This window comes from Lactobacillus sp. UMNPBX15 (assembly GCF_002553785.1).
Classification (GTDB): domain Bacteria; phylum Bacillota; class Bacilli; order Lactobacillales; family Lactobacillaceae; genus Lactobacillus; species Lactobacillus crispatus.
The window spans coordinates 1-88,743 of the sequence record NZ_PCYV01000004.1 but is presented as its reverse complement, the minus strand read 5'-3'; the positions used below and the strand labels follow the sequence as shown (position 1 = coordinate 88,743).

Sequence of the window (88,743 nt, the reverse complement as noted above, 5' to 3'; positions counted from 1 at the left end):
ACAAAGAAGAAGCCACAGCTGTCCTGCATGACTTCTATACCAAATGGGGCAAGGTTTACAGCCATGTTATCAGAAGCTTGAAAGACATAGAACCAGATCTGCTGGTCTTTTATAACTATCCCAAGCAGATCAGAGCTTCAATTTATTCGACTAACATGATTGAATCATTTAACAATGTGATCAAGCGCAAAGCTAAGCCTAAGGCAGAGTTTCCAACTGAACAGTCGCTTGATGCTTTTATTGGTATTCAGGCAATGAGCTACAATGACCGTTATTTCAATCGAATTCATAAAGGCTTTGGTCAGGTTCAGGACACCTTAGAATCCTACTTTGATTAAATAAATAATTAAAAAATCAATTTACGAGAAAGATCTATTTACACAAAAGATTTGACAGTTTCTTTTTTACAGGTAAACCATCGTCAATTCTAAAAAATTTAGGATCTTCAGTATTATTTGTTAGATCTAATATTATTAATTTATTCTTTTCATCGCTATTTTTAGTGGCAAAAAAGATTGTATAAAACTTATAGCCCGGCTCTGCAGTAAAAACTTTAATAGCATAAATAGTAACAGTTTTATTTTCCGTCCATGAAAACCTAGTTAATTCATCGTTAGGTACATGATAGATACCAACTCTCTTTAGATATGCTTGATGCAGCTTATTAATAAATTGATCATTAAAGTTTGATTCCAAATTGCTCATTTGAACCTCCTAAAAAATAAAAGCTCCTAGCTACACGAGCTAAGAGCTTTATTAATTTCAAACACTATCCAAAGGTATTATATCATAAATTCATTATCAGAATTATTTCAATTCTTCACATGGATTTTATCTTACATTCTTAAACCATCTGGCATCATTTTTTAAAACGGTCCAATAACGTCCACCAATCACAAATTGCCATAGATAATGAGTACCTGGACAGCGCAGTCTTAAATATGTCCCTTTCCTAATAGGTGTTTTATGAATAAATTTCATTTGATACATAGCAGCACCTCTAGGCACATATGGCTTATATCTATAAACCTTCTCAGTAGTTTTTACAGTATGCCATTTTTCAGAATACTTGCTTATGGCTTGAACTGGTTGAGCAGTTGAAACACTTACACCAGCAAATGTTAAACAAATCAATGCCAGCAACATCGTTATTTTCTTCATAATATTCTTTTCTCCTTTACTCCCCAATACAAGCCTATTATATAAGAGAAAATTTAGTATGACCTAGAATGTTATTAACTTATCAAAAAAGCCCTTAGTTTTCACAACTAAGAGCTTTTTAATTATCTTCAAAACCTCCACTTACGTGGAGAACACTAATTACTCGTTCTTCTATTAAAGGTCGCTTCAGGATCACCTCCACAAATATGGAGAAAAATCATATCATTGATCCGTCCGGTTCGACCGAGTGTTCGTATTAATTATACCAGATTTCACTCAAACTAAAAAAGCCCCAACTGGGACTTTCTTCAAACATCTAATCTCTCAAAGCACGATTGCCAATATCATGGCGGTAGAAGCAAGCTGGTAGATCAAGCTTACTCAAATAAGAATATACATTATCCTGCGCCTGGACTAAATTGTCAGCTTCCGAAATCACCATGAACAGTCGGCCACCATCACCTATTAGATTATCCAAGTCGCCTTTCACATTAGCATAATCGATATAAGTATTAGTGCCTTCAGGCAACTTGCCAATCTTCACGTTAGGAGCCGGATGCGTTGGGTAACCTTTGCTGCAGACAACCACGCCTAATATAGAGCTATCGTTTTCTTCAATCTCAGGCAATTTCTCATGATTTACCGCTGCGTCAATCACCATGGCAAAATCATTTTTAATTCGAGGCAAAACAACTTGAGTTTCAGGATCGCCCAAGCGGACATTATATTCAATGACCTTTGGACCATTCTCCGTCATCATTAAACCGATGTACAAAATACCGCAATAATGGTAGTTTCCTTGAACCAATCCATTCATCGTTGGCTTCACGATCTCGTCGATCATTCTTTGCCAATCTTCTTTTTTCAGCTGTGGCAAAGGAGAATATGATCCCATGCCACCAGTGTTTGGACCCTTGTCGCCATCGCCAACTCGCTTATGGTCTTGCGCCATTGGCAAAATGGTGAATTGGTCCTCTGAAACAACCACGAACATTGAGTATTCAGGACCAACTAAGCATTCCTCAAGGACGACAGCAGTTTGACCACCAGCAAACATTTCTCTGATCGTTTCTTCAGCGACGTCTTGGTTCTGAGCAATGGTTACACCTTTACCACCAGCTAAACCATCTTCTTTGATCACCACTGGATAATCGAAGTTCTTCAAACCTGCAATACAAGTTTCAGCACTGGCATAAGTTTCATAGCGAGCCGTTGGGATGTTGTATTTACTCATGAAGCGCAAAGCATAATCTTTTGAGCCTTCTAATTGTGCCACTCTTTGGTTAGGGCCGAAAATCTTTTGTCCTGCCTTTTCAAATTTGTCAGTAATGCCAGCACAAAGGACATTTTCTGGACCAACAAATGTCCAATCAACCTTTTTATTTTTACCACCATCACGTGCAATAAACTCACGGATCAATTCAGTACTATCACCCGAACCATAGCCACCTTCAGAAAGGAATGGTGCAATCTTTTTATTAGAAAATTCGCCGCCATATTCAAGTAGGAATGCCCTCATTGGTTGACTTAAAGTCATTGCCCAGGCCTGATAGCCTAAATAAATTGTGTCATATTGGCTCAAATCAGGTAACTGCATTTCAAGCTCTGGTGAATCATTTTGAATTCTTTCACAGTTAGCGCGATTGAGCGTTTTACGGTAATTTGCTGGATAAGGATTTCTTAAAGTAATTTCTTAAATATTAGCACCGGTTTCACGCGCAATTTTACTTGCGAGCAACTTAGTTGAGCCAGAACGTGACCAAAAGATAATAATGCTTTTGGCATCTTTAGTTAATTTTCTAACTGGTTGACCATCACGATTAGTATCTTGTCCATCGGATGGAGTGACATAACCATTCTCCCAATCATAGCCACGTCTTTCTAATTGATTTGCGCGAATATCTTCACCATTAATTTGTCCAACAACTGAACCTAAATATGAATAAGTACGACCAAACATAATTTTCTTTCCCCTCTTGTTCTCAATTGTTACTACAAGTATAAGGCGAGCAAGAGAGTGTGAAAATTACTTAATGTTGATGCTGGTATACGTTAAACGTATAAAAAAGCTCAATCCTCATTTGAGAATTGAGCTAATTTTTATTCATCTTTCTTATCGTCGCTTGCATCCCACACCTTTTTCAAAGCGGGAACCTTACCCAAGTCAGTCATTTCATCCTTGCCAACCACGATTAAGTTGTTAGGACCTTGAGCTAATTGGTTAAAGCTGTCCAAACTTTGGTTTCTGAAGTATCCTTCGCCGGCCTTTGACAAAGCTTCTTGCATCTTTTGTACACGATAAGCATCGGCATCAGCCTGCGTCTTAACAGCTTCAGCGTTGGCCTTAGCAGTAGCAACCAAAGCATCGTTCTTAGCCTTAGTGGTCATTTCAATGGTACGAGCTTCACCTTCGGCCTTAGCAATTGCGGCAGTCTTTTCACGGTCGGCGGTAAGTTGTTTGTCCATGGCACGTTGAATTTCAGCACTTGGTAAAAGTTCATCAACGTTGACACGAACGACCTTGATACCGTAGATATCAGTCAAGTCACCAGTTGCAGTGAAAAGTTGATCGTTAATTTCCTTAGTTGAGCCAAGGGCTGCGTTCAAATCCATACGACCAATAATGTCACGCAAGTGACCACGGATTAATTGCACCATTGATTCAACTGAGTCGGTGTTGTTGTAGAAGTAACGGTATGAATCAGTGACCAAGTAGTTCAAAGTTAAACTAGTAGAAATTTCAGCGTTATCTTTGGTAATGATTGAGTACTTAGAAATTTCAAGTGGTTGAAGTGCTAATGGAACTTTGCGAATTCTTTGGAAAAGTGGCCAGACAAAGATAAATCCAGCTTTTACTGTCTTAGAATACTTACCCAAGGTTTCAACCAGACCTTCATTATTTTGTGGAACGATTCTAAAACCAAAACAAACATACACAATAACTAAAACAACAATAATGCCAATAATAATTCTTGCCATCATAATTTTTACCTCAAAACTTAGTTGTCTTTCTTTTCATTCTTTTCCGCATCAAGCCTCTTGGCGACATCTCCAAGCAAATCTTCCCTTCCGGTCAATGTGTTCAGGCGCTCGTCAAGCAGTTTGGCGTATTCATATTTATTCATTTGATCCAAATTATCCCATGCATTTGGAATCTCTACTCTGAAAGGAATACCATTATGAAGAATAATCTGATCATAGAACATGTTAATTGCCGTAGCTGAATTTAATCCCAGCTTTTTCAGAATAGCTTCTGCCTTTTCCTTCTTTTCTGGATTCATTCTGACATAAAGTCCTGTTGTTTTTTCTGCCATAATTTTTACTCCTTTCTGAATTTGATACTATTATATATTATTTGCATATAAATTGCATATATTTTTGTAAAATATTTCATTTTGAATTAATCGATCTTAATAGCTAAAAATAGATTTGGTTTTCAGAGTATACTTATATTTATAGAAAGTGAAAATGAAGGAAACAACAATGAAAACTAACAGAAATTCAAAGATTAAGAAAAAAGACAAGAAATTGAAGAGTTAGGTTATAATCCTTCCGAACAACGTGCTGTTGGTAAAGAAAGAATTACTGATTAATATGAAATAAAAAGTGCTGATAGTCTTCATAAGCAAAGACACATCAGCACTTTTTTACTTGGTTAAATTTTTATTATTCTACAAATCAGTAATATGGAAAATTTGGTTTTCCAAAGTTCTTAACTTATATTCTCCACCCTTAATGTACTTTTGGTGGTAAGCCACAGTTAAGTAAATATCATTTGCGGCATTAACATGGATACTTTCCATTTCACTGTAACGATCAGGCAAATCAATACCATCAATCATTGCTACTTGCCAGTTATCACTGTTTGTTTCACCCCATGGGAACTTAACAATCTTACGTGACCAAGTAGTTACTTCACCAGTTTCATGGTTAATCTTTGGTGACAATTGGTTAGAAATATAGATATTCTTGTCATCATCAATAGCATAGCCTTGAACTGAATCAATCATTTGTAGCATTTCTTCATCTGGAGCAACACTTGGATTATCGAAGTTGTCGATGTGGAAAGCACTCAAGCAATGTAAATCAGTGATTAGCGTGTTCTTAGTGCCATTTTCATTCAACTTTTGGTTTACTTCATTTAAGTCAAACAAACCAAAGTGACCTGAACCATCATCCCAAATTGAAGCAATCATGAAGTACTTGCCATTTGGTGAAACTGAAGCTTCTACTCTGTGCAAGTGATCATGACCATCATAAGGAACGTCGGTTACGTGATTCAAGTGTGACAAACGTGGAAGTTGTGTATTTGAAGTATATCTTTCTGGTAAAAGTCTTGGGTACTTTACTCGTGCAATTTGAGTAGTCCAGTTGCCTGAATTTGGTTTAGCACCTACGAAATATTCATCCTTATCATTAGCTGGTACCCAGGTTTGCGTGTGGCCAAAGCCCATCATTACTAAGTGTGGATCAGTATAATCGATGTTCTTGGTTAAACCTTCATGTTTTCTATAAACCAACACATCATGTGCACTGTGAAGAAGTTGCAAGGCAAAAACATGATCACCATTTACTACACCAACTTGCGCTACAACATGGTGCATCCCATTCAAGCGATAAACCAAATGAGGTGTAATACTTTTAACCATTCTTATTTATCTTCTTTCTTTATATCTATTCATTTTCACTTATACACAAATTATATCCTACCATCAAAAAATAGATTGACTTTATGCCGATAACTTCCAATAATTAGAGTAAATTTTTCTTGGAGGGAAAATTATGAAAAGAAGAACAACACTTTTATTGTCGAGTGCAGTAACCATTACGGCATTATTTAGCTTCAACTCAAAAGTTCAAGCTACGGCTGATCCTACGATCAAGGCAACAAATTACAACATGATCGTGAAGTTGGACACTCGCAAGAATCAATTAACAGAAAAAGTTACCATGCACGTTGTTAATAACGGCAATGAACCTGTTAGAAATTTATTGGTTAGAAATATTGCTAGCGGCGTGTTGAAATACGACCACAAGCATTTTGAGGCTACAAGAAATGCGACAACTTCAGTTAAAAGCATTTCATCAGATGGTCAAAAGCTTTCTTACACTACCGGTAAAGACAAGAGCAATTTATTTGTTAACAAAAGTCTAAATACAGGTGAATCTACTGATTTAACTGTTAACGTAGTTACCGGCGTGCCTAAGAGACAAGATCGTTTTGGCTACCAAAATATCAACGGCGGTAAGGTTTATAACCTGTCATTCTGTTTCCCATACTTAAGCGATTATCGCAACGGTAAGTGGAATTATCACCCATACTACGATGCTGGTGAAAACCGCAACAGTGCTGTAAGCAACTTCCACGTTAGTTTTTTTGCACCTAAGAGCTACAAGGTTGCAGCTTCTGGTCAAAATACCACTAAGAATGGTAAAACCACAATTGTTGCCAACAACATGCGTGAAGTCGGCATCACAGCTTCCAACAAGTTCAAGGTTGATCACGCTTATGCAAACGGCGTAAGAATCAACGACTACTACCTTGCAAGCAAAAACAGCAAGCAATACAACAAGCTAGCTTTAATGACTGCTCAAGACAGTTTCCACATTTTTACCAAGAAGATCGGCAAATATCCTTACAAAGAAATCGATATTACTGAAGGCTTGCTTGATAAAGATACCGGTTGAATGGAATATCCTGGCTTGATCATGATCGACGCTAGTGGCTTTTTACAAAAGAAGCATCCACTTGATAGATATAATGAATTAACTGAAGATGTTTCTCACGAAGTTGGTCACCAATGGTTCTACGGCACTGTCGGCAGCGACGAATACATGGAACCTTGGCTTGACGAAGGTCTTACCAACCTCCTTGAAAATGGCGTTTACGATTTGACCTACACTAAGAGCAAGGCCTACTGTGCTAAACTGATGCACAGCAAGTTCTATACTCGTAAGAACGTCAAGCGTGCTAACAAGATCTTAAAAGAAAATGCTAACCAATTCATTAATAAGAATCAAAAGGCCAACTACATCAACTACCCTGTTAATAATCCACCAAAGGGCGTTGATACTGAAGACATGGCTTACGAACTTGGTATGGATTTCCCTGCTGTTTTAAAAGTAGCCATGGGTAAAAATAAGTTTTTTGATGCTTTACAAGATTACTACCAAACTTACTACTTGAAGCAAACAACCACGCAAGACTTCTTGAACATTATCCGCAAGTACGATAATTCAAAGAAAGTTAACAACGTGATCAATAAATTTATTGATCCTAAGTACTTAAGTGAATAAAATCAAATAACCCCGAAAACGTTTGAGTTTCGAGGTTATTTTTATAGTCTCATAAGTGCTAAAATCAACTTAATGGATTATTACAAAGGAGCTGATCAACTGTTAACAAAAATATGGAAATATGTAGAATATTATAGAAATATTTGCCATAATATTCATTAGAAAGTTAAACATGGAAGTGAATATTATGACAATTTTAAAACCTAAAGATGTCGCTGATCGTTTAGGAATAACCACTAGAACCCTCCAAACATGGGATCGAAAGGGTATTTTTAAAGCTAAGCGCTCTCCTACTAATCGCAGATTCTATACAGAAGATCAAATAAATCAATATTTGAGCAAAAATAGTCTAAGCTCAAATAAAAAACAAGTTGCTTATGCCAGAGTATCAACTTCTGGTCAAAAAGATGACTTAAAAGATCAATTAAGCTATATTCGACAATACGCTAACGCACAAGGTATCGTATTAGACGAAGAAATAAGCGATATTGGCAGCGGCTTAAACTATAAACGGCAAAAATGGAATAATCTTCTAGACGAAGTAATGAACAACAAAATAGATAAAATTTATATTACTTATAAAGATAGATTTATCCGTTTTGGCTATGATTGGTTTGAAAACCTATGTAAAAAGCATGGGACTGAAATAATTGTTTTGAATAATATTGACACTAGTCCTGATAAAGAACTGGTTGATGATCTGATAAGTATAATTCATGTGTTTTCATGCAGACTATATGGCTTAAGAAAGTACAAGAAAAAGATTAGAGGCGAATACTTAAATGACGATCAAGACACAAGTAGTTAAGCTAAAAGTTAATAAGACCATGCAAAAGCATCTTGATGCTCTATGCAACTATCGTCGATACTGCTGGAATAAAGGCTTAGAAACTTGGCAATTAATGTATGAAGCTCATACATTAAACAAAAAAGATAATCCCAGTCCTAACGAACGCAGAGTCCGTGATGAACTAGTCGCAAATAAAGCCGACTGGCAATATGATTTGTCTGCCAGATGTTTACAATTAGCGATTAAAGACTTAGCTAATGCTTGGAAGAACTTCTTTGATAAGTCACAACCTGATTGGGGAATACCTAGTTTTAAATCTAAGAAAGCTCCCAGACAAGGCTTTAAAACTGATAGAGCTAAGATCGTTAATGGCAGGCTTCGCCTTGATCGCCCAAGAAGCATTTCAAAAGAGTCTTGGTTTGATTTAAAAAGCTATGAAGCTCTAAAGATGGATGAAGTCAAAGTAGTAAGTGTCTTCAAAGAAAAAGATAATTATTATGCGGCTCTTCCTTATGAAGAAGAAATTAAACTAAAAGCTAAAACCCAGCAAAAGACAGCAGTTGATGTCAATGTTGGCCACTTTAACTATACCGAGGGGCAAATCAATATTCTGCCTGCTAAATTGCAAAAGCTCTATAAGCGTATTAAGCATTATCAAAGAATGCTGGCACGTAAAAGAGAAGTTAACGGTAAGTTAGCTACAAAATCAAATAATTACTTTGCAGTGAGAACCAAACTGCAAAGAGATTATCGCAAAGCAGCTAATATTCAAAACGATCTATTACAAAAATTTACTACTAAGCTTGTTAATAATTACGATCAAATTGTAATTGAAGATTTGGCAGTCAAAGAAATGATGATGACGCATGTAGCTTCAAAAGGAATGCAGAGATCACTTTTTAGCAAGTTTAGACGAATACTAACTTATAAGTGTGATTGGTATGGCAAAGAATTAATCTTGGCTGATAAAACATACCCATCAACTCAAAGATGCGCTCAGTGTGGCTATGTCAAAAAAGGCGAGGAAAAGATCACTTTGCAGGGCAATAAAAAGCATGGTACCAAACATAATGAGTATGTCTGTTATGAGTGTGGCTACAAGAATGATCGAGATGAAAATGCAGTTTTAAATCTTTTAGCTTTGGCAAAATAAAGAAAATAAACAGGGCTGGCTAGGTCCTTAAGCTGTAAGAGCTAGTCAATGTGATTACTCCTATTTGGAATATCAGAATACTAGTGAAGACGACAGTAAATGAAACAAAGAAAGGAAAAATATATCTTTCTGATATGTAGGAAATTCGTATTCTTCTACATATTTCCATGTTTTATATAGCAGACAAAATATGACTACTAAAAAATTAGCAACTATCGCAGCAGCTTTATTAATCAGTGTTGCACCAGCAGCTGCTATTATCAATCAACCTGTTCACACAGTTCAAGCAGCTACGCAATCACAAAAAGGTAAAGTTACTCTCAAGAAATCCTTTAACGGCACAGTTCAAGTCTTCAACAGCAAAGGCAATGCCACTACCACTACCCAAAAAGTCAATGGCAAGAAGATGACTGTTGCTTCAACGATTAAATCAGGCTCAAGTTTTAAATATTATGGCAAGCCTATCCTGATCCAAGGTAAAAAAGTAGATACAAAAACTTCTAAGAACTACCACTACACTACCGCTTCTTACGTTAACATCGGTAAAAAATGCTACATCAAATCTTTGAATGTTAGCTCAATGGATGGACAAAATGTTTTAATCTTGAGTTCCAACTCTCGCATTTATGATAAAAACGGTCACCGCACTACTTTCAATGGTTTGTCACTCATCCCTAAATATATGTTAGTTAAAACACCAGCTAAAAACCACGCCACAACTAAGAATGACGTATTTTACTACTTCTCAAATCTTAGCGGGTCTAAAAAGAGAAGTTTGAACACAACCACTATCAAGGGCAAGCCATTCTACGCCTTAGGTAATGGCGCTTATATCTATGCTTCAAATGTTGGATTTGTCAACGGCAACACCCTTTACCAAGCTTCTGGTACTACTACCGCCACTATTTTAAACAAAATCCATGTTTTGAATAATAAGCTTAAGTCAACCAGCAAGTTGCTCAAGATTGGTCAAAAAGTTAAGGTAGATGCCACCAAGACCACTGGTGAAGGTGATGAAGCTGGACTTTACTTCAGAATTGCTGGCACCAAAGGTAAAAACGCACAATACATTTACTGGGGCGACGATGCCGAATATGGTATGGATCAAGAAAGCACTACTGATGAATTTCAAGGTAACTTTAATTTAGATAATCACCTCGCAAATTAACACAATATGCTAAAATTAAATAAATGATATAACGTAGCGACCTAGAATAGTGAGGTTTACCTCAAAGTATCTTTCTAGGTCGCTTTTTTAAATGTGGGAGAAAATTTATGGATGAATTATTTGCTAAAGCGCCGATTAAAAAGGTCTACTTTAAGCTAGCATTACCGGTCGTCTTAGGGATGATGACTACCATGATCTACAACTTGGCAGACACGATGTTTGTTGCCAAAACGGGTGATACAAATCTAGTAGCAGGAATTACGATTGGTGCTCCACTTTTTACTTTTTTAATCGCTGTTTCTGACATTTTTGGGCTCGGTGGATCTTCACTAATTTCACGGCTATTCGGTGAAAGAAATTATCAATTAAGTAAACGTGTAAGCAGTTTTTGTATGATCGGTGGATTTGTTACTGGTTTAATACTAACAGCCATTTTACTAATTTTGGAAAATCCGATCCTTCATCTTTTAGGAGCAAAAGCTGCCACCTATCAAGATGCTGCCGATTTTTATCGTGTAATATCAATTGGCGCTGCGTCAATTATCTTCTCAATCATTCCGCAGAACTTAATCAGAACAGAAGGTTTAGCTACCCAAGCAATGGTTGCTACAATGACGGGAACCATTTTAGCTATCATCCTTGATCCTATTTTCTTGTTTGTTTTCAAAATGGGTGCAATCGGTGTTGGGATTGCCAACGTTACAGGTTATCTAGTCACTGATGCTATTCTCATTTACTACGTTTTATACAAAACTGACTACATCAAATTAAAGCTAAAATATAGCAAAATTAGCGGCAAAACAATCAAAGATATCGTAGCAATCGGCATCCCCGGTTCAATCACCAACTTCGCTCAAAGCTTTGGCATGGCACTTCTTAACTCATCTTTAGCTCTATACGGTGCAAACAAAGTTGCCGCAATGGGAATCACCCAAAAGATTTACAGTATCGTTATCTTGGTAATCGTTGGTTTTGCCTTTGGTTCACAACCTTTAATTGGTTACAACTATGGTGCTAAAAACTGGAAACGATTAAAGAAAATTCTAAACTTCGATATTCTTGTGCAAGTTGTTTATGCTGTAATTTCAGGCGGATTATTAATTTTATTTGCTCGTCCAGTCACCGCTCTATTTATGAATCAACCAGATATCGTCAACGCTGGTAGTTATATGTTAATTGCCACTATTATTACCACACCAATCGTTGGTATCATTTTAGTTTACACTACCGTCTTCCAATCAGTTGGTAATGCTTGGGCTGCCTTCATCATGGCAATTACTCGTCAAGGCGTTGTCTACTTTATCGCATTAGAAATTCTAAAAGTCACATTTGGCTACCACGGTATCGTTTGGGCTCAAGCAGCCAGTGATATCATCACCTGCATCATCGGTTACTTTATTTATGAAAAGAGCCTGGATCTCAAGGATAAAATCAAAGATTAGCCAAAATAAAAACTGCTCTCTTATTGAGAACAGTTTTTTTCATGCTTATCTTTCAATTAAAGCAACTTTTCAAAAGCATCTTCATACTTAGGAATATCACCTGCACCCATAAAGACAATGACTGAATTCTTATTCTTGGTCAAATCAGCAATATTATCCAAATCAATTACTTCAGAACCTGGAATATTCTTAACCAAGTCTTCACTTGAAATATCACCGTTAGCTTCACGAGCTGAAGCATAGATTGGAGTTACGTATGCTTTATCTACATCGCGCAAAATTTCTTCGAAGTCTTTTTGATACTTCTTGGTTCTTGAGAAAGTATGTGGTTGGAAGACTACGACTAACTTTTTATCTGGGAACTTTTGCCGTGCAGCTTGAATAGTTGCACGCATTTCTGTTGGGTGGTGTGCATAGTCATCAATTACCGCGATATTACCGAAATCTTTTTCACTGAATCTCCGCTTAGCACCCTTGAATGACGGCAAGCCTTTTTTAATGTCTTCCATTGGTACCTTTTCAGTATAGGCAACCGCAATAACAGCAGTTGAGTTCAAAATGCTGTGGTCACCAAACAAGTGAATTTCAAATTCACCTAAATCTTTACCATGTGCTAAAACATGGAACTTAGAACCAGTAGTGGACTTCTTAATGTCAACTGCTTGGAAGTCATCGGTATCCTTGAAGCCATAAGTGTACTTAGGAATGTCAGTCTTCAAACTTTGCAAACGTTTGTCGTCACCCCAAACAAAGAGCGCCTTCTTAGTTTGATCAGCTGCTGATTGGAATGCGCTGGTGTAATCGTCTTGATCCTTGAAGTAGTCTGGGTGGTCAAAGTCGATGTTAGTCATAATTTGGTAATCTGGGTGATATGCCAAGAAGTGACGACGATATTCATCTGCTTCATATACAAAGAAACGTGAACCAGCAACGCCTTTACCACGACCATCACCGATTAAGTATGAAGTTGGGGCAACTTCACCTAAGACGTGTGATAAAAGACTGGTAGTTGAAGTCTTGCCGTGAGTGCCTGAAATACCAATTGAAGTATGCATTTGCACAATTTCTTCAACAGTATCTGGATATGATTGCCACTTAACACCCTTTTCAAGGCAAGCTTTAACTTCTGGATTGTCTTCTTTAAAAGCATTCCCTTTAACAATTACTTGTTCATCATTGCTCTTGATGTTATCCGGGTTAAAGTTTTTAACATCAATGCCCACATTTTCAAGTGGCACTTGCGTAAAGGTATATTTTTCAATGTCACTACCTGCTACATCATAGCCTAAGTCATGTAAAAGCAAGGCAAGGGATGCCATACCTGTACCCTTAATACCAATGAACCAAATTTGCTTATTCTTGTCTAACATTTATTTACCCTCGAAATTTCAACGTTTTTATTCGTTAATTATTTTACCATTTTTCTTATGCTAAAATTTTTAAAATCAAAAGAAATCTATGATGAAAACGACAATTATGTTAATACTGTCGATCATTTGATCATTAAAGACCTTACGGGTAAAACTATTTCCCACAAAATTGGTTCACTAGCTCCTTAAAAGGTGAAACTGGTGGCTTTTCTTAGACAAAATAAAAAAGTTGATCAATTAGCTTTTTTGCACCAACTGGTCAACTTTTTATTTTTGCTTTATTCAAATTATAAAGTAATTTCACCACTAGCGATCAGTTCATCACACTTAGTTGGTTCAAATTCTGCACCTACTTCAAAGCTATCAGGAACAACCATGATCCCGCGCTTTTGTGGTGCGTGTGGCAAACCTAATTCACGAGCTGAACAAATCATGCCGTATGAATCAACACCGCGCAATTCACCTGGCCAAATTTGTGCACCATTTGGCATTAAAGTACCTGGAAGTGCAACAACTACTTTTTGACCTTGAGCGATATTTGGTGCACCACAAACGATTTGGTGTTCTTCACCGTCAGCTACTTCAACAGTAGTTACGTGTAAGTGATCTGAATCAGGGTGTGGTTCACAAGTCTTAACGTAGCCATAAACTAAAGTTGGCTTGCCATATGCTAACTTGTCAGTAAAACCAACTTCATCAAGCTTCTTGTTCAGTGCAACAAGCTCATCGTCTGACAACTTAACTGGACCATTTGGTAACTTATCAAAGTCAACTAACTTATCAACGTTGAAGAAGTTGTAACCAATGGTCTTGCCTTCATCGTTAGTTACGCGAGTAACGTCTTCTTTTTCCTCAAATGAGCTACGGCCTTCATCGTGACCTAAGATAACGATCAAAGTGTTAGGATAAGCTTCTTTATTAGTACTAGTAATCATGCTTTTTTATTCTCCTCTATTAGTCAAGTGATCGTAAAAAGTTTTCCACTTCATCTTTAGTTTTACGGTCCTTATTTACTAGTCTACCAATTTCTTTGCCATCTTGGTAGACAACAAATGAAGGAATTCCCATAATCATTAATTTTTTTGCTATGTCAATTGAACCGTCGCGGTCAATTTCGTAGAATTTTGCATCAGAAAAATCTTTTTCAATTTCAGGCATAAATGGAGCAAGAAACTTGCAGTCTGGGCACCAATCAGCTGAGAATTCAAGCACAGTACGTCCTTCTTTAGTAATTTCCTTTAATTGATCTTCAGTTAATTCTTTAATCTTTTCCATTTTTCATACCTCATGTATTTCTTACTTTTTATAAGTCGATATTATTATAACCATTCTTTAACTAAAAAGCTAGAAATTGAATCTTACAATTATTTCTTTTCTTTAAATAGATAACTGCCCCAACGAACTGGTTTTTCAACAGTTGGCAAAACCATGAAGTAAAGTAAAAACAAATACCCAAATGGAATAACCGAGATCCAGTACCACCAACCGGTGTGGTCAGTATCATGCAATCTTCTTATGGTAAAGCCAAGTAAGCCTAATAAGATCCAAATAATCAGTAGATAGATAATTATTTGAATAATAAGTGTACCAGTTGAAACGTGCGTTAATAAGAAGAATTCATTACTTTAATAAGCAATGCCATCAATTGAATATGCCGTAGCTGAACATGCTGCTAAAATGACTAGCAAAATAATTGCCCAAACATAGGCATACCAAAATCCACGACGAGTACTACGTGCATTCCACTTAAATGGTGCAGTAAACAAAAGTTTGAATGCTTGTCCAAAAGTTGGTCTAGGAATATCAGTTTTAGGTTCGTGATATTCTTGTTTATAATAAGGTTTATCTTCCATAATTTTCGCTCCAATAATCTGAAATCTTACAGTTCTATTCTAAAACAAAATAACTAAAGCGATGAGCTAGTAGCAAGATTTTATCCAATAAAGCATTAAAAAACGCCTAGAGTTTATCTGCTGTAACTCTAGACGCTTCAAACTATTCATCCTCAAAATGAGCGTGCAAAGCATAAATTGGATTACCCTTAGCTGCAAATTTATGCTCGTATTCTGTTTCAATATTCTTTTCCACAATCTCTGGCTTTTCATGATGAAGATCAACTGAAACAAAATCAAACTTCATTCCATAATTATTCAAGCTCTGAACAGAGTAAGCATACAAGCCCGCATTGTCGGTTTTAAATTCAATATGTCCTTCTGGCTTCAGAACTTGTTCATACTTGCTCAAAAAACTCTTGTAAGTCAAACGACGCTTTTCATGACGAGTCTTTGGCCATGGATCGCTAAAATTCAAGTAGATAACATTGGTGCTATTTGCTGGAAAGAAGCAGTTGATGTCAGCCGCATCCCCGCGTAAGATTTGTAAATTATCCAAGCCCTTTTCCAACTTTGTTCGCAAGATAATCCCCGCAGCCGTAGTTTGCAATTCTAATGCGACATAATTTTTATCAGGATTTTGTTCAGCTAACGTAGTAATGAAATGCCCCTTACCAGAACCTACTTCAATTTCGATGGGATGATCATTACCAAATCGTTCAGTCCAGTCGATCTTTTTTTCAGGATCAGGATTTTGCAAAACACTTTCTGGATGGTCGTTTACAAGCTTAACAGCCCAAGGTTTATTTCTTAATCTCATTCTCTATTCCTATCTAATTCCAAAATTTTTTTGATTCATTTTTTTAACTCTGCCTGGCAAGTAAGTGGCAGTTACAATCATAGTGAAACCAAGTAAAATTGCCATCGCTTCAAACAAGTTAACATTAATTGGTAGCACAATTAACCAGCAGACACTAATCAAGAGCCATTGAATAAACAAGCCCATTGTCAACACCTTTACCAAGTCCCTGCCACGATTTTGCCGTTCAATTGGGTAAACGCGGTACATGAAGTTGCGGTCAAACTCTGTTGCCATTGGCAATAATTGATAGACCGTTAAAAAGATTACCAAGCATGAAAGGCCTAGTGCCCAACGCCAATCTTGCACTAACCACGATACCAAGATTGCAAAGACAGTCATTCTGACTAATAAATTCAAGTATTCTGGATTACGCAAAAGTGATCTCCGATACAAGAACAAATTAGGATTTTCCTTAGCCAATGATTTTGGTAAAAGAAAGTCGAGGTATCTTCTGCGTTTGATTGTAACTTGCTTTTCTGCCACATCGGTAAACATACTGAAGATTGAATAAACGCGATCTTTTCTAGCTTGTTCAGTTTTAATCGCATAGCGCCAGTTAAAGACGCTCTTTTCTTTTTTAGTACCAAAATGTGTAATTACCATTAATACTACAACTTCAATTGGATAAATAAATGATCCTAGTGAGCCAATCAACAAAGCTGCCAGAGTTACCACTAATAATATCCATTGCGGATAATTGTAGTAGAAGTACAAACTCTCTTTTTCAATCAGCAACATACACAATTTTAATAAAACAGTGCTGATAATCAGGATTACATATGACCAAACTGGGATTCCAGCTTTTACCGTCGCAAACGGAAACAGAATTCCGCCAAGCAAAACAATCAGAATTGTTGGCAGCACCATACTGTAACGAATCATCGGCTTCAGATATTCACCCATTTGTTCATCTTGCGTAAACAGAAATTGCATGTCGGCCTCTTTTAATAAGGTAACTAATCGACCAGCTAATAATGGCAACCACATGATAAAGCCGACAAGTGGCTTATAGAACCACAGATTATTGGGAATTACGCGCATAGCTTGGGCATACCAGAACATCAGCGCCCCAAACAAAAAGATCAACGCTAAAATAAAGAAGTCATTAAACACCAGCGTCAAATATTTTACTGATTGTTTAAGATTCTCGCTCAACCTTCTATTCGCTAACTCACGCATTGCCATTATCCTCTCTATTCAAAGCAAGGTATAACTTGTCAAAAGGATCATCTGGCTTAAGGCCATAGTGCTGACGAATTTCTTGCAAACTCCCCACAACTTCGATCGTGCCGCGGTTTAACACAGCATAATTCGAAATCGCTTGCTGTGCATCAGCTAAAACGTGAGTAGTCATTAAGACCATCTTTTTGTCAGCAATTGCTTTTTTTATTAAATCGATTAAGTTAGCAACTGCCAAAGGATCAAGGCCAGTAAATGGTTCATCAATTACAAGCAAACTAGTATCTGCTAAAAAGGCAGAAACGATCATTACTTTTTGCCGCATCCCCTTGGAGAAGTGAATCGGCAGCCATTCTAGCTTGTCATCAAGTCTGAACATCTTAAGCAGCTCATGTGCGCGTTTCCATGCTTTATTTTCATCCAAGTGGTAACTCAACATGGTTAGCTCCAAATGTTCCTTTAAAGTCAATTCCGGATACAAAATCGGTGTTTCTGGAATATAAGCTACTTCACGCTTAAACTTAGTTGGTTGCTGCGTCAATACAACATCGTTCAAGCTGATCTTACCCTTTTGCGGGCGAAGTAAACCCAAAATATGTTTAATCGTAGTTGACTTCCCCGCGCCGTTTAGCCCAATCAAGCCTAGTGCCTCACCCGGCTTAATTTCCAAATTAATATCTTTAATAACCGGGACACCCGTGTAGCCTCCCGTTAAATGTTCAATTTTTAATGTCATTTTTCCTATCTTTCTTTACTGAATTTATACCTTTATTATGATAGCATGGATTTAATAGTAAACTAAAGTACAAGGATATGAGGTTTTATTATGGAAAATTTAGACAAAGATTGTTTATTCTGCAAAATTATCCGCGGTGAAATTCCTAGCTATACCGTTTTTGAAAATGACGATGTTAAGGCCTTCTTAGATATTTCTCAAGTTAACCCAGGCCACACCTTAATGGTGCCAAAAAAGCACATCGTTAACTTGTTTGACTACACCAAGGAAGACGCACAACGCTATTTACAATATATTCCTGAAATTGCTAATGCAATTAAGGCAGCCTTCCCTAATGTTACTGCAATGAACATTACTACTAATAATGGTAAGGCCGCAAATCAAGTAGTTATGCACTCACACATTCACTTCATTCCTCGTTTTGAAGGCGACGGCTTGAAGCTGATGACCCGCAACAACGCTGACAAATACGATGAAGCTAAATACAACGAAGTTGCTAACAAAATTAAGGCACAATTTTAGAGGTTAAAAATGAAACATTTCTTATTAGGCACAGTTTTTGGTGCAACAGCTGGGCTAGTTTTTTCCTGTATGAAAGATAGCAATGGTAATCGCCCCGGCAAGCCATTAAAAGATGAGTTCGAAGCAATTAAACATGAAAGCCAACGCTTTAATTCTGCCTTGCAAAAAGCTAAAAAGGCTAGTCAAGAATTAAATGAACAAATGCCAACAGCTGAACGTACAATTAGTGATATTAATGATAGTGTTGAACATTATTCCGACCATATTCAACCTATCGTTAACCGCCTAGAAAAAAAGAGCGATAAATTGAACCAAGATTTGGAAAACATCGTGCCAGATACTAACTCACAAGACACAAAGAACTAAGAAAAAATAAAGAAAATTTGATTTTTCTGTGAAAATTCGTAATTTGAAAACGAAACGCCCTTTTTTATGGTATATTAATGAACAGTTACTTAATTAAGGATGTGGAGATTTATTTATATGAAGAGTTATATGAAAAAAGTTGCTGCAGTTGTTGCTGTAGCTGGTGTTGCTTTATCTACTGCTGCCTGCTCAAATAGCGGCAACAATGCTACTGTTGCTTCATACAAGGGTGGTAAGATCACTCAACAACAATACTACGATGAAATGAAGAAGTCTCAAGCTGGTAAGTCAGCTTTGGCTAACATGATTATTAACCGTGCTTTGGAACAACAATACGGCAAATACGTTTCATCAAAGAAGGTTGACAAGCAATACAACAACTACAAGAAGCAATACGGTTCACAATTTAGTGCTGTTTTACAACAAAATGGTATGACCGCTTCAAGCTTCAAGCAAAACATTAAGACTAACCTTCTTTCTGAACAAGCATTGAAGCACATTAAGAAAGTTACTAAGAAGCAAGAACAACAAGCTTGGAAGAGCTACCAACCTAAGGTAACTGTTCAACACATCTTGGTTGCTAAGAAGTCAACTGCTCAAAGCATCATCAAGCAATTGAAAGATGGCAAGAGCTTCAAGGTTTTAGCTAAGAAGTACTCACTTGATACTGCTACTAAGAACAAGGCTGGTAAATTGCCATCATTTGACTCAACCGACACCACTTTAGACAGCTCATTCAAGACCGCTGCCTTCAAGCTTAAGACTGGTGAAGTTACTTCAACTCCAGTTAAGTCACAATCTGGTTACCACGTAATCAAGATGATCAGCCACCCAGCTAAGGGTAAGTTTGCTGACCACAAGAAGGCTATTGATGATCAAATTTACGCATCAATGGCTCAAGACCAAGCTACTATGAAAGACGTTATTGCTACTGTTTTGAAGAAGGCTGACGTTTCAATCAAGGATAGCGACTTGAAGGATGTATTATCATCATACGTTTCAACTACTAAGTAACAAATATATTTAGTTAATCAAAAACGCCGAATCTGAATGGATTCGACGTTTTTTTATTTCATTAATTTATTTTTTAAATAGGGGTGTCATATTCCCCCCCAAAAAAACTATGCCTTCACTGGCACCTTCCTAGTAACAGCTGAGTTGGCATAAATAATACTTTGAAATTCATTATGAAAAGCTTGAGCATTATGCAATACAGCTTTATAATCATCATTTTTAGCAGGTCCAACTAATCCGCCACCTACGCCAACAACATAGGCACCACTAGCAAACCATTCATGCATATTTCCTAATGATACACCACCACTTGGCATTACATTAACATATGGGAAAGGTCCATGAATTTCAGAAATAATGCCTTTACCAGCAATTGAACCTGGGAAGATTTTGACTACGTCAGCACCATAAGTTAAAGCAGATTGAATTTCCGTTGGACTAAAGCAACCGGGCATGTAAGGAATCGCATACAGATTGCATTCCTTAGCAGTATTTTCGTTAAAAGATGGGCTAACAACGAATCTAGCTCCTGAAACAATCGCCATTCTAGCAGTTGCCTCATCAAGCACAGTTCCAGCTCCAATGAGTATCCAAGATTTCGGTCTTGGATATTTTTTTACTAAAAATCAAAAGGCTCAAGATGCTTCATCATTAAAGCATTCTTGAGCTCTTTAATTTTATTTATCAGTAGCATAATCAGACAACTTCAAGTAGCGTACAAGTTCACTCTTGAAAGTCTTTTTATTATAAGTCACTACCGCAATTTTACCTTTATAAAAGCCAGCATATTCTTTTTGTAAATCACCATGGATATCACAATTAGCCAATGAAACTACCCAAGACTTTTCTGCCTTAGTTAGTTTATTCATGTTTTTAACCCAAACTTTTTGTCCGTCTAATTTACTTTGATCGTATTTAATTTGCCAACTAGCCTGCTTAACTGCCGCAATAGAAGTATTCTTGTTAGTCAATAACTTTTGTGCGTTATCAACGGCCAAATCATATCTTTCTTGCTGTGCTTTTTCAGTCAAACGATATAAAGTCGATTTTTTAATTTGACCTGCTCGATCAACTAAGGCTTGCAACTCACCATAGTCACTAGAAGTGGCCTGACTTGCATCTGCTTGTGCTTCGCTTGGTGTATTATCAACTTTTAATGCAACTGGATTTTGACTTGTCACATCACTAGCTTTAACAAAAGTATTTGCTGTATCTTTAGTTTGGTGAGCATATGAGCCGTTGCTGGTAATCGTAGTACCAGTCTTGCCTGTTCCATCAAGAGCTGGAACCCAGACCAATTTTTTGTTAGCCGTAAGATGATAATATAGATCAGCTTGTTTAGTTTGCTTGTTCCAAATATAAAGAGCTCGATCAACGCCAACATTAACATCTGGAATCAATAAATAACTCTTATCAACGATTTCACCGTCAATATTATAGAGATACGTTGAGTTACCGGCAATGACATAATTATCTTCAGTAGATGCAGCTAATGCAAAATTATTTGGCATAATCCGAGTTGACTTTTTGATATCAGGTAGGTTGACCCACTTATCAGTACCTTTAATCCGATAATATTCCAGACTACTCAAATAATCATCAGCGCCATCAACATTATGATAATAGTTCTGATCAACTGTAAGCTTAGTTCCCTTCTTAATTGGAGCAGCAATTGGCATCCCTATTTGATTAGTTACTGGAGCAGTCTTTTTGGTAATTACCTTAATTTCCTTAGTTGACAGATCCGCATATTGATATTTTCCTGGCGAGATTCTACCAATGTTGCCTGGCTTAATATATTTATTTTTGCCAATATTAACAAAGTCTGTCTTCTTGATGCTTACTGTCGGTAACGAAAAATACTTGCCAGCTAATACATTATTGAAGAAATACCTGCTTTGATTTGGGTTAGTAATTGCCTTAGGCTTCAATATAGTCACCTTTAGTAACTTTCCCTTCTTAATCTTGCTCTTGGTACGCTTACCTTGATGATTGTAAACATAGGCATTGTGGTTAATATAGAACGTTAATTTAGTAGTTTGTGTATTATCTTGACTTGCGGCAGCAACTGGATTAGACAAATGATTATTTGCTAAAACAGGTACAGTCAACATTATCGTAGCTGCCGATACTAAAATTAATTTTTTTGATGCTTTCATTTTTATTCCCTACCCTAATTTTTATAACATCTTTAGCAATTCAATGCATCAAAAAAGTCCAAGAGGAAATCAATGTATACCTCTTGAACTTTTTATCAATAAAAAAATAGAAAGGAGACAAGTCTCTAATCTATCCAAAAACATCTCTGCTTTTCAATTGTATAAACATGTTATTATTCTTCAGCTAATTTGTCAATAACTTTGTTCAAAAAATTATTGACACAATTTTTCACCAAAACAAAATAAGCATCCCTGCAAATCAACTGCAGTAATGCTTATTTCTTATTCTAAATGTTCCATATTGCCTAATGCTAGAACTAATATTATTTACAATTTCAGCTCAACACCTTTAATCAACTATCACATTGCCAATTTAAATTTGGAAAGCCATTGCTCTCTTTCTGACCAAGAATAAACAGGAATATTATAGTTCTTAAAGGCAGACTTAAAATCACTAGAAACAGGACTATTAATATTGTTCGCAATAACTGAAAATTCTGTTTTAGGTTGGCTTTCTCGTACATCAATAATTCTAAATAAAGGGTTAGCTATATTAGAATTAATAGGCGTATTCACCACCTTAATAGCTTGTTGCGGTTTTTTTCTTGTACGTCCAACCACAATATCAAACTTAGAATTCCGTCCGCTTTTTCCTAGTAAACTCAAATCTTCTCCTACTGGAATATTATTATCAATAAAATAATTTGTTACATCTTCTTTAAAATACTTAATAACACTATTTTTAGAAGTCTGTAATAAATCAAAAGCTTGCAACATACATTGAGTTAACCTATTTTGTGCATCTGGAAATTGGGCTAAGTCATCAAATTCAATTATTAATTCATTATTCTGATTTTTCACACCAAAATTAATCAAAATCGATTGAAAGTAGTTCCTACGTTTAGATTTTCTGTTTAAATTAATATCTAATAACCCTAACTCATTAATAGTATACCCATCATCACTAATTATATATTTTGATGTATTTCCTTGTGCAATCACTAATTCTATATAATCATTGTACATATCTAAAAAAGGTGTAGTGATAGTCATATAATCCTGATTTTTAGAAGGGACAAATTGAATCTTTTTATCTATCCAGTCAAAATATATTTTCTTCATTTTCTCTACATCAAACATATTTAACTGTTCTCCCCCCTTTCTTTAAAATAAACTTTCCTGTTCTCGAAAATTATATGAATTTATATTATCAACATTCAAAAACTTTAATGTCTTCTTCAAGCATTCACACAAGTTATTTAAATCATTCTGACTCAATTGAAAATTTTCGTTCTTTTCCAAAAGTGGTACAGCTACATGTGTACCATATTTTGGAAAATCCGCTCTATGCAAATGAGGACAAGGAATGACTTTATTTGACCATTTAAAGTCTCCAACAGGATTTTGATGAGGACGTCCAATAATATCTACTCTAACTAATGGCTGTTCCTTATTTCTCTTTTCCCTTAATTGAAAAGTACATTTAGGACGTCTATGTCCTTTTCTATTCAAATCAAGTATAAAATTATAATTATTTCCTTTTAACCTTAATTGACTAGAATTCTGAAATAGCGGCAAATCAATGTAATCATTCTTTTCTATTATTTGTTTAACCGCCTCAATCATTTTAGTAATTTCAGCAATATCCATCCTTTTTACTCCCCTATAAATTAGATTTATTATACTATGAAATTATAATAAAACTCTAGTTCAATTTTTCAACAAAATAAGCATCCCTGCAAATCAACTGCAGTGATGCTTATTTCTTATTCTAAATGTTTTGCGTTATCTAGCGCTGAATCGTGCATCGGTCGATAATATCGCTTGCCATCTTGACTCAGTAGTGGCTCGGTGAACTCGCCTTTAGGCGTATGCTGCAGGGCATTCGTTACTGCATAAACTGCAGCATCTAAATCATCAATTCGGTGCAATAATTCCGCTTCTAGCAATGCCGGCAATTTGGGTGAACCATATTCAAAGCGGCCATGGTGACTAAGCACCATATGCCGCAATAAGAGTAAATCTTCCGACTCCAGATTCATCTTCATATCCTGAGCGGCCAGCATAATTTGTTCATCAATTAAAACCAGATGCCCAACCAAATTGCCTTCAGTCGTGTATTGAGTTGCGGCAGGACCTGAAAGTTCCAGTACTTTTCCCATATCATGCAAAATGCATCCCGCATAAAGTAGCGATCTATTCACTTGCTCATAATTATCAGCCAAACCTTTGGCATCCTTAAGCATTGATAAAGTATGAAAAGCTAAACCTCCGCGGACCGCATGGTGGTTGCTTTTACCAGCAGGATGATCATAAAAACGATCATGCCATTTTTGAAGTAAATACTTCACAATTTTTGTCCAGGTAGGATTATCAATCTGCATCACAAATTTATTAATTTCAGCTTCCATCTCATTAACTGGTTCCGGCGCTGATTTAATAAATTGATCTAATTCATAGCCTTCTTGTGAACCGACCACGCGCAGAGAATAGATCCTAATCTGGGGGCGACCCTGATATTCTTCTCTTTTGCCATTCAACTCAACGATTGTCCCAGTTGAAAAAATTGCTGCATCTTGATTGTTAGCATCCCAGTAATTACCGCGAATCTCGCCTGAGCCATCACTGAATTGCATCGCTAAAAACAACTTATTCTTTTTATTATGACGCAACTGTGAGTTTTTAATCAAAACAACAATGTCCATTTCTTCTCCATCGTTGTAATCTAACAATCTCTTAAGCATCCTGTGTTCCTTTCGTAAAAGTTAATGGCTCAATCCCAAGCTGATCAACTAAATTCTTTTGAGCTGTGAAAATTAAAACTTGATTGTTTTCGCTAATCTTTTGCAATAACTGATCGATATAGCTGACTCGCTGATCATCAAAGTTTACAAACGAATCATCAATCAAGATTGGCAAATTAATTTTATCCTTGATCTGCTCAATAAAAGCTAACTTCAAGGCAAAGTATAATTGCTCAGCAGTCCCCCGTGACAAGTATTTTACTTCGCGCTTTTTACCATCACTTCTGACTACTGTTAGCTTCTTATCTAAATTAATCCCAACATATCTGCCGCCCGTTAGCAAAGCTAAGTATTCCTGAGCCGCCTTAAGCATCTTGGGGAACCGTTCATTAGATGCCAAGTCAAGCGAGCGACTGATCCACCTTGCCGCAAACAAGTTAGCCAAGTATTCTTTACTGCTCTGGACAAAATTGGTTTCTGTATTAGCCAGATCCTGCTTAGCCTTAAACACCGCAGTAGAATCAGCTAAATTGTCTAACTGCACTTGCAACTGAGCAACTTGACTCTGAAGTTCATTAATTTCTGCATTCTTAGTACTAATTTGTTCAGTCAAAGCCGTTAATTTATCTGCTAATTCGGTTGAATTTGTCTGCGTTTGCAGCTGTTGAAGATCATCGCCTAACGATTCCTTCAAGGCCGCAATCTGCGTCTTCAGTTTAGCCTGATTAAGTGAATCTTGATAAAGCTGATCGTAACCTGCCATATTTTCCACATTAACTTGGGCAAAAAGTGCCTGTAATTTCAGACCCAATTCTTTCAAATCTTGCTTGTCCTGCTTTAGTGATGCAGTTAAGCTGGATTTTCTTTGAAACAATTCTTGTTTTTCACTAATTTGTGTCTCAAGTTCGTCCAAACCATTCAAAACTTGACTAAAGTCATTATCAATCGGTTGCTTCAATGCATTTTGGACACTTGAGGCCAGTTGAGCCACATTCTGATTCAAAACAGTTACTTGCTTATTATTAGTCTGTGCGGCATTCTTTTTGATTTGATATTGATTCAGATTAGTTAGTAAGCTATTTAAGTTTAGCGTATCAGGATTCAATCCATATTTTGTTTGGAAAGCTTGGCGTTTTTGAGCAACCAGCTTTTGCTTTTCTAATACTGCCGCATTTTGCTTATTTTGGTTACTATTTTTTAAGTATCCTGCTGCTAGGAAAATTAGTCCAGTAATTAATGCAATTACACCAACTGTACCCAACGCTACCAAAAGAACTACACCTAATGCCGCTAACACTGCACCGATAACATACCAAAGCTTGTCATTAGTAGTTACATAAGCAGGCTCATTGACAGCACCTGGCAAAGCTTGATAGTCTGCCTGCATTTGTTCAATTTGCTCTGGTGTCAACTTGAGTAGATTTTTTAACTCAGGTGTCAAAGCTAATAGTTGCTCTTTCTCCTGCTTCAATTGGTCAGCCTTTTGCAAACAATTACGATATTCCGCTTGCCACTGCAAGAGTTGAGGCTTCTGCTGGATTAGCTTCTTCTCTAGCGTAAAATCAGATTGATCGTTTTCACCCAGGTCCTGCAACTGCGCTTCTACCGATTGAATCGTCTTTTGCAAATTACGTCCCTGAGCCATAATATCTTGGGCTTTTTGATAATTTTGACCATTAAAGTCGATATCCTTGACCTGTTTTTGCAAATCAAGCAGCGTCTGATAATTGCCCATTTCTTTTTGCAAATCATGCAAATCTTGTTCTTGTTTTTGTAAAACAGCCAGATCTTTTTTTTGTCTGTTTAATGCCGCTCTTTTTTGTACAAAATCTTGGTGCAGCTGTTCATAATCATTAAACTCATTTTTAGTCTGCGCTAATTTATCACGTTGATCAGTCATTTCCTTAAGCAGACGGTTTACTTCGGGCTTTTTACCTGTCTTTTTAAAAAGCTTACCTGCTTCTTTAGCAAAGTCGTCGCGCATTTCCAGCAACTTGCTAGAATCTGCTGCTCCCAAGTAATAAATTCGCTCAAGCAAATCCTCTTGACTTAAACTGTTAACCTGACCCAGCATTTCTTGGTTAAAAATAAAACTATCAGCGTAAAAAGAGCCATCAATATTTTGAATCTGATCAAAAAATACACTCTCAGGTACAACTTGACCATCTTTTTTGACGGTTAAAATTCCCTTTTTAGTCTTGTCACCTTTAGCATAGAGTCGCTCAAGTTCGTATTCACCATCAGCTGCAGTAAAAACTAAATTACCGCCCATCGGACTAACATGAGCTAGCGGCGTATAATCTTCAAAAAACGGTGAAGAGTTACTTCTCAAATGAAAGCCAAATAAGATCTGTTTAATAAAAGCTACCGTTGTACTTTTACCAGCTTCATTGGCACCAAAGAAAACATTAATTTGATCACTAGGCAAATCGAAGGTTTTATTCGAGAACTGCCCAAAGTTAATAATCTTAATTTGTTTCAGTCTCATCCTTAATTCCTTTCAATTTACTCATTAGTTTTACTTCTGTTAGATTCTTAACCGCCGCAATAAAGTCTGGATCAGCCGCTAATTTAGCAGCTTCTGGATCCTTTTTTTGCCAGTCACTAACAATTTGCTTGAATTCAGCTGGTGCAAATAACTCTTCTTTGGCAGCTTGGAAGGCTTGTTGGTCATTGTCATTTAACTTTAAACTAGTATTCACAACAAAGCGCACATCAACTAACTGAGAAGCAAATGGCAGCGATTGAGAAATAGTTTGCCAAAAATCAGGATCCTGAACCAAATCGCGTTCTTCGGTACTCAAATATTGCGCACCAGCAATCGTCAAACTAAAGTACGTTTTTTGTCCAGATTCAAGCTTGGCAATAATTTTTGCTTGTAAGTCAGCTTTACTGATAGCTCCTTCAAGATTAATTTTTGTCCCTTGCCATAAAATTGGCCCTGTTTCTTTAAAATCAATAGTAGTCTTACCACTATTTTCATCAATCTCACCTAGATAGCATCCCTTGGCCCCCATCTCATTAATGTGGCGACCTTGAATGTTACCTGGATAAACAATCCACGGCGTACTACTTAAATTATTTCTCGCATGAATATGACCCAAAGCAAAATAGTCATAATTCAAGTTTTGCAACTCATCAACTGTAAACGGTGCATACACATTCTGACTAGCAGTAGCTGATTTCTCTTGAGCATGCATTAAACCAAAAGTATAATTTTTTCCTTTTGCTGGAAATTCTGGGATTTTATCCTCAGTGATATGGTTATTCAGATATGAAAAGCCGATTACGTCATAGTTAAAACCCGCATCCGTAGTAAAAGTAGCTTGCTCTACTGTTTCATTATTGCCTAACAATTTAAAGTAAGGACTGGGACTAACTAGCAGATCTTCTTGCTTCATGTGGTCATGATTACCAAAAATCATCACTACCTGAATTTGTGCATCAGTTAATCTCTTCACTTGCTCAGCAAAAAACAACTGAGCCCGTGGTGACGGCTGACTGCTATCAAAGGTATCCCCTGCTATTAAAACTAAATCAACTTTTTCAGCTAATGCTAGGTCGACAATTCTTTTTAGCGACTGATCAGCTGCCTGATAGATATGGTTAAATTCCTCAGATGGCAAAAAAGATAGCCCACGAAATGGACTATCTAAGTGCGCATCCGCAAAGTGAATAAATTTCATCGCGAATATTAATTTCTAAGATCTTCATAAAGATCATTAATTGGCTTAGTGTAAGCTTTTTGTACTTCACCAAGCAAATCGTACAAACCCTGTTCATTCGTAAGAAGTGAAACAATTTTATCATTCTTTTGAACTTGATCATTTAAGTCCTTGTAAGCTTGTTGATCTTCAGCTGAAAGTGGTTGACCAGCTTGTTGTGCTTGCATGATCTTATTTTGCAATTCATCCATCTTTTTGAATAAAGCTGAAGCATCCTTATCATCTTCAACAGCTTTAATTGCTTCTTGCAACTTCTTGTATTGATCAGTTTGAGTCAAATCTTCTGCTAACTTGTTAGCAGCATCGTAAATGTTAACCATCTAGTCCTCCTAAATTTTATTGGCCAAATAAGCCTTTAAGGCTATTATACCATTCATTGATTTTCTGTCCTGCAGAACCGAGTCCATCTTGAATTTTTTCACCTAATCCATTAGTCCAGTCATCATTAGAACCATTATTCTTCACAATCTGGTTAGGTGCCTTCTCCGTGAATTCAGTTTGCGCGGTGTACGGCAAAATTCCTTCCATCTCAGCCTTATATAAACGCGTAATTCCTGTTTCAGAAATGCCCTGCATGTAGTGTTGCTTGTTAGTGTGGTCAAAACCAACCCAGGTAGCAAGTACAATGTCAGGCGTATAACCGACGATCCACTGGTCCTTGGTACCAAATCCATATGAGTTAGGTACTTCAGTTGACCCAGTCTTCCCAGCTACACGGAAGCCATTTGGCTGAGCAGAGCGGCCTGTACCATTAGTGAAAACGCCGAGCATCATAGTCGTCATTTCTTTAGCAGTATTTTCAGAAATAACGCGGTGGCTGCTTGGATTATTATTTTCGGCTAAAACGTTACCCGAAGCATCAGTAATTTTGGTAATAAAGAAAGAATTATTAGGCAAATTACCCTTGTTGGCAAAAGCTGAATATGCACGTGCCATCTGAATTGGCGAAACACCTGAAGATAATCCACCTAAGGCAAGCGCTAAATTACGGTCACTCTTTGGTACCTTAATTCCAAAGTTTTCAACAGATTGCACGCCTTTACTTACACCAATCTTATCCAATAGCCAAACAGCTGGCACATTTTTACTTTGTTCTAAAGCTTCATACATTGGAATTGTATTAGAATAGCCATTGTCCACATTATGCGGTTCATAGCCATTTTTACCAAATTTCTGCAACTTGTTCGATAGTTGCGAGTCATAGTGATAGCCATTTTGTAAAGCTGGGGCATATACTGCCAACGGCTTGATTGATGACCCTGGCTGCCGCTTCATCTGCGTTGCACGATTGTAACCCCGGAAGACGTGCTTACCGCGACCACCGATGATTGCCCGAACAGCACCAGTACTTGGGTCCATTGCCACGCTAGCGCCTTGGCTTTCAGTTCCATCACTACCATTTTGTGGGAAAAGCCAGCTTTGCTCAAAAGTATCCTGCAATTTACCCTGATAATTTTGATTTAAAGTAGTATAAATTTTAAGCCCCTTATTCATGACTTGTTCTTCAGTTAAGCCATATTTAGAGATTGCCTCGTCAACTACAGCATCAAAGAAGTAAGGATAGCGATAGCCGTTTTTATTTTGAAAAGTATTCCGCAAAGTTAATCCTTGCTTTTGATACATTTTAGCTTGAGCCGCTGTCAACTTATTATTATCCACCATCAAGTTTAAGATTAAATTTCGTCTTGCTAAAGCATTTGACATGTGATCAACCGGATTATAAAAACTAGGATTTCGTAAAATTCCAGCTAAAGTTGCGGCTTCACTCGGATTAAGTTCACTTGCGTTTTTGCCAAAATAGCGACGACTTGCATCTTGCACGCCCCAAACTCCGTTACCAAAGTAAGCATTATTCAAGTACATCGTTAAAATATCTTTTTTGGAGTAAACATGGTTAATTTCAATTGCAAAAAAGAGTTCTTCCAATTTTCTTGAAAAAGTCTGCTGCTGGGTCAAAAGCGAGTTCTTGGCTAACTGCTGAGTTAAGGTCGAACCACCACCAGTTACTTGACCGTGATGAATCACTAAACTTAAAGCAGCTCGCGCCATGCCTTTAATACTAAAACCTGGGTTCTTCCAAAAAGTCCGATCTTCAGTCGAAATTACGGCATTTTGAATATTAGGCGAAATCTGGTCATATTCCACAAATGATCCCTTTTGCGAGTATAAAGAACCTGCTTTTTTACCCTTGTAGTCATAGATTGTAGTTGTGGTTGAAAGCGAGGCCTTCAAATTAGCTATGTTTGATGTCTTAACTTTAATTGTATAATAGGTACAAGTTAAGAGCATCAATGTGAGCAGGATTAAAATAATCCAGCGTCCGATAAAGAAGCGACTATCAAATCGATGCCAAGCATCTTTAAAGCCACCTCTTCTTGGTTGGTCGTTATTCATTAAATATTGCTCCTTTTTAGAAACAAGAAAATTGTACCATACTATCAAAACACGTGTTTATAACTAGATTAGACTTAAGAAATTATTATGAGTTTCCATTTTACACTTTTTTACCCAGAAAATCTTGCTCCGGCATCTGTCAATGAAGTACTACGTCAACTTTTAATCCCTCGCAAGTGGCGTCATTTTTTGCGAATTGAACAAAATATTTTAGTTAACGGCAACTATCGCTATTTTAATCAAAACATTTTACCTGGTGATAAAATTGAAATTAACTTGGATCATGTTGAAAGTGATCAACAGGCTTATGCACCAAGCGGTAAGATGCCCGATGTTATCTATGAAGATGATAATCTTTTAATTATTAATAAGAAAAAAGGGCAAAAAACGCACCCTAATCTAAATGAAACTAATACTGCTCTGAACGATTGTACTACTTATCTTGGTCAGAGTCCCTATATTGTTCATCGATTAGATATGTTAACTGGTGGTTTACTTTTAATTGCTAAAAATCCTGCAGTTGTACCTATTTTAAATCGTGAATTAACCAGCAAAATTTTTCACCGCGATTATTTAGCTAAAGTTATCAATGCTGATCACTTAGCTGAAAGAGGTACGATTAATGCCCCAATTGGTCACGATCCACTTGATCAACGCAAACGCAAAATCGATCCTACTGGATTAAGAGCAGTTACTCATTATCAAGTTTTACAAAAAAATGATGACAATACTGCGATTGTCAAATTGACGCTTGAAACTGGTCGTACACACCAGATTCGCGTTCACCTTGCCTCTTTAGGAAGTCCTATTGTAGGCGATCCTTTATATAACCCTGATTTTGCCAGTGAGAGATTAGCCTTAGATGCTTACGAAATTTCATTAGTTCAACCTTACTCTTTTACTAAATTAAATGTAAAATTGCCCAAAAACAAAATTGAACTCTAAAAAAGCCTTTGACTGCAATACTGCAATCAAAGACTTTTCATCAAATTATAAATTTTACCAATTATATTCATTTGGATCCTTTTTACCTAAGCCAGTTGCATGATCAAGGAGGATCCTCTGCTCATAATGAGCTACATTTAGCTTAGTCGCCTTCACCATGTCAGGGTTAACTGATACAAAATCAATGCCACTTCTGACTAAAAATTCAGTAAATTCTGGATATTCTGATGGTGCTTGACCACAAATCGAAACCGTCTTACCATCTTGATGAGCAACCTTTATCAAGTGTCTAATCGCCCTTTTGACGGCAAGATTTCTTTCATCAAAAAGATCAGCAATCACATCATTATTCCGATCGCACCCCAGTAAAAGCATCGTTAGGTCATTTGAACCAATTGAATAACCATCAATAAATTGATTGAACTGGTCCGCCAAAATAATATTAGCTGGAATTTCAGCCATCATGTAAACCTTGAAGTCTGCGCTTCTAACTAAACCTTGTGTCCGCATGATTTCCGTCACTTTGCGCGCTTCATCCACTGTTCGGCAAAATGGAATCATCACATGTAAATTCTTTAATCCGAACTCATCGCGCACCTTTTTTACCGCTTCAAGTTCCAATTTAAAAGCATTAATATATTTTGGATCATAATATCTAGAAGCACCGCGCCAGCCTAATAGGTCTGCTGGTTCATGCGGCTCATATTTGTCGCCGCCCTTTAAGTTGCGATATTCGCCAGACTTAAAGTCTGAAAAACGTAAAACTACTGGCCGTGGTGCCATTGCCCGCGCGACTTTACCGATTCCATTAGCTAGTTCGTTAACTACCCTCTCTGGATGACCAGTTTCAATCAAATAAAGGGGATGCTGGTGAATATAAGTCGTCCATAAAAATTCTTCGCGCATTAAACCAATCCCATCAGCTGGCAAAGATGCATATTTTTCAGCAAGATCAGGATCTCCTAAGTTCATCATGACTCTGGTTGCAGTTGGTGGGAAATATTCAACTGCAGCAGGCTCAGCTGGCTTTTCATCGACTTTTTTAACCGCGTCTTTAACAACTCCAGCATAAACTACACCATTTTTAGCATCGACGGTGACAGTCTCGCCGTTTTTCAAAGTTTTCGTTGCAGCTTGTCCACGGCTAGTTGTTCCAACTAAACAAGGTATCTGCATTTCACGTGATACAATTGCAGCATGACAGGTCATTCCACCATTATTGGTAATAATTGCGGCCGCCTTTTTCATTGCTGGCACCCAATCAGGCGACGTCATTAGAGTGACCAAAACCTCGCCCTGCTTAAATTCATTGATATCTTTTGGATCATCAATAATATGTACCTTGCCTGAGACAAAACCAGGTGAAGCTGGCAAGCCTTTTAACAATACTCGGTGTTCTGTAGTTGCTTCTTGTGGTGCATCGGTTTTCTCCTGCTTTTTCTTTTGTGACCAAACAGTTTCTGGGCGTGCTTGAACTAACCACAACTTATCATTTTGATCAAGTGACCACTCCATATCCATGTAGCAGCCATAATGTTTTTCAATTTCTTTAGCATAACCAGCTAATTCAATGATTTGTGCATCAGTCAAAGCAGGCTCATTCACTTGATCTGGTGCTACCTTTTGTTCAATTGTTCCTCCCGATGGCAATCTGATCAACTCAATTGGCTTTTTAGTCACCATTTTGTGTACAATCTTCATCGTATTTTTATCAACTACATAGTTATCAGGTGTAACAGTTCCAGACACCACGTATTCGCCTAGTCCCCAAGAGGCCTCAATCATAACCTTAGTGTCATCACCAGTTGCTACATTGACCGTAAACATCACACCAGCTGCTTTAGAAAAGGCCATCATTTGAATCGCAGCTGATAAAGCAACTTTTTCTTGTGGAAAGTTTTGTTTAATTCGGTAATAAGTTGCCCGGTCGGTGAAAAGAGAAGCGTAACATTCTTGCACCTTTTTCAAAACATTCTCACGACCATGAATATTTAAATAAGTATCTTGTTCGCCAGCAAAACTAGCATCAGGCAGGTCTTCGGCAGTTGCACTAGAACGTACAGCAACGAATGGCTCATTTTGGTGCATCTTTTGGGCTAAGCTATCGTAAGCACAGCTAATTTCTAAGGCTAAATCATTTGGCATCGGCGCTTCTATAATTAATTTTCTAATTTTGGTGCAAATTCGATGCAATTGCTCAGAATCTTCTGGATCAGTTAAAGTGGCCAATAATTTATCAATTCTTTGATTTAAATCAGAATAATTCATAAAGTGGCGATAAGCTATGGCAGTAGTCGCAAAACCATACGGAACCGGGACATTCGTTTCAGAAGTCAGCTCACCTAATGAGGATGACTTACCACCGACTAAATCAACATCATCGCGATGCAATTGATCAAACCACAAAATATAATTATCTCTATTCATGCTTGTTCTCTTTTCGTTAACGCACAACTAACATTTCATTTTTAGCTGCTTTATTTAAAACCACATCTTTAGCGGGTGCTACATAACTTAAATATTTCAAGTTATTATCAACAGCAGACATTTTTACTATCCCGCAATTATCATATTCTTTAAAAGTTGGATTTACTCGCTGCGTAAATAACCTTAAAGCCGTCCCATGTCCAACAATCAAAATTGTATCGTTGGCATGGGTTGAATCAATGATTTTAGTGATCGCTCGTTCCATTCTTTCTTCAACATGTTGATCCGGCTCCATTGCGGCATTAATACGGCTAAAGCCACGTCGCCATGGCAACATGAATTCATCTTGTCCTTCATATTCACCATGAGATTTTTCATGCAGGTCACGCAGTCGCGTATAAGACAATTGATTATCAGTTATAATTTCTAAAGTATCGCTTGCCCTTTCCTGCTTTGAGCAAAATGCGGCATCAAAACTAATTTCTTTTTGCAAAAAATACTGCCGCACCGCTGTCGCCTGCGCTCTCCCTAATTCCGTCAGAGGAGAATCACATGTACCTTGTATTTTATGATGCACATTGAACAAAGTTTGCCCATGTCGCACCAAATATATTGTTCTCATTAACTGCTACTCTCTTTCCTTTTATGCATATTAATTGTGAACAACTGTATAGTACCACAATATTTTGAAAGCGCTTAAAGTTATATATTAATTATATATAAAGCTATATACCAAATTTGTGAAATTAATATAATGATTATGCATTTATTTGTCAAAAGTAGATTTGGCATTATCTAGGGCTTGTTAAATAATGTTCATATTTGGAACGGTCTAATTTATTGAGTTGCTGGATAATTAGAAAATTGTGATGATTGCAGCCAAATAGTAAATCTTTTTAATTAATTTAAAACTATTTAAAAGTTAGTGTTTTTTAATGCTATTTTCTTGCTTTTTTACAAAAAACTATATCTATTTTTCGAGTTAAGAGTATAATTTGTGGTTGTACTATTTTTCACTTATTTTTTCTACTAGAGGAGAAGAAAGTATCTATTATGGAACATACTTGGTTAATGAAGTATTTTGCCGAATTTTTCGGTACGATTATTTTAGTTGTTTTAGGTAACGGATCAGTTGCCAATTCTGTACTACGTGATACCGGTGGTAATAGCCGTGACGGTCAAGCCAATGGTGGGTGGCTCTTGATCGCCTTCGGTTTTGGGTTTGGAGTAATGCTCCCAGCCATGCTCTTTGGTTCAATTTCAGGGAACCACTTAAACCCTGCTGTTACCTTAGCTCAGGCTTGTTCAGGCGTCTTCCCATGGGATCAAGTAATGCCTTACATCTTGGTACAAATGCTTGGTGCCATCGTGGGACAACTAATCTTAGTAGCCATCTACTGGCCTTACATTGGCAGAACCACTAGTGATGATGCTGTTTTTGCCAGTTTTGCGACTGGTGATACTGCCAACAGTAAGTTAAACGGTTTTATCACTGAATTTGTTGGTACAGCAATTCTTTTGTTTGTAGCCGTTGGTTTATACCGTGGCATGTTCTTCAAGCAATCAGAAGATATTGCCAACATAGGTGTTGGTTTCTTAATCACCGCATTGGTTATGGCTGTTGGTGGTCCTACAGGTCCTGCATTAAACCCTGCAAGAGACTTAGGTCCACGAATTGTCTATGCCCTTTGTCCATTGCCACACAAAGGCTCAGCTCATTGGGACTATGGCTGGGTACCAGTAGTTGCTCCAATTGCTGGTGGTATCTGCGGTGCATTGTTATACAAGATTGCATTTGGATTATAGAAAAACAAAAGATCGATGATCTTCGTTAAAAAACGGTGATCATCGATCTTTTTATTTAGCTTCTTTAGTCGCTTTAGCCTGTTCTTGTTGATACAACATATTGTCATATCTCTTAATAAATGGTAAATATACAAAGAAACTAATTACCAATACTATTGCTTGCCAAATGGCAACTTTCCAACCACCAATAATAAAACCAGAAATAACTGGTGGCGTAGTCCATGGGACCTGCATCCCGTTCAAATATGGCAAGACACCTAATTTAATTAACCAATAAGTACAGCCTGCAGAAATAGCTGGCATAATCATAAATGGTACAGCTAACATTGGGTTCATAACAACTGGCAAACCAAAGAGGACAGGTTCATTAATATTAAAGATACCAGGTACAATGGTCAATTTACCTACACTCTTTAATTGCTTGGATTTAGCAAAGAATGTCATGAATACCACTAACCCAATAGTAATTCCGGCACCAGTGACATTAATGAATTGATCAATCAATCCTGAAACAACTATATGACCGCCATAGTTACATATCCATATTCCTTAAAGATATTAGCATTTTGTAGAGTATTGGCACCGAAGATTGAACCTACGATACCACCTACCAAGTTGGAACCATGAACACCAAAAATCCAGAAGAATGGAATTAAGAATGCCACTAGCATAATACCACCAAAGGTATCAGACAAACCTTGTAATGGAATCTGAATTGTATGATAAATCCATTGAGTCATTGAAGTACCCATGAACTTTGCAAAGAACATGTATACAAGTAGCCACATAACTGTTAATGCGGAAGCCGGAATCAATGCAACAAAGGAGCTTGCAACTGCAGGTGGAACTTGTTCTGGTAATTTAATAGTGATCTTTTTCTTAACAAACCAGCAGTAAATCCAACCAGTAATTAAACCTACAATAATTGCTGCAATCGTTCCTTGACCACCTAACCAAGTACGGTCAATATAATTAGCTGACAATAAAACTGGAGCTTGCTTAGCAGAAATAACAGTCTTTGTTCCCTGCATAACTGCCGTGGTTAGACTCATAATAATCAAAAAAACAACAAATGAAGTAATACCAGCTGGAATTGGATCTATTCCATCTTTCTTTGCCCAAGTGTAGGCAATACCGATAACACTAAAAACAGAACCGATACCAAAAGTACAGTTGTATGCTTGACTCCAAAACTGAGTTAAGCCATTTTTATTCATCCAGTTGGCAACAGCTGGTAATGGAAATGAAGCTAATAACAAGAATACTGACCCAATCATAATGAATGGCAATGATAATACCATCCCATCTCTTAATGAGAGCATTGGTTTAGTATTAACAAACTTCATTACTGGGGGCAATATATATTTATTGAAGAATTTCCCCATGATAACTCCTCTCTCCTCTTAACTCTTCTTATTCCTTACACTTCTGTATTGTATGCAACCGCTTTCTTCAACTCAATAGTTATCACGGTATTAGGTAAAATTCTATTGTATTGACATGCATTTTATATCTGGAACACCTTGTTCCAAAAATAAATTATTATTCCAAGATCTTCGAACCATACCAAAACTCCCATCTTCTCTTACTTACTTGCAAATGATTTCATATAATGCAAGTAAGCAATGAATCAAAGGAGTTTTTTTATGACTAGAACTTTAGATAAGAATTTTTTATGGGGTGGCGCCGTTGCTGCCCACCAACTTTAAGGCGCATATCAAGAAGGCGAAAAAGGAATCTCTATCGCCGATATTATGACCTTAGGAGATCGTGAGCATCCCCGTGAAATTACAAAGACTATCGAAAAGGACAAATACTATCCTAACCATGTCGGAATCGATTTTTATCACCACTACAAGGAAGATATTAAACTGATGGCAGAGATGGGTTTTAAAGCCTTTCGTACTTCAATTGCATGGACGCGAATTTTTCCTAATGGTGATGAAGATCAACCTAATGAAGCAGGACTTAAATTCTACGATAATCTTTTTGATGAATTGTTAAAATATGGTATCCAACCCGTCGTCACTCTTTCTCACTTCGAGATGCCATATCACTTGGTAACTGAATACGGTGGCTGGTCTAACCGAAACTTAATTAATTTCTTCACTCGCTTTGCTCATGTGTGTTTTGAAAGATATCACAACAAAGTTAAGTACTGGATGACCTTTAACGAAATTAACAACCAAGCTAATTACGAAGATATCAGCAATGTGTTAAAAAATTCTGGTCTGCTTTTCAAAAAAGGTGACGACAAAGAAAAAATGATGTATCAAGCAGCCCACTATGAATTAGTTGCTAGTGCCGAAGCCGTTCAAATCGGACACGCTATTGATCCATCATTACAAATTGGCTGTATGCTGGCCTTCTGCCCTATCTATCCTGCATCATCTAAACCTGAAGATATTCTTTTTGCCCAACGTGCAATGGACACGCGTCTCTACTTTGGCGATGTCCACGTTAATGGTGAATATCCAAATTGGTTAAAAGTTTACTTTGATCGAAAAGAGTATCACTTGGATATTACTAAAAAAGATTTGCAAATACTAAAGAATGGTACGGTTGATTATATTGCATTCTCCTATTACATGTCTTTCACTGCCAAATACACTGATCATATGGACTATCGTGAATACCAGGATTTAGTTTCTAATCCATATATCAAGACCAACGATTGGGGTTGGGCAATTGATCCAGTTGGTTTGCGCTATGCAATGAACTGGATGACTACCCGCTGGCATAAACCATTGTTTATCGTAGAAAACGGACTTGGTGCTTACGATAAAATGACCGCTGATCATCAAATTCACGATGATTACCGTGTTCAGTACTTCCGTGACCATATTAAGCAGATGGAAAAAGCAGTCATTGATGATGGTGTTGACTTAATCGGCTATTTGCCATGGGGATGCATTGATTTGGTTAGTGCAAGTACCGGTGAAATGAAGAAACGCTATGGCTTTATCTACGTTGATGAAGATGATTATGGTAAAGGCAGCTTCAAGCGCTACCCTAAGGATTCTTTTTACTGGTATAAAAAAGTAATTGCCTCAAATGGTGCGGATTTAGATTAATGAAAAATAAAAGATTGATGATCTTCGTTAAAAAACGTTGATCATCGATCTTTTTTGATATTATTTTAAAATTCAAACAAGCGGTGGTTAATGATAATTCTAAATTCACGATCTTCTTCATCAGCTAAACAACTAGCGACTAATGGTTCATAGCCTCTCTTTTCCTCATCAAACTGATTTCTTTCGGCATCTAGATCTTTAAAGACTTCATCGGGTAACTTATCAACTGGAATTTTGGCTGCTTTTGCTAATTCATCAAAGCTAACTACTACTCCATCTTGTAAAACATCATCATCTTTGCTTTCATTGTATTTCTTTACCAAGAGCTTCATGATGGCCAAAGTTTCTGGTCTTAAGTAATTCAAGGAATCAAAATCAATTACATAATCGTCCATTGCATTTCCCATCCTTTCGTGAAAAATCATTTTTCTCACTTTCAGTATGGTGTCCTTTTTGAAAATAACCAAGCAATATGACTTTCAATTTATATTATTCCGCGCTGCAATCCCATAAAAATAGTAATAATCAGTAAATCTGCACTGCCGCCAAGACTATAATTTTTCTCTTTAAAAATCCGATTTAATTCTAACATGAATTGTTTACCAGCTTGGCTGCCGTAGCCACCCAATGCCAAATATTTCTGCGCCTGCTTATGCGCCCAATCAATTACTTCAACATTACCAGCCCTTTTAATCAAATTAGAATCTTCAATCTCACTAACAATCTTCATCAAGGTATCAAGCAAGCGCGTATTCAAGTCGCCACTTGTCTGTGCTAGAAATGGCAAAGCTACATCCCTTACCAATGGATAACCTGCCTCAGCTTCCGCTCTAACGCCGCCTTTGCCATATTGCAAAAATTGTCTTTCTCCAGCAGTCTCGCTTTTCTTTCCCAAATCATGCTTAACCAAGCCTTGGGTCATCGCTTGAATAACTTCAAATTCATTACTACCTTTTTTTTGACAATAACTACTTGCACAAACAAACAAGCCTAAAGAAAAAACTGCACCTTTATGTGTATTTACATTATTTGTAGCTGTAAACATTGCTTTTTCTGCATGAATTCCTGCCTGTCGCAACAATTTAAACATTTGCCTTAAATCTTGTCCATCAAAATTAAAACCAATTTTAGCAGCCTGCTTAAAATATTCTTCCAAGCTTAGGCTACTATCAATGAACATATAGACATTCATATCAGGATGAGAACTCACATCGACTGGATCTACCAACCCCGGCTTGGGATTGGTAACTACTTCATAAAGCAATGCTTTTAGCGCATTTTGCGCAATTTCTTCTACTGACATTTTGTTCTTTCTAATTACTTAAATAATGATTAACCAACAAAAAATGACGCAAAATCTGATTAAACCGATCTGGTACCTCTGCCATAATATCATGACCGCAATTATCGACCAAGGCAGCCTTAATGGAACTATTCGCCTCGATCATCCATTTAGTAAAATCCGAATTATAATATGGACTTTGTACGGCCGCAATTACATCGACAGGCACGTTGCTATTATTTACAACTTCGCGCCAATCATAAGTAATATGCTCACACAGCAAATCAAAATTATCAGCTCTACTGAAGGGATGCTCGATCCTTGCTTTGTTTAGAGCAAAAGCAACTTTATCGCTTAATCCATTAAGTGTCTCATGTACTTGTGGCTCTTTTTTTGCCTCTTCTACATAATTATTCGGCGTATAATTCATGAAACCATATTGCCAATTAGCTGTGTTTAACATATATGGCGTTTGATCAACAACTACTACCAGTTTAGCCAATTCAGGTGCTGTTTTGATTAAATCATAAAGCAAACTACTACCCATTGAGTGTCCGATGAAAGCTACCTCATTAATATCTAAATAATGAACCAATTCAATCAAATCATCAGTCAGACGCTGCAAAGTATGGCCTTTTTCAGTTCTTTGACTCTGACCAAAATTACGATGATCATATGTGATCACCTGATAGCCCATCTTAGCAAAATAGTCTACTTGTTCTGTCCATACTTCTTTGTAACCACCAAAACCGGTCACAAAAATAATTGGTTTGCCTGTACCTTTTATCTGATAATTAATTCTAATTCCATCACTAGTTACAAAATCCATTTCATTCCTCTTTAATTGCCTGCCATGGATTATCACTTAAAATAGGACCAGTTGCAGTTTTTATTAAAATCTCTTGAGCACGACCTAAAGAATACTCTTCTAATGAAAAACAATTTTCACCATGAACTACTTGCACATCCGCATGTGTACCAAATTGATTTAATTTAGCCAAGAAATTTTTAGCTTCATCTACGCTCAATTCAGGTAAATCCAGCATAATTAAATCCAAATCACTAACATGTTCTGGACTTTCTTTAACCATCTTTATGCCAGTTGCCATTTCATAAGCAAGTGAACCGCTGATGCCCCACTGATAATCAGCTAAAAGCGGCGCAATTTTGATCAATGCCTGAAAAGCAATTAATTTCTGTCTTTCAATTGGTAAATCTCGCCAAGACTCATGCTTAATAAAATAGTCTGGATGATACTGCTTTTCTATACTAGATTTTTTTAAAAAGCCTGCCAAACGCTGATTACGCTCGTAACCGCGCAAGCCTACCGGAATTAAATTATTTTTTATTATGCCGCGTCTAACTACAACAATTTTAGCTTTAGACAAAGAATCCTTTGCCCATTCAGGTAAAGGATTCTTTTCTAGTATTAGGTCATCGTTATTAGCAAAAGTTAATAAATCATGCGGCCAAATATTAGTTATTTTTCCCATTGATCATCAACCATTTCGCGCATCTTAATCGTAGCCTTACGTCCACTTTCAATTGCAATTGGAGTTTCATAGCGGAAATGCAAGTCAGTTGGTTGATCCTTAGTACTTTCAATTGCTTCATCAATTAAATCATGAATTTCCTTAACTGCAGCATCGTTAGCATCCCAAGATGAAACATCATGTACTAATTTGTATAAAGCACCCAATTTTTCATAATTGAAGATGTCGTAAGCCATTGCAGGAACATGCTTAGTAGCTTCTTCAAGTTCAGCAATAGTTCTTTGGGTAATTCTAGCAGCAGATACTTTAGACATAGCTTGAATAGTAATTGATTTATCAGCCAAAGCAATCATTCTGTTAGACTGCAAACCGTGAGCTAAGAAACCACCTGAAACGGCATCCCCAGGAATAAAGTCAATTACTGGATGACCAGCTTGACGAGCCTTAGCATATGCAGCAGCACTAGAAGCCAAACCAATGTGAATACCAATTAATTCTTCCTTGTAGCCATAAGCCTGACTTGGCACATCAACAATTAAAATAATTGGACGTTTAACTTCTTTATCCTTGTCTTCTTCAACAATCTTATTAACAATCTTAGAGATGACAAATCCTTCTTGTAAACCAACTTCACCGTTGCATACACGTGGGAAACGGTTATTCTTATCAGGCACAATAGCAATATATTCTTTACCATCAACTTCAGCTGCTAAAACTGTTGGATATTCTGACTTAGCATTCTTAATGCCAGTTAATTTTTCGAACCATAATCGACCGCGGCTCTTATCACCTGGTGTATTGCTAGATACAGCACTTGGAATTTCATGCTTTTCAGCTTTTGTTTCGTTGAAAATCTTGCGATATTCTTCAGTAGTTAATGGCTTTGAAAAATCGATCTTATCAAGCAAAGTTAAATAGAAATCAGCCTTATCAGTTCTGTGAGCATCCTTCTTTTGATCGATTGCTTCAGAAATCGCATTCTTAATAGTTTCAACATCATCTTCAACTAATTCATCAGCAATGCCAGTCTTAACTCTTTGACGAGTACCCAAAGTATTCCAAATTAAGTCCTTATCGCTAGAGTCAAATTCACGTACGCCTGCTTCTTGTTCGATAACTTCCGGTCCGTTCAAGGCAACTCTAGCCTTCTTGGTAGTAATTAGGTATGACAAAACGGCACTAGTGATTGACATACCACCAAAACTACCAACTCTACCCGGCACCAAACCAATTACAGGAACATATTTCTTCAACGCGATAACTGAATTTTGAATTTCAGAAATTGACAAAAGGCCATAATTTGCTTCTTGAAGACGTACACCACCAGTATCCAAAATAATGATTGGATAGATAGTCTTACCATTCTTATTGTCATCTAAGGCTTCTTCTAAAGCAGCAACGATCTTGGCACCGGAAACTTCACCAATACCACCACCTTGGAATTTACCTTCAATGGAAATCACGACAACATTTTTGCCATTCAAGGTACCTTTAACTAAGATAACCCCATCATCACTTTCGGGCACAATCTTCTGTGGCTCAAGGTGAGGTGAAATCATATCATATTCTGGACCAACTAATTCGCGACCAGAATTTTCATCAACCAATGCAAATGCACGCTGACGACCATTTAATTCAACAAAACTATTTTTCATCTTTTAATGCCTCCATTGCTTGAGTCAAACGTAAGTTAACAACACCAGGGGTTGCACCAAAGTCGTGCACAATAAATTTACCGTTTAATGGATAGCGAGCAAAGAAACGATCCAAGACATTTTGCCAAACTTTGCCGAAGCCATCGCTACCAGTAGTAATATCCAACGTTGTCTTATCTCCATCTGCTGGATAAACCAAGATTTCTAAGTCACCGGAGGCTACTACCCCAACATGTGCGAAGCTTTTTACAGGTGTAGAATTTTGATATTCAAAGTGTAATTTTTCCATTCTCTTGTACCTCCTAAATTATGACCAAGATCTAAATTTTGCAGGTGGATTGTAAAGACCATGTGACCATTCAACAATATCATCCATGGTTTGAGCTGCAAGAAGTGAACGCTTAGCATCTTCACGACGTACGCCTAAATCTTCTGGTAAAGCTACAATGCCCTTTTCACGCAGCTTATTTACTTCTTCTGGATTTGAACGTAAACCAACAGGTGTTACACCGGCAATTGCTTCAACAGCAGCCTTTCTTTCTTCCATGCTGTCGGTCTTGTAAAAATATGCAATACCTTCTTCAGTTACGATATGGGTGGTATCTTCTGAGTAAATCATAATTGGTACATTAGCCAACTTAGCTTCTTTTCTAACTTCTTCAGCATCCAAATGATCAACAAAGACAGGCTTTTTATTTGAACCAAAAGTTTCTACCATTTGTACAACCAACTTTTGTCCCTTAGCCAATGGATCATCATCAGGCTTTAAACTTTGCCAAGCTTGAGTTGAGTGACGACGACCTGTTGGGTTTGAACCCATGTTAGGTGCACCACCAAAACCAGACAGACGACCATTAGTAACAGTTGAAGAATTACCCCATTGATCAATTTGTAAAGTAGAACCAACAAACATATCAAGGGCATATTGACCAGCAACCTGGCCTAAAGCACGGTTAGAACGCATGGTGCCATCCTTACCAACAAAGAAAATATCAGGACGTGCAGCAATGTATTTTTCCATCCCGACTTCGCCACCAAATGAGTGGATTGATTGTACCCAGCCACTTTCAATTGCTGGAATCAAAGTTGGAGTTGGATTTAATTCCCAATTGCGACAAATCTTACCCTTAAGTCCTAATTGTTCACCGTAAGTAGGTAAAAGAAGTTCAATTGCGGAAGTGTTAAAACCAACACCGTGATTTAACGTTTGAACGTGGTGTTTAGCATAAATTCCCTTAATTGCCATCATACCCATCAAAATTTGCAATTCAGTAATTGCTTGTGGATCACGAGTAAATAATGGTTCCAATTGATATGGTTTGTCAGCTGGAATGATAACATCAACCCAGTCGCTAGGAATATCAACACGTGGCAACTTATCAACCACTTCATTTGCTTGAACGATGACAATACCATCGTGGAAAGCTGCAGCTTCAACAATCGTTGGCGTTTCTTCTGTATTAAAACCAGTGTAAAGATTACCTTCACGGTCAACCTTATCTGCAGCTACTAAAACAACGTTTGGAATTAAGTCAATGAACAAACGACCAAACAACTCAAGGTAAGTATGAATGTCACCAACAGTCATCGTACCATCAGCAATCATTTGTGATACACGAGTACTTTGTGGGCCAGCAAACGAGAAGTCCATCTTTGAAGCAATGCCTAAGTCAAAGATATCAAGATGTTCAGGACGTGAAATACTAGACATAATCATATGTAGATCATGAACACGTTCTGGATCAACCTTGGTTAAGGCATCTGACAAGAATGATGCTTGCTTTTGGTTATCTCCCTCAAGCACTACCTTGTCGCCTGGTTTAATCAAAGTATTCAACACTTCAACAACATCTTCAGTTTTAGCAAATTTGCCGTTCAATAATGAACTGGCACTTGCTAAACGTGTATTTTTCGCATCCCGATGAGTATGCCAATTCTTTTCTTCTACCATTATTTCTTCTCCCATTTATTAAATAAATAATCTGCATCATCAACCGACATTGTCGATAACGTAACCATATGCAATTGATCCGTCTTAGCTTTTAATAGTTTGGTAAAAGCTGTCCCAGGTGAAAATTCACAACTAGTATCTGGTTGATATTCAAGCGCAACCTGCATCATTGTTTCCCAGAGCACTGGATGAATCACATTGTTACCCAAATCGTAAGTAATATCCTGCAAATTCTTGACTGCATGGCCATTGTAGTTGGCTAGATATATGCAACTTGGTTTATGCAAAGCTAATTGAGTGATAAAAGCATTCAATTGATCTGCCGCCTTTTGCATCAACGGTGAATGAGACGGATTAGGGACATGAAGCAATTTTGCTTTCGATGCACCGTTTTCTTCAGCTAACTCTAAAACTTGCTTAATCGCACTAAGTTTTCCAGAAATGGTATTCTGCAGTTCTGAATTTTGATTAGAAATATAAACTGGATTAGTATCTGAGTGAATCTGGGCTACTAACTTTTCCACCTCTGAGCGGCTAAGGCCAACCACGACTCCCATACCGTAGCCTTTTGGATAACATTCTCGCATCAATTTAGCCCTAAGAGCTACTAACTTAAAAACATCCTCTTTACTAATGACGCCAGCTGCATAAGCTGCCGCAAATATTCCTAAAGAATGTCCAGCAACTAAAGTCGGTTGCCAACTCAACTTTTTTAATTGATCAACTTGGTCAATTTGCAAAAGTAAAATACTTAGCTGAATTTGCACAGAATCTTGATAGCCTTCAGCAGTATCTAACAATTTAACATTGGTCCATTTTTCCACTTGCTCTTTTAATCGAGGGTCAACTTGATCAAGCATCCCCGCATGTTGACCACCTTGACCTGGAAATAACCATAAGTTTCGCAAAATAATCACCTCTTTGGATCTCACATTTTTAGTTTAAAACGTTTGAATGCCAATTTATAATATATAAATAGAATAATACTTAACCAAATAGTTATGAATCGAGTGAACATAATGAATTTAACTACATTAAAATACTTTATTTCGGTTGCTTCTCTTGGATCAATTACCGAGGCAGCCCAAGAAGCTTATGTCAGTCAATCTGCCGTTAGCAAAACCATCAAACAGTTAGAGGAAGAAATCGGTGTAAAATTGTTTGATCGCGAAGGCAGAACAATTAAATTAAACCAACAAGGCAAACTATTTTATTCGTATGTTTCGGACAGCTTAAATTTGCTTGATCGCGGTATTAAAGCAGTTCAGGGGTCCAAAAATATTGATCAGAGCCCACTAAATGTTTTGTTTACTGTGGCTTCACCTTTAATTTCTAAAATAATTTTACGGATGCAAGAAGTCTTGCCTAATATCAGTTTAAATATTCATCAGAAAAATAATTTTGCCAAAGATCTAGAACAATTTGACTTTATTATTTCTACTGCCAAGATCCCTAACTTTAATAGCATCCCCATCACCACCGAAGAATTACTAATCGGCGCTAAAAAAGGCATCCTTCCTAACAAGGATTTTATTGAATTAAAAGATTTAGAAAAATATATCTTTGTTGGCCTTGATAAAGAAACCGAACTACAACAAACTATCGATCAATTTTTAATGGCTCACAAAATCAAACTAAATTATCAATATCAATCCGATGAACCAGCAACGGTGCGGCAATTAATTGCAAGCGGAATTGGAATCGGTTTTATCCCAGCCATTAGTTGGCAGGATTTTGAAACTAAAAATATCACTAAGGCTCATATTTATCCTGAAGCTCCTCGACGCACGATTTATTTAAATTCGCCTCATCATAATTTGACTGATACACAGCGTCTTTTTAGCAATGAAATTGCCAATGTTTTCTTGCAAGAAAGAGATGCCGCAACAAAATATTTATTAATTTAAGCCGTTGCTTTTTTCAAAAAATACCGTTAAATTAAACTTGAACTTCTTTTGGATCTCACAATTCAAAAGAAAAGAGAGATTTTTATGAAAAAATATCAGTTTGACAGCTCTAGTGCAGCTGATATTGGCGATTATTTGAAGGTTTTCGCCTGTACGGCTGTGATATCGCAGCCAATTATGTCGATGATCATGGGTGCCGGACAGCCCACTCATGTGCAAGATATTTTTGATGTTTTCTATAATTTAGTTAAATATACGGCACCAGCCTTTATCTTTGGTATTTTGTACACTACCATTCGAACTAATGATGAAAAAGGCAGCTTCTCATATGCCAAGCATATGCGGGCTAATTGGTCTAACCTTTTTTTGCCGACTATTTGGTGGACATTGATTTACCTTTTTGGGATGCCGTGGGTGCAACAAGTTAATCATTTTAATAGCATCGGTTCATTTTGCTGGCAATTTATTAACGGTAATGCGGCACCGCACCTTTGGTACAACACGATGATGCTGCAATTCATTATCCTAATGCCGCTATTTTGGGTGCTAAGCCGCTTCGTCGGCCATAACTTGACGCGCGGAATCTGGATTGCAATCATTACTTTTTTCCTCTACTTCGGCTGGCTATGGTTCTACGACTACTACATTTTCCACGGCGTGCATGAACATGATTGGTATCTGCTTGATCGCGTGTTCATTTCATTCTTTATCTACGGTGTTTATGGTGTACTAGCTTGGCAATTGCGAAGTTATTATAATCAATTAGTTACTAAGTTATGGTGGCTGATTTCAATTTTATTCATTGGATGCTTCATTTGGACTAATATTGAATTACAAAAATTTGGTCATCCTATCAACTTTAACAATGCTCCATATTACAAGCCATCAATGACCTTGTACTGTTTGACAGTTATTGCACTAATCTCCGCATTTTGCTTGCATCAAGTTAGAAAAAATTCACAGACTAGCTTAAATGTCTTTCACTTTTTAGCTACCTATGCTTATCGAGCATATTTATCCAATGTCTTTTGGAATCAACTAGTTTGGCGCGGCCTCAACATGCAATATCACGCAATCTATCATCCAGTCTTGACTTTGTTTGGCACATGGATTTTAACGTGGATCTTATCTTTCACTTCCGCATATTGCTTGCATGTTTGGTGGATGAAAGCTAAAAGTTTAATTTTAAGATAAAAAAGAAGTTACTCACACCGAGTAACTTTCTTTATTTAAATCTTGGATTTTGTATGATTTTATTTGAAGTTTACGATAATTAAGCTTTTTTAGCACTCTTTTGCTCTTCAGCAACAGCCTTATTATCAGCAATTTTGAAGAATGGGAACCAAATCAAAGTACTTAAGACTACTACAACCATAGCGATGATAAAGAATGGAATACCACCTGAGAAGAATGCTTGAACAACACCAGGCATAGTCCATGGTAATTGAATAAATGGGTTAACAGTAGCATGGAACAAATCAATCAATCCCCAACTTACCAAACCATTAATGATAGGTTCAAACAGCATTGGTAAGAAGAAAACAGGGTTTAACATAATTGGCATCCCGAATACCAATGGTTCATTAATATTGAACAATGCTGGTACTCCGGCCAATTTTAACATTTGTTTGTAGCGATCAGATTTTGCTCTAAACATAGAAATAATTAAACCGATTGTAGCACCCTGACCACCAAAAGCACTGTTTAAAATGACAGAAAGCATTGCCATGGTGACGTATGGCATTGGTTGACCAGCCTTAAATGCATTCTGGTTAACAATACCGTTAGCAATGATAATTGGCATTACAATACCATAAACCATGTTAGGGTGAATACCAAAGAACCATAAAACATTAGCCAAGGTGTAAATAGCAATAATACTAATTGGAGAAGCGGTAAATGTCTGAAGTGGTGTTTGAACCAATTTAGTAACACAATCAAAGATGTTACCAAATGCAGTATAACTAAATGCTCCTCTAATTAAAGTCATTAATACCAAAATAATTCCGGCAATTAATGATGGCTGAAGTGAAGCTGCAACATTAGGTGGAACACTGTCAGGTAATTTAATTACAATATTCTTTTTGTTAAGGAATACGTAAAGCATCCCAACAACCCAGCCAACAAGGATAGCAACAACCATACCAGATGAACCAAGGTAATTAGTACCAAAGGCTGTCACTTGAGTCAACTTAGCGTGCGGCCCAAAGGCCACGGCACAAGCGGTAATCATCGTCCCGATCCCCATCATGAAGCCGAGTTTTTCTTTAGGTACTTCAGCTAAGATAATGTTGTACATCAGCGGCAAGCCTATACCGGTACCGATTCCTTGCAAGGCTCGACCCACTAACAAAAGATCAAACCATGGAGTAACGATATCAATCAGCAAACCCACTATAAATAACGAAACTCCTAGAATAAAAATACTTTTAGTAGGAATTCGCAATCTAATCTGAGAACTAATCGGTACAATCGTCGCAATCACTAGCAACATCAAGGTGTTAACCCATTGAACTTGATCGGTAGTAAGCGCAAAATCTCTGGTCAAGATTGGAAAAGTAACTGTCGTTGCCGTTTCGTCAAGGATTCCCAAAAACTAGAGCATCCCTGCGGATAAAATCGCCATCACCAAACGTGGCGTAACTTTTTTAGTCATTGTTCATCTTCTTTTCTTTAACAGGCAAGCGAATAATCGTTTTTAAATTTTCCACCTTCGTGCGCTGAGGATTTGATAAGTAAATTTCATGATGACGCCGCTTATCCGAAAAATCTAATTTCAAATTATTTTCAGTAATAAATTGATGCATCTTGTCGATTGTAGCTGGCTCATCATCATAACTGCCATGATGCATGATTTGCACGCATTTTCCTTCAGTCAAAGTAAGTAATTTAACTGGTGAAAAATCCAACCCCTTCTTAACTGCAGCTTCTTTTTTAGTCCAAGTCAAAACATCATCTGTCACAAAATCAGGCATCCGAATGTAGGAAATGAAATTGAACTTTTCTTTGTGAGCATAATCAATACCTTCAACGCCATCTTGCCACCAAAAGCCTTCAAGCGGTGGAACCACGAAGTCGAAATAATCTTTAATCTGATGTGAGCCTTTTTTACTCATTTTAATTGTATAGGCTAGACTATACAACAATTGTAGATCCTGCTTGTATTCTCCGCCCTCTTGATTGGGATCACCTTGACCTTGAACAGCTAGATATTGCATCTGCGGAACATCAACCAATTCAGGCTTCTTGCCCGAACGATAGAATTTTTTTCTTCTTTTTTAAAATCGTAAGCCATATTCTGCCTCTATAGTTGATGAAATTTAACTGTCTTATTCTTAAGTGAAATTTTCTTCACTTCAAAGCCATAATCAGGCAGTTCTTTCTTATAACGTAAAAATGAATGGTCGATTGGTAGACCCGCTGCTTTTTAAACCTCATCAAATGAGAGCTAAAAGTCGCCAGTTTTGTTATTTTTAATATATTGCCATAATTGATCGTATTTACTCATATCTATATCTTCACTTTCTTTAAGCTAAATGTTCTAAATTATATTTTTCCACAAACTCTGCAAAAAATGGCAGTGCCAGTTGAACTACTCCTCTTTCAGGTGAAGTAATCAACTGATCATCTAGCAAGCGTGCGCGATATACTGAAATATAGTTAATCGGTTTATGCAAAATATCTTGCAATTGCTTTGTTGTCACCCAATTGGTTCCAGCTTTAATCATCGCATTAATAAAGTCACGATCGGTTTTAGAAATGTCCATATACATTCTTTCATAAGCATTTCTGAATAAATCTTTTTTAGTGGCCTCTATTGTCTGCTTTAAAACCTCCTCATCTAGCTGCAAATACTCTTGACTAAAACGCCAGGCATAGTAACCAATAGTTTGAAAAGCATAAGCGTAGCCTTTTACCGCACGACTCATTTCATCTAATACCATGAAGTCAATTTCACGTTTACCTTTAGTAAATGCCTTCTCATAGCTAGCGGTTATTGTTTCCTCATCTAACGGAGATAAGTAAATCCGATTGCTACGCAATAAAAAAGTAAGAGTATTATCATTCTGTACTTCAGAAATTCTGCTTGGTAATCCTGTCATTAATAATGAAATATCATATTCATCACCAATTAAAGTTTGATATTCTGATCCAAAGGCTCGCACATCATCACTAATTTCAATTTCATCAATGCCAATCAAAATAGATTTGCCTTGCTTTTTTAAGCGACTCAATAAAATAGAAATATATTCATCATAATCAATTTGCTGAGATTCTTGTAATGCTTGCCAGGTAATACCATTGCCCATAATATTTAAGCTTTTAACATTCTTTAATAAATCAACTAATGAAAGCCCTGCTGCTCGTTGAAGACCATGCATTAATTGGAATAATAGATTACCTTGCCCATTGTTTAAACGAATGAATATCCAATTGTCTAATTTCTCTAAAGACCTTTGAACATTTAAAAGAAAAACAGTTTTTCCCGATCCTCTCGTTCCATACACCAAAGACGTTTGATATTTAGCATCATGTGTTTGCAGTCCTGTCAAATAATCGGTTAATGCTTCTTGTTGATCAATGATAATTTTAGGAAAACGTCCAAAACTAGGCATAAACGGATTTAACATTTTTTCTTCCATAAGATTCCTTTTTATAGAGTTTTTATAATCAAAATTTACGTTTTATAGAGTTTTTATAATTATTATCTTTTATTTTATACTTCTTTTATAATTAACTCAATTTCTCACTCTGGCCAAAACAGATCATCTAAAGTCTTATCTAGTGCCTGACAAATTTTAATACACAAATTAACCGATGGATTGTAATTACCTTTTTCAATCGCCGAGATTGTCCGTCTTGAAACATCAACTTTCTTAGCTAATTGTTCCTGTGACCCATCCTTATCAGCTACCAATCAAAAAAGCCCGAAATTGTACCGCACTACAAATTTCAGGCTTTTTTTATTGGTTCTATGATAAATCCTGTTGATAGATTTCTATGATATTCTATCAATAGGATTTTTTGTATTAAAAAAGAGGCATAAGCCTCACTACATAAAATCCTTTGATACCACTCTTTAGAAATTAAGGTGTTTTGCTTATGTCCTCATACAATGATTGTATTAAATTTTCTCTGAATATTAAAGACCCACTGTTAGAATTCTTGGATATTTCAATTGGAAAGTATCGTAATCGCGATGCAAAGTTTTACCATGCAGTAGCTCATCTAGATCAATGTCTTAATTGTGGCTCAACTAATATCGTCCACAATGGTCATTTATATTCTAATGTGCGCTATCCTGCTTTAGATGCTAGCTTGCCTGTCTTTATCAGAGTAGCCAAGCAGCGAGTTATTTGTCGCGATTGTCATATGAATTCAATGGCTGAAACGGAATTAGTAGAAAAATACTGCTGTATCTCTAACGCCACTAAACGTAAAATTATTGGTTCTCTAACTGAAGATTGGTCCATGAAAAGCATTGCCAGACAAACTTCGACCTCAACCAACACTGTACAGCGCGTATTGGAGCGATACGGTTACTCTACCGTTGAAGATACCGATTGGCTGCCAGAATACTTAGCCTTTGATGAATTCAGAGGCGTTGGCAGACAGCTGCACTTTATCGCTATTGATGGTCATACTCATAAAATAGTTAAAGTGCTGCCTACCAGACTTAAGAAAGATATCATCAACTACTTCAAACGTTTTCCTCTTACGGTAAGAAACAAGGTCAAAACTGTAACTATGGATCTTAATTACTACTATGACATCATGGCTAAGGAGCTTTTTCCTAATGCTCAAGTAATTCTTGACCGTTTCCATATCGTTCAAATGCTCAATCGTTCTTTTAATTCTTGCCGTATTCAAGAAATGAAGAAGCACAAGAAAGGCGCCAAAGAATATAACCTGCTTAAATATTATTGGAAACTGTATCTCAAACCATTTGAGGATCTTGAAAAAGTAAAGCCGTACCATCAACCAAGGCTAAAGGATACTCTGACTCAGGAACAAGTTGTAGCTGATGGACTCAGACTAAGTCCCGAGCTTGAGAACACCTACAATCTTATGCAAGATATCAGTAAAGCTTTAAGAGACAGAGATACCGATAAGCTCAAGGATTTAATCAAAAGCAAAGATCACGTTGGCAACATGATGCATACCACGTTGAATACTTTCAAACGAAATCTTCATGATATTCTCAACGCTGCTAAGTTTGATGAATCTAACGGCTGTCTTGAAGGTACAAACCGCAAGATTAAACAAATTGAGCGTACTGCTTATGGCTACGCTAATTTTACTCATTTGATAACTAGAATTCAGTTAGAAGAAAAAGGTGCCATTATCAAAGAAAAAGCATCAAGCTGGTACATAGCAGCTTGATGCTTAATCCAATTATTAAATTATAGTTGACTTCTATCAACACGATTTGACAGAGAGCCATTTATTTTATTGCAAACCAAAAATTAATAGATTAGTTCCACCCACGTTCATTGAACCATCTTTTTTTAATTGTTTCAATGAACGTAAAACAAACTTTCTTTGATTACCATGCAACTTCTTAGCAGCCTTCATAGCAGCATTAAAGTCACGCTTGTTGTTTGCTTTCTTAAGACTAGTATTCAATCTATTAGCAATTCTCATAAGTGGCTTTTTCACATTCTTCATTGCAATACTATTTAAGTAATAGTATTGCAAACCAGATTGAGTAGTCCAACTAGAATATTTCTTATCCTTAGAAGCAACCAAATATACTGGTGCACCAGCACCGCGGCCCTTAACGTTAAGAACTTTTTCTATTCTAAACTTAACTTTTTGAACCTTAAATTCACACTATTTTGACATCATATTTACAAAAAAAATAAAGCTCAACAAAGGTTGAGCCATGCTTTGATCAATAATTAAGATATTCCACTTCTAATTATAAGCTAAAAATCAGCTAAACATACATATTAGTTAATTACAATTAAATCTCACTTCTCACTCACATAAACCTGATGACTTCGTGGAAACTCACGCTTAAAAGCCGCAGTGAAAGCATGCTTTGCTACATTATCATCAATCGCAAATGTATTAACAGAATTCTCATATCCCTGCTCAGTTAATTTCATTTGCTCACCATCAACTTCAACTGTTAATGAACGATCTTTCTTCTTAGTAAGCAACACCACACGTTTTGATTCTTTGCTTTTCAATAGCTGTTTTATTAATGACTTTACTTGTTTAACTGGTATCTCACGCATAATTTTCACCCAGCAACACTTTTGCTCTTCTTAAAACCGGTAACTCTCTGTCCGCAATTAATTTACCAATTTTAGTTTCCGCACATTTTTGATATTCTTTTTCAGCATCCCGATAACTCAACCTTAAAGTCGACAAATGAAAATCTTCTATTTCATCCTTAGTTAAATGTTTTTCACCAAAAGAAGTGACTTTGCAAAGATAATAATTATTAATATTATGGCGATGAATCAAATTATAGTAGTCACTAACTACGCCAATCTTCGTAATAATTTCAACTTCAGCACCTAATTCTTCTTCAAGCTCTCGCTTTAGCGCTGTTTCTAAATCTTCACCAGCTTCAACGCCACCACCTGAAGTTTCAATTAGCGTTGCCTTACCAAAGTCGTCATCACGTTTAGCTCTAACAAAATAATAATTTTCCTGGTCATCAAACACGATAGCTCGCACTATTTTACGATCATGATCAATATATTCTAATGGCCATTCAGTGTCTTTCAATTGGAGGTTTAATTCTTTCATAACTTTTTCTTTCTAGAAAAAAATAAAACTCAGCCAAAGCTGAGTTTTATTTTAATTGATAATCAAATGATTATTCTTCGTTCAATGATGAACGGTCGAATGAAGCATCCTTAAGTTCGTCATCGATAGTCTTGGTACCCATCCAAGAAATCATTTCCTTCATCTTGGCTGTAATTGCTTCTGCACCTGGCAATAACAACTTACGTGGGTCGTAACCCTTAGCCTTCTTGTCAAGGTCCTTTTCGTCTTCGATGTACTTACGAGTAGCTTCTTGGAATGCTAATTGGAATTCAGTGTTGATGTTGATCTTAGCAATACCAAGCTTAATAGCCTTCTTAACTTGGTCTTCAGGAATACCTGAACCACCGTGAAGTACAAGTGGAGTGTCAGGAACTGCTTCAGCAATTTCCTTAAGACGGTCGAAGTTTAAGCCCTTCCAGTCTGCTGGGTATACACCGTGGATGTTACCAATACCACAAGCAAGCTTGTCAACACCAGCTGCAACGAACTTCTTAGCATCTTCAACAGAAGCTAATTCACCGCCGCCTTGGTTTTCACCGATCTTACCAATTTCAGCTTCAACTGAAATACCACGTTCATGTGCTAACTTGATGATTTCCTTAGTCTTTTCCAAGTTTTCTTCAGTTGGAAGTGCGTGACCATCAAACATAACTGATGAGTAACCAAGAGCGATACATTCCTTAGCTGATTCAAAGTCACCGTGGTCCAAGTTTAAGATAACTGGAACTGAGATGTTCATTGAATCCATTTGGTCAGCTACCATGTCCTTAACGAACTTGTAACCACCCATGTACTTAGCAGCACCAGTTGATACTTGGATCAACAATGGAGTTCTAGTTTCTTCAGCAGCACGTAATTCTGCACGAGTCCATTCCAAGTTGTTAGTGTTGTAAGCACCTACAGCGTAATGGTTCTTACGAGCATCTTTAAAGATTTGATTACCGTTGTCAAAATAAGCCATTAAAAAATACCTCCTAAATATCTTACATGCATATTGTACCCTAATTCTGGAATTATGAACAATCTTTCACAGAATGTAAGCGTTATTTTCTTATTTTCATTGTTTTTCTCTTACATTTCTTTAGGAGCATTGACACCTAACAATCTAAGTGATTCCGTTAAAACGATTGATGTTGCTTGAACTAAGGCGAGACGAGCACCAATTTTATCGTCCTTGGTTAAAATCTTCACATTAGCATAGTACTTATTGAATTTTTTAGCTAAATCTAAGGCAAACTTAGCTATTACTGAAGGTTCAAACTTTTCGGCACTTCTAGCTACAATTCTTGGGAAATCTGCTAAATCTTTGGCTACGGCAAAAGCCCAGTCATCATCAAGAGCTAGATCAGTTTCGCTAGGATTTTCACCCATCGCAGCAGCCTTACGTAAGACGCTTTGTGCCCGAGCATTAGTGTATTGAACATAAGGACCAGTATCGCCTTCAAAACGCACAACTTCTTCTAGGTCAAAGTCAAAATTGTCTAAACGATCATTCTTCAAATCGTGGAAGACAACGGCACCAACACCAACATCATGAGCAACTTGATCTTGATCTGCTAAATCTGGATTCTTTTCTTGAATTTGTTTTTTAGCAAGTGAAACAGCACCCTTTAATACTTGATCGAGGAAGACAACGTTACCTTTTCTAGTAGATAACTTTTTACCGCCTTGAGTGATTAAACCAAACGGTACATGGTGAATCTCATCAGCCCAGTCATAACCCATCTTTTTCAAAACAGTCTTCAATTCAACAAAGTGTTGGGCTTGCTCGTTACCTACAACATAAAGCATCTTAACGAAGTTATATTCTTTCATTCTCCATTCAGCAGCGGCGAGGTCACGAGTTAAGTAAATTGAAGTACCATCAGATTTAACGATAATAGCAGGATTTTCACCTTCACCCATGTCAACAACTTGCGCACCACGTGATTCATGAAGAAGACCTTTTTCTTTTAATTCATCAATTACTGGTTGCATCTTATCGTTAAAGAAAGCTTCACCATTGTATGAATCAAAAGTTACGCCTAGTTCTTTATAAATTCGCTTGAAGTCTTTTAATGAAACCTCACGGAACCATTTCCATAGTTTAACTGCTTCTGGATCCCCGTCTTCAAGTTTCTTGAACCATTCACGACCTTCATTATCAAGTTCGGGATTTTTCTCAGCTTCTTGGTGGAACTTTACATAGTAGTGGAAAAGATTCATAATCGGATCTTTTTTAACGTCTTCTTCATTACCCCAGTGCTTGTAGGCAGCAATCAACTTACCAAATTGAGTACCATAGTCACCTAAGTAATTGATTTTAATAGGAGTATAGCCAACCTTCTCCATTGTCTTAGCAATTGAATTACCAATTACAGTTGAACGAAGGTGGCCCATTGACATTGGCTTAGCAATGTTAGGGCTAGACATATCAATTGGCACATTTCCTTCACCAATCTTTTGATCACCGTAATGTTCTTTTTCAGTCAAAACATCCTTCAAAGTCGATGAAACTAATTTTTCATGATCAATCGCAAAGTTAACGTAAGGACCGACTGCTTGGATATTAGCGAAATTATCACTTGATAAGTTATCCGCAATATTTTTAGCAATTTCTGCAGGATTTTTGTGCAAAGTCTTAGCCAAAATAAATGCTGGAAAAGCATAGTCTCCCATCTTAGCATTTTTAGGGCGTTCAATTAATGCAGCAATTTTTTCTTTAGGTAAATCAACTTGACTAGCAACCAAGTCAACTACTTCATTCTTAAAGTCCATCTTATTCCTCTCTTCTAAATAAAAAAGTCTCCTTCTACAAATGTAGAAAGAGACGAGTTAAAAACCCGCGGTACCACTCAGATTGATACAAAGTATCCGCTTATTTAAATTCTTGATTTTATCAGTCAAACACGCCTTCATTATCTTCTAGTATCTATCTTGCACCAACATAGACTCGCTTAAAAAGAAAATAACTACTACTTTTGACTTCTTGGCAAACATGATTATAGCAGGAAAAAACGGCTTCTGCCACTAATTTGGTTAAAAAAGCCATTCTTGAGTTGGATTAAAATCTTGAACGCTTTGAACAAAGTTTTTTACTGCAATTTTTTAAAAAACGTTGCTTAAAAAGCAACGTTCTTGTTAATTATTTTTAATGACTACCTTCGTACCATCTGGGATGTGATCCATAATCCACTTAGAATCAGGTACACTCAAACGGATACAACCATGTGAACCTTGAGTTCTTCCCAATTTGACTGCTTCTTTTAAGTTATAGCTATAATCAGCTTTAGTTGGCACAGAGTGGAACAAGTACACGTTATCAGGACTCCAACTAGTCCAATTATTAGCTCCTTCACCTAAGTTATAATTGAAAAAGCTGTCTCCACGACCATTTTGGATCCTAAAAGTTCCAGTTGGGGTCAATGACTTGCCCTTCTTATAGATTCCACCAGTTGATAACATGGTATACAAAACCTTGCCTTTTCTTAACAAATAGGTCCGGTTTCCTTTTAATGATACCCGCAAAGTCAAATCCTTTTCATACGGCTTAATCTTAGGATATTTTTTAGGCTCACTCTTTTTCTTCCAAGTGCCTGCCTTGCGCAAGTCCTTAGGATCGCTATATGGTCGATATAAAGCACCATTATCTACTTTTTTAGCTTGTTTTTTCTTAATTTTATTTATTTTCTTAGTTTTGGCCTTAGTCTGCGTTGTAGCAGCTTCTTGTGAGACATCAGACTTAGGTGCGCATACCTTAGCTAAGCCGATAATTGCACCAAAAGCTAGAACGATACTAGTTACGCCGATAATAATGTTTTTTTTCATAAATATGTTAATCTTCTTTTTTATTAATATTTAACTCAATTATATTATGCTTTTTCGTCTTTGAAGCGTTAAAAAACATCCCTCAACTAGGGATGCATTTATTTACTATTAGAATTTTAACATGTTTATGCCAATTCTGAATACTTTTTCATCAATTTAGGCAATACTTTAGAAAGTTCCGTTGGTCGTACCACATAATTATCTTTGGCAAGCAAGTCACCTGCTAAAGAATGAAGATAGACAGCAGCTTGAACGGTTTCAACGCCTGGGCCAAATTGAGCAACCATCCCACCGATGATTCCTGCTAAAGTATCACCCATTCCACCAGTGGCCATGCCTGGATTGCCAATTGGATTAACAAAAATTTGACCAGTCCCATTATAAACATGAGTATGATTCGATTTGAGTACTAAAAGCGCATTAGTATCTGGAATCAATTGGTTTAAAGCATCAATATTGGCACTATCTGTTTGAAACGGAATACGAATTTGACTCAATCGTTGCCATTCCATTTGATGCGGCGTCAAGATTAAGTGGCCAGCATTAGTTGGCAATAAGTTCTTATCCTGACTAATTAAATCAAGAGCACTGGCATCTAAGACAACGGTTTGTTTTTCTGAAGTACATCTTCGCAAGATAACTAAAATTTGCTTAGCGAGATCACTCATGCCTAATCCTGGCCCGCAAACTACAACATCCATATTTTTGATTAAATCTGCTAACTTAGCATCGCGCCAGTTGATAAACATTGCTTCAGGCACTCGTGCATGTAGCGGTGCTAAATTCAAAGGGTGTGTTGCAACAGCAGTCAAACCTGTGCCAGCATTAATAGCGCCTTCGGTAGACATAATAATAGCGCCACCATAGTTCTCACTACCACCGATCAAGAGTACACGACCGTAATCGCCTTTATGTGTATCGCTTTCTCTTTCTTTAATTACCTTTTTCAAGATATCTTCAGAAATTTCAGTCATATTTATCTTCCTCCGAAAATCCAGCGCCAAATTCTGACAAAAAAGTTCACCTTGTTATTAGCTGACAATGCCTTAGCCTTGACGTTCATCCCATTAGGATTAGACAATGAAACAATCTTTTCATTACCAGATTTAAATTGATAATCACCAACTGTTTGATCTTTCTTAATTGGTGCTTCTACAGATTTTTTATTCAATGATGCCACTAAAGTTTTGCCATCAGCTGGATCCCAGATAGTAGTCTTGTTCTTTAGACCCAAGTTAGTTGTTGCGTTATCACCATCAGTTACCTTAATAGTTTTGGCACCATTCATTTGGCTACCAGCAGTCATTGTTACAGGACGATACTTGGTAAAAACATAATTCATTAACTTTTTAGTTTGTTCAAATCTAGCTGGATCCGTTCCGTCACGGTGACGTGCGCCCATTACTACAGTCAGTAAACGAGCACCATTGTGTTGTACAGTTCCGATAAAACAAGCCCCTGCAGCATCAGTAGTCCCCGTCTTTAAGCCATCAACTGGATAAGCTTGATCATATTGAGAAAGCCCCTTTAACATCCAGTTAAAGTTAGCCATCTTAGTTACGTGACCAGCATCTTTAAAGTTTAAGTGAGCTAAGCGTGTAGTTTCTAATACTTCTGGGAATGCCGAGATTAATTTTTGACCGACAATAGCCATATCCTTAGCTGACATCGTATTTTCAGCATTTTTATTTACACCAGGATATGCATCTTTACCCAAATTGCCATTAGGTAAACCACAAGCAGTATAAATCTTGGCATCTTCAATCCCCCACTTTTTTACTTGAGCTCGCATTTGATCGATAAATGCCTTTTGTGATCCAGCAATTGTTTGACCAAGCAGCATAGCAGCACCATTAGCTGATTCAATTAAGGTTGCTTGATAAAGTTGTCTTATCGTATACGAATGTCCTAGTTTTAATGGTACATTCGAATATTCTGCATTGTTGGCGACTTTAACGATTGGAGCGGTTGGTTTGACCTTTTGATCCCATGAAAGCTTATGATTTTTAATTGCCTGTAAAGTTAAATAAACAGTCACTAATTTGGTCATCGAAGCAATTGGTAAAGTTTGAGCCGCATTTTTGGCATATAAAATTTGACCTGAATCACTATCAATCGCAATGGCTGACTTTACATTCAGCTTAACTTGATCTGCTTGATAACTGCTAGTTGTATCTGCGTTAACAGGCGTAGTCGCAAAAACTGCACCGCACGAAAAGATTGATACAGCTGCAACAGTTGTAATTGCTACACGTTTTATTTTTTTACTAAAAAACATGAAATCCATCCTTTTGTATAATTAAAGTATTTTATGCTTACATTTTACCAAATATTTGGTATTATTATTCATGTAGCTAATAAAAATGCCCGCTTGGCGGAATTGGCAGACGCGCAGCGTTCAGGTCGCTGTTTAGGTGACTAAGTGAAGGTTCGAATCCTTTAGCGGGCATCATAATTATGTGTAAGTGTTGAGAGATCAACACTTTTTTTATTTTTTAATAATAGAATTTATAGCTCTTAATTTTATTAATCTCTGCTGTATAATACACATTGAAGGACATCAAATTTAGAAATGAGTTGATTACTATGAAAAAGAGACTTACTAAATCACAAAACAAAATTTTAGCTGGCGTTTTGGGCGGAATCGCCAATTACTTCGATCTTGACCCAGCTTGGGTAAGAATCATCGGTGCCGCCTTAATTTTATTCACTGGTATCTTCCCTGGTATTGCTTTATATATCATCGCTGCAATGGTCATGCCAGAACCTGGCCAAATTGCACCTAAAGCCGAAAAACACACTACTGATTATCAAACTGGTCGTCCTAATACAATGAACGGTGATTTTACCAAGTCAGATGATTCTAGTTCAGATTCTGACGAAAAAAAGACGACAACCAAGAATAAATGAATGCTATAATGTAGGTCCTTGGCAGGGGCACAAAGTTGATTTCTTCGGGAATCAACTTTTTTCTCTCGCTTTCATGAAATCGCTTCCATTTCACTAGATTATGTGCTACAGTAAAAGCGTAAAGAATAAACGTGATTAGAAAAGATAAATCTCAATATTTATCTCTAAGATGAGGAGATGGAGAATCATGATTGCTTCTATCGGTATTACATTCTTAGCACTTGAACTAATCGGGGTCTTTGTTTTAACGGCGATTACGCCTGACTAATTCTTAAATTTTAAGTAGCACTCCTAAAATTATTAGTAATGGATTGGCACGCAGGATCAAACGCACTAAAAAAGCCACTATAGATCATAATTTTGATCTGTAGTGACTTTTATTTTTAGTCATGGATGTGAAATTTTACTAAAATACTTTCAATTTTGCTACCAAGAATCTTTTGTGCTAAATCTGTCTTCAAGGTGACGAAACCATAAAAGATCACGCCCACTCCCACAGAAAAGATTACCAGGGATAATGCCGGAATTCTTCGCTCTGGACTCAAGAACTTACCTAAGCCTATTTCGACTAATTTTACAATCAGGAACATCCCGATTGAAAATGCGGTAACTCCCATTAGCCTACGACTAGTTCGATTCAAATTGAAATTATATTGAACTTCCAAATGCTTCAGTGATAGGAATACAATGACCAACAAACCCAAGTTAGTCGCAACTAGCGGACCGTAGATCTTGAATAAAAAGATCATCGGATATTGTAAAATTCCCTTCAGAATCAAGCCTAAGATCAAATATTTAATCGCTAAGCCATTTTCTGATAAACCCTGCAAAATTGCCATTAATACCGTAAACAAACCTAAGCTAATCGCCGTAAATGCAGATATATATAAGACATTGCTGCCTAATGGATCTGGTCCGTAAAAAATCGTGTACATTGGTTTACTAATTGCCGCCATCCCAAAGGCAGCTGGAATCATGACAAACAAGAACAAGTCCATCGTATTGGCAATCTGACTTGAAATACTCTTGTAGTCTCCTCTAGTATGCGCAGCCGATAGTAACGGAATAGCTGTTACCGCCATAGCACTAGCTAATGAGACGATGATCATAATTAATTTATTGGCATTCAAGCCAAATAAAGCGTACCAATCTTCGATTGTATCTGAGCTTGCATGAACTAAGCTAGCAATCATAGGGTGGAATGTGTATTGATCAACCAATGAGAACAAGGTAATTCCCGAATCAATAATGATAAATGGAATTGCTTGAGCAATAATTTCACCAAATAAATCAGTGGTTGAAACTCGCAAACGATTATTTGAATGGGCCACCAAGTAGTCCAGTCGCTCTCTTCTGGAAAGCAAAAACCAAACTAGCAATCCAATTCCAAAAAGTGCCCCAACAGCGGCAGCCAAATTAGATTGAATAACTGCATGAACGTAGGAACCGTGCTGCATTTGCATAATCACAAATGCGGTTAACAGCATCCAGACTACCCGCGCAAACTGCTCCACAAATTGTGACATCGCACTCGGCATCATGTCGGCATATCCCTGGAAGTAACCCCGCATGATACTTAAGATCGGAATAATTAAAATCGCATAAGACAAGCTCCGCATAACCGCAACTTGCCTCGGATCACTCTGACTACCATTAGACGCTAGTAGCGGCGAAGCAAAATACATAATTGCCGCCGAGACGATGCCTAAAATAGTCATCAAAATTAAACCTTTACGGAATAATTTTCGTCCAATGCCGTATTCATTTAAGGCATTATATTTGGCAACCTGCTTAGCAATCGCTCCTGGAATTCCTGCCGTTGAAATTAGAATAAAAATCGTGTAGATATTATAACTTCGTGCAGTTAAGGCATTTGCAATATTTCCGTAGGGTCCCATCCAGGCATACCACGGAATAATATACAAAGCACCCAAAATTCTTGAGGCAATCGAGCCAAAGGTCATCCAAGCAGACCCTTTTAGAAAAGTATTTTGTGTATCTTTGCTATTTAAGTTGTTTTCTTCTTCCATGAAATTTTTCCCAATATAAGTATTAACTAATTAATTGTCACGCAATTTGAACAATAAAGTAAAGTTCTACTGTTCTTTTAGGAAAAATTTAACTTATTTAGCAACGATATTAACGATCTTGTTTGGAACAACAATAACTTTTTTGACGTCTTTACCTTCTAAGAACTTCTTGACGTGTTCGATTTCCATTGCTTGTTTTTGGAGATCATCACGATCTGCATCCTTAGGAGCTTGGAACTTACCGCGAAGCTTACCATTAACTTGAACCATAATTTCAACTGTTGATTCAACTAATTTGGCAGGATCATATTCTGGCCATTTAGCATATGCAATAGATTCATCATGACCAAATACTGACCAGATTTCTTCCATCATGTGAGGTGCAACAGGAGCAAGAAGTTGTACAAATCCTTCCGCATATTCACGTGGAATAGTCTTAGCTTTTTGAGCTGCATTCATAAAGACCATCATTTGACTAATTGCAGTATTAAAGTGTAAAGCTTCAAAGTCTTCTGTAACCTTTTTGACAGTCTCAGCATATACCTTATCAAGTTCGCCATCATTTTCGTCAACAATTTTTTCTTGAGGGATTGCCTTTAGGTCAAGATCGTTAACAAATAAGCGCCATACACGATCTAAGAATTTCTTAGTAGATGCAGGACCATTATCATCCCAATCAATTGAAGCATCTAATGGACCCATGAACATTTCGTACATTCTAAGTGAATCTGCACCATATTCATCGATTACTTCATCAGGATTAACAACATTTCCTTTAGACTTAGACATCTTTTCATGATTCTTTAAAATCAAACCTTGATTATAAAGCTTTTGGAATGGCTCTTTAGTTGGTACAACACCCAAGTCATAAAGAACCTTGTGCCAAAATCTAGCATAGAGTAAGTGACGAACAGCGTGCTCTGCCCCACCAATGTAAAGGTCAACCGGAAGCCATTTCTTCAAAAGATCATAGTCAGCTAATTCTTTGTCATTATGTGGATCAACATAACGCAAGTAGTACCAACTTGAACCAGCCCAGTTAGGCATAGTATTGGTTTCACGCTTACCCTTACGCCCATTTTCATCAACTACATTTACCCAATCAGTTAGGTTAGCAAGTGGGCTTTCCGGGGTACCTGATGGCTTAATATCAGTTGCATGTGGCAAACGAAGTGGTAATTGATCTTCTGGAACTAATGAAGTAGTACCATCTTCCCAGTGAATAACTGGAATTGGTTCACCCCAGTAACGTTGACGGCTGAAGTCCCAGTCACGCAATTTGTAGTTGACCTTCTTCTTACCGCAGTTATGGTCTTCAAGCCATTCAATCATGCGCTTTTTAGCTTCTTCATTGTCTAAGCCATCTAAAAATTCTGAGTTAATGTGCTTGCCATTGTCAGTGAAAGCTTCCTTTTCAATATTGCCGCCTTCAATAACTGGATTGATTGGCAAACCAAACTTAGTTGCAAAAGCGTAATCACGATCATCATGGGCTGGAACAGCCATTACAGCACCAGTGCCGTAACTTGCTAAAACGTAGTCAGAAATCCAAATTGGAACTTCTTTACCATTTACTGGGTTAATTGCATAAGCCCCAGTGAAGACACCAGTTTTATCCTTATTAAGATCAGTTCTTTCAAGGTCAGATTTTGATTCAATCTTCTTAATATAAGCATCAACTGCTTCTTTTTGTTCAGGGGTCGTAATTTCTTGCACTAATTTACTTTCTGGAGCAAGAACAGTGTAAGAACAACCAAACAAAGTATCTGGACGAGTGGTAAAGACATCAAAAGTCTTGTCACTATCCTTTACCTTAAAAGTAACTTGTGCACCTTCAGAACGACCGATCCAGTTACGCTGCATTTCCTTAACTGGTTCTGGCCAATCCAAATCATCAAGGTCTTCTAATAAGCGATCGGCATATGCAGTCATCTTAAGCATCCATTGACGCATATTCTTACGATATACTGGGTAGCCACCACGTTCAGTTTTACCATCGATAACTTCTTCATTAGCCACAACAGTACCTAAGTCTGGTGACCAGTTAACAGGAACTTCAGCTTCATATGCCAAGCCCTTTTTATACATTTGTTCAAAAACCCATTGCGTCCACTTGTAGTAATTTGGATCTGAAGTGGTTACTTCACGGTCCCAATCATATGAGAAGCCCAACTTGTTCAATTGACGCTTAAAGTTAGCAATGTTGTTCTTAGTAACAACTTCTGGATCTTCACCAGTCTTCAATGCATATTGTTCAGTTGGTAAACCAAATGCATCCCAGCCCATTGGGTGAAGCACATTATAGCCTTGTGCACGCTTCATTCTTGAAACGATATCAGTTGCAGTATATCCTTCTGGGTGACCTACATGAAGTCCCTTACCAGATGGGAATGGGAACATATCCAATGCATAATAATTCTTCTTATCAGGATCAGTGCCTGTCTTAAAAGTATCATGCTTTGCCCAATAATCTTGCCATTTCTTTTCAACTACTTTGTGGTTATACAAAATAATTCTCCTTTACTATTAAAAAACGCCCTATGAAAAAATCATAGGACGAATCATCGCGGTACCACCTAAGTTTCACAATTTGTGACACTTAATTGCTCCTTAACGCGGATGGCAACGCTAGGTTTCTTCAACACGAGACGAGTTCACAATCCTATTTTAAGACTTCACAGCAGCCGGTCTCTCTCTGAAAAAATATTCTTGTTACTACTTCTCGACCTTTATTTTCTTATAGATAATGATTATAATTTACCACAAATACTAAAAAATACAAGAGGGGAGTACTTTTTTGATTAATACGAAACGACCACCTAAGGACACCTTAATACCTGGTATCTGCTTCGTGGTTATTTATGCTGTCTGGGCCGCACTTGTTTCATCCGGCTCACAATTTATTCACAATTTTGATAATGCTGTGGTCAATATTGTTTGCAACAATAATCCAGCTAATGTCGCTTTTGCTAAAGATTTTACTAATCTCGGCAATACAAGCGTGATCACAATTGAAACAATCATTGTTTTCATAGTTTTACTGATCTTTAAGCAATATGCATACGCTTGGTTTACCGCTGGTGTCATGATCTGTGCTAATGGCTATAATTGGATTATCAAACACGCAGTAATGCGGCAGCGTCCAACGGTCAAGCACTTAGTTTATGCGGATGGTTATAGTTTTCCATCGGGGCACTCAGTTGGTAGCGCGGCGCTATTTGGTGTTTTGATTATCCTAACCATTCTTTTAGTGAGAAGCAAATTCTGGAAGACTTTATTGATTATTATTTGGGCTTTATTCCCACTGATGATTGGTTACACCAGAATTTTCGTCCACGTGCACTATCCATCTGATGTATTCGGCGGTTGGATTGAAGGAATTACCTTTGTACTGCTTGGTTATTCCTTCCTCTATCACTTCTACATTGAGCCGAAGATGATCGACATGAAACGAAAACAATAGAAATCAAAGCAATTTAAAAGGCATCGCATGATGCCTTTTTCTTTATCCTATTTTTGCTTGTAAATGCGTCGTTTGAAAAATTGAAATTAGGTTTTCTAACGCTAGCGACTTTTCCCCGCTTTTGCTAGCAATGAAAAAGACAACATCCATTAACTTTCGATCTAGTGGCAACAAGTTAATTGGCGTTTGTTCCATTCTTCTGATAATACTTGCCGAAGAAATGGTAATACCCACGCCGTGAATTGCCAAGTTAGTTGCAGTAATAATACTATTAGACTCCATCACAATATTTTTTTCGAGTCTTAATCTCTGAAATAAGCCATTAACTTGATGCCGGATAGCTGAACCAGGTGAACTCAACACTAAAGGCTCCTGCAGTACCTCTTTTAGATCAAGTTCATCCGAATTTAAGATAAACTTTCCTGCTTGGTAATATGGTGAGGCTGGCGAAATCACTACGTAATAGCGTTCCTCGCCACCCACAACCACATCTAAACTCGAGTCAAGTGCTTCTGGCGTCTGACCAATATAACAATCCAGCTCGCCATTAAGCAGTCTTCTTTCATTTTCTCTGGGGAAATTTTCAAATAGCTGAATCTTGACGTTGGGGTTTTCTTGCAAAAATTGCGGCAAAATTTCTGGCAATAAATATGTACCTAAGCTCTCCAAAATGCCGATTTTAATTATCTGTTGGTCAGGATGAGTATATGCCTCCAGCTTGCGCCCTAATTGCTGCTTATTATATGAAACATTCTCCAAATATTGATAGTAAATTAGACCTGCAGGAGTTAACGTATAGGGTCTCTCATCTCGGTTGATGATCTTAGTGCCTAATTTTTTCTCAATTTGTCCAATTAGCTGCGTTAAATAAGGCTGGGAAATATATAATTCTTTAGCTGCTCTGGTAAAGTTACTCTCTTTTAGCAGAACATCTAAAAAATGTTGTAATTCTTCAGGATTATTCATGATCAAGCCCCCGTTATCTAAAAAATGATAGCTTCACAGCTATCATTATATCTTATCGACTAGGCGTTTTTCACAAAGTCTGCTAGTTCTTCTGTGTTCATGACGTGTTGCCTCCATTCTTCGGTTCTACGATAATTGTTCATCGACTTTTTAATTCGACTGACGAGTTTTCCATTTGAAGTTGGCTTGCCTTCAATCATGCGATAAAGGTCATCAAGCTCAGGTCTGATCTCGCCTTTTGTTCCCTTTGTGTTTAAATATATTAACGCAGAATCGTCATTTAATTCAACTGATGGGTCTTCCTTAGCAGTATAAACAAAAGTATATCGCTTCAAGCCTTTTCCTTTGGGATCAAACGGCAGAATAAAAATTACATATGCAGCGTGCAGCTCGCCATATTCTTGTTTTCGTCGTAAAAAGCCATCTTCCATCATCTTGAACAGGTATTGCCTGGCTCGTTTATCCATGTCTGCTTTATGCGCGACCTGCATTTCCACATTGTAACGCCTGCCTCTGCTATCCGTAATCAGGACATCAAGAATCGAAACTTTATCTTCTTGGTGTGGCATAAAATGGCGAAACTTCACACTTTAGTCCTAATACATTCATTACTACAATCATGATAGAATTAAAACAGTACTAAAAAACCATACTCCGATAGAATATCGAAATATGGTTTTAAATAAAGCAGTTCAATAATATGTCCCAAATTTGGGGTTCATATCAAATCAAACTGAAGTGATTTTTTATTCTCTTTTATTTTCAATTTTAGTGATAGAAGTCAAATTGACCAATCGCCATTGTTTCTTTAATACCACCAGTTTCAAGAACCGACTTATCAATGGTAATCTTCTTAAGAGTTGCTGCAAAGTATCCTTTAAAAGCATGCCCCATTGCCAATCCTGCGGCTTCTGAATTACCCAAGTTAACTACTACACCTAAGTCATGGTAAGCATATTTATCCGGTCTAGTTTGACCCATAATTCTGCTCTTAATATCTTTTGCAGCGTAGTTAGCCATTGAAAGAGCCAATTGACCAGTGTTAGGATATGGCCATTTCTTACCAGGAACCATGACGCTTGAAACATCGCCTAAGACGTAGATATCATCACTTTCTGGCGCGGTTAAATGATCACCAACCATGACCCGACCACGACGGTTCTTAAATCCAGATGCCTCAATTACTGGACTGCCACTAAAGCCCATCATCCAGATTCTAGTACCTGCCTTAATTTCTTGCAGCTCAGCATTGTCTTTTTCATTAGCCATTTTATACAAAACCGAGGTAGAGGTTACTTCATTAACATAAGCTGGCTTAATAATTTCGACTTTATTTTTCTTAATTGTGTTTAAAGCGTAATCAAGCAATTTACCTTGGAACATTGGCAAAAGACGTGGCGAACCATCAATCATTCTGATGGTAATTTCATCTGGTTGGACGCCAGCCATTTGAGCTAGTTCTGGGCGAACCTTGGCAATGGCATTTCCTAATTCAATTGCTTGAAAACCTGCCCCACAAATTACTACTGACAGGTGTTTAGAATCATGGTCTTGGCGATAAGCCTTCATTTCGGCATAAAGGTGGTCGCGAATAGCTTCAGCTTGTTTTACATTGCTCATTGGCAAAGCATTTTCGGTTACACCTTTAATGCCCATATTGCTCAAGGTAAAGCCTAAGCCAACAACACAATAGTCATATTTAAGTGGAGCATGATCCTTTAACTCAACTGTTTTATCAGCAATATTAACTTTTTCAACTTCATCCGTAATCAAAGTAGTCATCTTCGGATTAATTACATCATTAATTTCATATGACATCCCAGTGTAGGGAATTTCACCAGTAGCCACTTCATATAAGCGAATTGTTTCGTAGTGGTATGGATTACGGTCAACTAAGATAATCTTAACTTGTTCACGCAACTTCTTTTGCAAAGCGACAACTGTTTTCAAGCCGGCAAAACCAGCACCTAAAACTACAACTGTTTTCATAATTTTCAACCTCTCTAAAATAGAATTCCTAAAAAGTAAGTTATTAAGTAAGTCAGTGAACCAACTAGCAACGTTTTTACTCCTGTGATAAATGTCTCTGTCTTAACTTGTTTACCAATTAAGATCTTGTTCTGCTTATAAACGAACGGTACAATTATTACTGTTAACCAAACCGTCTTAGGAGCAATTCCCAAGAACGGTAGGAGGAAGATTACCAAAAATGCTAAAATATTTTTGACACTAAAAGCAATCAAGCCACCTTTTTTACCAATAAAGTGAATAATTGTGGTGCGGTGATTATCCTCGTCCTCTTGGGCATCGCATAAGTTATTAGCTAGCATTAAATTAGAAATCCATAATTCATCAGCTAAAGCTAATAAGAAGATACGACCGATTGTGATCCAGTTCCAATCAAAAGCTTGAAAACTATTGATATAAACACTGAGCAGGACAATCATGAAGCCCATTGTGAAACCAGAGAACAATTCACCTAGTGGCAAGCTAGAAATAGGATGCGGACCAAATGAATATAAATAACCAACCATAAAACAGAACAAGCCCATCCACAATACAGGCAAGCCTACTTTAGCGACTAGATACAAACCTAATAAAATTGCAATAAGACTAAAGGAAATAATTAATCCCAGAACTAAATTAGGTGAAATATTTTCTCGCCCGATAATGTTAGTCTTCTCTTGGTAATTCTTGCTATCTGCGTGATAATAATCACAGTAGTTATCAAACATATCTACTACCATGTTAAATAGTAGCATTGCAATGAAGAAGACTAGGGCAAATCCCCAGTTAACCTGGTGATAATAATACACGCTGTAGCACATCCCTAAGAAAAAGGGAATGACACTAGCGGTTTTTGCTTTAATCTCAATTAATTCTAAAAATACACTTAATGACATCGATCCACATCCTTTCAAAGGATCACTATTCTGTTAACTCTATTATAAGGAAATCTATCATGAATAACTCTCAACCTTGGCAAAAATATCCACTTATTCGTAAACCGCTTGAAGAAGTTAATCAATTAATTCAGGCAACCATCCGCACTCCATATTCAGACTTGCAAGATGCACTCCTTGAAATGGCTAGTAACGGTGGTAAATATTTACGGCCTAGTTTACTAATTTTGTCAGCTCAAATTGCTAGCAAAAAAGAAACTGTATCAAAACAAATTATTCAACTTGCCTCATCAATCGAAATTTTGCATATGGCCTCATTAATTCATGATGATATCATTGACGATTCTGACGAGCGCCGCGGTAAAATTAGCATCCAAGCCCGTTTTGGCAAAGACACCGCAGTTTACGCTGGCGACTTGCTTTTTACGCACTTTTTTGACCTAATTTTGAACGCCATTTCCGAACAAGATTACATGATCAAAAATGCTCACACAATGCACCATTTACTTGCTGGTGAATTAGGCCAAATGGCTGAACGTTTTAACCTAAGCCAAGATTTCAACGACTACTTAACTAATGTTAAAGGAAAGACAGCTGCACTTTTTCGTTTAGCTGCCGAAGAAGGGAGTCATTTTGGCAATGGAGATGAGCAAACTACTCAAGCTTTAGCCTCCTTTGGTGAAAACTTAGGCATTGCTTTTCAAATTGTTGACGACATTCTTGATTACACTGGCGGTAAGCACCTGAACAAGCCAACGCTAGAAGATTTGACTACCGGCGTCTACTCTCTACCTATTCTGCTAGCTCTTAGCAAAAAGGAATTACGAGAGCAATTAGTACCGCTACTTGAAAAAAAGCGACAAATGAGCAAAAACGATATCGAACAAATCCAAAAGATTTTGCTAAACAGCTCAGTCATTGAAGAAACTCATGCCTTAGCTGAACAATATACTAATCGGGCATTAGCTAACTTAGCCCAACTGCCGCAAACTAATGCGACCGTCTTGCTCAAAAAGATGACGCGTAAATTAGTCAATCGAACGCTTTAATCTTTGCGTCCTACATGAATCGCACCTGCACCGTAAGTTAACTTAGTAACCGCTACTCGAGTAAAACCATTTTGCTCAAGTAGCTTTTTTAATTGCTCAGCCGAGAGAAATTCTTTACTTGTTTTTGACAAATACTGGTAGTCCTTGATATTACCGTGTGTCAACTTAGCAAAATACGGAAAAATTTTAAAATAAGCTTGCCAGCCAAATTTAACTAATGCATTAGTGGGCTGAGACATTTCTAAAACAGCAAATTGTCTGCCCGGCTTAAGTACGCGGTAGCTTTCCTGAATCGTCTTAACAGCGTCAGGGACATTACGCAGACCAAAACAAATAGTTACACAATCAAAGCTATTGGCCGCAAAAGGTAAATTCATTGCATCCCCTGCAATCAACTTTATCTTGGACTGCAGCTGCTTTTGACGAATCTTTTTTTGGGCAATCTTCAACATCTCCTGGTTAAAATCTAGACCAGTCACTAATTTAGCTTTTTTAGCCAAATCAATAGTTGAATCAGCGCTACCACAACACAAATCTAAGCAAATAGAATTTTTATTTAAATCTAACTGCCGTAAAAATTTCTTACGCCAACTCTTTTGAATCCCTAAACTAACAATATTATTCATCAAATCATACTTAGGCGCGACCCTAGTAAATAGGTCATGCACATCTTGTTCTGGCACTTTATTCGTTAGCATAATGAACCTCTATAATCCTAAATCAGCCTTTTTCAATTCACGATAACGCGGCTCTGTCTGCCATAATTTTTCCGGTGTACCCTGCATATTAATTTGTCCATCTTCAATAAAAATTACTTGATCCATCTGATCAATTCCTTGCAAGTGGTGTGTAATCCAAATTAAAGTTTTACCGGATAATTCCTTAATAAACATATTAATTACAGCTTGCTCCGTAATTGGATCCAAGCCAACTGTTGGCTCATCAAGTAAGACAATTGGCGTATTCTTCAGTAAGATTCGCGCTAAGGCTAAACGATGGCGTTCACCACCTGAAAAGCGTAAGCCTGCCTCATCTACCTTAGTATCAAGGCCATCCGTTAATTTTTGCACCATCTCGGCCAAACCTACTCGGCGCAAAACGTCCCATAATTGTTCATCTGTGGCATCTTCATTACCTAACCGCAAGTTATTAGCAATCGTGGTATTGAACAAGTACGGCGTTTGATTGATGATACTAAAATAGTTGGACATTTGATCACCAAACTTGCTAGTATCAATTCCATTTAAAGTTACTCGGCCTTTAGTAGGTACTCGATCACCTCTAAGCAAGGCAGCTAAAGTACTCTTACCAGCACCACTGCGGCCCAAGATAGCAATTTTCTCGCCATCATGTATATCTAGATTAATCCCATGCAAAACCTCTTTATTAGTTTGAGGGTAGGCATAATGCACATCAGTTAATACTAAATTAAACGGTGCGGTTAATTTGATTGGTTTATGCTTAGTCCGATCAGGAGCTGGCAAATTATTCAAACGCTTAAGCGAATCTTTGTAGATATTCGTCTCTTGAGCAGCAGTCGGCAAACTGGCAAAAGCCTCAACAGTCGGGAATAATGCCAAAGCAAATGCCGCAATCCAATTAGTATAATAAGTTGAACGCCCGCCAAATCTGGCAGCACCCCAAATTACTAGGCTCACAATTACCAACACCCAGAAGATTTGTAAAACAAAGTCGCGCCAGCGATCAAATTTTTTCATCTTCGCGTTGATTTGCAAAAATTTATCTTGATCATTGACGTGCAAGGCCAAGTATTCTTTGCTGCGGCCAGACAAAATCCAGTCATCTACTCCCATCACATTATCAGTCAAATCAACGTAGAGCTTGTCTTGAACCGTTTTTTCATAGCTTTGCCGCGCACCATTGATTAAGACTGACCAAATAGGAATAGCGAAAATAATTAGGAAAAACAGGATCAACATCCAAATGCCCATCAGTGGGGAAATGATGCCTAAGCCAATTACGATAATTGCATACAAGCCCCAAGCTACAAACATTGGGAAAATTGTTCTTAAGTAAAAGTTCTGAATGTGACTCACATCATCAGACAAAAGCCCTAGAATATTCCCCAGTTGATACTTACTATTAAAAATAGTCGCATCGCGCTCTAGTGAATCATAAAGCTGTTGTCTAAACTTTGAAGTCATTTTGAGCACCCAATTGTGACTGACGAGCCGCTCAAAATAACGGACAGCTGGCCGCGTAATCCCAAATGCTCTAGTTAAGACAATTGGCACATAGATTAACAAAATATTTTCAGGTTTAGCTGCTGAACGGCTGATTAAATAGCCAGCACAGAACATCAAGCCCCCGCCACAGACGAAAGTTAAAATGCCCAGTGCAATCGCCAAAATCAACGTTTTACGATATTTTTCCAAATATGGGCGAACCCAACGATCATTTTTTAATGCTTTTAAAACCGGAATCTTATTGATCATTGTTTTCACCTCTCATTCCTGCCATTAACTTGCAGAAGTAGCCTTGATTTTGCTGCAATTGCTCATAACTTCCTTGCTCAACCAATTGACCGTGATCCATCACTAGAATATAGTCCATTTCTTTTAACCAATGCAGTCTGTGAGTCGCAAAGAAGACCAGTTTATTTTGCATTAATGGCATCATCCGCTTCTTCAAATCGATCTCTGTTTCAATATCTAAGTGAGCGGTCGGCTCATCAAAGATCATAATTTTTCGCTTTGGGTCCAAAAATGCTCTTGCCAAGGCAATTCGTTGTGACTGTCCACCGGACAAGACACGCTTACCGCGACCAATCACCGTATCAAGTCCGTTAGGCAAATCATTTAACAAGGCATCCAGACCCATGATATGAATCGCCTGCTTAATTTCATCATCACTTGCCTGCGGATTATAAAAAGCAATATTTTCACGCAAGCTCTTAGTAAAAACGTATGGCTCCTGCGGAATATAGGTCATTTGACGCTGCCAAGCAGGAATATTCATGGTCGTAGTTTTCTGCCCTTGTAGTTCAATTTGCACTTGATCCGGAGTCAAAAAGCCGCTGAGCAGGTTAATTAAACTAGTTTTACCAGATCCGCTCATTCCGATAATGCCAATTTTCTTGAATCCTTGGACTTGTAATGAAACCGGTCCAATTTCGGTTCCCTTTTGATAAGTAAACTTCAAGTTCTTGATCTTCAATTGATCTTGAGCTGACCAAGTTTTTAAAGGTAAATCATTAGTTTTTTCCTCTGGCAGATTAATCAATTCGTTGATCCGCTTAAAGGCATTTTTACCATTCAAGGTTGCATGGAAATCCCCCGCAAAATCTCGAATTGGCAAAAAATAATCTGGCGCCAGAATCAGAATTCCTAAAGCAGGAAAAAGTGCAATTTTACCATTCATCAAGTCAAAACCAAGAAAAACAGCAATGATTGCAATAGACAAGGTAGTGAAAAAGTCTAAGGCAAAAGTTGAAAGCATTGCTACTTTTAGCACCGCCATCGTCTTTTTTCTAAAACCCTCACTCAAGTTAAAAATTGACTTGGAATATCTTTTACTCAGGCCTAAATACTTCAGCGTATCAATTCCCCTTAAAGAATCAATAAAGTTATTAGATAAAACCTGAAAGTTACCAAATTGTTTAATTGCTCGATCCTGTGCAGCATGACCTAGGATAATCATGAATAAGACAATTAAAGGATACATGACTAGCAGAATCACAGCTGATGTCCAGCTTAAAAACAGCATGCCGACAAAGATTAAAACTGGCACAATCATCATTGTTAAAACTTTGCTGTAGATTAACTTGATGTATTGCCTGACCTCATCAACACCATCTAGGGACATAGTAATCAAACTACCGGTTCCTTGTTTTTGTACTAAAGCCTGTCCATCACGAAAGACTTTATTTAAGAGCTGCTGTCTTAATTCTTCTGCAACCCGACCGGAATATTTTTCTAACATTGAATCTCTCAGTGTGCTGATCAATTGTCTGGCGATAAAGCAAGCTGCAAAAGTAATTAGTAGTAGCCAATCGAGAGGTTGACCTGCCCACAATTTGCTTAAGACTGACGCTAGTGCCAAGGCTTGTCCTACTATAAAAAAAGCTTGCAGAATCTCAAGCCCTGCAAGTTTTTTTAAGATTGAACCAGCGCCATCAATTTTAAATAGCTGTTTATCAATCATTATTTAACCTCTCCGATTCTTGGCATTGAAATCCGCTTGCGGAAAATCCAATATGCCCAGATGGTGTAAGCCAAGACACATGGTACCAAGATGCAAGTAGCAACAGTCATAACAATCAAAGTGTAGTTAGATGATGATGCACTATGAATAAGCAAATCATACTTGCTACTGATTGATGAAATCATTACTCTTGGGAATAAGCCACAGAAGATTAATGCAACCAATGAGATCAGAGTTAATCCACTGCAAGCTAAAGCCATTCCTTGCTTATTGATAAAGGTAGCTACATGTGCTGCCACAGAGAAGCCGACAATTAATACTAAACATATTAAAGTTGCAATTGGATGTACTCTCATGAAGTCGGTTTGGAAAATCAATAATAAAGCAAAGACCACTTCACCGACGTAGAGTACCCAGTATAAAGCTTGTGCATAGTTTTGTGCTCTATCTGAAATAACGCCCTTAGTTTTAATAGTAATATAGTTTAAGCCGTGTAAATAGCAAAGAAGTGTTAAAGCAATACCACCAACGATTGAGAACCAGTTAAAGTAGTCAAAGAAGCTAGCTGAAATATTGCCTTTAGCATCGATTGGCATCCCTTTAATCATTGAGATAAACATTACCCCAAAGAGAAAGGTGGCCATTACGCTACCGATCGCCATTGCATTATCCCAAATATTCTTTTGATATGGAGCACATTTTGCTCTAAATTCAAATGACACACCACGAATAATTAAGCCAACTAAGATCAATAATAAAATTAAATAGTAACCTGAGAATAAGGTTGCATACCAGTATGGGAATGATGCAAACATTGCACCACCAGCAGTAATCAACCAAACTTCATTACCATCCCAAACTGGTCCAATTGTGCTAACAATTTGATCTCTTTCAGATTCATTATGAGCTAATGTCTTCACAGCCATTCCTACCCCGAAGTCAAATCCATCGAGGAAGAAGAAGCCTGAGAACAATACTCCAATTAAAATGAACCAAAGTATTTGTAAAAATGACATTTTAGATGGCCCCCTTTGAGAACGGATCAACTACTTTGCTTGCTTCTTGAGCCTTATCATATTCATCTGGATCGTTGTGCAAGAAGCGAACAACCAATGCAATCATGATAATTGCCAAAACAGTAAACAAGCAGAAGTAAACAATATTTGAAGTCAAAAGTGAAGCCACTGAAACATTCGGTGAAACACTTTGATCAATAGTGAATAGACCATAAACTGTCCATGGTGCACGGCCTAGTTCAGTGATTAACCAACCAGCAGTATTGACCAGGAATGGTGAGAATGTAAGAAGTGCGAAGATCCATAATAGCCAACGATGGTTATAAAGGGTTTCTTTATTCTTACGAGTCATGATTAAACCAACAATTGCCATCAAGAATAATAATGCAGCAAAACCACACATTACTCTGAAGGACCAGAATAAAGTATTAACTGGTACATAGTAGTCCATCTTGCGACCATCAATATGTGTACCATACTTCTTTTCAAGTTCTTTGTTAATTTCTTCCATACCTTTTACAGAACCAGTAGTCTTGTGGTAAGAAAGAATACTTAACATGTCTGGAATATCAATTCCCTTAACTTCATGGGTCTTTGGATTAGCAATTGCAACTACCGTCCATGGAGCCTTTTCTCCAGTTGTCTTATAAACAGCTTCAGTTGCGGCGAACTTCATTGGTTGATCATGCAAAGTATATTGCATTTGCATATCACCCACAGCAATTTCACCAGCTGAGAAAATTAACATTAAGATTAAGCCTAAACGCATTGTCTTACGATAGATCTTCTTGTTAATGTCTGAAAGGTTACGTTTCTTCAATAGTTGGAAAGCAGCTAACCCAGTCAAAATTGTAGTACCAGTTAAAAGTGCACCAACAATTACGTGACCATATTCATACATTAATTGTGGATTCTTAAGAAGTGCTCCAAAGTCAGCCATTTCGGCACGACCGTTGCGTAAAGCAAAGCCGACGGGATGCTGCATGAAGGAGTTTGCTGTTAAAATCCATAATGCAGAAGTCATTGTCCCAAAGACGATCATCCATCCAAAGAATAAGTGTAATTTCTTCCCCACTTTATCCCAAGTAAACATCCACAAACCAATAAAGGTAGATTCAATAAAGAATGACAACAATGCTTCAAAAGCAAGTGGAGCACCAAAGATGTCCCCCATGAATCTAGAATAATCGGACCAATTCATACCAAATTGGAATTCTTGAATGATACCGGTTACAACACCAACGGCAAAACTCAATAAAAAGATATTAGCCCAAAACTTGGTCATCTTTTTATATTCAGGCTTGCCTGTATGAACATACATTGATTCCATAATTGCGACAACGAATATCGTACCAATTGAAAATGGCACGAAGAAAAAGTGAAAGATCGTCGTCATAGCAAATTGGAATCTTGCTAAACTAGTAATATCCATTTTTACGCCCCCATATTCTGACTTGCATTACTAGTCTCTGTCATTAATAATAACAAATATTATTTTGTCCAATTTAAGTTTACTGCTACTTAAATTTACTTGCAAGGAGGCAAGTAATGCGCTTTCAATAGTGTTATCTTATTTTTAAGTCACTTTCCATTTATAATTATAGCATTGTCAAATATAGATTTAATTATTCCAAAAAAAGAGTACTAAAAAAGGACCAAAATGGTCCTCTTTTTCTTCATTTTTCTACGATTTTATTATTTTTATCATAAAAATATTTTGATTTTTTTAAATTTATTTATTAGTTATTTTATGTCTATTACACTTTTAGCTAATTGGTAAGGCTCTGTGTAGTTTTCATCTTTATATTCAACTCTTCCAAATTCGGGGAAATAAGACTCAAATATAATAAACTTGAAGCAAAGATTTCTGCAAATAGTGAATTAATAGCACCATAGCGCAATAACTTCTCATTTGATGGCAATGTAATTACTGTATCAGCCATATTCTTTAGTGGTGAATCTTGTATACGAGTCACTGCAACTATCTTGGCATTATTTTTTTGCGCCTGCTTTGCCATTAGCAATGGTTCTTGAGTTAATCCACTGTAGGAAAAAACGATTAGTATATCTTCTTTATTAATATTTGCTACTTGTTCTAAAGCAATATGTGAACTTTGAACGAAATTAACATTCTTTCCGCTACGAATTAATTTATAAAACAAATCTTGAGCAGCAAGACCAGATGCTCCTTCTCCTGCAACATATATCTGTTGTGCTGATCGCATTAAATCTACTGCAGCATCTAAAGATTTATGATCTATTGTTTTACCAATGTCTGCAATATTTTTTCCTAAGCTAAGTTGCAATTTATAAAGCACGCTTGTTGGTTCATCATTTGTATTGATAATCGTATCTACCATAGCATCTTGTTTATTAGGCATTTCTTGCGCACAAGCTATTTGAAAATCTTTAAAGCCTTTGAAACCCAATTTTCTACAAAATCGAATCACTGATGCGCCACTTGTTTTAGTAATAGCACCTAATTCCTGCAAATTTTTACTTAGGAAAAGAGTTGAATCTTTAAAATAGACATCAGCAATTAACTTAGAAGTTTTATTCAAATTGGGATATATATCCGAAATCTTATCTGCTAAATTAAGCATAATATCACCTTTCTGTACTACGTCAGTTTTCTAAAAACAATTTTCGTACTCGAATCAATAAAATCAAGCAACTTCACATACTCAGGTGAAATAAAACCAATCACATTACTACGTGCTTCAAAAGGTAAATTTGACTTAATCAGACTAACTTCACCACTATATCTTTGAGCTAATTTGTTTTGCATTGTAATAGTGCCCCTATGCCTATTTAAAGTATTACAAATTGGAATATCAAGTTTTCTAGGCAAACTTAAGCGAATCAGCTTTTCTGGCATGTCCTTTCTTACTTCAATCACTTGATCATACAGCTGTTGATATTGTGGCAATAGCGAACATTCTATGTTTAAAATATTATCTTTTTGATAATCTACAATATACTGAAGATTTTTGATTGACGCCTTGCTATCGCCAATAAACACATCATCCACATTTGCTTCATGAATTAATTCAACAGCTGCAACGTAAGGCGAAACCCCACGATGCTTTTCTACAGTTGGCAAGCCTTCATATAGTGGGAAACGTTTAAGTGCATCCCCAGGAACAAAAGCTTGAGTTCTTAAGCCATAGTCCTTTAACATCCAATTCTTACGTTTAAAATCTGTCCATCCCATACCTGTATCTGTATGCGGATAAAAATTATATGTTAAAGCTAATTTACCAAAATCAACCCCTGCATTTCTGGCACGATCTAAATAGTCCAGTGACACAACACTTGCATTTAATAAAATAAAGAAATTTCTTTGTAGCTTTTTGATTAAATCAAAGTCATCAAAACCATAATCTAATCTTAAGGCCTTGAATCCCTTATCTTTTAAGGCCTCAAAATCGCCTCCTTTAATTCCTAGCTTTTCCAATGTAGCCGGAGAAACATCAGGAATTACTTCAAGTCCCAATTCATCGCACAATTCAAAAAATCTCGGTAATTTTTGATCCAGATCTGAATAATCTTCCTCTGGAATTTGAAGTGACGTAAAAATATATTTTGCTCCAGCTTGAGCTGCTTTTTTCAAATAATTTTCATCATAATCTTGAAAATATACAGATATTCCTAGCATAGCATTTCCTTTCTTATAAAATAAAAGCCATTCATAGTGAATGACTTTTATTTTTAGAATCAATTATTTTCTTTCAAAACACTGCTTACATTATTTTCATGTTCTTTAAGTAATAACTCTGCCTTTTCCTTAGCTAAACCTGTTTTAGCCATTACAATTGCTAAACCAACATCTTTATCAGCATCCCTTAAAATTTTTGCTGCTTTTTCTAAGGAAACATTTGTAGTAGTTTGAATGATTCTTTCAGCACGTTCAACTAACTTTTCATTCGTTGGCAAAACATCAATCATCACATTTTGATATACCTTACCCTGGCGAATCATAATCCCTGTTGAAATCATATTCAAAATCATCTTTTGTGCAGTGCCAGCCTTCATTCTAGTAGAACCTGTAATTACTTCTGCACCAGTAACAGCTTCAATTGCAATATTTGCATGTTGACCAATCAAACTGTGTTTAACACAAGCAATCGCAATAGTAGCCGCACCAACTTTTTGAGCATAATCCAGCCCACCAATCACATAAGGAGTCCTACCACTAGCTGCTAAGCCTATCACTACATCTTTTTCTGATAAATCAAGCTTTTTAAGGTCTTCAGCTGCTAATTTAGGATCATCTTCTGCTCCTTCGACAGCCACATACATTGCACCTTTACCGCCAGCAATTAAACCTATTGCACGTTCTGGTTTAATTCCATAGGTTGGGACAAGCTCCGCCGCATCTAAAACACCTAATCTTCCACTAGTTCCTGCACCAATATAGATCAATCTGCCGCCTTGTTGGTAACGTGCGGAGCCAATATCAATCGCTTGAGCAATTTCTTCATCTTGAGTTCCTACTGCTTCTGCAACTTTTTTATCCTCTTCATTGATTGTCTTTACCATATCTAATGTAGCCATAGAATCAATATGCATAGTATTTTTATTTCGTTGCTCAGTAGTCAAATTTTCAAGTGACATTTATATCATTTTCTTTCTAAAAATTATTTTGTCATTGCCTTAAAGACAACTTGACCTGCCTTAACTGGTGAATCTTCCACTTTTGATACCTGATCAATATGATCCATATTAGCAATAATAGTTAAAACCACTGGGTCTTTTCCTACCTTTTTAATTGCAGCGATATCCATTGTACCTATTTTTTCACCAGCATTAACTAGATCACCTGGTTTAACGTCAATTTCAAATGGAGCACCCTTTAATTCAACTGTATCTAATCCTAAATGCATTAAAACATCTAAGTTTCCTTTACTAGTTTTCAATGTAATTGCATGTTTAGTATTCATTACTGTATCAATTTTACCGTCTACTGGCGCAACCACTGTACCATTTGAAGGATCAATAGCAAAACCATCACCTAGCATCTTTTGTGAAAAAACGTCATCCTTTACTTCTTCAATTTTTTCTAAGTCACCTGAAACAGGAGCTTCAAAAGAAATTTCAACCTTTTCACTAGGCATATTCAAATTATCAGCATGCTTTTCAGCAGCTCTTCTTTCGGAAACTTCAGGAGTAGGATTTTCAACTTTGCCTTTAATAGCATCTTTAGGAACACCCCAGAAATAAGTTGCAACAAATCCACCAGCATATGCGGATAAAAGCCCAATACAGTATGCCCACCACATATTGTTAGCAATTAATGGAATTAAAGCAACACCTGAAGGACCGATAGCAATTGAACCAACGTGACCAAATGCGGCAACAACGGCACCACCAATACCACCACCAACACAGGCAGTAATAAATGGTCTACCTAAAGGAAGAGTAACACCATAAATTAATGGTTCACCAACTCCCAAAATACCTACAGGTAACGCACCTTTAATCAATCTTACTAAATCCTTGTTTTTACGACATTTAGCCCAAAGGGCAATTGCAGCACCAACTTGACCAGCACCAGCCATTGCCAGAATAGGAAGTAATGGTGTATAACCCATTTTTTGAATCATTGATAAATGGATCGGTGTAAGGATTTGGTGTAATCCGAGCATAACCATTGGTAAGAAGAACAACCCAAGGATGAATCCAGCAACAGGACCACCAACATCGAGCACCCAATTAATACCACCTACTAATGAATTAGAAATCCAACCAGCAATCGGCATAATTGCAAATACTGTGAATAGTCCCATAATCAGGACAGTAAAGAACGGCGTAAATATAATATCCACGGAATCTGGAATATGTTTATGGAACCATTTTTCTACATAAGACAAAAGCCATACAGCAAGTAAAACACCAATAATACCACCTTGGCCTGCTGCTAGCGGCTTACCATCTAATACATTTGGAATAGTAACCGGTGCAGCAATCCCAGGAAGCAAAACGACACCGCCGATGATACCACCTAGAGCAGGAGTAGCTCCAAATTCTTTAGCAGTATTAATACCTACATAAATGTTCAAATATGCAAACAATGCACTAGCAATCATACTGAGAATAGTAACGCCTAAGTTCCAGCTACCAGGCAACATCTTAGCCGTCAACATATTTCGAAGGATACCAGCAACACCTGAAATTAAACCAGCACCAATAAATGCAGGAATAAGTGGAATGAAGATAGCGGAAATATGGCCTAAAGCTTTACGCCACCATGTTTGTTTCAACTGTGCCTTATGTTGAGCATGTACTTCTGCAGCTTTTGCTTGAACTTCAGACTTTTCGCTCTGGTAAGTGCTGGTTGGGAATTCTTCGTTTTCTTTCACTCCCACTTGGCTAACCATATCTTGTGCAACTTTAGCATTAACCCCAGAACCTAGAACAATTTCCAACGTGTACGCATTTACTACGCCTAAAACTCCGTCAATATCTTTCAAGCCTTGAATATCTACTTTAGAGTTATCCCGGATCTTAATTCTTAGGCGTGTCATGCAATGATACATTGACTTAACATTATTAGGTCCACCGATATTTGCATAAATCTCGCGTCCTAATTCTGAATATTTATCAGCCATCGTCTTACCCTCCTTATAGAAAATAGTTGATTTGTTTACCTCGCGACTTTTCATGTAAGCTCTTACATAGTAATAATATTCTCTTTGAAATAAAAATTCAATATTAATTACAAAATATTGATTTTGTATTTTATATAAATTAAAAATTCATATTTTCTTTTAAAAATTATAAAATCATAAGTTCTACAAAAAAGCCACATGCTCTACTTTGCATGTGGCTCATTAACCTAATTTTTCTTCAATTTTCGATCTCGATACAGTTGATTCAACACAATTGAGACTACAATGACAATCATCGAAACAACGTAAATGGCTTTTAAACCGCCTAACAGGACCTGCCGCAGTTGCGGCACTACATTAGCAGCCAAACTTTTAGCGTTTTCTGCCGAAACAATTTTATTCATCATTTCCTGATTCAACCCAAGTCTCTTATTTAATCCATGAGCTACCATCGTGTTAAAAGCAATCCCGTAGATAGAAACCATCATTGTCTGTCCCAGATACTTCATCAGCGTATTAAACGAAGTGGCAACACCTATGTCATCCTTAGGTACCAAAACCTGCGATCTCACCTGTGAAGCTGTCGTAATCGCACCAAAGGCGGTCCCATTAAAGGCAGCAATAACACAGAAGACCCAGAATGATGTGTAAATCGGCACTAAAATCAAAACCAAATCGGCCACAACTAAAACCAATAACATATAATCATATGTCTTTTTAATCCCCCAGCGGCCGAGCATTCCACCAATCAAGAATGAACCCACAATCCACATTAATGAACTAGGCGTTACAGCAAAACCGGCTAGAGATGGATTAGTACCATTAATACCTTGCATCCAGGTAGGAATGTAAAATTCAAAGCCGATTACTACGCCAGAAATCAATAACGTAATCAGGTTAATTGCAAGGAACTCCTTATCTTTTAACATAGTGAGTGGCATTATTGGATCAACTGCGCGCTTTTCTGCTCTAAAGAACATAATTATACTAATTACCACTAAAACGGCTAGAGCGGCCATTATGGCGATATTAGTGTTTGAACCTAAATCTTGTAAGAAAAACATCAAAGCTAGCAATAAAATTACTAACCAAATGGTTCCCTGCAAATCTAACTTAGACTTAGAGCTATGTTTAGGCTCTTGCAAACAAAAAATTACGAGCAAAAAGGCAATTATCCCAATTGGCACATTGATGTAGAAAACCCAGTGCCAGGATAGATGCTGAACTATAAAGCCACCTAATAGCGGTGCAATAACTGATGCTACTCCCCAAAAACCAGAGTTAAGACCTAACATTTTCGCTCTTTTTTGCAGAGCATATAAATCCGCAATAATGGTGATGGCAACTGGCTGAACCGCGCCAGAACCTAATCCCTGAATTACTCTGAATAAGATAAGCTCCACCATATTTTGTGCAAGTCCACACAGCGATGAGCCTATGACAAACAACGCAATTCCAAACAAAAAAACTGGCTTCCGCCCAATGCTATCCGCCAGTTTTCCATATAAAGGAGTTGAAACGGCCGTCATTAGCAAGAAAATTGATATAACCCAATTCATAATCTCGAGCCCATCTAGGTCAGAAACTATGGTTGGCATTGCAGTAGAAACAATTGTCCCTTCAATGGCAGTCATAAAAGTTGTCATAAAAATCGCAAGCGTGACTATAGGCACGTTTGTTTTTTTCATTCTTTTTTACTTCCTCTTTTTATTTATTGCTTATTTTTAATATAATCAAGCAAATCTTGTGTTTTATCAGTCTTTTCCCATGGCAAATCAACGTCTGTTCTACCAAAGTGACCGTATGCGGCCGTTTGTTCATAGATTGGACGACGAAGGTCAAGCATCTTAATGATACCGGCTGGACGAAGATCAAAAACATTGCGTACTGCTTCAGTTAACAAATCATCGTCAACCTTACCAGTACCCGCAGTATCAATCATAATTGAAACTGGGTGAGCTACACCAATTGCATAAGCCAATTGAACTTCACAGCGATAAGCAAGGCCGGCAGCCACAATATTTTTAGCGACATAACGAGCTGCATAACTAGCTGAACGGTCAACCTTTGTTGGATCCTTACCTGAAAATGCACCACCGCCGTGGCGAGCGTAACCACCATAGGTATCAACGATAATCTTACGACCAGTTAAACCAGAATCGCCCTTTGGACCTCCAATAACAAAACGCCCTGACGGATTAATCAAAAACTTAGTCTTTTCATCTAGGTACTTGGCCGGAATAACTTCCTTAATGACTAAATCAATCATTGCCCGATGGATTTCTTCATTAGAAACTTCTGCATCAGTTTGAGTAGAGATAACAACAGTATCCACTCTTAATGGCTTATTGTTTCCATCATATTCAACAGTGACTTGAGCCTTAGCATCCGGACGAAGCCAATCTAAAGTATGGTCTTTTCTCAAAGCAGCAACACGTCTCATTAAACGATGAGCAAGCGAAATTGGTAATGGCATGAGTTCAGGTGTCTCTTTAATCGCAAAGCCAAACATCAAACCTTGGTCACCAGCACCAATTTGATCCAATTCATCGTTATCAGACTTGTTTTCTCTAGTTTCAAGTGAGTGATCAACCCCACCAGCAATATCAGGTGATTGCTCATCGATGTCAACCATCACAGCACAGTTATTGCCATCAAAACCTAATTCTGGACGATCATAGCCGATCTTCAAAATAGTCTTCCGCACTACATCTTGAATATCAACATAAGCGTTGGTAGAAATTTCACCAAAGACAAAAACCATCCCAGTAGTTACGATCGTTTCACAAGCTACGTGTGAATTAGGATCCTTCTTTAACATCGCATCTAAAATTGCATCAGAAATCTGATCAGCAACTTTATCCGGATGTCCTTCAGAAACTGATTCTGAAGTAAACAAACGTCTTTCCATATTAGTCCCCCTATATAGACATTAGCTATTCGGTTACAAGGCATCTTCACTAATCATAGTGAATCCTCTCAGGACTTGAACCGATAAAATAATAATTTTGCTTGTTCGTTCTTTTTGCATAAAAAAAGACTACCGCGGCGGCGGTAGTCCCGAACAATGGAGGATACAGGGCTCGAACCTGTGACCTCCTGCTTGTAAGGCAGATGCTCTCCCAGCTGAGCTAATCCTCCATTAGTGACCCGTACGGGATTTGAACCCATGTTACGGCCGTGAAAGGGCCGTGTCTTAACCACTTGACCAACGGGTCATATCTCTTAATCAAGAGCACTTTATTATAATAACTAATCATGTTTTAAAAGTCAAGAACTTTTTTTATTTATTTTTATTAGTTATTACCACCGTGATCTCTCAATCACAACGTTTATTATATTACCTGATAGTCCCTAATTATGCAATAGTTATTTTAAAAAAATTTCAAATAATTTTTGATAATTCGCTTTCATCCAGTAATAATAACTAATTCCATTAGGCATTGTTTCCCTTACATCGAGAACTGGAATATTATGTTGCTCTGCTAGTTTAACCATGCCACTAACTGTACTACTTGATGCTTGAATATTATTAACAAAGAAAGCAATTTTTCTAGCTTTAATTTTGACTTGCATCTCATGAATAACTTGCGCACTCGGATCCGTTTCATTTTCTACAGCTTCTTCAAATGCCTGATTGCCAATCTTAAAATGACACCGTTCTAGTGCATAATCAAACACGGGCTCACTAACATAAACCGGTTTATCTTCACGCCCATTAATTTTAGCAGCAATTTTCTTTATACTATCAATCTTTTGCAAATAGCTTGCAGCATTAGACTTAAAATATGCTGCATGTTTTGGATCAATTTTACTTGCTGTTTTAACTAGATAATCAACATACTTTTTAGGCATGTTTAAGTTATACCAAATATGAGGATTATCCCCCTGTTTTAATCCCATCAATTGATTACCAACTTTAACCACATGAATATCATTAGCATTGGCTAAATTAGTCATCCAGTCATCATATCCTAGACCGTTGGCAATAACAATATTAGCATTAGCTACTTCTTTGGCAGAGCCAGTCGTAGGCTCAAAATCATGTGGATCTGTATCGCCGTTTTTTATAATAGCTTGTACATGACCATGTTTACCAACTATATTTTTAGCAATATCTGCATAAATATTAGTAGAAGTTACAATATTAACTCTATGCTTAGCAGTATTCTCTTCTCCCTTTGTCGAACAAGCGGAAAATGTTATAGCTAATAGAGATATTAAAAATAGAAATGGAATTAGTTTTCGTAGCTTCACGATATTTCCTCCCTTTCTCCATTATATATGAAAAATTAGGTAGAAAAAAAGGAACTATGTTAACATAGTTCCAATTCATATATATTTACGGAATGTGAGGGATTTGAACCCTCGATACAGGTATAAGCCCGTATACATGATTTCCAATCATGCTCCTTAAGCCGCTCGGACAACATTCCATACAAAGTACTCCGGCTGTCAGACTCGAACTGACGACATCTTGATTAACAGTCAAGCGCTCTACCAACTGAGCTAAGCCGGAATATTAAAAAAGAGCACGGCAGCTTCCTTTCCTCGCAGGCAGTTGCCCACCAACTACTTTCGGCGT

78 protein-coding genes, 5 tRNA genes, 7 pseudogenes and 1 riboswitch are annotated in these 88,743 nt (G+C 37.2%); of the genes and pseudogenes, 20 read left to right on the top strand and 70 right to left on the bottom strand.

What is annotated here, in order from left to right:
* On the top strand, positions 1-338 hold a 338-nt coding region (locus CP366_RS02380), incomplete at its 5' end, for an IS256 family transposase (protein WP_005729133.1).
* A 34-nt stretch (positions 339-372) separates the two neighbouring features.
* On the opposite strand, the gene CP366_RS02375 is transcribed toward CP366_RS02380, so the two are convergent.
* From CP366_RS02375 to CP366_RS02345, 7 genes are all read right to left on the bottom strand, one after another.
* On the bottom strand, positions 373-705 hold the full coding sequence (locus CP366_RS02375; RefSeq protein WP_089147972.1) for a hypothetical protein: 333 nt from the start codon (positions 703-705) through the stop codon (positions 373-375).
* 126 nt (positions 706-831) lie between these two features.
* Positions 832-1,161 (bottom strand): hypothetical protein, encoded by a 330-nt coding sequence (locus CP366_RS02370; RefSeq protein WP_089146249.1) that lies wholly within the window; start codon positions 1,159-1,161, stop codon positions 832-834.
* 316 nt (positions 1,162-1,477) lie between these two features.
* Positions 1,478-2,743 (bottom strand): phosphoribosylamine--glycine ligase, encoded by a 1,266-nt coding sequence (gene purD / locus CP366_RS02365; protein ID WP_089146254.1) that lies wholly within the window; start codon positions 2,741-2,743, stop codon positions 1,478-1,480.
* Between the two features lie 111 nt (positions 2,744-2,854).
* On the bottom strand, positions 2,855-3,121 hold the full coding sequence (locus CP366_RS02360) for a flavodoxin family protein (RefSeq protein ID WP_089146250.1): 267 nt from the start codon (positions 3,119-3,121) through the stop codon (positions 2,855-2,857).
* A 140-nt stretch (positions 3,122-3,261) separates the two neighbouring features.
* Positions 3,262-4,143, bottom strand: a complete 882-nt coding sequence (locus tag CP366_RS02355; protein ID WP_061204930.1) for an SPFH domain-containing protein — start codon at positions 4,141-4,143, stop codon at positions 3,262-3,264.
* Positions 4,144-4,160: 17 nt separating this feature from the next.
* Positions 4,161-4,475 carry a type II toxin-antitoxin system RelB/DinJ family antitoxin gene (locus CP366_RS02350; RefSeq protein ID WP_025005298.1) on the bottom strand — a complete coding sequence of 105 codons (315 nt, stop codon included), beginning with the start codon at positions 4,473-4,475 and terminating at the stop codon, positions 4,161-4,163.
* Positions 4,476-4,832: 357 nt separating this feature from the next.
* Entirely contained in the window at positions 4,833-5,810 is a 978-nt protein-coding gene (locus CP366_RS02345; RefSeq protein ID WP_089147973.1) for a class III bacteriocin, read from the bottom strand.
* Positions 5,811-5,943: 133 nt separating this feature from the next.
* On the opposite strand from CP366_RS02345, the pseudogene CP366_RS11115 reads away from it, so the two are divergent.
* The 5 genes and pseudogenes from CP366_RS11115 (at position 5,944) to CP366_RS02320 (ending at position 12,011) form a co-directional block, all read left to right on the top strand.
* Positions 5,944-7,458 (top strand): annotated as a pseudogene (locus CP366_RS11115) (M1 family metallopeptidase).
* Positions 7,459-7,645: 187 nt separating this feature from the next.
* The gene (locus tag CP366_RS02335) at positions 7,646-8,266 is read left to right on the top strand and encodes an IS607 family transposase (RefSeq protein ID WP_056940766.1); all 621 of its coding nucleotides are present in this window, start codon (positions 7,646-7,648) and stop codon (positions 8,264-8,266) included.
* Entirely contained in the window at positions 8,241-9,401 is a 1,161-nt protein-coding gene (locus CP366_RS02330) for an RNA-guided endonuclease TnpB family protein (protein ID WP_089147974.1), read from the top strand. Before CP366_RS02335 ends, CP366_RS02330 begins: the two co-directional genes overlap by 26 nt.
* 190 nt (positions 9,402-9,591) lie before the next feature.
* Positions 9,592-10,569, top strand: coding sequence for an SLAP domain-containing protein (locus CP366_RS02325; protein ID WP_089147975.1), 978 nt, complete (start codon positions 9,592-9,594; stop codon positions 10,567-10,569).
* A gap of 107 nt (positions 10,570-10,676) precedes the next feature.
* Positions 10,677-12,011, top strand: coding sequence for an MATE family efflux transporter (locus tag CP366_RS02320; RefSeq protein WP_089147976.1), 1,335 nt, complete (start codon positions 10,677-10,679; stop codon positions 12,009-12,011).
* Positions 12,012-12,067: 56 nt separating this feature from the next.
* Here the strand turns inward: CP366_RS02320 and murC are convergent, their stop codons facing one another.
* The 8 genes from murC to CP366_RS02285 form a co-directional block, all read right to left on the bottom strand.
* Entirely contained in the window at positions 12,068-13,381 is a 1,314-nt protein-coding gene (gene murC, locus CP366_RS02315; RefSeq protein WP_089147977.1) for a UDP-N-acetylmuramate--L-alanine ligase, read from the bottom strand.
* A 287-nt stretch (positions 13,382-13,668) separates the two neighbouring features.
* A complete protein-coding gene (ytpR, locus tag CP366_RS02310) occupies positions 13,669-14,316 on the bottom strand; it encodes a YtpR family tRNA-binding protein (protein ID WP_005723469.1) in 648 nt (215 codons plus the stop codon).
* 19 nt (positions 14,317-14,335) lie between these two features.
* Entirely contained in the window at positions 14,336-14,656 is a 321-nt protein-coding gene (locus tag CP366_RS02305; RefSeq protein ID WP_005718117.1) for a thioredoxin family protein, read from the bottom strand.
* Positions 14,657-14,745: 89 nt separating this feature from the next.
* Positions 14,746-14,925: a DUF805 domain-containing protein gene (locus CP366_RS10860; protein WP_233186504.1), complete on the bottom strand. Its 180-nt coding sequence runs from the start codon at positions 14,923-14,925 to the stop codon at positions 14,746-14,748.
* A gap of 81 nt (positions 14,926-15,006) precedes the next feature.
* On the bottom strand, positions 15,007-15,234 hold the full coding sequence (locus CP366_RS10855) for a hypothetical protein (RefSeq protein ID WP_233197958.1): 228 nt from the start codon (positions 15,232-15,234) through the stop codon (positions 15,007-15,009).
* Positions 15,235-15,376: 142 nt separating this feature from the next.
* Complete coding sequence (gene trmB / locus CP366_RS02295) at positions 15,377-16,033, bottom strand: tRNA (guanosine(46)-N7)-methyltransferase TrmB (protein ID WP_005718114.1); 657 nt, start codon at positions 16,031-16,033, stop codon at positions 15,377-15,379.
* Positions 16,034-16,042: 9 nt separating this feature from the next.
* Positions 16,043-17,254, bottom strand: coding sequence for an ABC transporter permease (locus CP366_RS02290; RefSeq protein ID WP_089146889.1), 1,212 nt, complete (start codon positions 17,252-17,254; stop codon positions 16,043-16,045).
* Positions 17,247-17,990, bottom strand: a complete 744-nt coding sequence (locus CP366_RS02285; protein ID WP_005723474.1) for an ABC transporter ATP-binding protein — start codon at positions 17,988-17,990, stop codon at positions 17,247-17,249. The genes CP366_RS02290 and CP366_RS02285 overlap by 8 nt, the downstream gene beginning before the upstream one ends.
* 90 nt (positions 17,991-18,080) lie before the next feature.
* On the opposite strand from CP366_RS02285, the gene CP366_RS02280 reads away from it, so the two are divergent.
* The 3 genes from CP366_RS02280 to CP366_RS02270 all read left to right on the top strand — a co-directional run bounded on the left by CP366_RS02280 (position 18,081) and on the right by CP366_RS02270 (position 19,892).
* The gene (locus tag CP366_RS02280; protein WP_005718109.1) at positions 18,081-18,512 is read left to right on the top strand and encodes an HIT family protein; all 432 of its coding nucleotides are present in this window, start codon (positions 18,081-18,083) and stop codon (positions 18,510-18,512) included.
* Positions 18,513-18,521: 9 nt separating this feature from the next.
* Positions 18,522-18,878: a hypothetical protein gene (locus CP366_RS02275; RefSeq protein ID WP_089147978.1), complete on the top strand. Its 357-nt coding sequence runs from the start codon at positions 18,522-18,524 to the stop codon at positions 18,876-18,878.
* Between the two features lie 117 nt (positions 18,879-18,995).
* On the top strand, positions 18,996-19,892 hold the full coding sequence (locus CP366_RS02270; protein WP_089147979.1) for a peptidylprolyl isomerase PrsA: 897 nt from the start codon (positions 18,996-18,998) through the stop codon (positions 19,890-19,892).
* A 107-nt stretch (positions 19,893-19,999) separates the two neighbouring features.
* On the opposite strand, the gene CP366_RS02265 is transcribed toward CP366_RS02270, so the two are convergent.
* The 9 genes from CP366_RS02265 to CP366_RS02225 form a co-directional block, all read right to left on the bottom strand.
* Complete coding sequence (locus tag CP366_RS02265) at positions 20,000-20,461, bottom strand: aldolase (RefSeq protein ID WP_089147980.1); 462 nt, start codon at positions 20,459-20,461, stop codon at positions 20,000-20,002.
* Positions 20,462-20,569: 108 nt separating this feature from the next.
* Entirely contained in the window at positions 20,570-22,051 is a 1,482-nt protein-coding gene (locus CP366_RS02260; RefSeq protein ID WP_089143114.1) for an SLAP domain-containing protein, read from the bottom strand.
* A 360-nt stretch (positions 22,052-22,411) separates the two neighbouring features.
* Positions 22,412-23,191, bottom strand: a complete 780-nt coding sequence (locus CP366_RS02255) for a DUF1828 domain-containing protein (RefSeq protein WP_089143113.1) — start codon at positions 23,189-23,191, stop codon at positions 22,412-22,414.
* A gap of 24 nt (positions 23,192-23,215) precedes the next feature.
* A complete protein-coding gene (locus CP366_RS02250; RefSeq protein WP_060462899.1) occupies positions 23,216-23,701 on the bottom strand; it encodes a hypothetical protein in 486 nt (161 codons plus the stop codon).
* A gap of 116 nt (positions 23,702-23,817) precedes the next feature.
* Complete coding sequence (locus CP366_RS02245) at positions 23,818-24,795, bottom strand: 3'-5' exoribonuclease YhaM family protein (RefSeq protein WP_089147981.1); 978 nt, start codon at positions 24,793-24,795, stop codon at positions 23,818-23,820.
* On the bottom strand, positions 24,788-27,283 hold the full coding sequence (locus tag CP366_RS02240; RefSeq protein WP_089147982.1) for an AAA family ATPase: 2,496 nt from the start codon (positions 27,281-27,283) through the stop codon (positions 24,788-24,790). The genes CP366_RS02245 and CP366_RS02240 overlap by 8 nt, the downstream gene beginning before the upstream one ends.
* Positions 27,264-28,481, bottom strand: a complete 1,218-nt coding sequence (locus CP366_RS02235; RefSeq protein ID WP_013086710.1) for a DNA repair exonuclease — start codon at positions 28,479-28,481, stop codon at positions 27,264-27,266. Before CP366_RS02235 ends, CP366_RS02240 begins: the two co-directional genes overlap by 20 nt.
* An 8-nt stretch (positions 28,482-28,489) precedes the next feature.
* On the bottom strand, positions 28,490-28,840 hold the full coding sequence (locus CP366_RS02230; RefSeq protein ID WP_005718098.1) for a YlbF family regulator: 351 nt from the start codon (positions 28,838-28,840) through the stop codon (positions 28,490-28,492).
* 16 nt (positions 28,841-28,856) lie between these two features.
* A complete protein-coding gene (locus CP366_RS02225) occupies positions 28,857-30,914 on the bottom strand; it encodes a PBP1A family penicillin-binding protein (RefSeq protein WP_057726724.1) in 2,058 nt (685 codons plus the stop codon).
* An 87-nt stretch (positions 30,915-31,001) separates the two neighbouring features.
* On the opposite strand from CP366_RS02225, the gene CP366_RS02220 reads away from it, so the two are divergent.
* Positions 31,002-31,859 carry an RluA family pseudouridine synthase gene (locus CP366_RS02220; RefSeq protein ID WP_005718094.1) on the top strand — a complete coding sequence of 286 codons (858 nt, stop codon included), beginning with the start codon at positions 31,002-31,004 and terminating at the stop codon, positions 31,857-31,859.
* 54 nt (positions 31,860-31,913) lie between these two features.
* Here the strand turns inward: CP366_RS02220 and ppsA are convergent, their stop codons facing one another.
* Positions 31,914-34,286 (bottom strand): phosphoenolpyruvate synthase, encoded by a 2,373-nt coding sequence (ppsA, locus tag CP366_RS02215; protein ID WP_089147983.1) that lies wholly within the window; start codon positions 34,284-34,286, stop codon positions 31,914-31,916.
* A gap of 16 nt (positions 34,287-34,302) precedes the next feature.
* Positions 34,303-34,908 (bottom strand): histidine phosphatase family protein, encoded by a 606-nt coding sequence (locus tag CP366_RS02210; RefSeq protein WP_005723483.1) that lies wholly within the window; start codon positions 34,906-34,908, stop codon positions 34,303-34,305.
* Between the two features lie 431 nt (positions 34,909-35,339).
* On the opposite strand from CP366_RS02210, the gene CP366_RS02205 reads away from it, so the two are divergent.
* Positions 35,340-36,092: an MIP/aquaporin family protein gene (locus CP366_RS02205; protein ID WP_089147984.1), complete on the top strand. Its 753-nt coding sequence runs from the start codon at positions 35,340-35,342 to the stop codon at positions 36,090-36,092.
* 51 nt (positions 36,093-36,143) lie between these two features.
* Here CP366_RS02205 and CP366_RS02200 read toward each other — a convergent pair.
* Positions 36,144-37,477: pseudogene (locus CP366_RS02200) on the bottom strand (PTS sugar transporter subunit IIC).
* Positions 37,478-37,738: 261 nt separating this feature from the next.
* On the opposite strand from CP366_RS02200, the pseudogene CP366_RS02195 reads away from it, so the two are divergent.
* Positions 37,739-39,166, top strand: a pseudogene (locus tag CP366_RS02195) (6-phospho-beta-glucosidase).
* 65 nt (positions 39,167-39,231) lie between these two features.
* Here the strand turns inward: CP366_RS02195 and CP366_RS02190 are convergent.
* The 8 genes from CP366_RS02190 to CP366_RS02155 form a co-directional block, all read right to left on the bottom strand.
* Positions 39,232-39,561, bottom strand: a complete 330-nt coding sequence (locus CP366_RS02190) for a hypothetical protein (RefSeq protein ID WP_013086716.1) — start codon at positions 39,559-39,561, stop codon at positions 39,232-39,234.
* Positions 39,562-39,650: 89 nt separating this feature from the next.
* Positions 39,651-40,469, bottom strand: a complete 819-nt coding sequence (locus CP366_RS02185; protein WP_089147985.1) for a triphosphoribosyl-dephospho-CoA synthase — start codon at positions 40,467-40,469, stop codon at positions 39,651-39,653.
* Between the two features lie 10 nt (positions 40,470-40,479).
* Entirely contained in the window at positions 40,480-41,277 is a 798-nt protein-coding gene (locus CP366_RS02180; RefSeq protein WP_089147986.1) for an alpha/beta fold hydrolase, read from the bottom strand.
* A gap of 1 nt (position 41,278) precedes the next feature.
* Positions 41,279-41,941 carry a malonate decarboxylase holo-ACP synthase gene (locus CP366_RS02175; protein ID WP_013086719.1) on the bottom strand — a complete coding sequence of 221 codons (663 nt, stop codon included), beginning with the start codon at positions 41,939-41,941 and terminating at the stop codon, positions 41,279-41,281.
* Positions 41,929-43,596, bottom strand: a complete 1,668-nt coding sequence (mdcD, locus tag CP366_RS02170) for a biotin-independent malonate decarboxylase subunit beta (protein ID WP_089147987.1) — start codon at positions 43,594-43,596, stop codon at positions 41,929-41,931. Before mdcD ends, CP366_RS02175 begins: the two co-directional genes overlap by 13 nt.
* The gene (locus CP366_RS02165) at positions 43,586-43,885 is read right to left on the bottom strand and encodes a malonate decarboxylase subunit delta (protein WP_013086721.1); all 300 of its coding nucleotides are present in this window, start codon (positions 43,883-43,885) and stop codon (positions 43,586-43,588) included. The genes mdcD and CP366_RS02165 overlap by 11 nt, the downstream gene beginning before the upstream one ends.
* An 18-nt stretch (positions 43,886-43,903) precedes the next feature.
* Complete coding sequence (mdcA, locus tag CP366_RS02160; RefSeq protein ID WP_089147988.1) at positions 43,904-45,547, bottom strand: malonate decarboxylase subunit alpha; 1,644 nt, start codon at positions 45,545-45,547, stop codon at positions 43,904-43,906.
* A complete protein-coding gene (locus CP366_RS02155) occupies positions 45,547-46,464 on the bottom strand; it encodes an acyltransferase domain-containing protein (protein WP_308197575.1) in 918 nt (305 codons plus the stop codon). Before CP366_RS02155 ends, mdcA begins: the two co-directional genes overlap by 1 nt.
* A 102-nt stretch (positions 46,465-46,566) precedes the next feature.
* On the opposite strand from CP366_RS02155, the gene CP366_RS02150 reads away from it, so the two are divergent.
* Entirely contained in the window at positions 46,567-47,454 is an 888-nt protein-coding gene (locus CP366_RS02150) for a LysR family transcriptional regulator (protein WP_013086724.1), read from the top strand.
* An 84-nt stretch (positions 47,455-47,538) separates the two neighbouring features.
* Entirely contained in the window at positions 47,539-48,648 is a 1,110-nt protein-coding gene (locus tag CP366_RS02145; RefSeq protein ID WP_089147990.1) for an acyltransferase family protein, read from the top strand.
* 79 nt (positions 48,649-48,727) lie between these two features.
* On the opposite strand, the gene CP366_RS02140 is transcribed toward CP366_RS02145, so the two are convergent.
* The 5 genes and pseudogenes from CP366_RS02140 to CP366_RS02120 form a co-directional block, all read right to left on the bottom strand.
* Complete coding sequence (locus tag CP366_RS02140; protein ID WP_180707118.1) at positions 48,728-50,047, bottom strand: MFS transporter; 1,320 nt, start codon at positions 50,045-50,047, stop codon at positions 48,728-48,730.
* 55 nt (positions 50,048-50,102) lie between these two features.
* Positions 50,103-50,749, bottom strand: a pseudogene (locus CP366_RS02135) (GyrI-like domain-containing protein).
* 9 nt (positions 50,750-50,758) lie between these two features.
* A pseudogene (locus CP366_RS10850) lies at positions 50,759-50,962 on the bottom strand (hypothetical protein).
* Positions 50,963-50,981: 19 nt separating this feature from the next.
* A complete protein-coding gene (locus CP366_RS02125) occupies positions 50,982-52,097 on the bottom strand; it encodes an ATP-binding protein (RefSeq protein WP_089147991.1) in 1,116 nt (371 codons plus the stop codon).
* Positions 52,098-52,201: 104 nt separating this feature from the next.
* The gene (locus CP366_RS02120) at positions 52,202-52,372 is read right to left on the bottom strand and encodes a helix-turn-helix transcriptional regulator (RefSeq protein ID WP_087176099.1); all 171 of its coding nucleotides are present in this window, start codon (positions 52,370-52,372) and stop codon (positions 52,202-52,204) included.
* A 185-nt stretch (positions 52,373-52,557) separates the two neighbouring features.
* Here CP366_RS02120 and CP366_RS02115 point away from each other — a divergent pair, with 185 nt between their 5' ends.
* A complete protein-coding gene (locus tag CP366_RS02115; protein ID WP_089143098.1) occupies positions 52,558-53,838 on the top strand; it encodes an ISL3 family transposase in 1,281 nt (426 codons plus the stop codon).
* Between the two features lie 66 nt (positions 53,839-53,904).
* Here CP366_RS02115 and CP366_RS02110 read toward each other — a convergent pair.
* The 8 genes and pseudogenes from CP366_RS02110 to CP366_RS02075 form a co-directional block, all read right to left on the bottom strand.
* Positions 53,905-54,279: pseudogene (locus tag CP366_RS02110) on the bottom strand (hypothetical protein); the annotation flags it as partial.
* Between the two features lie 149 nt (positions 54,280-54,428).
* Positions 54,429-54,698, bottom strand: coding sequence for a hypothetical protein (locus tag CP366_RS02105; protein WP_089143097.1), 270 nt, complete (start codon positions 54,696-54,698; stop codon positions 54,429-54,431).
* Entirely contained in the window at positions 54,691-55,218 is a 528-nt protein-coding gene (locus CP366_RS02100) for an NUDIX domain-containing protein (protein WP_089147992.1), read from the bottom strand. Before CP366_RS02100 ends, CP366_RS02105 begins: the two co-directional genes overlap by 8 nt.
* 70 nt (positions 55,219-55,288) lie before the next feature.
* Positions 55,289-56,200: a ketose-bisphosphate aldolase gene (locus CP366_RS02095; protein WP_023488638.1), complete on the bottom strand. Its 912-nt coding sequence runs from the start codon at positions 56,198-56,200 to the stop codon at positions 55,289-55,291.
* Positions 56,201-56,310: 110 nt separating this feature from the next.
* Positions 56,311-57,996 (bottom strand): arginine--tRNA ligase, encoded by a 1,686-nt coding sequence (gene argS, locus CP366_RS02090; RefSeq protein WP_089147993.1) that lies wholly within the window; start codon positions 57,994-57,996, stop codon positions 56,311-56,313.
* A gap of 363 nt (positions 57,997-58,359) precedes the next feature.
* Entirely contained in the window at positions 58,360-59,046 is a 687-nt protein-coding gene (locus tag CP366_RS02085; RefSeq protein WP_089147994.1) for a L,D-transpeptidase, read from the bottom strand.
* 125 nt (positions 59,047-59,171) lie between these two features.
* On the bottom strand, positions 59,172-60,020 hold the full coding sequence (locus CP366_RS02080) for an NAD(P)H-hydrate dehydratase (protein ID WP_005725666.1): 849 nt from the start codon (positions 60,018-60,020) through the stop codon (positions 59,172-59,174).
* A 2-nt stretch (positions 60,021-60,022) separates the two neighbouring features.
* Positions 60,023-61,324 (bottom strand): serine hydrolase, encoded by a 1,302-nt coding sequence (locus tag CP366_RS02075; RefSeq protein WP_089147995.1) that lies wholly within the window; start codon positions 61,322-61,324, stop codon positions 60,023-60,025.
* 87 nt (positions 61,325-61,411) lie between these two features.
* Between CP366_RS02075 and CP366_RS02070 the strand changes: the two genes are divergently transcribed.
* Both CP366_RS02070 and CP366_RS02065 read left to right on the top strand, forming a co-directional pair.
* Positions 61,412-61,495: transfer RNA gene (locus tag CP366_RS02070), tRNA-Leu, on the top strand.
* Between the two features lie 137 nt (positions 61,496-61,632).
* On the top strand, positions 61,633-61,956 hold the full coding sequence (locus CP366_RS02065) for a PspC domain-containing protein (RefSeq protein ID WP_165518650.1): 324 nt from the start codon (positions 61,633-61,635) through the stop codon (positions 61,954-61,956).
* Positions 61,957-62,339: 383 nt separating this feature from the next.
* On the opposite strand, the gene CP366_RS02060 is transcribed toward CP366_RS02065, so the two are convergent.
* Both CP366_RS02060 and leuS read right to left on the bottom strand, forming a co-directional pair.
* Positions 62,340-63,986 carry a polysaccharide biosynthesis protein gene (locus tag CP366_RS02060; RefSeq protein WP_013086774.1) on the bottom strand — a complete coding sequence of 549 codons (1,647 nt, stop codon included), beginning with the start codon at positions 63,984-63,986 and terminating at the stop codon, positions 62,340-62,342.
* A gap of 93 nt (positions 63,987-64,079) precedes the next feature.
* Positions 64,080-66,494 (bottom strand): leucine--tRNA ligase, encoded by a 2,415-nt coding sequence (gene leuS / locus CP366_RS02055; protein WP_089147996.1) that lies wholly within the window; start codon positions 66,492-66,494, stop codon positions 64,080-64,082.
* Positions 66,495-66,783: 289 nt separating this feature from the next.
* Between leuS and CP366_RS02050 the strand changes: the two genes are divergently transcribed.
* Complete coding sequence (locus tag CP366_RS02050; RefSeq protein WP_089143093.1) at positions 66,784-67,449, top strand: phosphatase PAP2 family protein; 666 nt, start codon at positions 66,784-66,786, stop codon at positions 67,447-67,449.
* 42 nt (positions 67,450-67,491) lie between these two features.
* Here CP366_RS02050 and CP366_RS02045 read toward each other — a convergent pair whose 3' ends face one another.
* Complete coding sequence (locus CP366_RS02045) at positions 67,492-68,415, bottom strand: LysR family transcriptional regulator (protein WP_089147997.1); 924 nt, start codon at positions 68,413-68,415, stop codon at positions 67,492-67,494.
* Positions 68,416-68,483: 68 nt separating this feature from the next.
* Positions 68,484-68,984: pseudogene (locus tag CP366_RS02040) on the bottom strand (Rpn family recombination-promoting nuclease/putative transposase); the annotation flags it as partial.
* Positions 68,985-69,018: 34 nt separating this feature from the next.
* Between CP366_RS02040 and CP366_RS02035 the strand changes: the two are divergent.
* Entirely contained in the window at positions 69,019-69,114 is a 96-nt protein-coding gene (locus CP366_RS02035; RefSeq protein ID WP_216786119.1) for an IS3 family transposase, read from the top strand.
* A 69-nt stretch (positions 69,115-69,183) separates the two neighbouring features.
* On the opposite strand, the gene CP366_RS02030 is transcribed toward CP366_RS02035, so the two are convergent.
* Positions 69,184-70,404: an NAD(P)/FAD-dependent oxidoreductase gene (locus tag CP366_RS02030; protein ID WP_061204951.1), complete on the bottom strand. Its 1,221-nt coding sequence runs from the start codon at positions 70,402-70,404 to the stop codon at positions 69,184-69,186.
* A 14-nt stretch (positions 70,405-70,418) separates the two neighbouring features.
* On the bottom strand, positions 70,419-71,318 hold the full coding sequence (locus CP366_RS02025; protein WP_013086780.1) for a prenyltransferase: 900 nt from the start codon (positions 71,316-71,318) through the stop codon (positions 70,419-70,421).
* Between the two features lie 59 nt (positions 71,319-71,377).
* On the opposite strand from CP366_RS02025, the gene CP366_RS02020 reads away from it, so the two are divergent.
* On the top strand, positions 71,378-72,367 hold the full coding sequence (locus CP366_RS02020; protein WP_005729410.1) for a polyprenyl synthetase family protein: 990 nt from the start codon (positions 71,378-71,380) through the stop codon (positions 72,365-72,367).
* Here CP366_RS02020 and ubiE read toward each other — a convergent pair.
* The 16 genes from ubiE to CP366_RS01940 form a co-directional block, all read right to left on the bottom strand.
* Positions 72,364-73,065: a bifunctional demethylmenaquinone methyltransferase/2-methoxy-6-polyprenyl-1,4-benzoquinol methylase UbiE gene (ubiE, locus tag CP366_RS02015; protein WP_089147999.1), complete on the bottom strand. Its 702-nt coding sequence runs from the start codon at positions 73,063-73,065 to the stop codon at positions 72,364-72,366. The genes CP366_RS02020 and ubiE overlap by 4 nt on opposite strands.
* A gap of 9 nt (positions 73,066-73,074) precedes the next feature.
* Positions 73,075-74,823, bottom strand: coding sequence for a thiol reductant ABC exporter subunit CydC (gene cydC / locus CP366_RS02010; protein WP_089148000.1), 1,749 nt, complete (start codon positions 74,821-74,823; stop codon positions 73,075-73,077).
* Positions 74,813-76,531 carry a thiol reductant ABC exporter subunit CydD gene (cydD, locus tag CP366_RS02005; RefSeq protein ID WP_005725659.1) on the bottom strand — a complete coding sequence of 573 codons (1,719 nt, stop codon included), beginning with the start codon at positions 76,529-76,531 and terminating at the stop codon, positions 74,813-74,815. Before cydD ends, cydC begins: the two co-directional genes overlap by 11 nt.
* Positions 76,531-77,547 (bottom strand): cytochrome d ubiquinol oxidase subunit II, encoded by a 1,017-nt coding sequence (gene cydB, locus CP366_RS02000; RefSeq protein WP_023488686.1) that lies wholly within the window; start codon positions 77,545-77,547, stop codon positions 76,531-76,533. The genes cydD and cydB overlap by 1 nt, the downstream gene beginning before the upstream one ends.
* Position 77,548: 1 nt before the next feature.
* Positions 77,549-78,979 carry a cytochrome ubiquinol oxidase subunit I gene (locus tag CP366_RS01995; RefSeq protein ID WP_035443699.1) on the bottom strand — a complete coding sequence of 477 codons (1,431 nt, stop codon included), beginning with the start codon at positions 78,977-78,979 and terminating at the stop codon, positions 77,549-77,551.
* Positions 78,980-79,316: 337 nt separating this feature from the next.
* Positions 79,317-80,150 carry a MurR/RpiR family transcriptional regulator gene (locus CP366_RS01990; RefSeq protein ID WP_089148001.1) on the bottom strand — a complete coding sequence of 278 codons (834 nt, stop codon included), beginning with the start codon at positions 80,148-80,150 and terminating at the stop codon, positions 79,317-79,319.
* Positions 80,151-80,167: 17 nt separating this feature from the next.
* Positions 80,168-81,205 (bottom strand): MupG family TIM beta-alpha barrel fold protein, encoded by a 1,038-nt coding sequence (locus CP366_RS01985; protein WP_013086788.1) that lies wholly within the window; start codon positions 81,203-81,205, stop codon positions 80,168-80,170.
* A 59-nt stretch (positions 81,206-81,264) separates the two neighbouring features.
* Positions 81,265-82,164 carry an N-acetylmuramic acid 6-phosphate etherase gene (gene murQ / locus CP366_RS01980; protein ID WP_089148002.1) on the bottom strand — a complete coding sequence of 300 codons (900 nt, stop codon included), beginning with the start codon at positions 82,162-82,164 and terminating at the stop codon, positions 81,265-81,267.
* Between the two features lie 23 nt (positions 82,165-82,187).
* Positions 82,188-84,158 carry a glucose PTS transporter subunit IIA gene (locus CP366_RS01975; RefSeq protein ID WP_089148003.1) on the bottom strand — a complete coding sequence of 657 codons (1,971 nt, stop codon included), beginning with the start codon at positions 84,156-84,158 and terminating at the stop codon, positions 82,188-82,190.
* A 227-nt stretch (positions 84,159-84,385) separates the two neighbouring features.
* Positions 84,386-85,846 (bottom strand): MDR family MFS transporter, encoded by a 1,461-nt coding sequence (locus CP366_RS01970; RefSeq protein ID WP_089148004.1) that lies wholly within the window; start codon positions 85,844-85,846, stop codon positions 84,386-84,388.
* 23 nt (positions 85,847-85,869) lie between these two features.
* Positions 85,870-87,069 (bottom strand): methionine adenosyltransferase, encoded by a 1,200-nt coding sequence (metK, locus tag CP366_RS01965; RefSeq protein ID WP_005723543.1) that lies wholly within the window; start codon positions 87,067-87,069, stop codon positions 85,870-85,872.
* Positions 87,067-87,155: riboswitch (SMK box riboswitch) on the bottom strand. (Overlaps the previous gene by 3 nt.)
* 71 nt (positions 87,156-87,226) lie before the next feature.
* Positions 87,227-87,299, bottom strand: a tRNA-Val gene (locus tag CP366_RS01960).
* Positions 87,300-87,304: 5 nt separating this feature from the next.
* A tRNA-Glu gene (locus tag CP366_RS01955) sits at positions 87,305-87,376 on the bottom strand.
* A gap of 151 nt (positions 87,377-87,527) precedes the next feature.
* Positions 87,528-88,415, bottom strand: coding sequence for a metal ABC transporter solute-binding protein, Zn/Mn family (locus CP366_RS01950; RefSeq protein ID WP_005722298.1), 888 nt, complete (start codon positions 88,413-88,415; stop codon positions 87,528-87,530).
* An 88-nt stretch (positions 88,416-88,503) separates the two neighbouring features.
* Positions 88,504-88,594, bottom strand: a tRNA-Ser gene (locus tag CP366_RS01945).
* A 10-nt stretch (positions 88,595-88,604) separates the two neighbouring features.
* Positions 88,605-88,677 (bottom strand) — tRNA-Asn (locus tag CP366_RS01940).
* Positions 88,678-88,743 lie beyond the last annotated feature (66 nt).

Coding starts and splice junctions, on each gene's coding strand:
- murC (WP_089147977.1), bottom strand. CDS start 13,381: ATGTTAGACAAGAATAAGCAAATTTGGTTCATTGGTATTAAGGGTACA.
- CP366_RS02150 (WP_013086724.1), top strand. CDS start 46,567: ATGAATTTAACTACATTAAAATACTTTATTTCGGTTGCTTCTCTTGGA.
- CP366_RS02255 (WP_089143113.1), bottom strand. CDS start 23,191: ATGTTTGATGTAGAGAAAATGAAGAAAATATATTTTGACTGGATAGAT.
- argS (WP_089147993.1), bottom strand. CDS start 57,996: ATGGACTTTAAGAATGAAGTAGTTGACTTGGTTGCTAGTCAAGTTGAT.
- CP366_RS02060 (WP_013086774.1), bottom strand. CDS start 63,986: ATGGAAGAAGAAAACAACTTAAATAGCAAAGATACACAAAATACTTTT.
- CP366_RS02290 (WP_089146889.1), bottom strand. CDS start 17,254: ATGCGTGAGTTAGCGAATAGAAGGTTGAGCGAGAATCTTAAACAATCA.
- CP366_RS02045 (WP_089147997.1), bottom strand. CDS start 68,415: ATGAATAATCCTGAAGAATTACAACATTTTTTAGATGTTCTGCTAAAA.
- CP366_RS01990 (WP_089148001.1), bottom strand. CDS start 80,150: ATGCTTAATTTAGCAGATAAGATTTCGGATATATATCCCAATTTGAAT.
- CP366_RS02355 (WP_061204930.1), bottom strand. CDS start 4,143: ATGATGGCAAGAATTATTATTGGCATTATTGTTGTTTTAGTTATTGTG.
- CP366_RS02325 (WP_089147975.1), top strand. CDS start 9,592: ATGACTACTAAAAAATTAGCAACTATCGCAGCAGCTTTATTAATCAGT.
- CP366_RS02065 (WP_165518650.1), top strand. CDS start 61,633: ATGAAAAAGAGACTTACTAAATCACAAAACAAAATTTTAGCTGGCGTT.
- CP366_RS02250 (WP_060462899.1), bottom strand. CDS start 23,701: ATGGATATTGCTGAAATTACTAAAATGATTGAGGCGGTTAAACAAATA.
- trmB (WP_005718114.1), bottom strand. CDS start 16,033: ATGAGATTAAGAAATAAACCTTGGGCTGTTAAGCTTGTAAACGACCAT.
- CP366_RS02335 (WP_056940766.1), top strand. CDS start 7,646: ATGACAATTTTAAAACCTAAAGATGTCGCTGATCGTTTAGGAATAACC.
- CP366_RS02260 (WP_089143114.1), bottom strand. CDS start 22,051: ATGAAAGCATCAAAAAAATTAATTTTAGTATCGGCAGCTACGATAATG.
- CP366_RS02270 (WP_089147979.1), top strand. CDS start 18,996: ATGAAGAGTTATATGAAAAAAGTTGCTGCAGTTGTTGCTGTAGCTGGT.
- CP366_RS02320 (WP_089147976.1), top strand. CDS start 10,677: ATGGATGAATTATTTGCTAAAGCGCCGATTAAAAAGGTCTACTTTAAG.
- CP366_RS02185 (WP_089147985.1), bottom strand. CDS start 40,469: ATGTCAGTAGAAGAAATTGCGCAAAATGCGCTAAAAGCATTGCTTTAT.
- CP366_RS02105 (WP_089143097.1), bottom strand. CDS start 54,698: ATGCGTGAGATACCAGTTAAACAAGTAAAGTCATTAATAAAACAGCTA.
- CP366_RS02165 (WP_013086721.1), bottom strand. CDS start 43,885: ATGGAAAAATTACACTTTGAATATCAAAATTCTACACCTGTAAAAAGC.
- CP366_RS02020 (WP_005729410.1), top strand. CDS start 71,378: ATGAATAACTCTCAACCTTGGCAAAAATATCCACTTATTCGTAAACCG.
- CP366_RS02205 (WP_089147984.1), top strand. CDS start 35,340: ATGGAACATACTTGGTTAATGAAGTATTTTGCCGAATTTTTCGGTACG.
- CP366_RS02145 (WP_089147990.1), top strand. CDS start 47,539: ATGAAAAAATATCAGTTTGACAGCTCTAGTGCAGCTGATATTGGCGAT.
- CP366_RS02245 (WP_089147981.1), bottom strand. CDS start 24,795: ATGCTTAAGAGATTGTTAGATTACAACGATGGAGAAGAAATGGACATT.
- CP366_RS02285 (WP_005723474.1), bottom strand. CDS start 17,990: ATGACATTAAAAATTGAACATTTAACGGGAGGCTACACGGGTGTCCCG.
- CP366_RS02280 (WP_005718109.1), top strand. CDS start 18,081: ATGGAAAATTTAGACAAAGATTGTTTATTCTGCAAAATTATCCGCGGT.
- CP366_RS02220 (WP_005718094.1), top strand. CDS start 31,002: ATGAGTTTCCATTTTACACTTTTTTACCCAGAAAATCTTGCTCCGGCA.
- CP366_RS02075 (WP_089147995.1), bottom strand. CDS start 61,324: ATGTTTTTTAGTAAAAAAATAAAACGTGTAGCAATTACAACTGTTGCA.
- CP366_RS02100 (WP_089147992.1), bottom strand. CDS start 55,218: ATGAAAGAATTAAACCTCCAATTGAAAGACACTGAATGGCCATTAGAA.
- mdcD (WP_089147987.1), bottom strand. CDS start 43,596: ATGAAAAATAGTTTTGTTGAATTAAATGGTCGTCAGCGTGCATTTGCA.
- murQ (WP_089148002.1), bottom strand. CDS start 82,164: ATGTCACTTGAAAATTTGACTACTGAGCAACGAAATAAAAATACTATG.
- CP366_RS02235 (WP_013086710.1), bottom strand. CDS start 28,481: ATGAAATTTATTCACTTTGCGGATGCGCACTTAGATAGTCCATTTCGT.
- CP366_RS10855 (WP_233197958.1), bottom strand. CDS start 15,234: ATGGAAGATAAACCTTATTATAAACAAGAATATCACGAACCTAAAACT.
- cydC (WP_089148000.1), bottom strand. CDS start 74,823: ATGATCAATAAGATTCCGGTTTTAAAAGCATTAAAAAATGATCGTTGG.
- CP366_RS02225 (WP_057726724.1), bottom strand. CDS start 30,914: ATGAATAACGACCAACCAAGAAGAGGTGGCTTTAAAGATGCTTGGCAT.
- ppsA (WP_089147983.1), bottom strand. CDS start 34,286: ATGAATAGAGATAATTATATTTTGTGGTTTGATCAATTGCATCGCGAT.
- CP366_RS02330 (WP_089147974.1), top strand. CDS start 8,241: ATGACGATCAAGACACAAGTAGTTAAGCTAAAAGTTAATAAGACCATG.
- CP366_RS01970 (WP_089148004.1), bottom strand. CDS start 85,846: ATGAAAAAAACAAACGTGCCTATAGTCACGCTTGCGATTTTTATGACA.
- CP366_RS02350 (WP_025005298.1), bottom strand. CDS start 4,475: ATGGCAGAAAAAACAACAGGACTTTATGTCAGAATGAATCCAGAAAAG.
- metK (WP_005723543.1), bottom strand. CDS start 87,069: ATGGAAAGACGTTTGTTTACTTCAGAATCAGTTTCTGAAGGACATCCG.
- CP366_RS02030 (WP_061204951.1), bottom strand. CDS start 70,404: ATGAAAACAGTTGTAGTTTTAGGTGCTGGTTTTGCCGGCTTGAAAACA.
- CP366_RS02370 (WP_089146249.1), bottom strand. CDS start 1,161: ATGAAGAAAATAACGATGTTGCTGGCATTGATTTGTTTAACATTTGCT.
- CP366_RS02375 (WP_089147972.1), bottom strand. CDS start 705: ATGAGCAATTTGGAATCAAACTTTAATGATCAATTTATTAATAAGCTG.
- CP366_RS02305 (WP_005718117.1), bottom strand. CDS start 14,656: ATGGAAAAGATTAAAGAATTAACTGAAGATCAATTAAAGGAAATTACT.
- cydB (WP_023488686.1), bottom strand. CDS start 77,547: ATGTCATTTTTACAAATACTTTGGTTCATTTTAATTGGAGTATTGTTC.
- CP366_RS02095 (WP_023488638.1), bottom strand. CDS start 56,200: ATGGCTTATTTTGACAACGGTAATCAAATCTTTAAAGATGCTCGTAAG.
- CP366_RS02025 (WP_013086780.1), bottom strand. CDS start 71,318: ATGTCATTAAGTGTATTTTTAGAATTAATTGAGATTAAAGCAAAAACC.
- CP366_RS02190 (WP_013086716.1), bottom strand. CDS start 39,561: ATGGACGATTATGTAATTGATTTTGATTCCTTGAATTACTTAAGACCA.
- mdcA (WP_089147988.1), bottom strand. CDS start 45,547: ATGGTAGAAGAAAAGAATTGGCATACTCATCGGGATGCGAAAAATACA.
- CP366_RS02175 (WP_013086719.1), bottom strand. CDS start 41,941: ATGGGAAAAATAACTAATATTTGGCCGCATGATTTATTAACTTTTGCT.
- CP366_RS02080 (WP_005725666.1), bottom strand. CDS start 60,020: ATGACTGAAATTTCTGAAGATATCTTGAAAAAGGTAATTAAAGAAAGA.
- CP366_RS01975 (WP_089148003.1), bottom strand. CDS start 84,158: ATGGCTGATAAATATTCAGAATTAGGACGCGAGATTTATGCAAATATC.
- CP366_RS02115 (WP_089143098.1), top strand. CDS start 52,558: ATGTCCTCATACAATGATTGTATTAAATTTTCTCTGAATATTAAAGAC.
- CP366_RS02085 (WP_089147994.1), bottom strand. CDS start 59,046: ATGAAAAAAAACATTATTATCGGCGTAACTAGTATCGTTCTAGCTTTT.
- CP366_RS02345 (WP_089147973.1), bottom strand. CDS start 5,810: ATGGTTAAAAGTATTACACCTCATTTGGTTTATCGCTTGAATGGGATG.
- ubiE (WP_089147999.1), bottom strand. CDS start 73,065: ATGCTAACGAATAAAGTGCCAGAACAAGATGTGCATGACCTATTTACT.
- cydD (WP_005725659.1), bottom strand. CDS start 76,531: ATGATTGATAAACAGCTATTTAAAATTGATGGCGCTGGTTCAATCTTA.
- ytpR (WP_005723469.1), bottom strand. CDS start 14,316: ATGATTACTAGTACTAATAAAGAAGCTTATCCTAACACTTTGATCGTT.
- CP366_RS02240 (WP_089147982.1), bottom strand. CDS start 27,283: ATGAGACTGAAACAAATTAAGATTATTAACTTTGGGCAGTTCTCGAAT.
- CP366_RS01995 (WP_035443699.1), bottom strand. CDS start 78,979: ATGGATATTACTAGTTTAGCAAGATTCCAATTTGCTATGACGACGATC.
- CP366_RS02210 (WP_005723483.1), bottom strand. CDS start 34,908: ATGAGAACAATATATTTGGTGCGACATGGGCAAACTTTGTTCAATGTG.
- CP366_RS02360 (WP_089146250.1), bottom strand. CDS start 3,121: ATGTTTGGTCGTACTTATTCATATTTAGGTTCAGTTGTTGGACAAATT.
- CP366_RS02125 (WP_089147991.1), bottom strand. CDS start 52,097: ATGGAAGAAAAAATGTTAAATCCGTTTATGCCTAGTTTTGGACGTTTT.
- CP366_RS02180 (WP_089147986.1), bottom strand. CDS start 41,277: ATGGATTTTGTAACTAGTGATGGAATTAGAATTAATTATCAGATAAAA.
- CP366_RS02275 (WP_089147978.1), top strand. CDS start 18,522: ATGAAACATTTCTTATTAGGCACAGTTTTTGGTGCAACAGCTGGGCTA.
- CP366_RS02230 (WP_005718098.1), bottom strand. CDS start 28,840: ATGGTTAACATTTACGATGCTGCTAACAAGTTAGCAGAAGATTTGACT.
- CP366_RS01985 (WP_013086788.1), bottom strand. CDS start 81,205: ATGCTAGGAATATCTGTATATTTTCAAGATTATGATGAAAATTATTTG.